This window comes from Arthrobacter sp. NtRootA1, from assembly GCF_019976975.1.
Lineage (GTDB): Bacteria > Actinomycetota > Actinomycetes > Actinomycetales > Micrococcaceae > Arthrobacter > Arthrobacter aromaticivorans.
Genome location: NZ_AP024630.1, coordinates 2,813,504 through 2,928,115, shown reverse-complemented (window position 1 = coordinate 2,928,115; position 114,612 = coordinate 2,813,504). Strand labels below are relative to the sequence as shown.

General features: G+C 61.8%; 106 protein-coding genes, 1 tRNA gene and 1 pseudogene (2 of these 108 only partly in view). 61 read left to right on the top strand and 47 right to left on the bottom strand.

Annotation, left to right across the window (positions count from 1 at the left end; genetic code table 11):
- The 3 genes from uvrB to LDN90_RS13110 all read left to right on the top strand — a co-directional run.
- Positions 1-17: the end of an excinuclease ABC subunit UvrB gene (gene uvrB / locus LDN90_RS13120; protein WP_223946075.1), read on the top strand. Its footprint begins 2,080 nt before the window's first position; the window shows 17 of its 2,097 coding nt (coding positions 2,081-2,097); its start codon lies off the left edge, out of view; its stop codon occupies positions 15-17.
- 166 nt (positions 18-183) lie between these two features.
- On the top strand, positions 184-1,212 hold the full coding sequence (locus LDN90_RS13115; protein ID WP_216925803.1) for a TerC family protein: 1,029 nt from the start codon (positions 184-186) through the stop codon (positions 1,210-1,212).
- 29 nt (positions 1,213-1,241) lie between these two features.
- Positions 1,242-2,558 (top strand): MFS transporter, encoded by a 1,317-nt coding sequence (locus LDN90_RS13110; RefSeq protein ID WP_223946074.1) that lies wholly within the window; start codon positions 1,242-1,244, stop codon positions 2,556-2,558.
- Positions 2,559-2,570: 12 nt separating this feature from the next.
- Here the strand turns inward: LDN90_RS13110 and LDN90_RS13105 are convergent, their stop codons facing one another.
- The 4 genes from LDN90_RS13105 to LDN90_RS13090 all read right to left on the bottom strand — a co-directional run bounded on the left by LDN90_RS13105 (position 2,571) and on the right by LDN90_RS13090 (position 8,440).
- Positions 2,571-3,920 carry an alpha/beta fold hydrolase gene (locus LDN90_RS13105; protein WP_223946073.1) on the bottom strand — a complete coding sequence of 450 codons (1,350 nt, stop codon included), beginning with the start codon at positions 3,918-3,920 and terminating at the stop codon, positions 2,571-2,573.
- The gene (locus LDN90_RS13100; protein ID WP_216925800.1) at positions 3,913-4,425 is read right to left on the bottom strand and encodes a GNAT family N-acetyltransferase; all 513 of its coding nucleotides are present in this window, start codon (positions 4,423-4,425) and stop codon (positions 3,913-3,915) included. Before LDN90_RS13100 ends, LDN90_RS13105 begins: the two co-directional genes overlap by 8 nt.
- Before the next feature lie 29 nt (positions 4,426-4,454).
- Positions 4,455-5,837, bottom strand: a complete 1,383-nt coding sequence (locus tag LDN90_RS13095; RefSeq protein ID WP_223946071.1) for a CoA transferase — start codon at positions 5,835-5,837, stop codon at positions 4,455-4,457.
- Between the two features lie 68 nt (positions 5,838-5,905).
- Complete coding sequence (locus LDN90_RS13090; protein ID WP_223946070.1) at positions 5,906-8,440, bottom strand: DEAD/DEAH box helicase; 2,535 nt, start codon at positions 8,438-8,440, stop codon at positions 5,906-5,908.
- 70 nt (positions 8,441-8,510) lie between these two features.
- On the opposite strand from LDN90_RS13090, the gene LDN90_RS13085 reads away from it, so the two are divergent.
- From LDN90_RS13085 to LDN90_RS13015, 15 genes are all read left to right on the top strand, one after another.
- Complete coding sequence (locus tag LDN90_RS13085) at positions 8,511-9,290, top strand: trans-aconitate 2-methyltransferase (RefSeq protein WP_216925797.1); 780 nt, start codon at positions 8,511-8,513, stop codon at positions 9,288-9,290.
- A 157-nt stretch (positions 9,291-9,447) separates the two neighbouring features.
- Positions 9,448-9,828: a GntR family transcriptional regulator gene (locus tag LDN90_RS13080; RefSeq protein WP_216925843.1), complete on the top strand. Its 381-nt coding sequence runs from the start codon at positions 9,448-9,450 to the stop codon at positions 9,826-9,828.
- Positions 9,829-9,893: 65 nt separating this feature from the next.
- Positions 9,894-12,821, top strand: a complete 2,928-nt coding sequence (uvrA, locus tag LDN90_RS13075; protein WP_223946069.1) for an excinuclease ABC subunit UvrA — start codon at positions 9,894-9,896, stop codon at positions 12,819-12,821.
- A 112-nt stretch (positions 12,822-12,933) separates the two neighbouring features.
- Entirely contained in the window at positions 12,934-13,650 is a 717-nt protein-coding gene (locus LDN90_RS13070) for an HAD hydrolase-like protein (protein ID WP_223946068.1), read from the top strand.
- Entirely contained in the window at positions 13,637-14,305 is a 669-nt protein-coding gene (locus LDN90_RS13065; RefSeq protein WP_216925794.1) for a lysophospholipid acyltransferase family protein, read from the top strand. The genes LDN90_RS13070 and LDN90_RS13065 overlap by 14 nt, the downstream gene beginning before the upstream one ends.
- Positions 14,306-14,349: 44 nt before the next feature.
- Positions 14,350-16,371, top strand: coding sequence for an excinuclease ABC subunit UvrC (gene uvrC, locus LDN90_RS13060; protein ID WP_223946066.1), 2,022 nt, complete (start codon positions 14,350-14,352; stop codon positions 16,369-16,371).
- An 86-nt stretch (positions 16,372-16,457) separates the two neighbouring features.
- Positions 16,458-17,381, top strand: coding sequence for an RNase adapter RapZ (gene rapZ / locus LDN90_RS13055; protein ID WP_216925792.1), 924 nt, complete (start codon positions 16,458-16,460; stop codon positions 17,379-17,381).
- A complete protein-coding gene (gene yvcK / locus LDN90_RS13050) occupies positions 17,382-18,398 on the top strand; it encodes a uridine diphosphate-N-acetylglucosamine-binding protein YvcK (protein WP_216925791.1) in 1,017 nt (338 codons plus the stop codon).
- A gap of 13 nt (positions 18,399-18,411) precedes the next feature.
- Positions 18,412-19,392, top strand: coding sequence for a DNA-binding protein WhiA (gene whiA, locus LDN90_RS13045; RefSeq protein ID WP_018777554.1), 981 nt, complete (start codon positions 18,412-18,414; stop codon positions 19,390-19,392).
- Between the two features lie 175 nt (positions 19,393-19,567).
- A complete protein-coding gene (locus tag LDN90_RS13040) occupies positions 19,568-20,191 on the top strand; it encodes a superoxide dismutase (RefSeq protein ID WP_216925790.1) in 624 nt (207 codons plus the stop codon).
- Between the two features lie 270 nt (positions 20,192-20,461).
- Positions 20,462-21,472: a type I glyceraldehyde-3-phosphate dehydrogenase gene (gap, locus tag LDN90_RS13035; protein ID WP_216925789.1), complete on the top strand. Its 1,011-nt coding sequence runs from the start codon at positions 20,462-20,464 to the stop codon at positions 21,470-21,472.
- 9 nt (positions 21,473-21,481) lie between these two features.
- Entirely contained in the window at positions 21,482-22,708 is a 1,227-nt protein-coding gene (locus LDN90_RS13030) for a phosphoglycerate kinase (protein WP_223946065.1), read from the top strand.
- A 74-nt stretch (positions 22,709-22,782) separates the two neighbouring features.
- Positions 22,783-23,598, top strand: a complete 816-nt coding sequence (gene tpiA / locus LDN90_RS13025) for a triose-phosphate isomerase (protein ID WP_216925787.1) — start codon at positions 22,783-22,785, stop codon at positions 23,596-23,598.
- A 36-nt stretch (positions 23,599-23,634) separates the two neighbouring features.
- A complete protein-coding gene (gene secG, locus LDN90_RS13020) occupies positions 23,635-23,892 on the top strand; it encodes a preprotein translocase subunit SecG (RefSeq protein ID WP_216925786.1) in 258 nt (85 codons plus the stop codon).
- A gap of 165 nt (positions 23,893-24,057) precedes the next feature.
- Positions 24,058-24,453, top strand: coding sequence for an RNA polymerase-binding protein RbpA (locus tag LDN90_RS13015; RefSeq protein WP_216925785.1), 396 nt, complete (start codon positions 24,058-24,060; stop codon positions 24,451-24,453).
- On the opposite strand, the gene pgl is transcribed toward LDN90_RS13015, so the two are convergent.
- Genes pgl through tkt form a run of 6 tightly spaced genes read right to left on the bottom strand, consistent with a single transcriptional unit; the run spans position 24,406 to position 32,629 of the window.
- The gene (gene pgl, locus LDN90_RS13010; protein ID WP_223946064.1) at positions 24,406-25,224 is read right to left on the bottom strand and encodes a 6-phosphogluconolactonase; all 819 of its coding nucleotides are present in this window, start codon (positions 25,222-25,224) and stop codon (positions 24,406-24,408) included. The genes LDN90_RS13015 and pgl overlap by 48 nt on opposite strands.
- Positions 25,214-26,155, bottom strand: coding sequence for a glucose-6-phosphate dehydrogenase assembly protein OpcA (locus LDN90_RS13005; RefSeq protein WP_216925783.1), 942 nt, complete (start codon positions 26,153-26,155; stop codon positions 25,214-25,216). Before LDN90_RS13005 ends, pgl begins: the two co-directional genes overlap by 11 nt.
- Positions 26,152-27,708 carry a glucose-6-phosphate dehydrogenase gene (zwf, locus tag LDN90_RS13000; protein ID WP_216925782.1) on the bottom strand — a complete coding sequence of 519 codons (1,557 nt, stop codon included), beginning with the start codon at positions 27,706-27,708 and terminating at the stop codon, positions 26,152-26,154. Before zwf ends, LDN90_RS13005 begins: the two co-directional genes overlap by 4 nt.
- Positions 27,709-27,723: 15 nt before the next feature.
- Positions 27,724-29,355, bottom strand: coding sequence for a glucose-6-phosphate isomerase (locus tag LDN90_RS12995; RefSeq protein ID WP_223946063.1), 1,632 nt, complete (start codon positions 29,353-29,355; stop codon positions 27,724-27,726).
- Positions 29,356-29,361: 6 nt separating this feature from the next.
- Positions 29,362-30,480 carry a transaldolase gene (gene tal / locus LDN90_RS12990; RefSeq protein WP_223946062.1) on the bottom strand — a complete coding sequence of 373 codons (1,119 nt, stop codon included), beginning with the start codon at positions 30,478-30,480 and terminating at the stop codon, positions 29,362-29,364.
- 22 nt (positions 30,481-30,502) lie between these two features.
- Positions 30,503-32,629: a transketolase gene (gene tkt / locus LDN90_RS12985; protein WP_223946060.1), complete on the bottom strand. Its 2,127-nt coding sequence runs from the start codon at positions 32,627-32,629 to the stop codon at positions 30,503-30,505.
- 430 nt (positions 32,630-33,059) lie between these two features.
- On the opposite strand from tkt, the gene LDN90_RS12980 reads away from it, so the two are divergent.
- Positions 33,060-34,022, top strand: a complete 963-nt coding sequence (locus LDN90_RS12980; protein ID WP_223946059.1) for a heme o synthase — start codon at positions 33,060-33,062, stop codon at positions 34,020-34,022.
- Between the two features lie 628 nt (positions 34,023-34,650).
- Here LDN90_RS12980 and LDN90_RS12975 read toward each other — a convergent pair.
- Genes LDN90_RS12975 through LDN90_RS12965 form a run of 3 tightly spaced genes read right to left on the bottom strand, consistent with a single transcriptional unit; the run spans position 34,651 to position 37,352 of the window.
- Positions 34,651-35,595 carry a COX15/CtaA family protein gene (locus LDN90_RS12975; RefSeq protein ID WP_223946058.1) on the bottom strand — a complete coding sequence of 315 codons (945 nt, stop codon included), beginning with the start codon at positions 35,593-35,595 and terminating at the stop codon, positions 34,651-34,653.
- A gap of 30 nt (positions 35,596-35,625) precedes the next feature.
- Positions 35,626-36,390, bottom strand: coding sequence for an ABC transporter permease (locus tag LDN90_RS12970; protein WP_223946057.1), 765 nt, complete (start codon positions 36,388-36,390; stop codon positions 35,626-35,628).
- Entirely contained in the window at positions 36,387-37,352 is a 966-nt protein-coding gene (locus tag LDN90_RS12965) for an ABC transporter ATP-binding protein (RefSeq protein ID WP_223946055.1), read from the bottom strand. The genes LDN90_RS12970 and LDN90_RS12965 overlap by 4 nt, the downstream gene beginning before the upstream one ends.
- 127 nt (positions 37,353-37,479) lie before the next feature.
- Here LDN90_RS12965 and LDN90_RS12960 point away from each other — a divergent pair, with 127 nt between their 5' ends.
- From LDN90_RS12960 to LDN90_RS12935, 6 genes are read left to right on the top strand one after another with little or no spacing between them, the layout of a single operon-like run.
- On the top strand, positions 37,480-38,283 hold the full coding sequence (locus LDN90_RS12960) for a helix-turn-helix domain-containing protein (protein WP_223949290.1): 804 nt from the start codon (positions 37,480-37,482) through the stop codon (positions 38,281-38,283).
- The gene (sufB, locus tag LDN90_RS12955; protein ID WP_223932865.1) at positions 38,283-39,746 is read left to right on the top strand and encodes a Fe-S cluster assembly protein SufB; all 1,464 of its coding nucleotides are present in this window, start codon (positions 38,283-38,285) and stop codon (positions 39,744-39,746) included. Before LDN90_RS12960 ends, sufB begins: the two co-directional genes overlap by 1 nt.
- Positions 39,747-39,748: 2 nt before the next feature.
- Positions 39,749-41,062: a Fe-S cluster assembly protein SufD gene (gene sufD, locus LDN90_RS12950; RefSeq protein WP_216925773.1), complete on the top strand. Its 1,314-nt coding sequence runs from the start codon at positions 39,749-39,751 to the stop codon at positions 41,060-41,062.
- Positions 41,063-41,081: 19 nt separating this feature from the next.
- Positions 41,082-41,438 carry a non-heme iron oxygenase ferredoxin subunit gene (locus LDN90_RS12945; RefSeq protein ID WP_223946054.1) on the top strand — a complete coding sequence of 119 codons (357 nt, stop codon included), beginning with the start codon at positions 41,082-41,084 and terminating at the stop codon, positions 41,436-41,438.
- 44 nt (positions 41,439-41,482) lie between these two features.
- Positions 41,483-42,268, top strand: coding sequence for a Fe-S cluster assembly ATPase SufC (gene sufC, locus LDN90_RS12940; RefSeq protein ID WP_216925771.1), 786 nt, complete (start codon positions 41,483-41,485; stop codon positions 42,266-42,268).
- A gap of 13 nt (positions 42,269-42,281) precedes the next feature.
- Complete coding sequence (locus tag LDN90_RS12935) at positions 42,282-42,614, top strand: metal-sulfur cluster assembly factor (RefSeq protein WP_216925770.1); 333 nt, start codon at positions 42,282-42,284, stop codon at positions 42,612-42,614.
- A 91-nt stretch (positions 42,615-42,705) separates the two neighbouring features.
- On the opposite strand, the gene LDN90_RS12930 is transcribed toward LDN90_RS12935, so the two are convergent.
- Positions 42,706-43,605, bottom strand: a complete 900-nt coding sequence (locus LDN90_RS12930) for a neutral zinc metallopeptidase (protein WP_223946052.1) — start codon at positions 43,603-43,605, stop codon at positions 42,706-42,708.
- Between the two features lie 61 nt (positions 43,606-43,666).
- Between LDN90_RS12930 and LDN90_RS12925 the strand changes: the two genes are divergently transcribed.
- Positions 43,667-45,058, top strand: coding sequence for an AMP-binding protein (locus LDN90_RS12925; protein ID WP_223946051.1), 1,392 nt, complete (start codon positions 43,667-43,669; stop codon positions 45,056-45,058).
- Positions 45,030-46,250, top strand: coding sequence for a thiolase family protein (locus tag LDN90_RS12920; protein WP_223946050.1), 1,221 nt, complete (start codon positions 45,030-45,032; stop codon positions 46,248-46,250). Before LDN90_RS12925 ends, LDN90_RS12920 begins: the two co-directional genes overlap by 29 nt.
- Before the next feature lie 57 nt (positions 46,251-46,307).
- Here LDN90_RS12920 and LDN90_RS12915 read toward each other — a convergent pair whose 3' ends face one another.
- Genes LDN90_RS12915 through LDN90_RS12905 form a run of 3 tightly spaced genes read right to left on the bottom strand, consistent with a single transcriptional unit; the run spans position 46,308 to position 48,334 of the window.
- Positions 46,308-46,937: an energy-coupling factor transporter transmembrane protein EcfT gene (locus LDN90_RS12915; RefSeq protein WP_223946049.1), complete on the bottom strand. Its 630-nt coding sequence runs from the start codon at positions 46,935-46,937 to the stop codon at positions 46,308-46,310.
- A complete protein-coding gene (locus LDN90_RS12910; protein ID WP_223946047.1) occupies positions 46,934-47,686 on the bottom strand; it encodes an ABC transporter ATP-binding protein in 753 nt (250 codons plus the stop codon). The genes LDN90_RS12915 and LDN90_RS12910 overlap by 4 nt, the downstream gene beginning before the upstream one ends.
- 33 nt (positions 47,687-47,719) lie before the next feature.
- Positions 47,720-48,334 carry a biotin transporter BioY gene (locus LDN90_RS12905; RefSeq protein ID WP_223946046.1) on the bottom strand — a complete coding sequence of 205 codons (615 nt, stop codon included), beginning with the start codon at positions 48,332-48,334 and terminating at the stop codon, positions 47,720-47,722.
- A gap of 278 nt (positions 48,335-48,612) precedes the next feature.
- On the opposite strand from LDN90_RS12905, the gene LDN90_RS12900 reads away from it, so the two are divergent.
- Positions 48,613-50,211 carry an ABC-F family ATP-binding cassette domain-containing protein gene (locus tag LDN90_RS12900; protein ID WP_223946045.1) on the top strand — a complete coding sequence of 533 codons (1,599 nt, stop codon included), beginning with the start codon at positions 48,613-48,615 and terminating at the stop codon, positions 50,209-50,211.
- Between the two features lie 152 nt (positions 50,212-50,363).
- Here LDN90_RS12900 and LDN90_RS12895 read toward each other — a convergent pair whose 3' ends face one another.
- Genes LDN90_RS12895 through LDN90_RS12880 form a run of 4 tightly spaced genes read right to left on the bottom strand, consistent with a single transcriptional unit; the run spans position 50,364 to position 52,478 of the window.
- Complete coding sequence (locus LDN90_RS12895) at positions 50,364-50,849, bottom strand: YbaK/EbsC family protein (protein WP_216925761.1); 486 nt, start codon at positions 50,847-50,849, stop codon at positions 50,364-50,366.
- Positions 50,833-51,705, bottom strand: coding sequence for an SURF1 family protein (locus LDN90_RS12890; RefSeq protein ID WP_223946044.1), 873 nt, complete (start codon positions 51,703-51,705; stop codon positions 50,833-50,835). The genes LDN90_RS12895 and LDN90_RS12890 overlap by 17 nt, the downstream gene beginning before the upstream one ends.
- Positions 51,706-51,981 carry a hypothetical protein gene (locus LDN90_RS12885; RefSeq protein WP_216925759.1) on the bottom strand — a complete coding sequence of 92 codons (276 nt, stop codon included), beginning with the start codon at positions 51,979-51,981 and terminating at the stop codon, positions 51,706-51,708. It lies immediately after the preceding gene.
- Positions 51,978-52,478: a DUF3099 domain-containing protein gene (locus tag LDN90_RS12880; RefSeq protein ID WP_223946042.1), complete on the bottom strand. Its 501-nt coding sequence runs from the start codon at positions 52,476-52,478 to the stop codon at positions 51,978-51,980. Before LDN90_RS12880 ends, LDN90_RS12885 begins: the two co-directional genes overlap by 4 nt.
- Before the next feature lie 153 nt (positions 52,479-52,631).
- Here LDN90_RS12880 and LDN90_RS12875 point away from each other — a divergent pair, with 153 nt between their 5' ends.
- The 3 genes from LDN90_RS12875 to LDN90_RS12865 all read left to right on the top strand — a co-directional run bounded on the left by LDN90_RS12875 (position 52,632) and on the right by LDN90_RS12865 (position 56,026).
- The gene (locus tag LDN90_RS12875) at positions 52,632-53,357 is read left to right on the top strand and encodes a beta-ketoacyl-ACP reductase (protein ID WP_223946041.1); all 726 of its coding nucleotides are present in this window, start codon (positions 52,632-52,634) and stop codon (positions 53,355-53,357) included.
- A gap of 125 nt (positions 53,358-53,482) precedes the next feature.
- Positions 53,483-54,235, top strand: coding sequence for an SDR family oxidoreductase (locus LDN90_RS12870; protein WP_216925756.1), 753 nt, complete (start codon positions 53,483-53,485; stop codon positions 54,233-54,235).
- Positions 54,236-54,523: 288 nt separating this feature from the next.
- Positions 54,524-56,026, top strand: coding sequence for a sugar ABC transporter ATP-binding protein (locus LDN90_RS12865; protein ID WP_223946039.1), 1,503 nt, complete (start codon positions 54,524-54,526; stop codon positions 56,024-56,026).
- 130 nt (positions 56,027-56,156) lie between these two features.
- Here LDN90_RS12865 and LDN90_RS12860 read toward each other — a convergent pair whose 3' ends face one another.
- Positions 56,157-56,525 (bottom strand): hypothetical protein, encoded by a 369-nt coding sequence (locus tag LDN90_RS12860; protein ID WP_216925754.1) that lies wholly within the window; start codon positions 56,523-56,525, stop codon positions 56,157-56,159.
- 344 nt (positions 56,526-56,869) lie between these two features.
- A complete protein-coding gene (locus tag LDN90_RS12855; protein WP_216925753.1) occupies positions 56,870-57,304 on the bottom strand; it encodes a hypothetical protein in 435 nt (144 codons plus the stop codon).
- A gap of 193 nt (positions 57,305-57,497) precedes the next feature.
- Here LDN90_RS12855 and LDN90_RS12850 point away from each other — a divergent pair, with 193 nt between their 5' ends.
- Positions 57,498-59,027 (top strand): SpaH/EbpB family LPXTG-anchored major pilin, encoded by a 1,530-nt coding sequence (locus tag LDN90_RS12850; protein ID WP_223946038.1) that lies wholly within the window; start codon positions 57,498-57,500, stop codon positions 59,025-59,027.
- A gap of 11 nt (positions 59,028-59,038) precedes the next feature.
- Here the strand turns inward: LDN90_RS12850 and serB are convergent, their stop codons facing one another.
- Positions 59,039-59,932 (bottom strand): phosphoserine phosphatase SerB, encoded by an 894-nt coding sequence (serB, locus tag LDN90_RS12845; RefSeq protein WP_223946037.1) that lies wholly within the window; start codon positions 59,930-59,932, stop codon positions 59,039-59,041.
- Between the two features lie 111 nt (positions 59,933-60,043).
- Between serB and LDN90_RS12840 the strand changes: the two genes are divergently transcribed.
- From LDN90_RS12840 to LDN90_RS12830, 3 genes are read left to right on the top strand one after another with little or no spacing between them, the layout of a single operon-like run.
- Positions 60,044-60,829: an ABC transporter ATP-binding protein gene (locus tag LDN90_RS12840; protein ID WP_216925750.1), complete on the top strand. Its 786-nt coding sequence runs from the start codon at positions 60,044-60,046 to the stop codon at positions 60,827-60,829.
- Positions 60,830-60,847: 18 nt separating this feature from the next.
- Positions 60,848-61,633 (top strand): sulfite exporter TauE/SafE family protein, encoded by a 786-nt coding sequence (locus LDN90_RS12835; protein WP_216925749.1) that lies wholly within the window; start codon positions 60,848-60,850, stop codon positions 61,631-61,633.
- A 7-nt stretch (positions 61,634-61,640) separates the two neighbouring features.
- Complete coding sequence (locus LDN90_RS12830; RefSeq protein ID WP_223946036.1) at positions 61,641-62,534, top strand: RNA methyltransferase; 894 nt, start codon at positions 61,641-61,643, stop codon at positions 62,532-62,534.
- Between the two features lie 265 nt (positions 62,535-62,799).
- Here LDN90_RS12830 and LDN90_RS12825 read toward each other — a convergent pair whose 3' ends face one another.
- The 13 genes from LDN90_RS12825 to LDN90_RS12765 all read right to left on the bottom strand — a co-directional run bounded on the left by LDN90_RS12825 (position 62,800) and on the right by LDN90_RS12765 (position 74,368).
- On the bottom strand, positions 62,800-63,903 hold the full coding sequence (locus LDN90_RS12825; RefSeq protein ID WP_223946034.1) for an NAD(P)/FAD-dependent oxidoreductase: 1,104 nt from the start codon (positions 63,901-63,903) through the stop codon (positions 62,800-62,802).
- A complete protein-coding gene (locus LDN90_RS12820; RefSeq protein ID WP_223946033.1) occupies positions 63,900-64,865 on the bottom strand; it encodes an alcohol dehydrogenase catalytic domain-containing protein in 966 nt (321 codons plus the stop codon). Before LDN90_RS12820 ends, LDN90_RS12825 begins: the two co-directional genes overlap by 4 nt.
- A gap of 185 nt (positions 64,866-65,050) precedes the next feature.
- Positions 65,051-65,260, bottom strand: a complete 210-nt coding sequence (locus LDN90_RS12815) for an SDR family oxidoreductase (protein ID WP_346346987.1) — start codon at positions 65,258-65,260, stop codon at positions 65,051-65,053.
- Between the two features lie 96 nt (positions 65,261-65,356).
- The gene (locus LDN90_RS12810; RefSeq protein ID WP_223946032.1) at positions 65,357-65,638 is read right to left on the bottom strand and encodes a hypothetical protein; all 282 of its coding nucleotides are present in this window, start codon (positions 65,636-65,638) and stop codon (positions 65,357-65,359) included.
- A gap of 144 nt (positions 65,639-65,782) precedes the next feature.
- Positions 65,783-66,676 carry a LysR family transcriptional regulator gene (locus tag LDN90_RS12805; RefSeq protein WP_223946031.1) on the bottom strand — a complete coding sequence of 298 codons (894 nt, stop codon included), beginning with the start codon at positions 66,674-66,676 and terminating at the stop codon, positions 65,783-65,785.
- Between the two features lie 88 nt (positions 66,677-66,764).
- The gene (gene trxA / locus LDN90_RS12800; RefSeq protein WP_223946029.1) at positions 66,765-67,151 is read right to left on the bottom strand and encodes a thioredoxin; all 387 of its coding nucleotides are present in this window, start codon (positions 67,149-67,151) and stop codon (positions 66,765-66,767) included.
- Entirely contained in the window at positions 67,148-68,500 is a 1,353-nt protein-coding gene (locus tag LDN90_RS12795; protein WP_223946028.1) for an MFS transporter, read from the bottom strand. The genes trxA and LDN90_RS12795 overlap by 4 nt, the downstream gene beginning before the upstream one ends.
- A 99-nt stretch (positions 68,501-68,599) precedes the next feature.
- Positions 68,600-69,280 (bottom strand): GntR family transcriptional regulator, encoded by a 681-nt coding sequence (locus LDN90_RS12790; RefSeq protein WP_223946027.1) that lies wholly within the window; start codon positions 69,278-69,280, stop codon positions 68,600-68,602.
- Between the two features lie 197 nt (positions 69,281-69,477).
- The gene (locus LDN90_RS12785; protein WP_223946025.1) at positions 69,478-70,560 is read right to left on the bottom strand and encodes a branched-chain amino acid aminotransferase; all 1,083 of its coding nucleotides are present in this window, start codon (positions 70,558-70,560) and stop codon (positions 69,478-69,480) included.
- A gap of 94 nt (positions 70,561-70,654) precedes the next feature.
- Positions 70,655-71,026, bottom strand: a complete 372-nt coding sequence (locus LDN90_RS12780; protein WP_223946024.1) for a carboxymuconolactone decarboxylase family protein — start codon at positions 71,024-71,026, stop codon at positions 70,655-70,657.
- 62 nt (positions 71,027-71,088) lie between these two features.
- The gene (locus LDN90_RS12775; RefSeq protein WP_223946023.1) at positions 71,089-72,531 is read right to left on the bottom strand and encodes an amino acid permease; all 1,443 of its coding nucleotides are present in this window, start codon (positions 72,529-72,531) and stop codon (positions 71,089-71,091) included.
- A 129-nt stretch (positions 72,532-72,660) separates the two neighbouring features.
- Positions 72,661-73,125 carry a RidA family protein gene (locus LDN90_RS12770; RefSeq protein WP_223946021.1) on the bottom strand — a complete coding sequence of 155 codons (465 nt, stop codon included), beginning with the start codon at positions 73,123-73,125 and terminating at the stop codon, positions 72,661-72,663.
- 13 nt (positions 73,126-73,138) lie between these two features.
- Positions 73,139-74,368: a MalY/PatB family protein gene (locus LDN90_RS12765; protein ID WP_223949288.1), complete on the bottom strand. Its 1,230-nt coding sequence runs from the start codon at positions 74,366-74,368 to the stop codon at positions 73,139-73,141.
- Positions 74,369-74,488: 120 nt separating this feature from the next.
- Between LDN90_RS12765 and LDN90_RS12760 the strand changes: the two genes are divergently transcribed.
- Complete coding sequence (locus LDN90_RS12760) at positions 74,489-74,953, top strand: Lrp/AsnC family transcriptional regulator (protein WP_223946020.1); 465 nt, start codon at positions 74,489-74,491, stop codon at positions 74,951-74,953.
- Positions 74,954-75,155: 202 nt separating this feature from the next.
- On the opposite strand, the gene LDN90_RS12755 is transcribed toward LDN90_RS12760, so the two are convergent.
- The gene (locus tag LDN90_RS12755) at positions 75,156-76,034 is read right to left on the bottom strand and encodes an Lrp/AsnC ligand binding domain-containing protein (RefSeq protein ID WP_263426293.1); all 879 of its coding nucleotides are present in this window, start codon (positions 76,032-76,034) and stop codon (positions 75,156-75,158) included.
- A 297-nt stretch (positions 76,035-76,331) separates the two neighbouring features.
- On the opposite strand from LDN90_RS12755, the gene LDN90_RS12750 reads away from it, so the two are divergent.
- The 3 genes from LDN90_RS12750 (at position 76,332) to LDN90_RS12740 (ending at position 79,219) form a co-directional block, all read left to right on the top strand.
- Positions 76,332-77,534 (top strand): M20 family metallopeptidase, encoded by a 1,203-nt coding sequence (locus tag LDN90_RS12750; RefSeq protein WP_223946017.1) that lies wholly within the window; start codon positions 76,332-76,334, stop codon positions 77,532-77,534.
- A 38-nt stretch (positions 77,535-77,572) separates the two neighbouring features.
- Positions 77,573-78,907: an MFS transporter gene (locus tag LDN90_RS12745; protein ID WP_223946016.1), complete on the top strand. Its 1,335-nt coding sequence runs from the start codon at positions 77,573-77,575 to the stop codon at positions 78,905-78,907.
- A gap of 171 nt (positions 78,908-79,078) precedes the next feature.
- A complete protein-coding gene (locus tag LDN90_RS12740) occupies positions 79,079-79,219 on the top strand; it encodes a hypothetical protein (protein ID WP_223946014.1) in 141 nt (46 codons plus the stop codon).
- Positions 79,220-80,184: 965 nt separating this feature from the next.
- Here the strand turns inward: LDN90_RS12740 and LDN90_RS12735 are convergent.
- Positions 80,185-81,570: an NAD(P)-binding protein gene (locus tag LDN90_RS12735; RefSeq protein WP_223946012.1), complete on the bottom strand. Its 1,386-nt coding sequence runs from the start codon at positions 81,568-81,570 to the stop codon at positions 80,185-80,187.
- 82 nt (positions 81,571-81,652) lie between these two features.
- Between LDN90_RS12735 and LDN90_RS12730 the strand changes: the two are divergent.
- The 3 genes and pseudogenes from LDN90_RS12730 to LDN90_RS12720 all read left to right on the top strand — a co-directional run.
- Positions 81,653-82,012, top strand: a pseudogene (locus tag LDN90_RS12730) (RNA methyltransferase); the annotation flags it as partial.
- A gap of 142 nt (positions 82,013-82,154) precedes the next feature.
- Positions 82,155-82,412 carry a type B 50S ribosomal protein L31 gene (locus tag LDN90_RS12725; RefSeq protein ID WP_216925747.1) on the top strand — a complete coding sequence of 86 codons (258 nt, stop codon included), beginning with the start codon at positions 82,155-82,157 and terminating at the stop codon, positions 82,410-82,412.
- Between the two features lie 88 nt (positions 82,413-82,500).
- Complete coding sequence (locus LDN90_RS12720) at positions 82,501-83,610, top strand: biotin/lipoate A/B protein ligase family protein (RefSeq protein WP_223946010.1); 1,110 nt, start codon at positions 82,501-82,503, stop codon at positions 83,608-83,610.
- Positions 83,611-83,640: 30 nt separating this feature from the next.
- Here the strand turns inward: LDN90_RS12720 and pepN are convergent, their stop codons facing one another.
- Complete coding sequence (gene pepN / locus LDN90_RS12715) at positions 83,641-86,244, bottom strand: aminopeptidase N (protein ID WP_223946008.1); 2,604 nt, start codon at positions 86,242-86,244, stop codon at positions 83,641-83,643.
- 4 nt (positions 86,245-86,248) lie between these two features.
- The gene (locus LDN90_RS12710; RefSeq protein WP_223946006.1) at positions 86,249-87,313 is read right to left on the bottom strand and encodes a putative sulfate exporter family transporter; all 1,065 of its coding nucleotides are present in this window, start codon (positions 87,311-87,313) and stop codon (positions 86,249-86,251) included.
- A 111-nt stretch (positions 87,314-87,424) separates the two neighbouring features.
- Between LDN90_RS12710 and LDN90_RS12705 the strand changes: the two genes are divergently transcribed.
- The 3 genes from LDN90_RS12705 to LDN90_RS12695 all read left to right on the top strand — a co-directional run bounded on the left by LDN90_RS12705 (position 87,425) and on the right by LDN90_RS12695 (position 90,838).
- Positions 87,425-88,981, top strand: coding sequence for a circularly permuted type 2 ATP-grasp protein (locus tag LDN90_RS12705; RefSeq protein WP_223946004.1), 1,557 nt, complete (start codon positions 87,425-87,427; stop codon positions 88,979-88,981).
- Between the two features lie 82 nt (positions 88,982-89,063).
- Complete coding sequence (locus LDN90_RS12700) at positions 89,064-89,990, top strand: alpha-E domain-containing protein (RefSeq protein ID WP_216925742.1); 927 nt, start codon at positions 89,064-89,066, stop codon at positions 89,988-89,990.
- On the top strand, positions 89,987-90,838 hold the full coding sequence (locus tag LDN90_RS12695; protein WP_223946002.1) for a transglutaminase family protein: 852 nt from the start codon (positions 89,987-89,989) through the stop codon (positions 90,836-90,838). Before LDN90_RS12700 ends, LDN90_RS12695 begins: the two co-directional genes overlap by 4 nt.
- Before the next feature lie 77 nt (positions 90,839-90,915).
- Here LDN90_RS12695 and LDN90_RS12690 read toward each other — a convergent pair whose 3' ends face one another.
- Positions 90,916-92,367 (bottom strand): SDR family NAD(P)-dependent oxidoreductase, encoded by a 1,452-nt coding sequence (locus LDN90_RS12690; protein ID WP_223946000.1) that lies wholly within the window; start codon positions 92,365-92,367, stop codon positions 90,916-90,918.
- A 75-nt stretch (positions 92,368-92,442) separates the two neighbouring features.
- Positions 92,443-93,855, bottom strand: coding sequence for a glucose-1-phosphate adenylyltransferase (gene glgC / locus LDN90_RS12685; protein ID WP_216925739.1), 1,413 nt, complete (start codon positions 93,853-93,855; stop codon positions 92,443-92,445).
- A 93-nt stretch (positions 93,856-93,948) separates the two neighbouring features.
- Between glgC and glgA the strand changes: the two genes are divergently transcribed.
- The gene (glgA, locus tag LDN90_RS12680) at positions 93,949-95,145 is read left to right on the top strand and encodes a glycogen synthase (RefSeq protein WP_216925738.1); all 1,197 of its coding nucleotides are present in this window, start codon (positions 93,949-93,951) and stop codon (positions 95,143-95,145) included.
- Between the two features lie 130 nt (positions 95,146-95,275).
- Here glgA and LDN90_RS12675 read toward each other — a convergent pair whose 3' ends face one another.
- Both LDN90_RS12675 and LDN90_RS12670 read right to left on the bottom strand, forming a co-directional pair.
- The gene (locus tag LDN90_RS12675) at positions 95,276-97,414 is read right to left on the bottom strand and encodes an acyl-CoA dehydrogenase (RefSeq protein WP_223945998.1); all 2,139 of its coding nucleotides are present in this window, start codon (positions 97,412-97,414) and stop codon (positions 95,276-95,278) included.
- A gap of 47 nt (positions 97,415-97,461) precedes the next feature.
- The gene (locus LDN90_RS12670) at positions 97,462-98,262 is read right to left on the bottom strand and encodes a TetR/AcrR family transcriptional regulator (RefSeq protein ID WP_223945996.1); all 801 of its coding nucleotides are present in this window, start codon (positions 98,260-98,262) and stop codon (positions 97,462-97,464) included.
- Between LDN90_RS12670 and LDN90_RS12665 the strand changes: the two genes are divergently transcribed.
- From LDN90_RS12665 to LDN90_RS12635, 7 genes are all read left to right on the top strand, one after another.
- Entirely contained in the window at positions 98,261-99,667 is a 1,407-nt protein-coding gene (locus LDN90_RS12665; protein ID WP_223945994.1) for an acetyl-CoA C-acetyltransferase, read from the top strand. The two genes, LDN90_RS12670 and LDN90_RS12665, sit on opposite strands and share 2 nt — an antisense overlap.
- Positions 99,668-99,676: 9 nt before the next feature.
- Positions 99,677-101,017 carry a 3-oxoacyl-ACP reductase gene (locus LDN90_RS12660; RefSeq protein ID WP_223945991.1) on the top strand — a complete coding sequence of 447 codons (1,341 nt, stop codon included), beginning with the start codon at positions 99,677-99,679 and terminating at the stop codon, positions 101,015-101,017.
- A complete protein-coding gene (locus tag LDN90_RS12655) occupies positions 101,014-101,940 on the top strand; it encodes a MaoC/PaaZ C-terminal domain-containing protein (RefSeq protein WP_223945990.1) in 927 nt (308 codons plus the stop codon). The genes LDN90_RS12660 and LDN90_RS12655 overlap by 4 nt, the downstream gene beginning before the upstream one ends.
- Positions 101,941-102,011: 71 nt before the next feature.
- Positions 102,012-102,953, top strand: a complete 942-nt coding sequence (locus LDN90_RS12650; protein WP_223945988.1) for a glycosyltransferase — start codon at positions 102,012-102,014, stop codon at positions 102,951-102,953.
- 33 nt (positions 102,954-102,986) lie between these two features.
- Entirely contained in the window at positions 102,987-103,439 is a 453-nt protein-coding gene (locus LDN90_RS12645) for an SRPBCC family protein (protein ID WP_223945986.1), read from the top strand.
- A gap of 60 nt (positions 103,440-103,499) precedes the next feature.
- A complete protein-coding gene (locus LDN90_RS12640; protein ID WP_223945984.1) occupies positions 103,500-103,784 on the top strand; it encodes a hypothetical protein in 285 nt (94 codons plus the stop codon).
- 147 nt (positions 103,785-103,931) lie between these two features.
- Entirely contained in the window at positions 103,932-105,062 is a 1,131-nt protein-coding gene (locus tag LDN90_RS12635; RefSeq protein ID WP_223945982.1) for an IS1249 family transposase, read from the top strand.
- A gap of 102 nt (positions 105,063-105,164) precedes the next feature.
- Here the strand turns inward: LDN90_RS12635 and LDN90_RS12630 are convergent.
- Positions 105,165-105,247 (bottom strand) — tRNA-Leu (locus LDN90_RS12630).
- A gap of 268 nt (positions 105,248-105,515) precedes the next feature.
- Between LDN90_RS12630 and LDN90_RS12625 the strand changes: the two genes are divergently transcribed.
- Entirely contained in the window at positions 105,516-106,820 is a 1,305-nt protein-coding gene (locus tag LDN90_RS12625; RefSeq protein WP_223945981.1) for a M20/M25/M40 family metallo-hydrolase, read from the top strand.
- Positions 106,821-106,849: 29 nt separating this feature from the next.
- The gene (locus LDN90_RS12620; RefSeq protein ID WP_223945979.1) at positions 106,850-108,010 is read left to right on the top strand and encodes an acyl-CoA dehydrogenase family protein; all 1,161 of its coding nucleotides are present in this window, start codon (positions 106,850-106,852) and stop codon (positions 108,008-108,010) included.
- A 51-nt stretch (positions 108,011-108,061) separates the two neighbouring features.
- Here LDN90_RS12620 and LDN90_RS12615 read toward each other — a convergent pair whose 3' ends face one another.
- Positions 108,062-108,295, bottom strand: a complete 234-nt coding sequence (locus tag LDN90_RS12615) for a DUF5703 family protein (RefSeq protein ID WP_216925728.1) — start codon at positions 108,293-108,295, stop codon at positions 108,062-108,064.
- Positions 108,296-108,334: 39 nt separating this feature from the next.
- Here LDN90_RS12615 and LDN90_RS12610 point away from each other — a divergent pair, with 39 nt between their 5' ends.
- The 6 genes from LDN90_RS12610 to LDN90_RS12585 all read left to right on the top strand — a co-directional run.
- Positions 108,335-108,592, top strand: coding sequence for a hypothetical protein (locus LDN90_RS12610; protein WP_216925727.1), 258 nt, complete (start codon positions 108,335-108,337; stop codon positions 108,590-108,592).
- Between the two features lie 294 nt (positions 108,593-108,886).
- Complete coding sequence (locus LDN90_RS12605; RefSeq protein ID WP_223945977.1) at positions 108,887-110,575, top strand: sugar transferase; 1,689 nt, start codon at positions 108,887-108,889, stop codon at positions 110,573-110,575.
- A 101-nt stretch (positions 110,576-110,676) separates the two neighbouring features.
- Positions 110,677-111,786 (top strand): Gfo/Idh/MocA family oxidoreductase, encoded by a 1,110-nt coding sequence (locus LDN90_RS12600; RefSeq protein ID WP_223945975.1) that lies wholly within the window; start codon positions 110,677-110,679, stop codon positions 111,784-111,786.
- On the top strand, positions 111,783-112,802 hold the full coding sequence (locus tag LDN90_RS12595; protein WP_223945973.1) for an NAD-dependent epimerase/dehydratase family protein: 1,020 nt from the start codon (positions 111,783-111,785) through the stop codon (positions 112,800-112,802). Before LDN90_RS12600 ends, LDN90_RS12595 begins: the two co-directional genes overlap by 4 nt.
- Positions 112,799-113,965, top strand: coding sequence for a DegT/DnrJ/EryC1/StrS aminotransferase family protein (locus tag LDN90_RS12590; RefSeq protein WP_223945971.1), 1,167 nt, complete (start codon positions 112,799-112,801; stop codon positions 113,963-113,965). The genes LDN90_RS12595 and LDN90_RS12590 overlap by 4 nt, the downstream gene beginning before the upstream one ends.
- A protein-coding gene (locus LDN90_RS12585; protein WP_223945969.1) for an acetyltransferase crosses the window boundary here: on the top strand, positions 113,962-114,612 show its 5' portion. Its footprint extends 12 nt past the window's final position; only the first 651 of its 663 coding nucleotides appear in the window; it begins with the start codon at positions 113,962-113,964; the stop codon falls past the right edge of the window. Before LDN90_RS12590 ends, LDN90_RS12585 begins: the two co-directional genes overlap by 4 nt.

The window sequence follows — 114,612 nt, the reverse complement described above, 5'->3', positions numbered from 1 at the left end:
CTGCAGGGCACGCCTAAGGTAAGGTTGTGGTCACGTAGGGGAGTATCCCAAGCGCTACGTCCGTCAGCACGCAAGGCATAGATGCCTCGCCGGACTTAGTGGGCCGCTGAATGTGCATTCACCGCACTGGCAGGCCGGAGAGACTTACACCGCTTTCCCGTACCCTGCGAAAGGCCCACATTAATGGAGCTTCCAATCTGGTTTGAGGTCGGCTCGTTCGTCGCCCTCGGAATCATCCTGCTCATCGACCTCCTCCTGGTGGTCAAGCGTCCCCACGAACCATCAATGAAGGAAGCCGGCCTCTGGGTTGCCTTCTACGTTGCCTTGGCCCTGGTCTTTGCTGGTGCCATGTTCTACTTCACCGGCCCCGAATATGGCAGCCAGTTCGTCGCCGGCTGGGTTACTGAATACAGCCTGAGCATCGACAACCTTTTCGTCTTCATCATCATCATGGCCCGCTTCTCCGTGCCCCGGAAATACCAGCAGGAAGTGCTGATGGTGGGCATCATCATCGCACTGGTCCTCCGCGGTATTTTCATCGCCTTGGGCGCGGTGGTCATCGAGCAGTTCAGCTGGATCTTCTACATCTTCGGCGCGTTCCTGCTGTGGACGGCCTGGAAGCAGGCCACGGATTCAGGTGAAGACGAAGAAGAAGGTGCCGAAAACCCGCTGGTTGCGCGGCTGCGCAGGGTCCTGCCGATGTCTGAAAAGTTCGACGGCGGCAAGCTGCGGACCACGGTAAACGGCAAGAAGGTCTTCACCCCGATGCTGATTGTCTTCGTGACCATCGGCATGACCGACCTCCTGTTCGCAGTGGACTCAATTCCCGCGATCTTCGGCCTGACCCAAAGCGCCTTCATCGTGTTCACCGCCAACATCTTCGCCCTCATGGGCCTGCGCCAGCTGTACTTCCTGCTGGGTGGACTGATGAGCCGTCTGATCTACTTGAAGCACGCCCTGTCAGTCATTCTTGCCTTTATTGGTGTCAAGCTCGTCCTGCATGCGATGCATGTCAACGAGCTTCCCTTCATCAACAACGGCCACCACATCGAGTGGGCTCCGGAGATTCCCACCTTCGTTTCGTTGGCGGTCATTATCGGCACGATCGTCGTGGCCGTCGTGGCCAGCTTGCTCAGCCCGGCCGCCCGCCAGTCCAAGCTGGACGCGCGGTTGGAAGAGGACGCGAAGAAGAGCTTGAGCGAAGCAGAGTAACCATACTGTGAACGTTGTAGTCTCTTGAAGTGACTACCACATCTACTACGGCGCTGGACCCCCAACGGGTTCAGCGCCGTACTGTTTTCCTGCTCAGCTCGGCCCAGCTCCTCAGCGGAATTGGTAACGGCGCCACGTTATCCATTGGATCGCTCCTGGCCGTGGATCTGTCCGGATCCGAGGCGTGGGCGGGATCGATCACTACTGTATTGACGCTCTCGGCCGCGTTGTCTGCTTTACCGTTGGCCCGGCTGGCGGAGGCGCGTGGACGGCGGTTTGGCCTCGTCTCGGGCCTGATCGCCGCCATGATCGGGGCGCTCCTGGTGATGGCATCCGTGGTGGGTGAATCTTTCCCCCTGCTCCTGCTCGCGGCCGGTTTTCTCGGCCTTGGTACAGCCGCCAACCTTCAATCGAGGTTCGCCGCCGTCGACCTCGCCCACGCTGAGCACCGCGGCAGGTCACTGTCCACTGTTGTCTGGGCAATTACCATTGGCGCTGTGGCCGGTCCAAACCTCATCCAACCTGGTGCAGCAGTGGGGGCCGCGTTGGGCCTGCCGCCCATTGCCGGGCCTTTCGTTTTCTCGGCTGCAGGTCTGTTCCTGGCGGCAGTGCTGCTCTTTGCCGGTTTGCGGCCCGACCCGTTGCTGCTGGCACGGCGGCTGGCCTCCGAGACCGCAGGCATGGGGACGCTCCCAGTTAGGGGCACTATCCGCTCCGGCCTTCAGGCTGTTCGTTCCTCGCCCCGCGCCATCCTTGCGCTTGCAGCCGTGGTCGCTGCCCACGGCGTCATGGTGGCCATCATGTCCATGACCCCCTTGCACCTGCAGCAGGTGGTAGGCGGTTCACATGCCGGCCATCACGGCGGAACAACTGACAGCACGGATGCTCTGGTGCTCATAGGGCTGACCATTTCGCTGCATATCGCCGGCATGTTCGCCCTGTCGCCGCTCTGGGGTTGGCTGACTGACAAAGCCGGCCGCATCCAGACCATCGCCATGGGCCACGGACTGCTGCTGGTGGCAGTCCTGATCGCTGGAATCGGTCAGCAGGAGCCCGTGCTGGTCACCACTGGGCTGATCATCCTGGGACTTGGGTGGTCCGCCGCGACCATTGCCGGGTCCACCCTCCTTGCGGAGAGCATCGCCGAAGAACAAAGGGTAACCGTGCAAGGCGTTTCCGATACGCTCATGGGCGCGGCGGGTGCAACGGGCGGCGCTACGTCCGGACTTGTCCTCGCCTGGCTCGGCTACGAAGGGCTGAATATAGCCGCCGGCCTGCTGGCAGCCGTAATGCTGGCCTTGACGGCCGCCGCCGCGGCCCGGGTGCGCCGTTCAATCCCCGTGTAGGAACGCGTTGGGTTAGCGGGAACTCCGCACCAGCCCGATTAGCCGCCTGAAGATGCCTTCGCCGTCTTCCCCGATGCCGTCATGGTGGAAGTCGTCCGTGACCCAGGTCTGAAGCCCACGGACTGCCGCGGCGGTTTCCATTGAGAGGTCATGGTCCACGTAGATATCGTCTTTGTAGACGGCGGCCGCTACTGGAACCTTGTTGACCGCCAATTGCTGGTGGTCATACAGGGGACACCAATCGGACTTGGCCGCCAGCAGGGCCGCGACGTCGCGGAGCGGGATCAGTGCCGGATCCTGTTCGAAGTACCAGGGGTAGACCATTTCTCCCGTGAGCAGCGGGGCTTCAGCTCCCGGTTTGAACTCGGGGAATTCTTCCAGCACGCGCCACGCTGCCCAGTCCGTGGCCTCGCCCTGCCCGTAGATCGATTCATGAAGGACCGCGTACAAGGGGTTCCCTGCTCGGCTGACCAGGCTCCGCACTTGCTCCAGGAACGCCTCCGACAGGCGATCGCCCAAAGGTGTTTCGATGAAAGCGTCCTCCAGGAGGTAGTGCAGGGAGTCCACCCGGGTGTTGCCGCCGAGGAACGATCCCACCATCTGGAACCGCTCGGGCGTAAGCCGTTCTCCGCTGGCCAGGAACTCCTCATGCTGTTCGAGGTGACGGACGATCCTGGTGACAGTTTCCCGGTCTTCCGGATACCAGGCGAAGTACTCCGCGTTCCGCTCCGCCACCCGGCGGAAAGTGGCACGGTAAACGCGCTCGGCCGGGCCGTGCAGCGGAGCAAGTCCTCCCGTGATGAGGACCTCCCGCAGCCCTTTCGGGGCGTACGACAAATACGTCAACGCGCAGAATCCGCCAAAGCTCTGACCCAGCACTGACCACGGTCCGGAATCCAAGGCATGGCGGATGAACTCGGCGTCAGCCACGATCGAATCAGCCCGGAAATGCGTGAGGTAATCGGCCTGGGCTGCGGCGTCGCCCCGGAGCACCAATGACTGTCGCTCCACAGGCGTGGAAAGGCCCGTACCGCGCTGGTCCAGCATCAGGATCCGAAAATCCTTGGCCGCTGCCTTCATCCAACCTGAAAGGGAAGTGACGCGGTTCCCGCGCCCGCCAGGTCCACCTTGGAGGAACAGCAACCATGGAAGCTTGGCGGCCTCCTCCTCCGAGTACTCGGTGGAGGAATACTCCCGTGCAAACACAGTGATCGTTTCGCCAGCCGTCTGGTCATCCGTGGCGGAAATAGCCGAACCATGGTCCAGGGGGACCGTGAAGTAGTGCTCGGCGGTCCGGAGGCCTCGGAATTCGTGCCGGGCGCGGATGCGGTGGGTGTCGGCCAAGGCTCGCACTTCAGCCATGGGCAAGAGCCTTGTTACCGTTACTGGCACCTGCCCCGAACGCTTCCAGCGCTTCGCCGGTCAGCCTGAACGTAGACCACTCCTCCATGGGGAAGGCGCCAAGGTTCTTGTAGAACTTGATGGACGGTTCGTTCCAGTCCAGGACGCTCCATTCCACCCGGGCATAGCCGCGTTCGACGGCGGTCGCGGCCAGATGCTGCAGGAGCGCCTTGCCGTGACCCTCGCCACGCGCGTCCGGAACCACGTAGAGGTCTTCCAGGTAGATGCCGTGAACACCTTCCCACGTTGAGTAATTCAGAAACCACAGGGCAAAGCCCTGCACCGTACCAGCGTCATTGGAGGCCATGTTCGCGAATACCCGCGGGTTTTCTCCGAACAGTGCTTCGGTCAGCAGTTCGGGGGTATTCCTGACGGCGTCGGGTTCCTTTTCGTAGATCGCAAGATCGTGGATCATGCGCAGTATTGTGGGAACGTCTTCAACGGTGGCAGGGCGGATTACACTCATGCTTCCGAGCTTACTAGGGGCTGGACCGCCTACCGCCAACGTAGTGCGGAGGAACCGTACGTGACGGGCGGTTCTTGATAACCAACGGGGACGCCGTCCACCGTGATGGGCGGGCCGACGTACCGGAGACGGCCGTAGGGGCTGTCTACCTCGTGGTACTCGGGCTCGGGCAGGTCGACGTCAGTCGCGCTGACCGTCGAAAGGAGAAGTAGCTCTTCCGCTGTCCGGGCCAGTGAAAGCCGGGCAGTTCCACCACGTCCCGTACCGAGTCGCTGGGCCAGCAAAGCGAACACTGCCGCCGCCAGGCCGTAACCCGTGGCGTGATCCAGCGCCTGCACCGGTAGCGCGCCAGGCCTCCACCCGCCGTCGTCGAAATGGCCATATCGATCAGCTATGCCGCATGCTGCCTGCACCAGGCTGTCAAAACCACGTCGTCCCTGCCAGGGACCTGCGTGGCCCCATGCGCTCAAGGTCACTACTACGAGGTCGGCGCGGCGCAGCAGCAGCGCACCAGGCGTCAATCCAAAACGATCCAGACCGCCGTCGCGATACCCCATGACCACGACGTCTGCCGTCTCCAGGAGACCCATGACCGCGGTCAGATCATCCGGATTCCGGAAGTCTGCTTCAGCGCTGCGCTTGTCAAAGCCCGAGTCAATGAAGGCGTCTGTCAGCTCCGGGAGGTGCGGAGGGTCTATCCGGAGGACGTCCGCGCCCAGCGCGCCAAGTAGCCGGGTTGCCACAGGGCCGGCAATGACCCGGGTCAGGTCAAGGACTTTCAGACCTGTCAAGGGGCGGTCTGGAACCGCGGAAGGAACCCACGACGACCGTCGGGTTGCTTTCGCGGACGGTCCAAGGTGATCGAAACTGATCCACGGCCCCTCACTGGCCGCTTCAAACATAGGGGAGTCTGTCCACTCTTCCCTGGTACGGACGGCGGCAGCTACGCCGTTGTTGCCAGTGATAAGGTGTTCGGCTTCCAAAGACGTCATACCTAGTAACGCGCGGTCCACGTGGGCAGGTTCGCTGGCCGAGACCGCTTCCATCAGTCGGGCCGCGTGGTGCGGGTAGTTGGCGTGGAGGCGGATCCAGCCATCAGCGGTTCTTCGAAAACCGGACAAGGGAGCGAACCCTTCAGGTTTCTGGCCACCTATGCGCAGGTGCCCCAGGGAATCGAACGCAGCTGCAGTGGGCCAGGCGGCGACAGAATACCTATGCATCGATCCCGTCAAGGCGTTCAGGGCCGTAGCCGCAGCCTGTACCGCGCCCAAAGCCAGCCCTTCCACGTCCAATGCAGGAATGCCATCTGGGGAGCCCCACCATCGTCGCGGTCCGGTCCAAGAAGCCGTGGGTTGTGCGCTCATTACCTCCAGCGCCCGCAAGCTGCTGCCGAGATCGGGGACGGATTCCATGGGACTTCCTTTAAGCCGGTGGAGCTGGACTTGGGAGCCGGTTGACCCGGACTTGGGAGCCGGTTGGCCTAGAGCCGGTTGACGTTCGTCACGCGGACCACAGCGGTGCCTGTCTCATCGGAAGCCGCTAGATCCACATCGGCGGAGATTCCCCAATCGTGGTTTCCGGCGGGGTCATCGAAGATCTGGCGTACCCGCCACGTGCCGGGTTCTTCGGTGATGATGAGCAAGCCGGGGCCCCGGGCATCGGGTCCCGTGCCGATGTCGTCGTGTTCATCGAAGTAGTCGTCCAGAACCTCTTCCCAGCGCTCGGCGTCCCAGCCGGCGTCGGCATCCAGCTCACCCAGGGCGGCAGAGTCTTCGTCCGCAAAGAGCTCCACCCTACGGAACATTTCATTCCGGACCATGACCCGGAAAGCCCTGATGTTCGAGGTCAGAAGCGGCGGCGGTGGCGGGGGAGCGTCATGTGGTGTCGGCATTAGTCCTGAGGTGAGCTCCTCCCACTCATCAAGGAGGCTGGAGTCCACCTGCCGGACAAGTTCACCCAGCCAGGCGGTGAGGTCTTCAAGGTCCTCGCGCAGCAAGTCCTGGGGCACCGTCTGCCTGAGTGCACGGAATCCATCCGCCAAGTAGCGCAGGACGATGCCTTCGGAGCGGGCCAGTCCGTAGAACTGCACGAACTCTCCGAAGTTCATGGCACGTTCATACATGTCGCGGATGATTGATTTGGGCGCAAGCTCGAAGTCGCCCACCCATGGGGCAGCTTTTCGGTACACCTCGAAGGCTTCGCCGAGAATCTCCGCCAAGGGCATCGGGTACGTGACGTCGTCGAGCATGGCCATGCGCTGCTCATATTCGATGCCGTCAGCCTTCATGGCCGCAACCGCCTCGCCACGGGCTTTCTTCTGCTGCGCAGAGAGAATCTGGCGCGGCTTCTCCAGCGTGGCCTCGATAACTGAAACAACGTCCAGCGCATACGACGGCGACTCTGGATCCAACAGTTCCAGCGCGGCAAGCGCAAACGGCGAAAGCGGTTGGTTGAGGGCGAAGTTGGCCTGCAAGTGGACCGTCAAGCGGACAGAACGGCCTTCGGTTTCTTGTTCATCTTCGGGAATGCGTTCAACCACACCCGCGGCCAGCAGTTCGCGGTAGATGCCCAACGCCTTCTTCATGAGTTTCAACTGCGCCGGGCGGTTCTCGTGGTTTTCACTGAGCAAGCGCCGGGTTGCATGGAAAGGATCTCCCGGGCGCTCCATGAGATTAAGGAGCATCGCGTGGGTGACCGTAAAGCTTGAAGTCAGGGGCTCCGGGACCGAGTCCACCAGCCGCTTGAAGGTTGATTCGCCCCAGGAAACGAAACCTTCCGGTGGCTTCTTCTTTACCACTTGGCGAAGCTTCTTCTGGTCGTCGCCGAACTTTGCCGTGGCCTTTGCCATGGCCTTGGTATTCTCCACTACGTGATCCGGAGCCTGGACCACCACGGTGCCGGCGGTGTCGTACCCAGCGCGACCAGCACGTCCGGCAATCTGATGGAACTCACGCGGGTTGAGCACCCGTGTGCGTACGCCGTCGTATTTGCTCAAGGCCGTCAACAGAACCGTCCGGATGGGCACGTTGATGCCTACACCCAGGGTATCGGTGCCGCAGATGACCTTCAGGAGCCCGGCTTGTGCGAGTTGCTCCACCAAGCGGCGGTACTTGGGCAGCATGCCGGCGTGATGGACGCCGATGCCATGGCGGACCAGCCGGTTGAGTGTCTTTCCGAAGCCCGCGGCGAACCGGAAGCCTGCGATGAGCTCTGCAATGCGGTCCTTTTCCTCCCGGCTGCACATGTTGATGCTCATCAGGTTCTGGGCACGCTCGATCGCTTCTGCCTGGCTGAAGTGCACAACGTACACGGGGACCTGCTTGGTGGAGAGCAGTTCTTCCAGGGTCTCGTGGACCGGAGTGAGGTGATAGTAGTAATGCAGGGGAATCGGACGCTCGGCAGAGCTAACGGTAGTGGTAGCCCGCCCGGTGAGTTCAGTGAGGCCGGCTTCGAAACGGCTGACGTCGCCCAGTGTCGCGGACATGAGCAGGAACTGGGCCTGGGGAAGTTCAAGGAGGGGAACCTGCCAGGCCCATCCGCGCTGGGGATCGGAGTAGAAGTGGAATTCATCCATGATCACAGCGCCAAGTTCCGCGGAAGCTCCCTCGCGGAGGGCAATATTGGCCAGGATCTCAGCGGTGCAGCAAATAATCGGCGCATCCTGGTTTACGCCGGAGTCACCCGTAATCATGCCAACGTTTTCGGCGCCGAAGATGTCGCACAGCGCGAAGAACTTCTCCGAGACCAAAGCCTTGATGGGAGCGGTGTAGTAACTGCGTTGGCCACGGGCCATGGCCTCGAAGTGGGCTGCAATGGCGACAAGCGATTTACCCGAGCCAGTGGGTGTAGCCAGGATGACGTTGGCGCCGGAGGCGAGCTCCATGATGGCCTCGTCCTGAGCAGCGTACAACTGCAAGCCGCGGCCTTCTGTCCACTCAACGAAACGGGTATAGATCTCGTCCGGACCCAACGGGTTGGAGGGGGTGGAACCAGGGAGCTGCTCAAGAAGTTTCATTGGTTTCCAGCTTAGTCCCCGGACGGTTTAGGCTCGCCCCAGCACTGTTGCCAAACGCCAGGAGGCTTATATGAAGTGGGATCCGTCCAAGTATGTGGAGTTCGGCAATCACAGGGACAGGCCGTTCCATGACTTGGTGGCCAGAATCCAAGCTGCGTCGCCGCGGAAAGTGGTGGATCTTGGATGCGGCCCCGGTAATCTCACATCCACACTGGCTGTCCGCTGGCCAGATGCCCGCGTAATCGGCCTCGATTCCTCTGGCGAGATGCTGGCGAAGGCAGCTGGACAGGCCCGGAAATTCGCCAACTTGGAATTCGAGCAGGCAGATATTGCTGACTGGCAGCCTGACCAGGAGACCGACGTCGTGGTATCCAATGCCGCGCTCCAGTGGGTTCCCGGGCACCAAGCCATGCTCGGTCACTGGCTAGGTGCACTGAAACCGGGTGCCTGGTTCGCCCTTCAGGTGCCGGGAAACTTCACATCCCCTTCGCACGCGCTCATGAGGGAGCTCGCCGAGTCACCCAAGTGGTCCTCCCGCCTTGGCGGCGTTCTTCGGCATGATGGCGTCGTGGGCAGTCCCGCGGACTACCTGGGTATTATGCTCGACGCCGGGTGTGCAGCTGACGCTTGGGAAACCACCTACCAGCAGCTGCTGCCGGGCAAGGACCCGGTCCTTCAATGGGTGAGGGGCACGGGACTTCGGCCGGTGCTGGCAGTCCTGTCTCCTGGCGATGCCGCCGACTTCGAGCAAGAATATTCTGCTTTGCTGCGCGAGGCATATCCGGCCACAAGCCACGGGACGGTGTTCCCGTTCCGGCGCATCTTCGCCGTGGCCCGGAAAGACGCATGAGCCGGCAGGACCTGTTGCCGGGCGTAGCAATTCAATTTCAAACCGTCGGTGGCTTGTACCCTTTCCGCGTCGCTGGTCTAATTCTCGGCATGGACCATAGACGCTTCATTGAGCAGCAATCGCCCGGATGGCTTCCGGTACCTGGCCGGTGTTCGCGATGACTGCCATGGACGGCTTTCCAGGGAACTGGAGGCCCAACACCAGCAGCGGAGTTGCCCTTTTTGAGCAGCTGAGGCTGCGCATCATCGAACTCGCAGACTCCGGCGTCCTCGCAGTTGGAGCGAAGCTCCCGCCGGTGCGCAACCTGGCGGGAGTGTTGGATGTGGCCCCACATACGGTGGCCCGCGCCTATAAGGAACTCGAGGCTGCCGGCGTCGTCGCTACCAGGGGACGCAACGGCACCATCGTGTGTGCCCGGGATGACCGCTGGGGCGCGCTTGCTGAAGTTGCCGCCCAGTACGCTGCTGCGGCCAAGGCCCAAGGAGCGTCGTTCGCGGAAGCTGTACAGCTTCTTGCGGCCGCATATGACGCTGATTGATACCGATCAGTAGCATGTGAGGCACGACATGGAAATTCGAAGAAGTTTTCGATTAGCATTGGTAGGTGCCCAAAGCCTTAGCTGAAGATGCAGCCATCGATGCCCTGAAGAGCGTAGCCGTCGTCTCCGATATCAAGCCCACCCGGCCGGACCTGTCCCGGCTGGTAGTCAAGGGCGCGCGGGAACACAACCTGCGCAATGTAGATCTGGACCTCCCCCGGGATGCGATGATCGTGTTCACGGGCCTCTCAGGTTCGGGCAAGTCCTCCTTGGCTTTCGATACGATCTTTGCCGAGGGACAGCGGCGCTACGTGGAATCGTTGTCCGCCTATGCCCGCCAGTTCCTGGGCCAGGTGGACAAGCCGGATGTGGACTTCATTGAGGGCCTGTCGCCGGCGGTGTCGATCGACCAGAAATCCACCAGCAAGAACCCTCGCTCCACCGTAGGCACCATCACGGAAATCTACGACTACATGCGTCTGCTCTGGGCGCGCGTAGGCCGTCCGCACTGCCCGGTTTGTGGCGAGCCCATCGCCCGGCAAACCCCGCAGCAGATCGTTGACCAGCTATTGGAACTGGAAAAGGGCACACGATTCCAGGTTCTCGCTCCGGTGGTTCGCGGGCGCAAGGGTGAATTCGTTGACCTCTTCAAGGAACTGACGGCCAAAGGCTATTCGCGCGCCCGGGTGGACGGTGAACTCGTACAGCTCAGCGAGCCGCCCAAGCTTGGCAAGCAGTTCAAGCACACCATCGAGGTGGTCGTGGACCGTTTGGTGGTCAAGGAAGACATCAGCCAGCGGCTCACCGATTCAATTGAAACTGCCCTGGGCCTGGCAGAAGGCCGGGTGCTGATTGAGTTCGTGGACCTTGAGGCCGGGGACCCCGCACGTATCCGTGCTTTCTCCGAGAACCTCGCTTGCCCCAACGAGCACCCCCTGGCCATCGATGAAATCGAGCCACGCTCTTTCTCGTTCAACAACCCCTTTGGCGCCTGCTCAGCGTGCAGTGGCATCGGAACCAGGCTTGAAGTGGACGAGGAACTGATTGTTCCCAACCCGGAGCTTTCCCTGGCACAGGGCGCCATCGCTCCCTGGTCCCTGGGCACCGCCACCACCGAGTACTGGAACCGCCTCCTGGAGGGCCTGGCCCACGAGCTCGGCTTCTCCATGGACACCTCGTGGGAAAAGCTCCCCAAGGATGTCCGGAACACCGTGCTGCATGGCAAGGACCACAAGGTTGTGGTCCAGTACCGGAACCGGTTCGGCCGGGAACGCAAGTACAGCACCGGCTTTGAGGGCGCCATCCAATATGTTCACCGCAAGCACGGCGAAACTGACTCGGATTGGGCGCGGGACAGGTACGAAGAGTACATGCGCCAGATTCCCTGCCCCGAGTGCAACGGTGCGCGGCTCAACCCTGCCTCGTTGTCAGTGTTGATCAATGGCAAGTCGATCGCTGAAGTCGCGGCCCTACCCATGCGTGAATGTGCGTCGTTCCTGGGTAGCCTGACCCTGACCGATCGCGAGGCACAGATTGCCCACCAGGTCCTGAAGGAAATCCAGGCCCGCTTGACGTTCCTTTTGGACGTGGGACTTGAATACTTGAACCTGGAACGTCCTTCCGGGACCTTGTCCGGCGGTGAAGCCCAGCGCATCCGCCTGGCCACGCAAATTGGTTCCGGCCTCGTGGGCGTCCTCTACGTCCTGGACGAGCCATCCATCGGCCTGCACCAGCGCGATAACCGCCGCTTGATCGAGACGCTGACCCGCCTGCGGGACCTCGGCAACACACTGATCGTGGTGGAGCATGACGAGGACACCATCCATGAAGCGGACTGGGTGGTTGACATTGGACCTGGCGCCGGCGAGCACGGCGGACAAGTGGTGCATTCAGGTACATACAAGGAACTGCTGGAGAACAAGGAGTCCTTGACAGGCGACTACCTGTCAGGCCGCCGCAAGATCGATATCCCGGCCAAGCGCCGCAAGTACGACAAAAAACGTGAGTTGAAGGTTGTGGGCGCCAGGGAAAACAACCTGGACAATGTGGATGCCACGTTCCCGCTGGGGCTCTTTACGGCAGTAACTGGTGTCAGCGGTTCGGGCAAGTCAACGCTGGTGAACGAGATCCTCTACAAGGTCCTCGCCAACAAGCTCAATGGCGCCAAGCAGGTTGCCGGGCGGCACCGGAGCGTGAATGGACTGGAGCACCTGGATAAGGTGGTCCACGTTGATCAGAGCCCCATCGGGCGCACACCGCGCTCCAACCCGGCAACGTACACAGGCGTGTTCGACAACATCCGGAAACTGTTTGCTGAAACCACCGAAGCAAAGGTCCGCGGTTACCAGCCCGGCCGGTTCTCGTTCAACGTCAAGGGCGGCCGCTGCGAAGCATGCTCTGGAGACGGCACGTTGAAGATCGAAATGAACTTCCTGCCCGACGTCTACGTTCCGTGTGAGGTATGCCACGGCGCCCGGTATAACCGTGAAACCCTTGAAGTGCATTACAAGGGAAAGACGATTGCCGATGTCCTTAACATGCCCATTGAGGAAGGCGCTGAATTCTTTGCTGCCTTCACCCCCATCGCGCGGCATCTGAACACCTTGGTGGACGTGGGCCTGGGCTATGTCAGGCTGGGCCAGCCGGCCACAACCCTGTCCGGGGGTGAAGCCCAGCGCGTGAAGTTGGCAGCAGAACTCCAGAAGAGGTCCAACGGCCGCAGCATCTACGTTCTGGACGAACCCACCACCGGCCTGCACTTCGAGGACATCCGCAAGCTGCTCATGGTCCTCCAAGGGCTGGTGGACAAGGGCAACACGGTGATCACCATTGAGCACAACCTGGACGTCATCAAGTCCGCGGACTGGATCGTGGACCTCGGGCCGAACGGTGGTTCAGGTGGAGGCAAGATCGTCGCAACAGGCACACCTGAGCAGATAGCCAAGTCCACTGACAGCCACACCGCAACCTTCCTTGCGGAAATTCTGCGCTAAGAGTCCCGAGCTGCCTCGCCGGATGTCTAAAGAATATCCTCAGCACGGCAGAAGTATTCCGGTAGCGGCATGCGAGTTTCAGGCATGCCGCTACTCATGAGAAACTAACCCGGTGACTCAAACAACGGTGCCCGTAATTTTCGATCTGGACGGCACCCTTGTCGATCCAGCCGGCGGTATCACAGGAGGAATATCCGCGGCCCTGCGCGAAATGGACCTCCCGGTTCCGGAACAGGCCGTGCTGAATGCCATGGTTGGCCCCAAGCTCAGCGATGCACTCCTGCATTTAGCGAATGTTCGGGCCGAATTGGTGGATGAAACCATTTCCCGTTACCGGCGGCATTACAGGGAAACCGGTATTGGCCAGAGCAAGTTGTATCCGGGAATCTTCGATCTCCTTGAATTCTTTGCCGAAACGGGGCGGGCCGTTGCCGTTGCAACCCAGAAGCCTCAAGGTATTGCCCGAATTGTCCTCGAGCATCACGGTATTGCGGATTTCTTTGTGTCGATTAGGGGATCTGCCGACGACGAATCGCTTGCGGCCAATTCCGCGCCGGGCAAGATCGGGATTGTTGGCGCAGCCTTGGCGGATCTGCACTCCCAGCCTGCTGTGATGGTGGGGGACCGGCACCAGGATGTCGCCGGAGCAATGGCCAACGGCTTGGATTGCATTGGTGTTCGCTGGGGCTTCGCTCCGGACGGCGAGCTGGAGGAAGCCGGTGCGGTCGCCGTGGTCGGCACCGCCCTTGAGTTGCGAACCAAAATTGAAGAACTTGATGCTGTCCGCGCGGCGGCCCTGAGCGAGGTACAAAACGATGGCAGTCTTTGATGCGATCCGCTGGACTACGCGTGGACTGATCTCCACCACGTGCCGGCCCACGGTCATTGGACTGGAGAACGTGCCCAAAGAAGGCCCGTTCATCGTGGCGCCGAACCACCTCTCTTTCCTGGACAGCGTGATTGTCCAGGCACTGATGCCTCGCCCAGTAGCGTTCTTTGCCAAGGCGGAGTACTTCACCACCAAAGGTGTTAAGGGCGCTGTGATGAAGTCCTTCTTCGAAGCCGTCGGTTCCATCCCCGTGGAACGCGGTGAACAGGCTGCCAGCGTGCAGGCTCTGAAGACCCTGCTGGACATCCTGGAGTCCGGCAAGGGCATTGGAATTTACCCGGAGGGCACCCGGTCCCGCGACGGCATCCTTTATCGCGGCCGCACCGGCGTCGGTTGGTTGGCGCTCACCACGGGCGCACCCGTCATTCCCGTGGGACTGATAGGCACGGAGAAACTGCAGCCGGCGGACAAGAACGCCGTCCGCCCCCAGCACTTCACCATGAAGGTCGGCGAGCCGCTCTACTTCGACAAGACAGGCCCGGACCATTCCCTTCCCGCACGCCGCCAGGTGACGGACAAGATCATGGACGCCATAGCTGCCCTCAGCGGACAGGAACGGTCCTCAAGCTACAACCAAAGCAAGTCGGTGGACTGAGCCACGTGGCGTAGGCTGTCGGTCCTGTTCACTAGACTGGAATCGTGGCAAATCCAGCAAGTTACCGGCCCCAGACGGGTGAAATTCCCACAACCCCGGGCGTCTACCGTTTCCGCGACCCGCACGGCCGCGTTATTTACGTGGGCAAGGCCAAGAACCTCCGTTCCAGGCTGAATTCCTACTTTGCGAACCCGTCCGGGCTTCTACCCAAGACGCATGCCATGGTCCATGCCGCGAGCAGCGTGGAGTGGACCGTTGTGGGCAGCGAGCTGGAGTCGCTACAGCTGGAGTACACCTGGATCAAGGAATTCAAGCCGCGTTTCAACGTGGTCTTCCGGGACGACAAGACTTATCCCTATCTGGCCGTCACCATGGGGGAGAAGTACCCCAGGGTGCAGGTCATGCGTGGCGAACGCAAGAAGGGCACCAGGTATTTTGGCCCCTACACGGCGGGCGCTATCCGCGAAACCATGGATACCCTCCTTCGCGTGTTCCCGGTCCGCAGCTGCAGCGCGGGCGTCTTCAAGCGCGCACAAGCCAGTGGGCGGCCTTGCCTTCTTGGCTACATCGACAAATGCGCAGCACCCTGTGTCGGCCGGGTGACGCCGGAGGAGCACCGGCAACTTGCGGAGGACTTCTGTGCCTTCATGGGCGGGGAAGCCAAGCGCTTCATCAACCGGCTTGAAAAGGAAATGTCGGCCGCCGTCGCGGAACTCGACTATGAGCGCGCAGCACGGCTCAGGGACGACATCATCGCTTTGCGAAAGGTCTTCGAACGCAACGCCGTAGTCCTCGCTGAGGATACGGACGCCGACGTCTTTGCGCTGCATGAAGACGAGCTCGAGGCGTCCGTGCAGGTGTTCCACGTCCGCGGCGGCCGGGTCCGTGGACAGCGTGGCTGGGTCGTGGAGAAAGTTGAAGACGCCACGACGCCGGAACTCATCGAGCACCTGCTGCAACAGGTCTACGGGGAAGACAGCGAGGTCCAGGGCCGGATCCCGCGGGAAGTACTCGTTCCGGAGAATCCGAGCAACCATGCCGAGCTGGGTGAATGGCTGGGCGGGCTCCGCGGGGCAAAGGTGGATATCCGTGTGCCCCAGCGAGGTGACAAGGCTGCGCTGATGTCGACGGTCCGGGAGAATGCCGAGCAGGCGCTGAAGCTGCACAAGACCCGCCGTGCCGGGGACATCACCGTCCGCTCGCTTGCCCTTCAGGAGCTTCAGGAGGCCCTTGAGCTTCCGGTTCCGCTCCTTCGGATCGAATGCTTCGATATCTCGCACGTCCAAGGAACCAACGTGGTGGCGTCCATGGTGGTGGTGGAAGACGGTTTGCCCAAGAAGTCCGATTACCGTAAGTTCTCCATCACGGGGGCGGCGGCAGCCGACGATACCGCCGCCATGCATGATGTCTTGACGCGCCGCTTCCGCCACTACCTCACCGATAAGGCCGCCCAGGTGCCCGTCTCCGGCGAAATCATCAACCCAACCCGTGCGGGCACCGCCGCGGCTACGCACGGAACTGAAGCGACGCCGTCGGACCCCACCATGCCGGCTCCCAAAGCCAAGTTCGCGTACCCGCCCAACCTGGTGGTTGTGGACGGCGGGCAGCCGCAGGTCAATGCTGCAGCGCGTGCTTTGGCTGAGTTGGGCATCGACGACGTCTACGTGGTCGGCCTGGCGAAGCGCCTTGAAGAGGTATGGCTTCCCAACAGCGACTTCCCGGTGATCCTTCCCCGGACGTCGCAGGGCTTGTACCTGCTCCAGCGCATCCGCGACGAAGCCCACCGCTTCGCCATCACCTTCCATCGGCAAAAGCGCGGCAAGGCCATGACGGTCTCTGCCCTGGACGGCGTTCCGGGCCTGGGGGAAGCCAAACGCAAGGCTTTGGTGGCACACTTTGGCTCCCTCAAGAAGATCAGAGCGGCCAGCGTGGAGGAACTCACCTCCGCCAAGGGTATCGGTCCGGCGTTGGCAGCGGCCGTCGTGCTGCACCTGGGTTCCAGCGAAGACGCAGGTGAAGCCGCTCCTGCGGTGAACATGACGACCGGCGAAATCCTCGAATCTTAGCTAGGGTAAGAACTTGACCGGTGGCCGCAACTGCGATGCCGCCGGTCAAGCTGTAACAACCACTTCCAAGGAAACGGGGACCACTGATGGATGAGGCAACGGCAGGAGCCGGCGCGGAGCAGGACGGACTAACGCCCGTCAAGCCGGCGGAGGCGGAACTGCTGGTGGTTACCGGCATGTCGGGGGCAGGCCGCAGTACCGCATCGGACGCCTTGGAGGACCACGGTTGGTACGTTGTGGACAACCTTCCTCCCCAGATGCTTGGCACCTTGGCGGAAATCGTCTCGCACGCGCCTAAATCCATCCCCAAACTGGCCGTAGTGGTGGATGTCCGAAGCAAGGACCTCTTTACTGACATCCAGACTGCCCTGGGCGCCTTGAGCGCCACTGGCATCACGTTCCGGGTACTGTTCCTTGATGCCAGCGATGAAGTCCTGGTCCGCCGGTTCGAACAAGGCCGGCGTCCGCATCCACTTCAGGGCGGCGGCCGGATCCTGGACGGAATCGGCATAGAGCGCGAGGTCCTGCGCGAACTGCGGGAGCATGCTGACGTCGTCCTGGACACCAGTGAGTTCAATGTGCACGGCCTGGCAACAGCCATCACTGAGTTGTTCAGCGATACCGGACCCGTGACGCTTCGGCTGAATGTCATGAGTTTTGGATTCAAGTATGGCTTGCCCGTAGACGCCAACTTCGTGGCCGACGCCCGCTTCATTCCCAACCCGCACTGGGTGCCGCAGCTTCGTCCCCACACAGGGCTGGATGAGGACGTCAGTGACTACGTGCTCTCCGCTGATGGGGTCCAGGAGTTTGTCGACCGTTACGTCAAGGCCTTGGAGCCTGTCCTGGACGGCTACCGGCAAGAGAACAAGCATTACGCCACCCTGGCTGTGGGGTGCACCGGTGGCAAGCACCGTTCGGTGGCAGTCGCCGTCGAGCTCTCCAAACGCCTCGCGCAATATCCGCGCGTAACCGTCACAACGACGCACCGCGACCTGGGGCGTGAGTAAATGGGAGTCCTTACAGGACCGTTGCCCCTCATCCCGCCGAAAGGCGTTCCGGGCAGCCAGCAACACAAGAGTCCTTCAGTAGTTGCCCTCGGCGGCGGGCACGGCCTGGCGGCTTCGCTCTCGGCACTTCGTTTGTTGACGTCGGAGCTGACGGCGATCGTCACGGTAGCTGACGACGGCGGCTCCTCCGGGCGTCTACGGGACGAGTACGGTGTCCTCCCGCCCGGTGACCTGCGGATGGCATTGAGTGCGCTGTGCGACGACACCGACTGGGGGCGGACATGGCGGGACGTCATGCAGCACCGCTTCGCTGCGGGAACCGCCAAGGGTGGTTCCCTGGACCATCATGCGATGGGCAACCTGCTCATCGTCACGCTCTGGGAGCTGCTGGGGGATACCGTGGCCGGCCTCAAATGGGCCGGGGCATTGCTGGGCGCGCGGGGTCAGGTACTGCCGATGTCCAGTGTTCCTTTGACCATCGAGGGCCAAGCCCGGGTGGAACTGCCTGGCGGCGGACATGAACTGCAGACCGTCAGCGGACAGGCGAAGTGCGCCGTTGCCGGGAAACTCGAGGAAGTGCGGCTGCTGCCCGAGGACGCCCGAGCCTGCACTGAGGCGCTCACCGCGATCGAGCTCGCCGATTGGGTCATCCTCGGACCAGGGTCCTGGTACACCTCGGTATTGCCCCATTTGTTGCTCCCCGAGCTTCGGCAGGCCCTTGGCGATACTGCGGCCAAACGCTGCCTCACCATGAATCTTGACGTCGAAACCAAGGAAACGTCCGGCATGACAGCGGCCGACCATTTGGATGTCCTGCGACGCTACGCGCCGGAGTTCAGCGTCGACGTCGTCCTCGCCGACCCCGCCGCGATCCAGGACCTGAAGGCTTTTGAGAAAGCTGCGGGGATGATCGGCGCGGAAGTGGTGTTGGGTAGAGTAGGGGCTTCGAGGCGCCGCCCCGTCCATGATCCACTGCTCTTGGCAGCGGCGTACCACGATATTTTCGGGAACAGTTAGGAATACACACGCGATGGCACTTACCGCGTCGGTCAAGGACGAACTGTCCCGGCTGGACATCAAGAAATCTTCAGTCCGTAAAGCTGAGGTTTCGGCGATGCTCCGCTTTGCAGGGGGCTTGCATATTATTTCGGGACGAATCGTCATCGAGGCTGAGGTGGACCTGGCCTCCACGGCGCGGCGTCTGCGCGCCGCGATTGCCGAGGTTTACGGACACCAGAGCGAGATCATCGTGGTTTCGGGTGGTGGCCTGCGCCGCGGTAGCCGCTACGTGGTGCGCGTTGTCCGCGACGGCGAGGCCTTGGCCCGCCAAACAGGACTCCTGGACGGTCGCGGCCGCCCGGTACGCGGCCTGCCTTCTGTAGTCGTCAATGGGTCTGCGGCCGATGCGGAAGCCGTCTGGCGCGGAGCTTTCCTGGCCCATGGATCCCTGACCGAACCAGGACGTTCCTCGTCCCTGGAAGTAACCTGTCCCGGGCCGGAGTCCGCGCTGGCACTGGTGGGTGCCGCCCGCCGGCTGGGCATACAGGCCAAGGCCCGCGAAGTCCGCGGTGTTGACCGCGTGGTTATCCGTGACGGTGACACGATCGCCGCGCTCCTTACCAGGATGGGCGCACATGACGCCTTGATGGTCTGGGAGGAGCGGCGCATGCGCAAGGAAGTCCGGGCTACTGCCAACAGGCTGGCCAACTTTGATGACGCCAACCTGCGCCGCTCGGCGCAGGCTGCCGTAGCCGCTGGCGCCAGGGTGGACCGCGCACTTGAAATCCTGGGCGATGATGTTCCGGATCACCTGAAGTATGCAGGGGAACTCCGGGTCGCCCACAAGCAGGCAAGCCTGGATGAATTGGGCCGCCTTGCCGATCCCCCCATGACCAAGGACGCTATTGCCGGCCGGATCCGCCGCTTGCTCGCGATGGCCGATAAACGCGCGCTGGATCTGGGAATTCCGGGTACTGAAGCAAATGTGACTCCGGAAATGATGGACGAGTAGTTCCCGCCCCTAGAATCGAGAACGTGCGGAGGAAATACTGCGAGGTCGCCGCGGGTTGTTCCCGTTGGCGGCAGGAGCAAGCTTCCTCCCCAAGGATTTCCGGCTGGCCTGCCGGCCGGATGAACACAACGAGAGTTACCAAACCGGACTTCGGTCCATTACATTGGAGGATTTCGTGACAGAGTACGTTCTGCCCGAGCTCGGCTACGACTACGCAGCGCTCGAGCCGCACATTTCGGCGAAGATCATGGAGCTGCATCACAGCAAGCACCACGCTGCCTATGTTGCAGGCGCCAACAACGCCCTCAAGCAGCTCGCTGAAGCCCGCGAATCGGGTGACTTCGCCAACATCAACCGCCTCTCCAAGGACCTCGCGTTCCACACCGGCGGCCACATCAACCACTCCGTGTTCTGGAACAACATCTCCCCGGACGGCGGCGACAAGCCTGAAGGCGAACTCGCAGCCGCCATCGAGGACGCTTTCGGGTCCTTTGACGCTTTCCGTGCCCAGTTCACCGCTGCCGCACTGGGTCTGCAGGGTTCCGGTTGGGCCTTCCTGGCGTACGAGCCCATCGGTGGCAACCTGGTCATCGAGCAGCTCTACGATCAGCAGGGCAACGTCGCCGTTGGTACCACTCCGCTGCTCATGCTGGACATGTGGGAGCACGCGTTCTACCTGGACTACGTCAACGTCAAGGCTGACTACGTCAAGGCGTTCTGGAACATCGCCAACTGGGCAGATGTCGCCAAGCGCTTCGAAGCAGCCCGCGCCAACGCTACGGGCCTCATCGTCCTGTAGCTGGTGAGGCCCGATTCACGTTGATGTAACAAAAGTCACATTAACGCTGAAATGGGACCAAATACTGGAAAGCCTGCCCCCGCAGTTGCGGGGGCAGGCTTAGTTAAACGTAAGATGGGTCACGGAAGGCGGTTAGCCTTCAGCAACGTGGCTGGTCGCCCTCCGATCTGATAATCACCTCTGCCCAATGACGTGCGGGGTCTGTTAGTTGGAAATATTGATCCGACTCACTAGGCGTGCTTGCAAGAGCACCAAGGAGATTGACACATAGTGACCACCCGTATTGGTATCAACGGCTTCGGCCGCATCGGCCGTAACTACTTCCGCGCAGCACTGGCCCAGGGCGCAGACCTTGAGATCGTCGCAGTCAACGACCTCACCAGCCCTGAGACCCTCGCCCACCTCCTGAAGTACGACTCCGTCGGTGGCCGTCTGACCCAGTCCGTGGAAGTCAAAGAGGGCAACCTGGTTGTTAACGGCGAGTCCATCACGGTCCTTGCTGAACGCGATCCCGCAAACCTTCCCTGGGCCGAGCTCGGCGTGGACATCGTCATCGAGTCCACCGGGTTCTTCACCAAGGCAGCAGCAGCGCAGAAGCACATCGACGCCGGCGCCAAGAAGGTCCTCATCTCGGCTCCTGCCAGCGACGAAGACATCACCATCGTCATGGGTGTGAACCACGAGCTCTACGATCCCGCGGCGCACCACATCATTTCCAACGCATCCTGCACCACCAACTGCCTGGGCCCGCTGGCCAAGGTTGTCAACGACGCCTTCGGCATCGAGCGTGGCCTGATGACCACGGTTCACGCCTACACGGCTGACCAGAACCTGCAGGACGGCCCCCACGGAGACCTCCGCCGTGCCCGCGCTGCCGCTATCAACATGGTCCCCACCTCCACCGGTGCCGCAAAGGCCATCGGCCTGGTCCTGCCGGAGCTCAAGGGCAAGCTGGATGGCTATGCAATCCGCGTCCCCGTCCCCACCGGTTCCGCAACGGACCTCACGGTCACTGTTTCCCGCGAAGTTACGGTCCAGGAAGTCAATGCCGCGGTCAAGGCCGCTGCTGAGTCCGATCAGTTTGCCGGAATCCTGAGCTACACCGATGCTCCCATCGTCTCCTCGGATATCGTTGGCGACCCCGCTTCGTCGATCTTCGACTCCGGCCTGACCAAGGTGATCGGCAACCAGGTCAAGGTTGTTTCCTGGTATGACAACGAGTGGGGCTACTCGAACCGCCTCGTCGACCTCACGGAGCTCGTCGCATCCAAGCTGGGCTAGGGTAGACACATGACATCTCACACCCTCAACGAACTCATCGCTGAAGGTGTCCGCGGGCGGTACATTCTGGTCAGAAGTGACCTTAATGTGCCGCTCGACGGCTCTACAGTGACCGACGACGGCCGCATCAAGGCCTCCCTCCCGGTCCTTAAGAAGCTCTCGGACGCCGGTGCCCGTGTGCTCGTAACCGCCCACCTCGGCCGCCCCAAGGGCGCCCCTGAGGAAAAGTACTCATTGAAGCCCGCAGCCACCCGCCTCGCGGAACTTGCGGACTTCAACGTCCAATTGGCCGCTGATACGGTTGGCGACTCCGCCAAGGAACTGGCAGCTGCTTTGCAGGATGGCGAAGTACTCATCCTGGAAAACGTGCGTTTCGATGCCCGCGAGACCAGCAAGAACGACGCCGAGCGTGGCGCATTCGCTGACGAGCTGGTTGCCCTGACGGGTGACAACGGCGCGTTCGTGGACGACGCCTTCGGCGCAGTCCACCGCAAGCACGCCAGCGTCTACGACGTCGCCACGCGGCTGCCCTCTTACCTCGGCGACCTCGTGCACACCGAGGTGGAAGTTCTCCGGAAGCTCACCGCAGACACGCAGCGGCCTTACGTCGTTGTCTTGGGCGGTTCCAAGGTCTCGGACAAGCTGGCAGTCATCGACAACCTCCTTGGCAAGGCAGACACCATCCTGGTCGGTGGCGGCATGCTGTTCACCTTCCTCGCCGCCGAAGGCCACAAGGTAGCTGGCAGCCTCCTTGAGGAAGACCAGATTCCCGTAGTGCAGGACTACCTGAAACGCGCTGCGGACGCCGGTACGTCTTTCGTGATTCCCACGGACGTCGTGGTCGCCAGCCGCTTCGCAGCGGATGCCGAGCATGAAGTAGTCCGCGCGGATGCCATCGAGGAAAGCTCCTTTGGTGCCTCCGGCATTGGATTGGACATTGGGCCCGAATCAGCCTCTGCTTTTGCGGCGCAGATCGAAGGCGCCAAGACCGTCTTCTGGAATGGCCCCATGGGCGTCTTCGAATTCGAGGCATTCTCCAGCGGCACACGGGCCATCGCGCAGGCCCTGACTGACACTGTGGCCTTCACGGTTGTCGGTGGCGGCGACTCCGCCGCAGCAGTAAGGACCCTCGGCTTCGAGGATTCCCAGTTTGGCCACATCTCCACCGGTGGTGGGGCCAGCCTGGAATATCTTGAAGGCAAGGAACTTCCGGGCCTCAGCGTCCTGGACCGCTAAACAGCAATCCGGCCGGCAGGACGCCCACGCGTCCTGCCGGCTGTTCCATTTATCAACGCATTCTTGGAGTTCATGTGACTACCTCTGCCAACGGCAACTTTGTCCGAAAGCCCTTCATCGCAGGCAACTGGAAGATGAACATGGACCACGTCCAGGGCATCACTTTGCTACAGAAGCTCGTCTGGACCCTCTCGGACGCAAAGCACGATTACAACCGCGTAGAGGTTGCCGTCTTTCCGCCGTTTACCGATCTCCGCGGGGTGCAGACGCTCGTACAGGGCGACGAACTCGACGTTGTTTACGGCGGCCAGGACCTGTCCCAGTTCGACTCTGGCGCCTATACCGGTGACATCTCCGGCCAGTTCCTGAGCAAGCTGGGCTGCGCATACGTTTTGGTAGGGCACAGTGAACGCCGGACCATTCACAACGAGTCCGACGATGTCCTGAATGCAAAGGTCAAAGCCGCGTTCCGCCACGGTGTCACACCGGTCCTTTGCGTGGGTGAGGGCCTCGAAATTCGTCAGGCAGGCACGCACGTGGAGCACACGCTGGCCCAGTTGCGCGCCGGTGTCGAAGGCCTCACTCCGGAACAGGCCGCTGAGCTCGTTGTCGCCTATGAGCCCGTGTGGGCTATCGGAACCGGTGAAGTTGCAGGTCCGGACGATGCACAGGAAATGTGTGCTGCCATCCGCGCCGAACTTGCCAAGCTCTTCGACGAGGGCGTGGCTGAAAAGACGCGCCTTCTGTACGGTGGCTCGGTCAAGGCCAACAACGCTGCCGCCATCATGGCAGAAAACGACGTTGATGGCCTGCTTGTGGGTGGCGCCAGTTTGGACCCAGCTGAGTTTGCTAACATTGTCAGGTTCGAGAGCCACCTCGTCACGGACTAGTCCGGCTCCCGTTTTCCGCTTCTTCGAAAGGCCGTCGTGGACGTTCTTCATGTCATCCTGCAGATCCTGCTGGGCGTAACCAGCCTTCTGCTGACGCTGCTCATTCTTCTCCACAAAGGACGTGGAGGCGGTTTGTCCGACATGTTCGGTGGAGGAATGAGCTCCGGATTGAGCTCTTCCGGCGTCGCTGAGCGGAACCTGAACCGCTTCACCATCATTCTTGGCGTGACGTGGGGAGTCGTCATCATCGGCCTGGGCCTGATCATGCGCTTCACCTCAGGTGGCGATTCCTAATAGTTCGCGCGGGAAGGCTCCTGCAAGGGAGCCTTCCCAGAATTTCGGAACCATTCGGCACCAAACACCAGTGCCGCCGTCGTACCCCTCGCATTAGACTGGGCCTGTTGGCCGTAAGGCCTACGGGCCGTGACGGCCAACCACCGAGTCGCTAGGGGTTCGAAAATGGTTCATGGCACGCCTGGTTACCGGGGCACCCGCGTTGGTGTAGCACTCGGAACTGCTCCTCGACATCAAAGCGACCACGGCGATGGAGAACAACTGCCGCGTATTCGTGTCCCGTATTGGTGCGCCAAGGGACACGAGACGCGGCTTGTTTTCCTTAAGCTGCCGGACGAACAAATACCCAAGAACTGGGACTGTCCCAAGTGCGGCCTCCTTGCATCGAGAGACCCAGGCCAGGTTACGGAAACCCGGCCGGAAGATGACCTCTTCAAGTCGCACTTGGATTACGTTAAAGAAAGACGCTCCAGCCAGGACGCCGAAATCGTCCTGGCCGGAGCGTTGGAGCGGTTACGCGCCCGCGGGGTCCTTCCGGACCAACTGCTGGGGGACACGTGACGCCGCGTTCTCGTCGATGAGCCAAAGGGTCCTTGAACGCCCAACCGGGCCTGCTGCGGGAACCTGAACAGGGTTGGCCCCTGCCAAGGCAAGGCCCACAGCGCCGGCCTTGTCTTCGCCCGCTACCACCATCCAGATTTCCTGCGCCGTGTTGATGGCAGGCAAAGTCAAGGAGATGCGCGACGGCGGCGGCTTGGGCGAGTTTTCAACACCCACCACTGTACGGTTCTTCTCCCTGATGGCGGCCTGTTCCGGGAAGAGGGAAGCGACGTGCGCGTCAGGACCTACACCGAGCAGGAGTACGTCGAAACGCGGAAGGACGCCGGGCTCCTCCGGACGGGTATCGGACATGTCAGCTGCATGCTCTGCCTCAGCTGCTGCCTTCAGCCTGTCGGCATAGTCAGCCGCAGCATCATCAGCCGATGCGAATTCGTCCGAAGAACCGGGCTCATGGACCCGGGCAGGGTCAACCGGCAGGTGGGCGAGCAAAGCCTGGTGTGCCTGGCGGGTGTTGCGGTCATCGTTGTCTGCTGCAACAAAACGCTCATCCCCCCACCAGAAATTCACCTTTGACCAGTCGACAGCTGGTGCCGCGGCAGAATCCGCCACCGCCTTCAGGGTACCGATCCCGACAGTTCCTCCGGTCAGGACCACCGTGGCCTCACCGTGCTTGTCCTGGACATCCACAAGCTTGGTGATAAGGCGCGCCGCAATAGCCGCCATGAGCACCTTGGAATCGGGGTGGATACTTACTCTGGGATCAGCGTGCACTGGTCTGGACTCTCCTCTGACTGGTTAATGGCAGTCCCATCGTAATCACTTCTCCGAAGACTTCGTCGGGGTCCAGCCGACGGAGTTCTTCGGCGAGGCAATCCTTCAGGCTGCGTCGGGGGAGGGTGATGCGCTGTGCAGGCTGACCCGGCTGCGTTAGCTCGGCCACGGACAATCCCGGGCGGAAAAGCTGGACGTCACCGCTGGCACGCGTCATGCGGACGCGGCGGATTCCGGTACCAGCCGGATCGGCAACGATCGTCACAGGCGCTTGCAGGGCAAGGCTCAACCAGGCTGCCAGGAGCAGAGTGCTGGGAGAGTCCGAAGCACCTTCCACCGCTACGGCCGAGACGGGGTCCCCGTCCACCTGGTCGAACACGGCAGCAAGCTGCATGCGCCAGTTCGTCAGACGGGTCCATGCGAGATCCGTGTCGCCTGCCTTGTAAGTCCGGCGAATGTTCTCCAGTGCCAGGGCGGGGTCGGGCTCGTTCGCGGAGTCCGTGATGCGACGGTGCGCAATACGCCCGATGGACGTCTCGCAGGCGCTTTCCGGTGCGCCGTGGGGCCACCAGGCCACAATCGGTGCGTCCGGAAGCAGGAGGCCTGATACCAGGGACTCGCTTTCGTGGGCCATGTGTCCGAACCCCCGGAGCACGATGACTTCGGAAGCACCGGCGTCGCCGCCAACGCGGATCTGCGCGTCGAGGCGGTCCGGTGCTTCTGCCCCGGCATCGGCAAGCACGATGATGCGGCAGGGGTGTTCGCGGCTGGCCTCGTTGGCCGCCTCGATGGCGTCTTCTTCCTGCCCGGACTTCGTGACAACCACCAAGGTCAGCACCCGGCCCAGGGCGATCACGCCGCCCTGTTCCCGCAGCGACATGATCTTCTTGGAGATCTTGGAGGTGGTTGTGTCGGGAAGATCTACGATCATGGCCTTCTCCAGGTTCGTCCATCACGGGCAAGGAGTTCATCGGCCGAAGCCGGTCCCCAGCTACCGGGTGCGTACGGTTGCGGTTGTTCTTCCAGGCCCGCCCAGTACTCTTCGAACGGGTCCAGGATCTTCCAGGACAGCTCAACTTCCTGGTGGCGCGGGAAGAGCGGCGGTTCGCCCAGGAGTACGTCCAGGATGAGCCGTTCGTAGGCTTCGGGGCTGGATTCGGTAAACGAGTGGCCGTAGCCGAAGTCCATCGTGACGTCGCGGACCTCCATTTGCGTGCCCGGCACCTTGGAACCGAAACGGATCGTGGCGCCCTCGTCAGGCTGGACACGAATAACTACGGCGTTCTGACCGAAGTCGTCATCGTTGTGATCGCGGAACAGCAGGTTGGGTGCACGCTTGAAGACAACCGCGATTTCGGTCACGCGGCGGCCCAGGCGCTTTCCGGCACGCAGATAGAACGGAACCCCGGCCCAGCGGCGGGTGTTAATGTCCACACGGATCGCGGCATAGGTTTCGGTCTTGGAATCAGCAGGAATGCCGTCCTCGTCCAGGTAACCGAGTACCTCCTCGCCGCCCTGCCAACCACCGGTAAATTGTCCCCGGGCGGAATGCGTGGACAAATCATCGGGCAGCTTGACGGCCGCGAGGACCTTTTCCTTCTCGGCACGCAGGTCATCGGCGTTGAAGGAAATAGGCTCTTCCATTGCCGTCAAGGCCAGGAGCTGCAACAGGTGGTTCTGGATCACGTCACGGGCCGCGCCGACGCCGTCGTAATAGCCGGCACGGCCGCCAGTACCGATGTCCTCGGCCATGGTGATCTGGACGTGGTCAACGTAGTTGGCATTCCAGAGAGGTTCGAACAGCTGGTTTGCAAAGCGCAGGGCCAGGATGTTCTGGACCGTTTCCTTGCCCAGGTAATGGTCAATCCGGAACACGGCATCCGGCGGGAACACTGACTCGACGATGTCGTTGAGCTGACGGGCTGACTCGAGGTCGTGACCGAACGGCTTTTCGATGACCACCCGGCGCCATTGCCCGGGCTTCGCCTGGGCCAGGCCATGCTTGGACAGCTGGCGACAGACCTGCTCGAACGCCTTGGGCGGGATAGAGAGGTAGAACCCGTGGTTGCCACGCGTGCCACGGGTCTCGTCCAGTTCCTCCAGGACGTCACCGAGGCGCTCAAAGGCGTCGTCGTCGTCGAACTCGCCCTGGACAAAGCGAATACCCGAAGCCAACTGTTCCCAGACGGCCTCATCAAACTTGGTCCTCGCATGGGCCTTGACGTTCTCTTTCACCTCCGCCGCGAAGTCTGCGTTGTCCCACTCACGGCGTCCGAATCCCACCAGGGCAAAGCTGGGCGGAAGCAGGCCGCGGTTGGCAAGGTCATAGACGGCCGGCATGAGTTTCTTACGGGCGAGGTCGCCGGTGACTCCGAAGAACACCAACGAGGACGGCCCGGCGATGCGGTTCAGGCGCCGGTCCCGCGGATCCCGCAAGGGGTTCCGCAGGCCGGCGTTCTTCCTGCCGTTTTCAGTTTCTGGCATGTTTGGTTTTGTGCCTTAGCTTTCGAGCGCGCTGGCCTGGCCGGCCAGTGCAGCGACGACTTCCTTGAGCTGGGCTACGCCGGCAGCACGTTCGGTGAGGTGCAGGCGCAACACGGGACGGCCATGGCCTTCCAGGACCTGGGCATCGCCCGAGGCCTGTGCAGCAATGAGCTCCCCGAACGTGAAGGGGCGGTCAGGAATTTCCAGGTCCAAAGACGATGCTGCGGTGATCTGAAGGAACACACCAATAGCCGGGCCGCCCTTGTGGAACTGTCCCGTGGAATGCAGGAACCGAGGGCCCCAGCCGAACGTCACCGGACGGCCGGAAACAGCGGCGAGTTCGTCACGGATGCCTTCAAGGGGTGCATGGGAGATGCGGTCCAGGTAAGCTTGGACGCTCAGGTAACCGTCAGAGCCGAGCTGGGCCAGAAGTGCCTGCACGGCCTCGGCTGCCGTGGAAGCACTACCGAGCCAATCGCCGCCGCGAACTTCCACGACGCCGTCGGTGAACGCGGCCGGAGTGGGCTCAGGCCGGGCATCCAGCAGACCGCGCGCGGCCACTTTGGCAGCCTCGACGTCGGGCTGGTCAAACGGGTTGATGCCCAGGAGCCGGCCTGCAACGGCGGTCGCGAATTCCCAAAGGAACATCTGGGAAGCCAGGCCACCTGCGATGGCGACTTCGTTTTCACGAAGTTCGACGTCGGCGTCCGCACTGACCAGCCGGACCACCAGGACGTCCTCAGCGCCGCCAAGAGCCTCGGGGGAATCCGGGCCCGCGACAACAGGCAGCACACCCGTGCCGAGCTTGCCCGTGGACTCCGCGATGAGCTGCTCGGCCCAATCAGCGAAGCCCACAATGCCGGAACCGTCCTCGGCTATGACGATCTTGTTGCGCAGAGGATTGGTGCCGCCCAGGGCGATGCCCAAGGCAAGACCAATGTTGTCCTCGGAATCCTCATTGAGGATTTCTGCCGCTTCCTCTGCCTCGTCCAGGAAAGATTGGATATCCACACCGGCCAGGCCACACGGGACCAGGCCGAACGCGGTAAGGGCGGAGAACCGGCCGCCGACGTTCGGGTCGGCGTTGAAGACTGCACGGTAGCCGGCTTCGCGGGATGCCTTGTCCAGCGGAGAACCCGGGTCCGTCACGATAATGATTCGACTCTTGGCATCGATACCGGCGTCCTTGAACGCTTTCTCGAAAACCCTGCGCTGGGAATCGGTCTCAACAGTTGAACCGGACTTAGAGGACACGACGATTGCAGTCGCCGCCAACCGGTCCGTCAAAGCAGCGCTGACCTGCTCAGGATCTGTGCTGTCCAGCACAGTCAGCTCGACGCCGGCGGTGCCGGCGATGACCTCGGGAGCCAAGGAGGAGCCACCCATGCCACAGAGGACAATACGGGAGACGCCCTCGGCGCGGAGAGCATCGCGAAGTTCGAGAATGCTCTCCACCAAAGGTTGCGATACGGCGGCAGCCTCAACCCAGCCCAGACGGATGGCCGACTCGGACTCCGCTTCTGGACCCCACAGCGTGTGGTCTTTGGCGAAAATCCTCGTGGCGACCTTGTCGTCTACCAGGCTGGTGATGTTCTGGGCGATGGCCTGCTGCGCGGCACCGCTGGCGTCGTAGCTGATTGTGCTCATGGTTGGTTAGGAAGCCTTCCGTGCGGTGGCGAGGGCGCCTTCTACGTCGGCCAGGAGTTCCTTCCAGCTGGCCACGAACTTCTCGAGACCTTCGGACTCAAGCACGGCTACGACGTCGTTGTAGGAAACGCCGAGTGCTTCGAGTGCGTCGAGGGTCTGGTTCGCTTCTGCGTAGGTGCCGGTGATGGTGTCTCCGGTGACTACGCCGTGGTCGAACGTTGCGTCGAGGGTTTTTTCCGGCATGGTGTTGACCACGCCGGGGGCGACGAGTTCGGTGACGTACAGGGTGTCGGGGTAGGCCGGGTCCTTGACGCCGGTGGAGGCCCAGAGCGGACGCTGGGGGAGGGCGCCGGCTTCTGCGAGCAAGGCCCAGCGTTCGGTGGAGAACAGTTCTTCGTAGACCTGGTAGGCCAGGCGTGCGTTGGCGACGCCGGCCTTGCCCTTGAGGGCCTTGGCTTCGTCGGTGCCGATGGCATCCAGGCGCTTGTCGATCTCGGTGTCCACGCGGGAAACGAAGAAGGATGCCACGGAGTGGATCTTGGAGAGGTCATGGCCGTTGTCCTTGGCCTGTTCCAGGCCGGACTGGAAGGCGTTGATGACGGCGCGGTAGCGCTCCAGGGAGAAGATCAGGGTCACGTTGACGCTGATGCCTTCGGCCAGGGTTGCCGTGATGGCTTCCAGGCCTTCCAGGGTTGCCGGGATCTTGATGTGGACGTTGTCCTTGTTGACCTTGCCGTGCAGGTGCTTGGCCTCGGCGATCGTGGCCTGGGTGTCCCATGCCAGGCGCGGATCCACCTCGATGGACACGCGACCGTCCACGCCGTTGGTCGCGGCAGCGATCGGTGCGAAGAGGTCGCAGGCGTCGGCGACGTCCGTGGTGGTGATCTCGAAGATGGTCTCTTCGACGCTGGCACCGGCTTCGGCCTTGGCTGCGATGGTGGCGTCGTAGTCCGTGCCGGTGGTGATGGCGGCGTGGAAGATGGAGGGGTTGGTGGTGACACCAACGACGTTCTTTTCGTCGATGAGCTTCTGCAACGTACCCGTTTGGAGGCGGTTGCGGGAAAGGTCATCGAGCCAGATGGAAACGCCGGCGTCGGAGAGTTGCTGCGTGGGGGTGCTGGTCATTGTTTTCTCCTTGATAGAGGTATCAGGCGCTCAGGCCTGCGAGGGAGTCTTTTGCAGCGGCGGCGACGGCTTCGGCAGTGATGCCGAATTCCTGGAACAACCGCTTGTAGTCTGCCGAAGCGCCGAAGTGCTCAAGTGAGACCGAACGTCCGGCGTCACCGACGAATTCGCGCCATCCCAGGGCGAGGCCGGCTTCGACGGAAACGCGTGCCTTCACCTCGGCGGGGAGCACGGACTCACGGTAGGCCTCGTCCTGCTTGTTGAACCATTCCACGCACGGCATGGAAACAACGCGGGTGGCGATGCCTTCAGCCTGGAGCGCTTCGCGGGCCGCGACGGCGAGCTGGACCTCGGAGCCCGTGCCGATCAGGATGACCTGCGCGTCAACGGTTTCGCCGTCCTTGGAAGCCTCAGCCAGGACGTAACCGCCTTTGGCCACACCAGCGGTGGAACCGAAGGTGTCACCTTCTGCGGTGCCTTCGCCGCGGGCGTAGGTGGGGATGTTCTGGCGGGTCAGGACAATACCGGCCGGGTTCTCGTGGTTCTCCAGCATCGTCTTCCACGCTGCCGAGACCTCGTTCGCGTCACCGGGGCGGACGACGTCCAGGCCCGGGATGGCACGCAGCGAAGCGAGTTGCTCCACGGGCTGGTGGGTGGGACCGTCTTCGCCCAGGCCGATGGAGTCGTGCGTCCACACGTACAGGGACGGCACACCCATCAACGCGCCGAGGCGGATGGCCGGGCGCTGGTAATCCGAGAAGATCAGGAACGTGCCCGAGAACGCACGGGTGCGTCCGTGCAGGGAGATGCCGTTCACGATCGAGGCAGCCGCGTGCTCTCGGATACCGAAGTGCAGGACCCGTCCGTACGGATTGCCCTTCCACGCGTCGGTGGAGCGCGAGGTGGGAATGAACGAGGGCGAGCCTTCAATCGTGGTGTTGTTGGACTCGGCGAGGTCGGCGGAACCGCCCCACAGCTCGGGAAGGACCGGGCCGATGGCGTTCAGGACCTTGCCCGATGCTGCACGGGTGGAAACATCCTTGCCGGCTTCGAACACCGGCAGTGCCGCGTCGATGCCCACGGGAAGCTTCTTGGCCTCAACGCGCTCCAACAGGGCAGCAGCGTCCGGGTTGGCTGACTGCCAGGACTCGAACGAGGACTGCCAGGCAGCGCGGGACTCGGCGCCACGGTCCAGGACCTTGCGGGCGTGTGCCAGGACCTCTTCGTCAACATCGAAGGACTTTGCAGGATCGAAACCGAGCACGGTCTTCAGTGCTGCGACTTCCTCGGCACCCAAGGCCGAGCCGTGGATCTTGCCCGTGTTCTGCTTCTTCGGGGCCGGGTAGCCGATGATGGTCCGCAGCGAAATGATGGACGGTTTGTTCGTCTCAGCCTTCGCGGCCAGCAATGCTGCGTAGAGTTCCTGGACGTCCTCGACGTACTCCCCGGTCTTGGTCCAGTCCACACGCTGGGTGTGCCATCCATAAGCTTCGTAGCGCTTCAGGACATCTTCGGTGAACGCGATGTCGGTGTCATCTTCAATGGAAATGTGGTTCTCGTCGTAGATCACCACGAGGTTGCCCAGTTCCTGATGGCCGGCCAGCGAGGACGCCTCGGACGTCACGCCTTCCTGCAGGTCGCCGTCGGAAGCGATAACCCAGATCGTGTGGTCAAACGGTGATTCACCGGCGGGAGCATCGGCGTCGAACAATCCACGCTGGCGGCGCTGGGAGTAAGCGAAACCAACAGCCGAAGCCAAGCCCTGGCCCAACGGGCCGGTAGTGATCTCCACACCAGCGGTGTGCTTGTACTCGGGGTGGCCAGGGGTCAGCGAACCCCAGGTACGCAGTGCCTCAAGGTCCTTCAATTCCAGTCCATAACCGGAGAGGAACAGCTGGATGTAAAGAGTCAGTGACGTGTGACCGGGGGACAGGACGAACCGGTCACGCCCAATCCAATCAGGGTTCTTCGGGTCATGGCGCATCAGCTTCTGGAACAGCAGGTACGCTGCCGGCGCCAAGCTCATAGCCGTGCCGGGGTGACCATTTCCAACCTTCTCCACAGCGTCAGCAGCCAACACACGAACGGTGTCAACAGCCTTCCGGTCCAGATCGGTCCATGACAGTTCTTGCTCTTCCAAATGTGGCACGAAAACCGAGCCCCTCTCTGTGCTGACGGCAGGCGTAAGGACACGGCACGCAGGAAGCACAGGATGGCGCCCGCTGCAATGTGTCTACCAGCCGTTCACCATTGAAACGTTGATCCTTCATCCAGACGCACGGCTCCTCCGAGAATACGGTTTCCCGGATTGTCAACGTGTGCTGATCTGCTCAACAGCTTAGCCCCAAACGTGTCCTGAGACTCAGGGAATCCCACTAACTGGACAGAAATTCCCTTATATGAATCACGATGGCGCCGCCACGGAGTGAACTTTCCGAAACATTGGCGTATTTTGCGGACATGGACGCACTTCCAGCCACGGTATGATATCTGGAGGCCACCAGCGGTTCATGCGCCTGCGGTTCCATCTCGGAAACCCGGACTGCAGCCGCTGCGAGAACCCCAGAGCATAGAACAGAGTGACTGCCGCCGTGAGCACAACTGATACGCCCCTCAATGCGTCCCCGGCCCGGGGAAGCATCGGAATGTCCCGTAAATTAAAGGCGTATCTGGCTCTCACCAAGCCCCGTGTCATCGAGCTGCTCCTGGTCAGCACCCTCCCCACCATGATCTTTGCCCAGCGCGGCTTCCCATCCATCGGGTTGATTCTGGCGACTCTCGTGGGGGGTGCCTTCGCTGCAGGCAGCGCCGGCGTGTTCAACTGCTACATCGACCGGGACATCGACAAATTGATGCACCGCACTGAGAAGCGGCCGCTGGTTACTGGCGAAGTATCGCCACGGGAGGCTTTGGTTTTTGCCTGGATTCTCGGCGCCGCGTCGATTGCCATCCTGTGGTTCGGCGCGAATCCGTTGTCCGCATGGCTTGGCTTGGGTGCCATCGTTTTCTACGTGGTCATCTACACCATGATCCTGAAGCGCCGCACCGCACAGAACATCGTTTGGGGCGGGGCAGCCGGCTGCTTCCCGGTGCTCATCGCCTGGGCCGCGGTCACCAACACCGTTGAGTGGCCTGCCATTGTGCTGTTCATGGTTATCTTCCTATGGACGCCCCCGCACTACTGGCCGCTGTCCATGCGCTACGGCGAGGACTACCGCAACGCCAAGGTGCCCATGCTCGGAGCAATTGCAGGGGCCAAAGTTGTGTCCGTCCAGGTGGTCCTTTACGCCTGGGCAATGGTTGCCTGCTCGCTCCTGATGATTCCCGTTGGCGGCGCCGGCTGGGTCTATACAATTGCCGCTGTCGCTGCTGGGGCCTGGTTCCTGTACGAGAGCCACGCCCTCTACAAGCGAGCCCAGGGTGGCGACGTCTCCAATAAGGGCGCCATGAAGGTCTTCCACGGCTCCATCAGCTACCTGACGCTACTCTTCATCGCGCTGGCAGTAGACCCGTTCATCGGCTCACCGATCATCGGCGGCTAACCTCCGCGGCCGCTTCCACCAATAAGGCACGACCACAAATAAGGCACGACCACAAATAAGGCGCGACCACAAATAAGGCGCGACGCCGCATCCCACCCCGGGTACCGGCGTCGTGCCTTTCGTTTCCCCTCGATGCTCTGTCACATCCCACCGGGCTTTCGGCGGATGCTCGCGCACAACCCGCTGCGTTTTCACTGATGCTCGCTCACATCCCACTGACCTGGTCGGGGGTGTTCGTTTGACCGTGGATGCCAGCACGGATGCTATGACCGCTTCCTTCGAAGCAGATGAAGAATGCGTAAAAGGGCCAGCAACGGGAGCCGCTGGCCAGATAGCCCCGCCCAATCCCCGCGCCGCTGTCGTGGTAAGGCGCGAACTACCTCCAGGCGTGCTGGGAGTCGCATAGAGTCCGGACACGGTTGGCCCGTTTGCGGTCAAATGCCTTTGTCGTCCGAAAGTGATCGAGCAACCGACCTAAGCCGTGGGGATGTGAGCGAGCAACCACCCCAAGCCGTCGGGATGTGATCGAGCAACCACCCCAAGCCGTCGGGATGTGAGCGAGCAACCGCCCTGAATCGTCGGGATGTGATCGAGCAACCGACCTAAGCCGTCGGGATGTGAGTGGGGGCTACTTGGCGGGGCTGTACTTGGCGATATCAGCCGCGTTGGTCGATGCGCTCGTTAGCAGGGCTGCGCCAAGCATGTGTGCGCCCACGAGAAGCGCAGGAATTCCGTTGTAGTACTGGGTGAACCCGATGACGGCTTGGAGCAACGTCACGGCGAGCAGCAGGAATGAAGCGGTCCGGAACGGGCCGCCAATCTTGTGCCGGACCACAAGGTATACAGCCAATAGTGTCCCGGCTGTGATCAGGTAGGCGGGCACAGCGTGAATGTGTGAGAAAAGGTCCCAGTCCAGATCATTGCGCGGCGCGTCTGCGTCGCCTGCGTGCGGACCGGCGCCTGTGACTACTACGCCGAGCATGACTGCTATTGCCGAGAAAACGGCGACGGCCAGCATAACGGGGCGGGCAACGGAAGGCAGTGCAGGCAGTACCTGCTTCATGAATCGGCCGGTGCGGCCGAAGGCACGGTTCACGAGCAGAGTCGCGAAGACAACCAAGGCCATGGATACCAGGAAGTGCAGGCCCACAACCCAGGGGTTGAGGTTGGAAAGAACCGTGATTCCGCCGATGATGGCCTGAGCAGGGATGCTCGCGAGCAGGCCAAGGGCGAGCATGAAGAGGTCGCGACGTTCCTTGCGGAGATTCCACAAGTAGACCAGCATGAGTGCAGCAACCGCCGCCAACGCGAACGTGAGCATACGGTTTCCGAACTCGATAAAACCGTGAATGCCCATTTCAGGCGTGTTGACGAGGGAGTTATCGGTGCATCGCGGCCACGTGGGGCAACCAAGGCCCGACGCCGTAAGGCGAACTGCACCACCGGTCACCACGAGCACTGTCTGTCCGATCAGGGAGAGGACCGATAGCCGTTGGATAGTGCGATTTACCTCCGTTGGCAGCTTGGCGGTGAATCGCTGGACGGATTTAGGGAGGCGTGATGCCGTGCTCACAGTTTGCTCAACTCTCAGTTCTGCTTGTTGTCAGTTCCACTTGAACCAGCGAATGGCTGCGGCGCCGGCCAGCAATGTCCACAGCAGGAGGACCAGGACGGCGGGGAAGGGCACAATGCCCAGCAGGAATGCATCCCGCAATGCCTGGCCGAGGGCGCCAGAGGGCAGGAAATGCACGATGCCCTGGGCTACGGCAGGAAGCCTTTCTGCCGGGACAACTATCCCGCCCAGCGCTCCGAGAAGGATCCACAGAAGATTGGTGATGGCCAGGGTAGCTTCAGGCCGAACCGTTCCCGCAACGAGGAGTCCCAGCGCAGTGAACGATGCCGCACCAAGGACAAGGATCCCAAGGCCCGGAAGCCATGCTTCGGGCCGGGGCTGCCAGCCCAGGAGTCCGGCGACTGCCCCGACCACCAGCACTTGAAGGAAGAGGACGACGAGCACAGCGAGTATCTTGCCGGCGATCAGGCCACCACGTCCCAGGGGGGTAGTTGAGAGGAAGCGGAGAACGCCGTAACGCCGGTCAAATCCCGTGGCAATGCCCTGGCCAGTAAAGGCGGTGGACATTGCGCACAGGGCGAGGATTCCCGGCGTGGCCACGTCGACACGAGGGCCTCCGAGCCCATCGAGGAGCGGAGTAACAGTCAGCCCGGCCAAAGCAAGCAGAGGCAGGACGACTGCAAGAATCAGTTGCTCACCGTTCCGCAGCATTGTGATGGTCTCGTAGCGGCCTTGCTGCAGAATACGGCGAGGCAAGGAAGCGGGTCCGGCGTTGGGGGACAGTAGCTTGCTCATCGGAGGTCCCTTCCGGAAATGTCCAGGAAAACGTCCTCGAGGCTCCGCGCCTCGAGTCTGAGTGACGCCGGCATGATGTTCCGTGCGGCCCACCAGGCGGTTAGGGCGGCAAGGTCGTCGGGCCCCAGGGCGCCGGTGATCGAGTAGCTGCCAGCCCGGCTTTCCAGGACCTGCAGACCTGCGCCAAGGACGTCTTTGAACTCGAGTCCCGGCGGCGCATCGAAGAAGAGGGTCCGGTCAGTAATTGCGGTGTCGGTGGAATGATCGTGCCGCAGAAGGTCGGCGACCGTTCCCTCGGCGACGTTGTGTCCGCCGTCGATGATGTAGACGTAGTCAGCCAAGCGCTCGGCGTCATCCATCAGGTGCGTCGTGAGGATGATGCCCATGCCGGCGTCGCGCAGTTCGGCAATGAGGTCGAAAACCACCTGCCGCGAATGCGGATCGAGTCCAGCGCTGGGTTCGTCGAGGAAGAGGACCTCCGGGTTGCCAATCAATGCGGCAGCCAAGGCCACCCGTTGCTTTTGGCCACCTGATAAGCGCCGCACACTGGTGCGGCTGAATTGGGCGATGCCAAGACGCTCCACGAGGGCGTCGACGTCCATGGGATCGCGGTACATGCCGGCAACATGACGCAACAAAGGGATTGGACGGGCCGACGGCGGGAGGCCGCCATCCTGAAGCATGACACCTACCCGGGACCTCAGGTCAGCGCCCGCAGTATCCGGGTCTGCGCCCAGGAGGGAGATTGTTCCCCCGGTACGTTTCTGCAGGCCCTGGGCACATTCCAAGGTGGTGGTCTTGCCAGCACCGTTAGCCCCGAGAAGGGCCGTAATCTGGCCCCGCCCGGCCGTCATGGACAGCCCACTGACAACCCGGAGCATTTTGCCGTCAAGGGAGGCCAGGGGGCCTACATCCTTTATGAGTCCGTCTATAGTGAGGACAGGGGAATCGGTGGATCGCACCAGAGTATTCTACGGGAAGTAGTACGGTCGCATTTGGCGGGTGGCTAAGGTCAGTCTTGCCTTACTGGATGCATGAAACAAATTACGACATGATTGTGTTGTGTATTCCATGACGAGTCCAATCTCCATGCCATCAAGGCGGCATGCCGCAGCGGCAGAGGCCTTCGCGCCTTCGTCGGCGCTGCCGGACGCGGAAGACCGCACCAGGGACCGCGTCCTGAGCGCAGTGTTGGAAAACGGCCCCGTAAGTGCCGCCGAACTGGGCGACCTCCTTGGTTTCACGCCCGCAGCGGTCCGCCGCCACCTGGATCACCTTGAGCGAAATGGCGTAATTGAAGTCAAGCGCGTCGCCAAGGCGGGAGCCGGGGCGGGACGCCCTGCGCGCCGCTATGTCCTGAGTTCGCAAGGGCAATCCAAGCTTGGCGACGACTACTTGAACATCGCCAGCTCCGCGCTCCGCCGACTCCAGGAGATCGCTGGCGAGGATGCAGTCCGTGAATATGCTGAAGAGCGCTTCTCTGAAATGGAGCGCCGCTATGCGCCGGAAGTTGCGGCCGCCGGGCAGGATATCGCGGCCCGCTCCTTGGCCTTGTCCAAGGCCCTCAGCCGGGACGGCTATGTTGCCTCTGCCCATTCCATTGAGGCCAAAGCCCCACTGCCGGCAGAATTTTCCAGTGTCCAGCTGTGCCAGGGACATTGCCCCATCCAGCAGCTCGCAGCAGAGTTTCCTGTTTTCTGTGACAGCGAAACCAAAGTCTTTTCCCGCTTGGTGGGCGTCGATGTCCGGCGTCTTTCAACCCTGGCGCAAGGCGGGCACGTTTGCACCACCCACATACCTACCGGGCGACCAGCTGCCACGGTGCATCACAGCATCGCAGAGCAGTCCGGGAACCCGTACCAGGAATCAAACAACCAGCAAGAAAGGCCGTGATGACGGACCAACTAGCAGAGAAAGCGGTAGCTGACGGCACTGTGATCTCGGAGATTCTGGAGAAGAATCCCGAACTGCACGGTATCGGAAACTACGAGTACGGCTGGGCCGACAAGAACGACGTAGGCGCGAATGCCCGTCGTGGCCTCGACGAGGAGGTTGTCCGCGACATCTCCTCGAAGAAGAACGAGCCCGAATGGATGCTCGATCTGCGCCTCAAGGGCCTGAAGTACTTCGACCGTAAGCCCATGCCTACGTGGGGCGCAGACCTCTCGGGCATCGACTTCGACAACATCAAGTACTTCGTGCGTTCCACTGAGAAGCAGGCGGCAACGTGGGAAGACCTGCCGGAAGACATCCGGAACACCTACGAAAAGCTCGGCATCCCGGAAGCTGAGCGCAGCCGGCTCGTTTCAGGCGTCGCAGCCCAGTACGAATCCGAAGTTGTCTACCACCAGATCCGCGAGGACCTCGAAGCCCAGGGCGTTATCTTCCTGGACACGGACACCGCCCTGCGCGAACACCCGGAGATCTTCCAGGAGTACTTCGGCACCATCATCCCCGTGGGCGACAACAAGTTCGCTTCCCTGAACACGGCAGTATGGTCCGGTGGATCCTTCGTGTACGTGCCCAAGGGCGTGCACGTCGACATCCCGCTCCAGGCATACTTCCGTATCAACACGGAGAACATGGGCCAGTTCGAGCGCACCCTGATCATCGCCGATGAGGACTCCTACGTTCACTACATCGAAGGTTGCACGGCCCCGATCTACACCTCGGACTCCCTGCACTCCGCCGTTGTGGAGATCATCGTGAAGAAGGGCGCCCGCGTCCGCTACACGACCATCCAGAACTGGTCCAACAACGTGTACAACCTCGTCACCAAGCGTGCCATCTGCGAAGAGGGCGCCACCATGGAATGGATCGATGGCAACATCGGCTCCAAGGTGACCATGAAGTACCCGGCCGTTTACCTGGTAGGCGAGCACGCCAAGGGTGAAACCCTGTCCATCGCTTTTGCGGGCGAGGGCCAACACCAGGACACGGGCTCCAAGATGGTGCACATCGCACCGAACACCAAGAGCTCCATCATTTCCAAGTCCGTGGCCCGCGGCGGTGGCCGCGCGGCCTACCGCGGCTTGGTCCAGGTCCGCGAAGGTGCAAAGCACTCGGCCAACACGGTCCGTTGCGATGCCCTTCTGGTGGATACCATTTCCCGCTCGGACACCTACCCGTACATCGACATCCGCGAGGATGACGTCGTCATGGGTCACGAGGCCACCGTTTCCCGCGTCAGCGAAGAGCAACTCTTCTATCTGATGTCCCGCGGCATGCCTGAGGACGAGGCCATGGCCATGATCGTGCGCGGCTTCATTGAGCCGATCGCCCGTGAACTGCCCATGGAATATGCCCTTGAGCTGAACCGCTTGATTGAACTGCAGATGGAAGGGTCCGTCGGTTAACAATGACTGATATCACTACTGAAAAGGCGCGCATCGGCGCGCCCTCGGCCCAGCCGTTTATCAACGGCTTCACCGAGGAAGGCGAAAACCTTTCGCCCCTAAACACCGGAACAAACACCAGCACGACGTCGGAGCAGCCTGCTGCTGGTCCGCTCGGTGGCGCATCGGTAAAGAGCCACTCGCATGGTGGCGGCGTCGGTATCCCGGACAGCTCCCGCGCCGGCCGCCTCACGTCTTACAAGCTGGAGGACTTCAAGCCGCTGACCGGCCTTGAAGAAGACTGGCGTTTCACACCGCTGAAGCGCTTGCGCGGTCTCCACACCGAGGTCCTTGACGGTGCAGCTCCGGCTGTCAGTGTGACCGCACCGGCCGGCGTCGTCGTCGAGACCGTTGGCCGCGACGACAAGCGCATCGGGCAGGCAGGCATCCCGGAGGACCGTGTGTCCGCAAACGGCTGGGAGAACTTTGCCGAGGCTACCGTTGTAACGGTTCCGGTTGAGCTGCAGGCCGAGAGCGAAGTTTCCGTCCTGGTCACCGGCTCCGGCGACGCTCCGTCGGCGCAGCACATTGTGATTGTGGCAGAGCGATTCTCCAAGGCCGTCGTGGTCCTGGACCACCAGGGCACCGCTGTTGTTTCCGAGAACGTTGAAATTATCGTCGAAGATGGCGCTGAGCTGACTGTCGTGTCCCTGCAGGAATGGGCAGACGACGCCGTTCACGCATCGGCGCAGCAGGCCAGGATCGGCCGCGACGCGAAGTTCAAGCACATCGTGGTCAGCCTCGGCGGTGACGTCGTGCGCGTTACGCCGTCCACCCGCTTCACCGCTCCTGGTGCCGACGTCGAAATGTTCGGCCTGTACTTCGCCGATGCCGGTCAGCACCTTGAGCAGCGCCTGTTTGTTGACCACGCAGTGGCCAACTGCAAGTCGCGCGTGCTGTACAAGGGTGCGCTGCAGGGCCGCAATGCCCACACTGTGTGGGTGGGCGACGTCCTGATCCGTAAGGAAGCAGAAGGCACCGACACCTATGAGGCCAACCGCAACCTGGTCCTGACGGACGGCGCGCGTGCGGACTCTGTGCCGAACCTGGAAATCGAGACGGGACTCATCGAGGGTGCCGGCCACGCCAGCGCCACCGGCCGTTTCGACGACGAGCACCTCTTCTACCTCATGGCACGCGGCATCCCGGAAAAGGTTGCCCGCCGCCTGGTGGTTCGAGGCTTCCTCAACGAGATCATCCAGCAGATCAACGTCCCGGCAATCGAAGAACGCCTGACCGCTGCTGTTGAGCGCGAACTCGCCGCGACCGACAACTAGCAGACCAGGCAGGACAACGATGAGTGAACAAACCAAAGGCGAACTGGTATGCAACGCCAATGACATCCAGGTCAAGCAGGCGCTGCGCGTCCTGATCGATGACTACCCCGTAGCTATCGTGAGGGACTCGATGGGTCAGATCCATGCCATCGGCGATACCTGCTCGCACGCGGACATCTCGTTGTCCGAAGGCGAGATTGAAGGCTGTGCGATTGAGTGCTGGGGCCACGGTTCCCAGTTCGACCTCCGCAGCGGACAGCCTCTCCAGCTGCCTGCCTACGACCCCGTTCCCGTTTTCGCCGTCACCATCGATGGTGACGACGTCTACGTGGACGTGACCAACGTTGTGAACGGTGCTTCGGTAGACAACTACTGAGCGCCCAGTATCACCAGACTTACGAACGGAAAAGAAAGAAGAGCATGTCTACTCTTGAGATCAAGGACCTGCACGTCAGCATCGAGACGGAGCAGGGCACCAAGGAGATCCTGAAGGGCGTCAGCCTCACCATCAAGACCGGTGAAACGCACGCCATCATGGGCCCCAACGGCTCGGGCAAGTCCACCCTCGCTTCCACCATTGCCGGCCACCCCCGCTACACGGTGACCAGCGGCACCATCACTCTCGATGGCGAAAACGTCCTCGAAATGAGCGTTGACGAGCGCGCCCGTGCAGGCGTCTTCCTCGCCATGCAGTACCCGGTAGAGGTTCCCGGCGTCACCATGACGAACTTCCTGCGTACCGCCAAGACGGCCATCGACGGCGAAGCACCCGCCCTTCGCACGTGGACCAAGGATGTCAAGGCTGCCATGCAGCAGCTGCGTATCGACGCCGACTTCGCACAGCGCAACGTCAACGAAGGCTTCTCCGGTGGCGAGAAGAAGCGCGTCGAGATCCTTCAGCTCGAGCTCTTCAAGCCGAAGTTCGCCGTTCTGGATGAGACCGACTCAGGCCTGGACGTCGACGCCCTCAAGGTAGTTTCCGAAGGCGTCAACCGCGCACATGCAGAGGGAAACATGGGCACGTTGCTCATCACCCACTACACCCGCATCCTGCGCTACATCAAGCCGGACTTCGTCCACGTCTTCGTCGACGGCAAGGTTGTTGAAGAGGGCGGCCCCGAGCTGGCCGACCGTCTTGAAGAAGAGGGCTACGACCGCTACGCCGCAGGCGCAGGCGTTGCCGTTGCTCCTGCCGTACAGGGCTAGTTAGGATCGTTCCATGACCGAAATCAACGCGGCGCGCACCAGCCTCGAGGACGTCGAGGAAGCGCTCAAGGACGTCATTGACCCGGAGCTCGGTGTCAACGTCGTGGACTTGGGCCTCCTCTATGGCCTGAAGTACTCGGATGAGGACGGCGCACTCCTGATCGACATGACACTGACAACGGCGGCTTGCCCGCTCACGGACGTGCTGGAAGAGCAGGTAGGCAAGTCCCTCGACGGCGTAGTGGATGAATGGCGCTTGAACTGGGTATGGATGCCGCCATGGGGTCCCGAACGGATCACTGACGACGGCAAGGACCAGATGCGGGCCCTGGGCTTCAACATCTGATCAGCAGGTTTCGCCCTCCAGGGGCAAAGAAATGGTTCCGGACCTTAGGTCCGGAACCATTTCTGCGTTTACCGGGCGACGTTAAACGCGGTCAGGGCGCTGCCACACCAAAGGTGTCGCATTTATTGATATCGCCCGTGGAATAGCCCTGGTAGAACCACTTCTGCCGCTGTTCACTGGAGCCATGGGTCCAGGATTCCGGTGAGACCCGTCCGGTTGCGGCTTCCTGGATGCGGTCATCGCCGACGGCGGACGCAGCGGACAGCGCGTCCTGCAGGTCCTGCTCGGTTATGGGGTCAAGGAACGGCTTGCCCGTTGCCGGGTCTTTCTGGGTGCTTGCGTGGCGAACCCAGAGTCCCGCGTAGCAGTCTGCCTGCAATTCGACACGGACTGCACCGGACTGCGGCCCTTGGGGATCCTGTTGTGCCCGGTCCAGATTGCCCAGGATGTTCTGGATGTGGTGGCCGAATTCATGGGCCACCACGTACTCCTGCGCCAGTGGTCCCCCTGATGAACCAAAACGGGTCACGAGCTCATCGAAGAACCCGGGGTCGAAGTATGCCTTGGTGTCCACCGGACAATAGAAGGGTCCTACAGCCGTGGTGGCAGGGCCACATCCTGTTTGGGTTCCTTGGTCGAAGATGACCGTTCCGGGCCGGGAGTACTGCACGTTGTACTGGGCCAGGTATTCGGGCCAGAAGGCATTAAGGCTGTTAACAGTGCCTGTGATTCGGCAGTCGAGTCGTTTGTCCGCGTCAGCGCCAGTCTGGCACTCCTGCACACCGCCGCTCCCGTTTTCGACGGCGGGCGGCTGGGTTCCGCCGCCCGTAAGGTCGCCAAGGATGTTGGGGTTGATTCCGAAGAGGGCCAGAAGCAGCACGACGATGCCACCACCAATCCCGCCACCTATTTTCGTCCCGCGGCCCATGCCTCCGCCGCGTCGGTCTTCTACTTGGGATGGGTCAAGCTGCGCGCCGTCATTGAAACTCATACAGTCAGAATAGACGTCACCATTGGTGCCGGAGGGCGAACACTGCCGTAAAATTGCGGGGATGCCTTTCCTGGACAAAATTCAGCTCTGGGCCGATGAGCGTCCCCACGACACCGCCGTCGTTGTGGGCCGCAACCGGCTCAACTGGGCCGCGCTCCGCGACGCCGCGGCGGGCCTGCTTGGCCGTGCGATGGCCACCACTGTGCTTGCCGAACCCAACTCCACTGACTTCGTCGCGAAGTTCACGGCGGCGGTGGCGGGGGAGCGCCGTTGTGCGGTGCTGGACCCACAGTGGCCGGCAGCAATGGTAGAAGAGGTGACCTCACGAATCGCCGACTCTACCGTCTCATCCCACCTTGAACTTACTGACGGTGACCTTTCCACCACCTTCCTGATTGGGCTCACTTCCGGCACCACTTCAGTGCCCAAGGCGTTCACGCGGTCCCGCCGTTCGTGGCAGGTTTCGTTCGAGGCGTCGATCGAGTTCTTTGGGCTCTCGCAGGAAGACCGGACCCTGGCGGCAGGTCCACTCTCCTCCAGCTTGAACCTCTACGCCCTGTCTGAGTGCCTGTACGCGGGCTCTGCATTCCACACGCTGGAGTCCTTCGACGTCGGCGACGCCCACGCTTCGATCAGCCATGACAACATCACAAGACTGGTTCTTACGCCCACCATGCTTCGTTTGCTGAGCGAACGGGGCCTGGCGGGAGACGTGGATGCTTCCGGAATTCGCAGCATCATCTGCGCGGGTTCCAAGCTCGATGGCCGTACGTTGGAAGCGGCGCGCCGCTGGGCCCCGCATGCTGCCATCTTTGAGTATTACGGAGCCTCGGAATTGAGCTTCGTCTCCGGCACACGCTTGGCTGCGGGAGAACCCCTTGACGTCGGGGGTACGGGGATTGGCCGGCCTTTTCCTGGTGTGGAATTGCGAATCCTGGACGACAATGGCCAGAACCTCCCGGACGGGGAGCACGGCAACATCAGCGTTCGCAGTGGAATGGTCAGCAACGGCTACCTTTGGGGAGACGACGGCCAGGCCCTCCGCTGCTTGGACGGCTGGTACACCGTGGGAGACCAAGGGTATCTCGCCGACGGGACCCTGCACATCCTGGGGCGTCGTTCGGACATGATCATCACCGCGGGAAAGAACGTGTACCCGCACGAGGTGGAACTCGCCCTGGCCTCCGTTCCAGGCATCGAAGTTGCGGTGGCGGCCGGCGCTCCGGATGACATCCGGGGTCAAAGGGTGATTGCCGGCGTCGTTCCGGCCTATGGCGCAGTCACGGCGACCCAGCTCCGCACGGGCCTTGACGGCCTGCTCGCGCGGGACAAGTGGCCGTTGCAGTACTACGTCCTGTCCGAGTTACCCATTACGGATCGCGGAAAGGTCAGCCGGATGGTGCTACTCGACTGGATCAAAAACCATGATGCCCGGGCGCGTCCCCTTGGGTAGCGGCTCTTCCATGCCGGAAGTGGACGAGTCCCGCCAGCCTGTCATCATCGCGGCTCTGCGGACTCCGATCTGCCGTGCAAACGGGCAGCTGAGGCATCTCCGGGCGCCGGACCTCCTGGCGCCGGTCATCCGTTCCCTCATTGAGTCGGCAGGCATTGACCCGGCCGGTGTGAACGACGTCATCATGGGCAATGCTGTTGGTGGCGGTGGAAACGTAGCGCGATTCGCCGCATTGCAGGCCGGCCTGCCCATCTCAGTGCCCGGGCTCACGGTTGATCGGCAGTGCGGTTCCGGCCTGGATGCTATTGCACTTGCCGCGCGTCTGGTTGGCGCCGGTGGAGATCCGCTGTATCTGGCCGGCGGGGTGGAAAGCATCAGTACCGCTCCAGCGCGCGCCCACAGGACCGACGACGGCGGCCTGGACTTTTATTCGCGGGCCACCTTTGTGCCACCCGGGTTTGGTGACCCCGACATGGGTGTAGCCGCGGAAAATGTGGCCCGCACGTTTGGTATCAGCCGTGAGCGGCAGGATGAGTACGCACTCCGCAGCCATCGTCGGGCTCTTGGGGCTGCTGCAGCGGGCAAGCTCGCGCGCGAAATCGTGCCGCTTGAAAATGCCGGGACGATCGTCGACGCCGATGACGGCCCCAAGCGTTCGTTGCGCGCTTCGCTGATGTCACGGTTCCCGGCAGTTTTCGTCCCTGACGGAACTGTCACGGCAGCTAACTCATGTTTCGACGCCGACGCGGCTGCCGCCGTCGTTATTACTTCCCTGAAGCGTGCCCGGGAGATGGGCGCGGTTGACGGCTTGCTGGTTTTGGGTTGTGAGACAACGGGAGTGCATCCGGAGTTGCTCGGCATCGGGGCGGCGCACGCCGCGGAACGGTTGTTGGCGCAGCACGGCGTGGCTGCCACGGACGTAGACCTCATCGAATTCAACGAAGCTTTTGCCTCCCAGAGCATCGCTTGCCTTGATCATTTGGGCATCGATCCTGGCAAAGCCAATGCAGAGGGCGGAGCGCTGGCGCTCGGCCACGGCTACGGCGCTTCGGGGGCTGTTTTGGTGACGCGCCTGCTCACCCAGGCTCGAAGCCTATCCGAAAACTCTGGTGGCGCACCGCTGGGTTTGGCGATGATCAGCATTGCCGGGGGAATGGGCACGGCAGCACTCCTGCGCTACGCCCGGCTCTGACCCAACTGCGTCGCATTAGAGCGCGTTTAGAGCCGTCAAAACGCGCTCAGCTGCGACCTAGTTGGGCACGTCCGGTTCCCCGAGTCCCCGGGCGGCCAACGCGTCGCCGGTTTGGCGCGCATAAGCGACCGTCGTGATAAAGACCGGGAGTATGAGTGCCCTCGGGTTGCGTTCAAGTCCACGGGCGCGGGCCGCATCCCTGACGTCCGAAAACGCTCCTGCAATGAAGGGGATGCTCCTGAGCATCACGGCGATAGTGAGCGCGAAACGCTCAGGATCGGCACCGAAGCGCTGGAAGGGTTTGGCCAGGGAGACAACGCCGTCCAAGAGGTTCTGGACGGGTGTGGTGGCAGTCAGGACGGAGGCTGCGACGACGCACACCAGGACATTCAGGACGATGCGTGCAGCCGTAGGGGCACCCAATTGCCACCATTGAAACAATCCAATCACCACGAGGACGGGCGTAACCGTCCATATGGCCCGCGTCAGGCGGCGCAAACCGGCCCCGCTGAGCAAGAACAAGCCGCACATCATGGCGAAGACCAACAGCGAGACTTGCCAGTCGACAATCAGGAACGACGCGGTCCCGCACCCTGCAACCACCAGGAACTTCAGCCACAACGGGATTCGGTGGATGAGCGAGTTGCCCGGTACATAGTTTGCGATCAGGAAGCCGTGGCCCCTCATGACTGGCCTCTCCCCGGACGTTCGCCAAGGCCGGGAACCTCGTCGAGCGCAGTTGCGCACAGCTCCCGGTACCGGGCGACACCTTCGGCGGCATCGCCGTCGAATACTATCCGCCCCGACTCCACTACCAGCACGCGGTCCATCTCCAGGGCGAGGTCGAGGTCGTGGGTGGACATGACGACCTGCTGTTCCAGGCCCGTCAGGGTGCGCCGGAGTAGCTCGCGATTACGCAGGTCAAGGAGGGTGGATGGCTCGTCAAGGACCAGCACCTTGGGATTGACGGCGATGACTGCCGCCAAGGCGAGCAGCTGCCGCTCCCCGCCGGAGAGCTCATAGATGCTCTGGTCTGCCAGGGGCAGCAGGCCAAACCTGTCGAGAACTGCTTCCGCATGTGCGGCTCGTTCGCGGGTGTTCTTAATGGAGCGCCGAAGGGAGAGTTCAACGTCTTCACGGCCGGTAGGCATCACCAGTTGCGACAAAGGATCCGTGAAGACGAATCCGACGTTCGCGCGAACCCTTCGCACAGCTTTGACTGTGTCATCGCCGTGGACTTCAACGGTTCCGTCGCTGGGCTCCACCAAGCCGTTCAACAGCCGCAACAGCGTGGACTTTCCGGAACCGTTGGCTCCGATGACGCCGATTCGCCGCTCTGTAAGGCTCAAGGAAACATCCTCCAGCAGGGTCTTGGACGTGCTGCTGCCGTCAATGGCTACACGAACCGAGACCCTGCTGAAGCTGATGGAGTTCATAGAGATATTGTTTCTGACTTTGCGTGACGCAGGCTATTTGACCCTGCGGACCAGGACATCCGGGAAGGCCTTGTGAATAGCCACGGCAATGATCACGGCGAGGACGTTTTTGAGGATGTCCCCGGGGTAGAACGCAAGATCAGCAATGAAGGCTTTGGTGAAGTCCAGTTTGCCGTTGACCATCATGCCCAGAACGCCCAGGCCGTGTATGAGGACGATGCTGCTGACCATCGCGGCAGCAAACAGGAGCAGGGAACGGTTCCGTACCGTCTTGCGGATAATCAGCGCCGCCAGATAGCCCGTGGCCGCCGCCGCAAGGGGGAAGGCAATGATGTACCCTGCCGAAGCTGTAGCGAGGATGCCCAGTCCGCTGCGCCCCCCGCTGAAGATCGGCAACCCGGCCAGGCCAAGGAGGACATAGAGTCCGACGGCGGCGAATCCCCGCCCGGGGCCAAGCACCAGGCCACTAAGCATCACAGTGAGGGTTACCAAAGTGATCGGCACGCCAAGGGCGCCAACCGGAATGCCGGGAACGATCGCGGACGCGGCCACCAAGGCTGCGAAGACGGCAATGAGGCCGAGGTCTGTGGCGGTCCATCGCTTACGCGAGGAGTTGCGCTCCACGGAGGCGGAGGTGGTTTGGCTCATGACGGGTCCTATCAGGAAATGCTGTGGGTGCGAGGTCGAAGTTTTATTCCCCCAATAGTGAGGATACGGAGCTTGGAAAGGCTCATTTTTGGAGCCTCTCAACAAGCGGGGGTAAAAATTCTGTGTGGGATGGCACAACGTGCCGCCCGGGCGACGTAAGGTCCGGGGGAGGGCGGGGTGCCGGTAGACTTGAACAGGCTGTTCTCACGGCCGTCCCCGCCGCTACTACCGGGCCAACCGGTCACGCAGGCGTTCCCCATTGAAAGGCATCACCCGAATTGATTACCGTCCAGGAACTCGAACTCCGCGCCGGCGCACGCCTGCTCATGGACAAGGTCAACTTCAGGGTGGACAAAGGCGACAAGATCGGCCTTGTTGGACGCAATGGCGCGGGCAAGACCACGTTGACCCGCGTCCTCGCCGGCGAAGGCCTTCCGGCAGGCGGCAAAGTGACCCGCAGCGGTGAGATCGGCTATCTGCCCCAGGATCCCCGCACCCCGGACATGGAGCAGCTCGCCCGAGATCGCATCCTGTCTGCACGTGGCCTGGACGTGGTGGTAGGGAAGCTGAAGAAGGCGCAGGCCGAGATGGCCAGCGAAGACGAAGCTGTACAGCGAAAGGCCATGAACCGCTACGATCGCCTGGAAGCTGAGTTCCTGGCGGGCGGCGGATACGCCGCTGAAGCTGAGGCAGCCGCGATCTCCTCCAACCTTGCACTCCCGGAACGCATCCTTAACCAGCCGCTGAAGACCCTCTCCGGTGGCCAGCGCCGTCGCGTGGAGCTCGCGCGCATTCTTTATTCCTCGGCAGAAACCCTGCTGCTCGACGAACCTACCAACCACCTCGACGCCGACTCCATCACCTGGCTGCGCGACTTCCTCAAGGATCACCAGGGTGGGTTGATCGTGATCAGCCACGATGTTGAATTGTTGGAGGCCACGGTCAACAAGGTCTACCACCTTGATGCCAACAGGGCCCAGATCGACTACTACAACATGGGTTGGAAGCGCTATCTCCAGCAGCGCGAAACGGATGAAAGGGCCCGCAAGCGCGAACGGGCCAATGCGGAAAAGAAGGCCCAGGTCCTTATCGACCAAGCCAACAAGATGCGCGCAAAGGCAACGAAAGCTGTCGCAGCGCAGAACATGGCAAAGCGTGCAGAGCGTCTCCTTGGCGGTTTGGAAGCCGTTCGTGAAAACGATCGCGTCGCCGCACTGCGCTTCCCGGACCCTTCACCCTGCGGCAAGACCCCACTGACCGCCGAAGGGCTCAGCAAGTCCTACGGCTCCCTGGAGATTTTCACTGACGTGGACTTGGCGATCGACCGCGGCTCCAAGGTGGTCATCCTTGGCCTCAACGGTGCGGGCAAGACCACCCTCCTGCGAATGCTCGCAGGCGTTGACAAGCCGGACACCGGCGACATCATCCCGGGACACGGATTGAAGGTGGGCTACTACGCCCAGGAGCACGAAACCCTGGACCACGATCGCACAGTCCTTGAGAACATGCGTTCCTCCGCACCGGACATGAAGGACGCCGAAGTCCGCGGCATTCTGGGGTCATTCCTGTTCTCAGGTGACGACGTCGAGAAGCCGGCCGGTGTTCTGTCCGGTGGCGAGAAGACCCGGCTCGCCCTCGCAACCATCGTTGCATCCAGCGCCAACGTGTTGCTCCTGGACGAGCCCACCAACAACCTGGACCCAGCCAGCCGTGCGGAAATCCTCGGTGCACTGAAAAACTACAGTGGCGCTGTCGTCATGGTCAGCCACGATGAAGGCGCCGTCTCGGCCCTGAATCCAGAACGCGTGGTGCTGCTCCCGGACGGTGTTGAAGATCACTGGAACGAGGACTACCTGGACCTGATCACGCTGGCGTAGGGGCTGTTCACTTCTGCATCCGATGCGCGCCGTGGTTGCGTTCGCTACGCGGCGCGCCGGATTTGCCGCGTGCTCGCTCGTTCCTCGCTTAGACGCACGCTACGCACTTCAACCGCGTCGCGCCGCTCGGGGGCCCGTCACGATTACGGCGGTTAGCGGACTTGTAGTGGCTCCGCGTGAGTGATGTGAGCCAACTCCCCGTAGGTGATGGAGAACATTGAATTGTGGTCTCCGGCGCCGGCCCATAGGACGGGGTGTTGCTTCAGCGAGATATCCAGAATGGTGCGGATGTGGTTGGGGTGACCGACAGGGGCGACGCCTCCCACTTCCTGGCCGGTGTGTTTGAGCACGAAATCAGGCTTCGCCCGGCGGATCTTTCCGGTGCCCAGTAGTTTGGCTACCAGTGTTGTATCTACTCTCGCGGCTCCGCTGGCGAGGATCAGCAAGGGTTTGCCGTCGAGTTCGAAAATCAGGCTGTTGGTGATGGCCGCAACCTCGCATCCAAGGACCGAGGCGGCCGCTGCAGCGGTGGGCACTTTGTCCTCGAAGATCCGGACGGTGTCCTCGGCGCCTGCCGCCGTGAGGGCCGACTTCACGTTGAGCACCGGGTCCGGAATCGCTTCAGTAACCTTGGGCATCCAGGATTGCGTCTTCCTCTTCTTCCGACGTGGGGCGCTTATTCTTTCGGCTTGTAGGCACACGACGCTTGGACGGCCCACTGACGGCAATAACTTCGTCCTCGCCGTCTTCGTCCTCTTCCGCGTCGATGGCAGCGTTACGCGCCTGCTGCCGGGCTGCGTAACCAAAGCCAATGAACATCAGGACGCCGAAGGCAAACCACTGAAGGGAGTAGGAGAGGTGCGTGCCCTCTTCCGTGGCTGGTTTGGGGAAGGGCGTCGGCATGGGCTGGACCGCGGGATCCTCGCTTGCCAGCTGCCCATAGGCGCCCGTCGCTATGGGGTAGGGGAGTTCGCTTGCAAAGCTGGCAAGGTCAATGGATGGCAGCTGTCCATCCACCGCACCGCGGTCCAGCTTCGGTTCCGTTGGCTTGAGGCGGGCAACCACGGTCACCTCACCCACGGGAGGTGCCGGAACGACGTCGGGACGGCCAGGTGTGTTGTTGCCAATTGGCAACCAGCCGCGGTCGATAACCACCGCTTCGCCGGTGCTCAGGCGGAAAGGAACCACGACGTCGTAACCTGGCTGCCCATTCAACGGACGGTTTCGCACAACGCGCTGGCCGTTCAGGTCGTAGCTACCGCGCAGCTCTACCTGGGTCCATTCCCGCTCGGGGTCCATGGTATGGAACTGGTCCTTGATGTTAGCGAAAGGGACCGGTGTCGCTGAGTAATTGCTCACTACGCGGTTGATCTCAGCCAGCGTCTCTGCCCGCCGATCCATTTGCCAACGGCCGAGGAACACGCATGCTGTGGCGAAGATAACGGCCAGAACAAAATAGCCCAGCCACTTGCTGGAGAAAAGGAAACGATACATTCAGCGGGCCTCGCCAACGGCAGCGGCATCTGCCTCGAAAGGGACGGTCTCTTTCCAAAGGCCCCGGGTCTGGAGGTAGTCCTCAAGCCAATCGCGGTGCTCGTTGCACGAAAGCCAAACTTTCCGCCGCTCAGGAGTGTGGATCCGCGGGTTGTTCCACAGGAGTTGCCAGGCTGCGCCCTCCCGGCATCCCTTACGGGAGCAGAGAGCGGGGCCAGTGGCGCGGTCAGGCTCCTGGCTGCCCAAACCGGCGCCGCCCAGGTTAAAGATGTTCATGAAGCCGCCCGTTCGTTGCCGGCATCGCCGGCCTTGGGTGTATGAGTCTCGTCAGGCTCTGTTCCCTGACCTGGTGGCTCGTCGTCTACCACTTCGCCTTTCAGCACCGTGACGTTGTCTGTCGATTCGTCTTCGGTGGAGTTCGAAGAGCCCTCGATTTCCGCTGATGCCACGTAGTCCAGCAGGGAATCGCTGTGGTCCTCGGCCTTATCGCTGCCATTAGCTATGACAACGGCAATCCAAGGGAGGAACACTGCGCCCGCCACGGCGATTATTTTCAACCAGCCGTCCACCACGAAGATCAGGATGATGCAGACCATGCGAATACCCATAGCCACTGCGTACTTGATCATGCGCTCCCGCATGTCCTCCGAGTGGGCAGCTGCGGCATCGGTGATGCTGTGGACTTCGGGGTCGCCGGAGAAAGCGTCCGGTTCCCCGGGCACCTGCTGCAGGGGACTGTTTTCTCGTGTCACAGCTGAATCATCACGCTCCAAAGGCTTCTCTCAATTCTCTCACCAAGGCGGTAGGCGCCCAAACCGCGGGACAGGCCGGTTACCCGCGGGTTGGAGCAGGTGCCCGATAAGATCGAGGCAGGAAATCCCCTCTTCACCGCAGCACACCCATGCCGCAGAACCTGGAGCGAAAGTATGTCTGAAACAGTATCCACCGGCCGTAGCGTCCTCATTACCGGCGGCAACAGGGGCATCGGCCTGGCCATTGCCGAGTCCTTCCTCGCAAACGGTGACAAGGTGGCAGTGACCTATCGAAGCGAAACAGAACTGCCTGAGGGCATCCTGGGAGTCAAAGCCGACGTCACTGACGAAGCCTCGATTGATGCCGCTTTCAAGACAGTAGAGGAAGCGCACGGCCCGGTGGAGGTTTTGGTTGCCAACGCGGGCATCACTAAAGACACACTGCTCCTGCGCATGAGCGAGGACGACTTCACGTCTGTGCTGGACACAAACCTCACCGGTGCGTTCCGCGTCATAAAGCGTGCTTCCAAGGGCATGATCCGGCTCCGCAAGGGCCGCGTGGTCCTCATCTCATCCGTGTCCGGCCTGTATGGAGCTCCGGGTCAGATCAACTACTCCGCATCGAAGGCGGGCATGGTGGGCATCGCACGCTCACTGACCCGCGAACTGGGCAGCCGGGGGATCACGGCCAACGTGGTAGCTCCCGGATTCATCAACACGGACATGACGGCAGAACTGCCCGAGGAAACCCAGAAGTCGTATCTGGCAAACGTGCCCGCAGGTCGTTTCGCCGAGGCTGCCGAGGTAGCCAATGTTGTGCGTTGGGTAGCCAGCGATGAAGCCGCCTACATTTCAGGCGCTGTAATTCCCGTTGACGGCGGTCTCGGGATGGGCCACTAAAGCGGCACGCACTGAGGCTATCAGCCAGTTTTTGTCGTCACCCGACAAAGGGGTTCGTTCCCACCACTGGCATGATGGAACCCGGACCCGCATATTTTTAGACGAAGTGAACAAAAGGAGCACGAATGGGAATGCTGGATAACAAGACCGCGATCGTCACGGGATCTTCCCGCGGCATCGGTGCTGAAGTCGCCAAGATCCTCGCGGGTGAGGGCGCCGCCGTCGTCGTCAACTACCGTCAGAAGGCACCGCGGGCCAACAAGGTAGTTGCTGAAATCGAGGCAGCCGGCGGCCGCGCTGCGGCCGTCGGTGCAGACCTCACCACCGACGAAGGCGTGCACACTCTTGCCAGCACCGCCATGGAGCAGTTCGGTTCGCTGGACGTCCTGGTACTGAATGCTTCCGGTGGCATGGAATCCGGAATGGAGGAGGGTTACGCCCTCAAGCTCAACCGCGACGCCCAGGTCAACATGCTCAATGCGGCTGTTCCCCTCATGCGCGAAGGCTCGCGCGTCGTCTTCGTGACCAGCCACCAGGCGCATTTCGTGGAGACCGTTCCCACCATGCCTGAATACGAGCCCGTGGCAAAGAGCAAGCGGGCCGGCGAGGACGCATTGCGCGCACTCCTGCCCAACCTTGCTGACAAAGGGATCTCGCTGGTGGTTGTTTCCGGCGACATGATCGAGGGCACCGTCACGGCCACCTTGCTTGACCGCTCCAACCCGGGCGCCATCGAGGCCCGCCGTGCAGAAGCGGGCAAGTTGTATTCTGTTGAAGAATTTGCGGCAGAGGTCGCCAAGATGGTGACGGCCGACGTCGAAACCGGCCACACCGAATACGTGGGCGGAGCAGACTACTTCGGCAAATCCGCCGAGTAGGCAACCTCGCAGGATTAGTTGTGGCCCGGACGCGCGTCCGGGCCACAACTGTTTAACCGTTGAAATGCCAGGCAAAGGTGGGGGTGACAATTTGATAAATTATTCAGTTTTCCGCGACACGAAATGCGGTCAGTTGTTTCAAGTTCCAGTTTTTGCATTCACGGAGTCAATCTGATTGAATCTCCAAGGCGTCGTCGTCCCTAAATGTAAGCGAACTGTATTAGGCCAAGGTAGGAACTTTATGGCAGTGTCCAGGGTCGAACCCACTACTGTGAACTAGGAGCATCTTTGGACCTGTTACTGCATGCTGATGATATTCACGCGTCCTACGATCAAAGGCGCATCCTCAAAGGCGTTGAACTTTCACTCCACCGCGGCGAGATCCTGGGATTAATCGGAACCAACGGTGCCGGCAAAACAACTCTCATGGGTGTACTGTCCGGATCCCATAAGCACGATAGCGGGCAACTCATGCTGGCTGGCGAGAAATATGGACCGGATTCGATGGAGGAAGCCCAAGCTTGCGGCGTGGGCCTCATCCCGCAGAATTTCCGGCTCAACTCTGACCTGACCGTCGCCGAGGCAATTTTTCGGGAAACTTTTCAAGCCGATAAATCCCATGATGAACTCCGGGTTCAAGCAATCAAACTCATCCAGGACGTCGGAATCACCTTGGATCCCGACGTAAAAGTGGGCACTCTGATTCGTGCCGAGCAGACCCTTGTGGAAGTTCTGAGAATGGTTGCCGAAGAAGCCCAACTCGTGATCATGGACGAGGTTGCCGCGTCGCTACCGGATCATGACGTCGCCGTCCTGCATCGAGTCCTGAGGATGCTGGTCGGGCAGGGGCGTGCGATCATCTACATCACCCACCGACTCGATGAAGTCCGGTCCATAGCGCACCGTATCGCCGTCATGCGCGATGGCAAGGTCCACAAAATGCTGGAAGCCAGCCGGACCGACGTCGACGAGCTCGCCTTCCTCTTGCTCCAGCACAAGTTGGCTAACAACTCCAGGCCCACTGATCCGGCACCCGGAGATGAGGCTATGCGGGTGGTGGAGCTCACTGTGGAAGACAGTATCCGAGATATTTCCTTCAGCGTATCCAAGGGTGAGATTTTCGGTTTGGCCGGAACGCATCGCTCAGGCATTTATCAATTGATTGAAGCGCTGGTAGGTATTCACCCGAGTACCTCGGGCCGGATTTTCATACAAGGAAAGCCCGTAGAGATCCGGGGGCTGCAGGATGCACTGCGTTTGAAGATCGGCTACTTGTCAGACACCGCAGACACCCTGGAATCGGCAAGCGGAATCGTTGAAGGCCTTCAGCGCAGCGACGATACTTCCGGGGCGAATTTACAGGATGAGATCACACAGCTTCGTGGCGTGATCGAGCTGGTTCGCCGTATGCGCATCAACACGACAAACATTCATGGCGCCATCACTACTCTTTCCGGTGGCGATCGGCAGAAGGTGCAGCTTGCCAAATGGATGACCAGTGATTGCGATGTGTTGATTCTTAGCCACCCCAGCCGCGGCATAGATGTTGGGGCCAAAGAGACGGTGTACAGGATGCTCCAGGAGCTCAGCCGGACGGGGGTTGCAATCATCCTCTTGTCGTCGGATTTATCGGAACTGGTCAGTTGGTGCCATCGGATTGGTGTGATGCGCAACGGCGAAATGGTGGCCATCGAGGCAAATGCCAATACCAACGAAGACGCCCTGGTGCACCATATGCTGGGCGAGAAGTTCACCTCGGGCAGTGGGGAAGCACGCCGGGTGAAGAGTTGACGGCACTGTGCCCTCTTGACGTGAAACGACTGTGCCCTTCCTGACGTAAAACGACTGTTCCCTTCCTGACGTGAAACCGAAAGGGGCGCCCGCGAATGCGCGGCCGCCCCTTTTACTCTTCCAGTGAAGATCAGATGGTAATTCCCTTGGCGAGGTTACTGAGCTTGTGGCGCGCCAGTGCAAGGTTTGCGTACGTTCGGTCCAGCACCAAGTAGACAAACAGGCCCTTGGAACCGCCCGAGTTCAGGACGTTAATCAGGTGGTACTGCGAGCCGAGAGTGATGAGGATATCTTCGATATCGCTGTCCACGTGGAGGTCCGCCATGGTGCGGAGTTTTGCACTGACAACATTGGAGTTGCCGGCAGCTGCCACGCCCAGGTCAAAGCCAGGGTTTCCACCTTGGGCTAAAGCCATTCCGCTGGAATAGTCCACGACGGCCGCGCCTGTTGCGCCCTCGATAGACAGCAACTGCTTTATGGATTCGTCAAGCGTGCTCATAATTTGTTCTTCCTTTTCTTTCTCATCATCACCGATATGTGTGAAGTAGACCGCCCGGGCTTCCAGGTGCACCGGCACATTACGAAATGACTCATCCTCATTGGCGAGCACTTCAGTAGATAAATACTTTTTCTGACGTTTCCACCATCTTCGTGCGTGCCGCGAACGATTCACTTTCTGCCCCTGCTTTTTCTTGACCCCGGGCTGCCTAACGCATCACGGCTCTGTCTTGGAGTTCCCAACTTTACACATTAAAAAGCCGCAGGAATGCTCCGTCTCAAGAAGCGAAACAGTCAATGACAATCGCATAAATTATTCCCGAGTTGGCGTCACGAATTGTGACCCTAAGCCTCTGAATCGTTTCTGTACAGCGACTTTCGATTAATGAAGGCAACGTTGATAATATGGTCCGCTCCGGCCTCGGTCGTATTTTGGAAGATCACTTGATACGGGATACGCCCAATCAAAAGGGCTATCCCGTCAGGAGCCCTGTCAGGCGTTTTGGACGCGTGTGCGAGCATGTCCCGGAAACCCGGGTGGTTCTCCACGTGCCCACGGATCCCGGATTGATCAAAGGATGCAAGGGTAGACAACCACACAGTTCCATCTGCTTCGATAACTCCGTGAGCCGGGTACACAACATGGCCGGTTTCGGTGGCGAAGCCGGATTCTGTTGGAAAGATCTTGAACCGCGCACACCACAAGGTGAAGTGCTTCCTCAGCACCCCGTCCGGGTCAGCTGAAACAACAGATCTGCAAAGGATTTCATGCTCCAGCAACGCATCTCCTTCGGTATGGGCAAGGCGACGTGCGCCAACTGGCAAGCGTCACATCTGATGAGTGTCCTGAGAGCGCCAATCGTTTCGCTGAAAAGGTTGTGGAATCCGCGTCATGAAGACTGTGCGGGCGCTACTCGGATGGTGGAGGCCCTCGGCCACGTGTCCAGGGCACCATCAATCGAAGGGGAAAAGTGTGACCAATCAACGCGCCTCACGACATTGGCGAGCGGCCGCAGCCACCTTGGTGGGGGCGGTGCTGGCTGTGTCCCTCTCCGTCGCGCCGGCATCCGCAGCGCCGGTGATCAACAGTGACCAAACCGGTTCCATCACCGTTCACAAGTTCGAGAAGCCCAATATCGGCGGCGGTGGCAGCGGGAACAACGGCGGCGGTGGCCACAACAACGGCGGCGGGAACAACTTTTCCCGCGCCGTTCCTGACACCACCAACCTGACGCCCTTGCCTGGTATTGAGTTCACCATCCAGCAGGTCAATACCATTGATCTATCCACCAATGCCGGCTGGGACGCGGCACACAACCTTAGCTATGTGTTTGCGTCGTCTGACCCGTCCGGTTCCATTACTGCCGCTGGATACAGCCTGGGTGCCAGCCAGGCCCAGGTCACCGCTGCCGACGGTACTGCCATCTTCGCCAACCTGCCCACAGGCCTGTATCTGGTGACCGAGACCAGCTATCCTGCCGGTGTCACCCCTTCGGCTCCGTTTCTTGTCTCGGTGCCGATAACCGATCCGGATAACCAGGACAACTGGATCTACGACGTCGACGTGTACCCGAAGAACTCTGTTTCCGGTGCGGAGAAGATCGTCACTGATGCTCCCGACGTCAAGCTCGGCGACCAGATCGATTGGACGATCACCGCTGATATCCCGAACGAGGCCGTGATCGACGGTTACAAGGTTGTGGATCAGCTCGACACCAAACTGACCTACGTCGGTGCCACCGTCATGCTGGAAGACGGTACTGAACTTATTGAAGGTACCGAGTACGTTGTGGGCTTCGATGCCACAACCAACACCGTCTCGGTGGTCTTCACCGACGCCGGCCGCGCCTTCCTGGCCTCCAGCAGCGGAACCCGTGTGCAGATCGTTGTGAGCACCAAGGTCAACACCATAGGCGAGATTGAAAACGTCGCACTTGCCTACCCGAATGCTGCGAGCTTCAACATCACCCCCGGTCAACCCGGAGGGCCGGTAGTAACGCCGCCTGTCGTTACCAAATGGGGCGGCATGACGTTGCAGAAGGTGGACGAGAATGCAGCCGGCCTGGCCGGCGCTTCTTTCTCCGTCTACACCAATGAGGCTGATGCCAAGGCAGGCATCAACCCCGTGGATATTGACGGCCAAAGTGTCTTCACCGTTGCCGACGATGGAACCTTGACCATTTCAGGCCTGCGCTACTCGGATTGGGCCAACGGTGCAGCCGTTGCCCCTGGGGACACCGACTACCGCACCTACTATCTGGTGGAGACCGCAGCACCGGCAGGCTACGAACTGCTTGCCGAACCCTTGTCTTTCCTGATCAACTCCTCGACCACAGCCGTCGGCATTGACCTGAGCGTGAAGAACATGCCTTCCAACGCCGGGTTCGAGCTGCCGCTGACCGGTGGGGTAGGATCGGCCCTGCTTTACGCAGCCGGCGCTCTCCTGGTCATTGGTGCGGGCCTGCTGTTCGTCCGTAACCGCAGGGCAGGTAACAACAGCTAGACACCTGGGGTTCAGACGTTGGCGATGTGCCGCACGGCATCAAGGTACGGCATGTTGACGACGGCGTCTGCCACTGCACGGACGGCCGGTTTGGCGTTAAAGGCAACGCCAATTCCGGCCGCTCCCAGCATGTCGAGGTCGTTGGCGCCGTCGCCCACCGCGATGGTGTGCTGAAGATCGATCCCCTCGGCAGCTGCCCATTTACGCAGGTACTTCTCTTTCGCTGCTCGGTCAATGACGTCGCCCAGCACCCTGCCTGTCAAAGCGCCATCGACGATTTCCAGCTCGTTGGCGATCCAGTAATCCAGGCCGAGTTCTTCAGCAATGGGCCCAAGGATCTGGTTAAAGCCACCGGAAACTACAGCCACCACGTGGCCAGCTTCCTTGAATGCGGCCACCAGTTCTGCTGCGCCAAGGCTGAGTCGCACTTCAGCCCGTACAGAATCGACGACGGCGGCCGGGAGCCCTGCGAGGACCTCAACGCGGGCGTAGAGGCTCTGTGTGAAATCCAGTTCCCCACGCATGGCTGCTTCGGTAACAGCTGCAACTTCGTCGCGCTTGCCTGCATAAGCGGCAAGCAACTCAATGACTTCCTGTTGGATCAGCGTGGAATCCACATCCATGATGAGCAGCTTCCTTGGAGCCTGTCGAAGGGCCTCCGGAACGATCGCAGTATCTACTCCGGCATCCGCGGCCTCAGCCACCCGCCGTCGAACCGCCGCCAGGGCTTCGGGCGTGACTGCTTCAACGGCGAGACCAGCCGTGTGAACACCAAAGCGGTCGTCCCCGGACTGTGATTCCGATGACACTGCGGCACCGGCATCAGCCAGCACTTTGCGCACGTTATCAAGCGATTCGGGGGACAAATTCACGCCATAGCTGACCGCAGCCAAGTTCGAAGTCATGGCCTCAATCCTACTGAGCATGCTACGTTCACCCGAATTCGTTTCTCCGCAGCAGCGGGCACATATGGCCAGTTATCAGTCATCTGTATTTTTGTCCTAGTGTCTACTGCTATGAGTGATGTTCTGGAATTGGCTTCCGTCAGCGTTGTCCGAGGCAAAAAGACCCTGCTGGACAAGGTTGACTGGCAGGTCAACGAAGGCGAACGCTGGGTCATTCTTGGCCCCAACGGTGCCGGCAAAACCACACTTCTCCAGATTGCTGCAGCGCGCCTGCATCCATCCAGCGGGACGGCTGGAATTTTGGACGAAACCCTGGGCCGCGTCGACGTCTTTGAACTGCGGCCGCGCATTGGCCTCTCCTCGGCAGCACTCGCTACCCAGATTCCGGAACACGAGAACGTCCTCAATGTCGTAGTTACCGCAGCTTACGGCGTTACGGGCCGCTGGCGCGAGGGATACGAACGCGATGACGAGCGACGTGCTTTCGGCCTCCTGAACGACTGGGGGATGGGCCCGCTGCTCAACCGTACGTTTGCCACGCTGTCCGAAGGCGAACGGAAACGGGTGCAGATTGCGCGCGCACTCATGACCGACCCCGAACTCTTGTTGCTGGATGAACCGGCCGCTGGCCTGGACCTCGGGGGCCGCGAGGAACTCGTCCACAAACTAGGTGAGCTGGCCAAGGACGAGGCAGCTCCTGCGATGGTCCTGGTCACCCACCACCTTGAAGAAGTTCCCCCGGGCTTTACCCACGCCATGCTGCTACGCGAAGGCGGGGTGGTGGCCGCCGGTGTGATTAAGGACGTCCTCACGGACGAACACCTGAGTAACACCTTCGGTCTTGCCCTGGACGTCACGGAAAACGCCGGCCGCTACACCGCAACCGCCCGCCGCTAGGCGGACCTCTGGTCGACTGTGGAGATTCTTAGCAGCGTTCTGGTCTTTTTTGCGGGCTTGTGGGCCGGCACCATCAATGCGGTGGTCGGCTCCGGCACCCTCGTGACCTTTCCTGTGCTCATCGCGCTGGGTGTGACTCCGGTGGTTGCCTCCATGAGCAACGCCATGGGCCTGGTGGCCGGCACTGCGGCCGGAGCATGGGGATATCGCCGGGAACTTGCGGGCCGCGGCAGGCAATTGTTGAAGCTGCTGCCAGCTTCCCTCCTGGGCGGTATCACCGGCGCATGGTTGCTGCTGCACCTGCCGGACAAGGTGTTCCACTACGTCGCCCCCTTCCTGCTGGTACTGGCGCTGCTGATGGTGATGTTCCAGCCTCGCCTCCAGGCCTCCGTGCGAAACCGTGAAGAGAACCCGGAGCATGCCCTCAGGGACCGGAGCCACGGCATCCTCCTGGTGGTCCTGGTTTACCTCGCCGGCGTTTATGGCGGCTACTTCGTAGCAGCCCAAGGGATTCTGCTCGTAGGAATACTGGGCGTGTTCCTCACCGGGACCATGCAGAACGCCAACGCAATGAAGAACATCCTGGTGCTCGGCGTCAACATGGTGGCTGCTGTGTCCTACCTGATCTTCGCCTTCGATCGAATCAACTGGCTCGTGGTCCTGCTTATTGGCGTGAGTTCAACCATTGGCGGCCTGGTTGGATCCAAGGTTGGCCGCAAGCTTTCGCCGCGCGTCTTGAGGGCTGTCATCTTTACCCTGGGCATCGTCGCCCTCGGCTTCATGATCGCCAATCTGCTGAAATAATCACCCGGTGACGTTCCACTATCTCGAGTCCGCCGATGATCCCCGCGTGACCGACTACACCACGCTGACCGATGTGCATCTCCGCAAGCTCCGCGAACCGGAAGAAGGCATGTACATTGCCGAATCCTCCAGGGTCCTTCGCCGCGCACTGGCAGCGGGTCATCAGCCACGCTCGTTCTTCCTGGCGGAGAAATGGCTGGAAGACCTCGACGACGTTTTCCAGGCCTATCCAGACGTTCCGGTGTTCATCGGCAAAGCCAAGCTCCTGGAAGAAATCACGGGATTCCACCTGCACCGCGGAGCGATGGCAGCCATGCACCGTCCGGCACCCGTGCCGCTCACGCAGCTGCTGGGGGGTGCCCGGCGGGTAGCCGTGCTCGAAGACATCGTGGACCACACGAATGTCAGTGGTCGCAAAATACAAGAGTCTGATCGAGCTCATTTGCCGGGACGATCAAGGATCGCGGTCCTGGAGAACCTTACCGACCATACAAACGTAGGTGCGATTTTCCGCAGCGCCGCAGCCATCGGTGTTGACGCCGTCCTGGTCTCACCCCAGTGCGCCGACCCCCTCTACCGACGCTCTATCAGGGTGTCGATGGGCACGGTGTTCCAGGTGCCGTGGACTCGGATCGAGTCGTGGCCTGGGGACCTTGAGGTCCTCAAGGAAGCAGGCTACTTCGTGGCCGGCATGTCGCTCGGTGAAGGATCCATCACACTCGATGAGCTGGTCGCGCAGGACCATCAGAACTTGGCGCTGGTCTTCGGCACCGAGGGTGAAGGGCTGAGACCAGAGACCGATCGGGTGCTCGACGCGCGCGTGACGATTCCGATGATGAACGGCGTGGATTCGCTGAATGTCGCGGCGTCATCCGCTGTCGCGTTTTACGCGACCAGGTAGTGGCTGAACGTGACGCACCCGCCCGACCGCGGTGTCAGGAGCAATTGAAGAGCTGGAGATCTCCTGGTTTCTGAGGCGAAGCCGCAGGTCAGAGCACCATTTGCTACCCACCGGAAGGCGCGGGAGGGCATCACCTGCTCTTCGTCGCCCCCCGGGTGTATGTCCTTACTATGCAGGTGATGGAAGCCTCGGAAACGAGCAGGATCGCGCTCCAGAGCCCTGGTTCGGATCTCCGTAGAGCTGCCGGATTTCCACATCGAAGCACCTAGGGGCGGACCAACGGAGCAGGATTGCCGCGGAGAGCATCCTCATTTTCGGCGGTCGCCTGGGCGGCTAGGATTCCGGCGGTCGCTGCGCCCTCGAGATGGCCGGCGTATGAGGGTGCAGTTTCGGTTGAAGCCCAATGAATGCGCCCGTAAATCGGCCGGCGGAAGAGCCGGTGACCGTAGCTGCTCGTGTTTGCGCCCAATTGGCGGGACGGCTGGGTGTAGGGTTCTGCGCTCCAATCCGTCACGTGGATTTTAGCGGGGTCGCTGGCGTCCACACCGAACATCCTGACGAGCTGGTCACGGAACGCGTCCGCTATAACGCTGTTCTCACCTTGGACAAGTCCGGAACTAGGGGCGAATCCGAAGATCGCTGCGGGACTGCCGTCCGGGCCGCTATGGTCGTGGAACTCGCGGAATGGGCCTGCATGGCTGATTGCGGATCCGGAGAGGCCGTGGCGACGCCAGAACGGGGTGCGGTAGACCGCGACCGCTTTGACCATGCCGCCCATCCACACCGGGGTGCTCTCGGCGAGAGCCCTCACGTCGTCCGGCAGTGCCGGGGTGAACTGGATAGACGCGGCTGCCAGCGCGGGTGGAACGGCCAGGACGACCCGCCCGGCCTTCAGCCTGCGGGTGCGCGTGACGACTTGTGCGCTGTCCTCATTGACGGTAATCGCCTCGACGGGCTCATTGAGCGCGAGGGATCCTTCCGGGAGAAGGGAGGCCAGTTCAAGCGGGAGCGACTGTGCACCCCGGGCGAAGCGGAGGGAGGGAGAGTCAATGGGATTGCCGTTCAGACGCTGGGCACCTTCCTGGCCGGTGTCGAAGAGTGCGTCTCCGGCCAGGGACTGGGGGAAGCTTCCGAGGCCGAGACGTTGGAGAAGTGAGTGGATCCGTGGTTCGTTGCTCCAGTACCAGCTAGCGCCCAGGTCGATGGTTCCTGTGTCGGTCTCGATGCTGAGTGTCCGTCCGCCGACGCGATCGCGGGCCTCGACGCACAGCACCGTCCGGCCTGCTCCTAGGATCTTGTGCGTAGCGACGAGCCCGGCGAGCCCGGCCCCGATGACGACGACGTCGTACCACTTTCCTGCATCAGTCATGAGGCATCCATCGGGTCAAGGATGATCCGGAAGCGGGCCTCGCCCGCGGCCAGACGTGTGAGTGCCTCGTTTGCCTGGGCCAGTGGCATCTGCTCGACCATGGGTTTTACGCCGTTGAGCTGGGCGAAGCGCATGGCTTCTTCGGTGTCGAGGGCGCTGCCGGTGAGGTGTCCGGTGACGAGCTGCCCGTTCATGACCAGCTGTCCGACGGGGACGGAGATGCTGCCTGTGTCCACACCAATGAGGGTGAGGCGGCCCCGGACGGCGAGCCCCGGCAGCAGCCCTTTCACGGGTGCGGTGGTGGGTGCGGTGCAGAGGATGAGGTTCGCCCCGCCGAAGGATGCGAGGACCGTTGCGGGGTCTTCGGCAGTGCTGTCGATGTAGTGGTGCGCGCCAAGTCGGTGCGCGAGCTCAGCCCGATCCTGGCCTCGGGCGATAGCGACGACTCGGTAGCCCATCTTCGCGGCGAACTGTACGGCCAAATGTCCGAGGCCGCCGATGCCGAAGACAGCAACCGTTCCACCGGCCGGGACGGAGGCTTCGCGGACCGCATTGAACGTCGTGACCCCGGCGCACCCCATGGGTGCGGCATCGCCAAACGTCATGCCGTCGGGGATCGCGGCGACGGCGTCTGCGGGGACGGTGATGCTCTGGGCCCATCCGCCCGGGTAGGACAGTCCGGGGATCTTCCGTTCCGGGCAGTGGACGAGGTCGCCGCGACGGCAATATGCACATTGGCCGCAACTGCCGCCAAACCATCCCACGGCCACACGGTCTCCGAGTGCCCGGCCAGTGACACCTTCGCCGATCTCGGCGATCGTCCCGGCAACTTCATGCCCCGGCGTCACTGGAAAGACTGTGTTCTTGCCACTTGCTCGGGCGGTGCTGAGGTCCGCGTAGCAGATGCCAGAGGCCGCGACGTCGATGCGTACGTGACCAAATGGTGTCGCAGGTGCAATCACATGGACCAGCCGTAACGGCTCGCCGGGCCTCGTGACCTGCATACAAGCGCGAGATGGTGAGGGATGGTGGCTATTCGACACAAGGTGTCCTTTCATCTGATGTCAATAGGCATTTGGCGGCGTTACCCAGCAATCGGCATGGACGGGGTGGGATGCAGAGGCATCCCACCCCGTCTCTCGCAGGATCAGTTCCTTCCAGCCATGACTCCGCCCTCGGCGTCCCAGACCGGGCCGGTCACCCATCCGGTCTGGTCCGACAACAGGAAGGCCGCGATCTCAGCGATTTCCTCCGAGGTTCCGACCCGGCCAAGGGGATGGAAGGAATCAAATGCACCGATGGCGTCCTCGACCTCGTCCTTCGGAATGGAGTCCTCGTAGATCGGAGTCCAAACCACGGCAGGTGCAATCGCGTTTACACGGATCTGGTGTGGGTGCGAGCTCCATGCCCGAGTGCTGGGTCAGCGAGTGCAGTACTGATCGATGTCCAAACGTCAGACGGTCTCGTAGATCCGGACTTCGGGGACGGCCTTCAGCAGAGGCGCAAGCGCCACGACGACGTCCTGGTTGAACAGCTCGCTGGCCAAGTACTTCTGAGCGCAGTCGGTTGAACCGAATCCGTGCAGGACTTGCACGTCGTCCTCGCGTACGAGGAGTTCCTTGCTCTGCGCGCCCCCGATGGTGGCGAGGAACGGCTGTTTGAACTTCTCGTAGACGGCGGCCGCTGCTGCGCGGTCGGCGTCGTCGATCTTCAGGGTGATCTCCAGGTAAGCCATGATTCATGCTCCATTGTTCGTGCAGGATTCCCAGCCGATGCGGCTGCGCCCTCAACGTTACGAATAGCTGCCCCGTCCTCAGTAGAGGACTACCGCGAATACAGCCATAACAATCGTTTATGCCCGTTGTGTCCGAGAGGCAGTTCAGCTCCTGGGCTGGACCAGCCGGCCTGCGAGGTCGGTTAGTTCGCCGGCGATGGGGGAGCTGGGGTCCCAGATCGCCTCGTAGAAGATCTCCAGAACAGTGCCATCGGTGTCGAGGACTTCACGGTGCGTTGCGTCGGGAGCAGCGAGCTTCGACTTCGGGAGCATGGCGGAGCCGAGCCCGAGTTGCGACCATTCCTCGAGGACCCGATAGGTGGCGGCTTCTCCCGGGTAGGCAGTGACCGCGAGTTCGTGCTCCCGGATCAAGCTGCGGGTGAAGGCCGTGAGCCCGCACGTGTCGGGCAACAGGATCAGCTGTTTCCCCGCAAAGTCCTCCAGCCGGGCCGGCCCGGACCCTGCTCGGCGTTCGACCAGGACCAATGGCTCGGAATCGATGACCCGGTGCTCGTAACGCGGCATCGGCTCCACAGAGGGAACGACGATGATGTCAAGTTCTCCGTCCACTAGCGCGGCGCGCAGTTCGCCCATGTTCGCCTCCCGCAACACGAGCTGCATACGCACGTCCTGCTCCGGCTGGTCGCAGACCGCCCGGTAGGCGCTGGCCACGAGCTTCGGGTCGATCAGCGGAGAAACGCCCACGCGGATCGTCTCCGGTGACGGCGCGTTCCACCTCGCGGCCTCGGCATGGACGTCGTCGAGCGACCTGAGGGCCTTCTCGATTCTAGGAAGCAACGCGTCGCCGAACGCAGTGAGTGCCACGCCACGGGGAGACCTCTCGAACAGCTTCTCGCCCAGCGATGCCTCCAACTTCGCGATCCCGTTAGACAATGCCGGCTGGGTGACTCCGTAGGACCTCGCTGCGGCGCTGAAGGAGCCCGTTTCCGCTACTGCCCGCGCGTATCGCAGGCCTTCCGTGCTCAATCGTTCAGCCATAGCCAAATGTTATCGTTCCAGGCGCGGTGGCGATCCGCTGTCCTTGGATCCGCCCGCCACCCATGATGGTTTCGAATCATGGGTGCGCCTACTCTACGGGACCGCTTTGTGCCTTACCGCGCGAGGCAGCGATCTGTGCCCAGACAGAGCCCATATCGAGGGCGCGCACCTGCTCGATCAATGAGTCCAGTGCAGCAGCTGGGAGTGCGCCTGCTTGGGAGTAGAGGCATACGCCGCCGCGGAAGATCATGAGCGTGGGGATCGAGGTGATCTGTGCCATGGCCGAGAGCTCCTGCTCAGCCTCGGTGTCGACCTTGGCGAAGACGATATCGGGGTTGCGTTTGGAGGCTTGTTCGAACACCGGCGCGAACGCCCGGCACGGACCACACCACGCGGCCCAAAAGTCGATCAGCACGATCCCGTCGGCGGAGATTGTTCGCTCGAAGTCTTGGAAGGTGAGGTCGTGAGTGGTCATGAGAGGTTGCCTTTCGGAGTGATGGCCGTGAGCACGGTCAAGGGAACGAGTGCGATGAGGGCGATGACCGCCAAGGCCGAGAAACTGGTGAACATGAGGATCGGGCCGGCTGCGAAGGCGGCCGCAGCTCCGAAAAGGTTGGAGAGCGCATCGAGGCCTCCTTGGGAGGCGGCCCTGGTCTCGCCGGATTCCGCCACGCTGAACAGGGCAGAGCCTCCGACGCTGACGAATGACCAGCCGAGACCGAGCAGGATCAGGGACGCCATCATCCATCCCATGTCGTTCGGCTGGAGGATGCCGATGGCGAGGGATCCAGCAAACAGGGCGAGGCCGATCGCGATGGTCACGTGGTGGCCGATCCGGTCCGCCGCGATGCCAACAACAGGGGAGAACCCATACATCCCGACGATGTGCAGGCTGATCGTGAGGCCGATGAAGGTGACCGATCCACCTTCGTGCGCTACGTGCACCGGTGTCATCGTCATGATCGCCACCATCACGAGCTGCGACGTGAGAATCGCAACGACGGCCAACCGAGCCGCCGGGTTCCGTCCGAGCTCGGCCAGCATGGCGCGCGACCGTCCAGGACCTGCCGTTGGGGCCGACACGCGGCTGCCCTGGGGGCCGGGCTCGTCCAGTGAACGGGACTGGGCAAGGAGCAGGGGGTCGGGCCGGAGCAGGCCGAAGACGAGAGCCCCGGCCAGGGCGAGGCATCCGGCTGCGATCAGGAACGCGGCCGCAAACACTGTCAGGCCAGTTGCGCGGCCGATCGCTTCACCAGGCACACCAAGGTTGGGGCCGAGCACACTGCCGATGGTGCCCACCCAAACGATGAGCGCCAGCGATCGGGCCCGGTGGCGGGGACTGGCAATATCTGTTGCGGCGAACCTGGCCTGCAGGCTGACCGCGGAGCCCGCGCCGATGAGCAACAGGCCAACGAACAGGGGAACGACGAGGCTCCACTGGGCTGCGGCGACCAGCAGGCCAGCGCCGGCCGCTGCCACCCACCACCCACTCGCCAGCGCAACTCTCCGGCCCCGCCGTGCCGCAAAGTTGCCCAGCGGAAGGCCCAGCAATGCCGCACCGAGTGTGCTCGAAGTCCGCGCCAGTCCCGCCCATGCTTCGTTGTCCGTGACTTGGCCTGCCAGGAGCACGCCGATGGAGGGCGCGATGCCGACGCCGACGGTGCCGACGACCTGCATGACGGAAAGCACGATCATCGTTCGCCGCTGGACGGTCTCCAGGTCCTGTATGGAGGCTCTCTGGCTCATAAGTGGGGAAGTGGTTTGGGTCTTGGTCATCTTTTTCTGCGGTTCCGTAATTCTGTCGTCGTTCTGCGTGCGTGGCATGGGGATCAGCCCGCGCGCTGCCTCCACTAGCATACATCTAGAGTCCAACTAGGATCCTAGATGACCGTAAATAAAGCTACGTGGTCAGGAGTCCTGCAGTTAGTCGCGTGTGTCTGGTGTGGCTGCGAGGAGGCCGCCGAGGGCAAGCGTGGGCCCTGCCGTCTCCGCCGTTTCGGCGATGTGGCCTCTGAGTGTGGTGGCGAATGCTTCAACGTCGCCGCTTCGCAGCTGAGCCGTGAGGGTGCGGTGCTCCTTGATTATCTCTTCGCACCGCATGAGCAGCCTGTCGCCGACGGAGAACAACAGATAGCGGTGCCGGTCTGCGAGACGGTCATAGAGTTCCAGGAACACCTCGCTCCCACCGGCTTCCACGAATCCGCGGTGAAACGCCAGGGTGAGGTCGATGAAGCGGCGTACGTCGCGGGACTGGAATGCGGTCAGCTGCTCGGCGATGGATGCGTCCAGCTGATCGGCGAACTCCTCGCGCCGCTGCGGGTCAACCCGCCCGACTGCCGTGGCCTCTAGGACTAGGCGCGCGTCGGCGTGCTCGGCGGTTTGCCTGCCCGAGAGCCCCTGTACGAGTGCCCCGCGCTTTGGGTAGATCGCGACCCACCCCTCGTCCTTGAGGCGGGCGAGGGCAATCCGCACCGGCGTGCGGCTCACCCCTAGGGTCATGGCGACGGATGCCTCTCCCAGCATGTCGCCGGGTTGGTGGACCCCCTCGAGAATTCTGTCGCGGATCGCCTGGTAGGCGCGTTCCGCCGCGCTAGTCGCCTCCATGTCGCTCCTTCATCGGTGTCGTGCAACAAGAATACATGTGGTATTTGGTCAAATCCTCCGCTTGCCAGGCGGCGGGGAACGAAGGCCCCGTGAAGACGGGCCTCACCCGAGGAATGCCTCCTGGCAGTGGGTGCCGGGAGGCATTCCAGCTAGCGTCGGCCTGCTGACTTCGACGAGTTCAGCGCCCTGTAATGACGTCAGAGCACGCGCCGGAGCCAGCCCCGCGAATCGGGCCGGTGGCCGTACTGGAGTCCGAGGAGATGTTCACGAATGGCCAGAGTGTTCGGGCCCGGTGCACCGGACCCTACGGTGACGTCCAGGTCTTCGCCCTGGATCGATACGATCGGGGTGATGGCTGCCGCGGTGCCGCTGGCGAAGATCTCAGTGATGCTGCCTTCTGGGCAGCGCGTCAGCACTTCACGCAGTCCGATGCGGCGTTCCACCGGAGTCAGTCCGTGTTCTTCGGCAAGAGCGAGGATGCTGTCCCTGGTTACGCCCTCCAGAATGGTCCCGAGGCCGGGGGTAATGAGTTCACGGCCGGCTGTGATCAGGAACAGGTTCATCGTTCCGGACTCTTCGAGCCACTCGTGCTCGACGGCGTCGAGGTAGAGGACCTGGTCGCATCCGTGGGCGCGGGCTTCGGCTTGGGCGGCCAGTCCGGTGGCGTAGTTGCCGCCGCATTTCGCGGCTCCAGTTCCGCCTTCGGCTGCGCGTGTCTGGGTTCGGCTGGCCCACAAGGAGATACCCGTGGGTCCGTCAGGGAAGTAGGGGCCGGCGGGGGAGGCGATGACGCAGAACTTCGCTTTGGCGGCGGCGCGGACCCCGAGGAAAGGTTCTGACGCAAACATGAACGGCCGGATATAGAGGCTGTGCTCCTTCCCGTGCTGGGGGACCCAGGCATGGTCGGCGCGGACGAGTTCCGTGACCGCGTCCAGGAACAGTCCTTCATCGAGGACGGGCAACGAAAGCCGCGCGGCAGAGCGTGCGAAACGTGCGGCGTTGGCTTCGGGTCGGAATAGCCAGACCGAGCCGTCAGCGTGGCGGTAAGCCTTCAGCCCTTCAAAAATTTCTTGGGCATAGTGCAGAACTGACGTCGCGGGATGAAGGCTGAAAGCCTCAAGAGGGCCGACTTTCTGGTCGTGCCAACCGTCCTGAACGGACCAGGAAGCAGTGGCCATGTAATCGGTGAAGTGGTTCCCGAATCCGGGATCCTCGAGGACTGCAGCCCTGTTATGGTGCGGCAACGGATTCGGTGCAGAGATCAGGGGGAAGGCGGTCATTCGGGCGTTCTCTCTACTGGGATTTATCGATGGTAAACGGGCTGAAGCCCGTGCCCCGGATATTTCCGGGACACGGGCTATAGCGTGAGGTTTCTCAGGACAGGGATGCCGCTGGGACGCTTGGGCTGGAAGCGGCGTCTTCACCTTGGAAGAACTTCAGGGCCTGCCAGCCATGGGTGAGCCCACCGCCTGCCCTGAGCGCTGTGGCTGTCATGATCGTCTCGGCAAGTTCCTGTTCAGTGGCCCCGGCCTCGCGGGCCCCTTTTGAATGTGCCTCAATGCAGTAGGGACACTGAGTGGTCAACGCGACGGCAACGGCGATGAGTTCGGTGTACTTGAGCGGGATTACGTTGTCCGGGTTTTCGAAGACCGCCTTGTCTAGCGCCTGGAAAGCGTCGACGGCGGCCGGAGCGCCCTTGCGAAGGTTCCGGAAGAATTGGCGGTCATTGTGGTCGTGATACGTCATTGCGACTTCTTTCTCTCGGTGGTTTCTGTTGGAGGGGTAAAAATTGACGGGCACGGTCGGGTTCAGCTCCCCATGTGGTCCGGGACGGGTACGGAATCCTCAGCGCGGGTTTCAACTTGCGCAGGCGACTGCCGCTTGCGGTAGACCCTGTAGGCGAGGGCTACTACCACGACCCAGACCGCGGAGACCATCAGGGAGACTTGCATATCCGGCAGGATGGCGATGCAGACCAGGATCACGGCTACGAATACGAGCGCGATGTAGTCGGCATAGGGGTAGAAGGGCGACTTGTACTTGATGGCGTCGGCCTGTCCGTTCTGGATGCGCAGCTTCCGGAATCGAAGGTGGCTGAGCGCGATCGAGCCCCAGGCGCAGATGAGTCCGAAGGTGGTCACGGAGGAGAAGATTTCAAAGACCTGATCCGGCATAGCCAGGTTCAAACCCACACCCGCGAGCATGATGACGAAGACGGCGATGACGGCACGGGAGGGGACTTGCTTGTTGTTGACCTTGCCCAGGAACGCCGGGGCCTTGCCCTGGAGGGAGAGGTTGTAGAAGGTTCTGCTGTTGGTGAAGATGCTGGAGTTGACGGCGGACAGCACTGCGGTCATCACGACGAGATTCATAATCGTCGCAGCGGCAGGGATGCCGATCCTGGTGAAGACTTCGACGAAAGGGCTGCCCTTTCCAGTCAGGGACGTCCACGGGAAGATCGTGACCAGAATGGTGATGGCTCCGACGTAGAAGATCATCAGACGCCAGAAGGTGGCGTTCACGGCCTTGGGCATGGTCTTTTCAACGTCCTTGGCTTCGCCGGCGGCCAGACCGAGGTTTTCGATGCCACCGAATGCGAACGCGACCATCACGATGGACAGGATCGAGCCGCTGATGCCGTTAGGGAAGAAGCCTCCATGCTCCGTGAGGTTGCCCAGGCCGAGTGGCTGGCCTCCGTTGCCGAGCCCAAAGAAGATCATGGCGACACCGAAGATAATTAGCGTGACGATGGCGACCACCTTGATGATGGCGAACCAGAATTCGGCCTCACCATAGAACTTCACGCCGACGACGTTGATGACGAACATAACCAGCACCGCGACGGCCGCGGTGACCCAGATCGGCATATCAGGGACCCAGTACTGGACGTATTTGCCCAGCGCGTTCAGTTCGGCCGCGCTCGTGGCGAGGAGGAAGATGAAGGCGTTCCATCCGTTGAGGAATCCCATGAAGGGGTGGATGTAACGGCTTGAATAGGAGATGTAGCCGCCTGAAACGGGTTCCTCCACGGACATTTCACCCTGTGCGCGCATCACGAAGTAGATGGCAGCTGCAGCGACAATGTAGGTGAGGATAATGGCTGGTCCGGCGGTCTGAATGGCCCAGCCGGAACCGTAGAACAATCCGGTTCCGATAGCTCCGCCGATGGCGATCATTTGCAGGTGCCTGCTCTTTAGATCCCGTTTCAGGTTCTCTTTTTCATATGCCTGAACGCGTTGGGGTGATTTCATAGCGCACTTCTTCCTTGAAGGGGCTTGGGGGATCAGATGATGTCTGGCATTCGTTCGGGTCGTCAGTGGTGTGGGGTCGCCAGTGTGTAATTAATGAAGGGGCGTGGGCGGGAAGGTCCCGCAGGTGAATCAGCGAACTTCGATGACTGCTTCGATTTCGACTGGGACATCCATCGGCAACGAGGGAACGCCGACGGCGGACCGGGCGTGGTTCCCTGCCTCGCCAAGAGCCTCGACCAGGAAATCAGAAGCCCCGTTGGCGACTTGGTGCTGGTCGGAGAAGGCCGGGGTGCTGGCGACAAAGACCGTGATCTTGACCAGACGCTTGATCTTCGCCAAGTCGCCCAAGGCGTCCTTGGCCTGGGCGAGGATGTTGGCAGCGCACCAGCGGGCGGCTTCCTGACCCGCGGAGATATCGAGGTCCTCTCCGAGCTTGCCTGTTGAGGTGAAGGCACCGTCGCGCATCGGCAGCTGGCCAGACGTGAACAGCAGGTTCCCGGTCCGGACGTAGGGCTGGTAGTTGGCTACCGACCGCGCAGGGGCGGGGAGGACGACGCCGAGTTCGGACAGGCGGTCTTCAGCGGTGATGGTCATTGATTCTCTTCTTTCAGTTGCTGGTGACGGCTGCGGTGAGCCGGTTAATGGCTTCGTCGACGGTGCTGCGCGGGCAACCGAGGTTGACCCGCATGTAGCCCTGTCCTTCGACTCCGAATTTCTGCCCCTTGTCCAGCCAGAGGCGGGCCTTGGTGAGCATGAACTTGTCCAGTTCCTCCGCGTTCAGGCCAAGGCCCCGACAGTCCATCCAGGCCAGGTAGAGGGAGTCGGCCGGCAGAACAGTGAGTTGCGGCAGCGTGCTGTTGATGGACGCGGCGAAGTGTTCGTGATTGCCGCGCACGTAGCTGACCATGTCATCCACCCAGCCCTCACCGTGGGCGTAGGCCGCCTCGGCGGCAACCATGCCAAGGACGTTGACCAGGGGGAAGACGTTGCGGTCATACTGGCGGGCGAGTTCTTCCCGCATCCGCTTGTTGGGGACAAAGACGTTGGCGCTCTGCAATCCTGGAAGATTGAACGTCTTGCTCGGCGCGGTGCAGGTGATGCTGTTCTGCGCGAACTCCTCGCTGAGGGACGCGAAGGGGATGTGCCGCTTTGCTGGGTTCATGATGAGGTCCTGGTGGATTTCATCAGCGATGACGATCACGCCATGCCGCGCACAGATTTCGCCCATCGTGCGCAGCTCGTCTTCGGTCCACACGTTGCCGGTCGGATTGTGGGGGTTGCTGAGGATGAAGATCTTGGTGTCGGGACGAATCGCGGCCTCAAATACTGCCGCATCCAACTCATACCTGTCTCCGGCCCGGGTCAGCGGTGCGTAGGCAAGATGCCGGCCGTTCATGAGCATGTCGTTGTGAAAGTGCGCGTAGACCGGAGGCTGGATGAGCACGGAGTCGCCCGGCGCGGAGAAGGCCTGCACCGCCGTCTTGAGGGTCGTGATGATGCCCGAAGTCTGAAGGATCCACTTCTTGTCGACCTCCCAACCGAAGCGCTTGACCTGCCAGCCCGCGACGGCGTCGAGGTAACTGTCGGTGGCCCCGCCCGGGTAGCCGAACACTCCGTGCTCGACAGCCTCATGCAAGGCATCCAGCACGACCCGTGGGGCCTTGAAGTCAGTGTCTGCAACCCACATGGGCAGCGGATCTGCCGCGGCCTCGTCAGCAGAAAGAAGGGCTTCCTTATACGCCCATTTCATCGAGTTGGAGGTGCGCCGCTCAACTACTTCATCGAAAATCGAAGTCGGTGCGGCGTCCAGGGAGGGGATCAATACGGTGTCAGGCATGGTACTCACGAAGTGTTCCTTAGTGGTGTTTTTGCGATGTGGTTCACACTAAGCCGAAAGTCCTGCAACGTGTTTGCAAGTTCTCCGGCCAAAACCCTTCAAGATGCTAGATTTTGAGGCATGGACCGGATAGATCGGGAGATTCTTGCGTTACTTCAAATTGAGGGGCGAATATCGTTCACCGAGTTGGCGGGGCGTGTGCAGTTAAGCCTGTCGAGCTGCCAGCGCCGCGTGCGGGATCTCGAGGCCCGGGGAACCATTCGGAGCTATCGTGCAATCGTGGACGCAGCATCGGCCGGTTTCGGCTTCGAAGTGGTCGCTTTTGCAACGCTTACCCGTCCCGACGTCCTGGATGAGTTTGATGCCGCGATCACCGACGTCCCAGAAATCGTTGAGGCCCAACGACTGTTTGGTGAGCCGGATTACATGATCCGCATCGTCGCGGCGGACCGTGAGGCTTACCAAAAGCTCTATGACAAGGTGCTAAGCCGTCTGCCCGGCGTCCAAAGTCTCAACTCCACCATCGTGATGAAGGAAGTAATCGCCTCCAGGGCGCTGCCGGTTGTCCGCCGTTCCATTGACTAGCGGAGTAAGCCGGCCCCGCTCACCCGGTTCCGCCCGGGCCGCCTTCAAGTTGTCAGCAACCATGAGACTGGTTGTCACTGATTCGCCTGCCCAGACTTGCAGAATCCCGACCACACGTTCCGCGACCACGGTTTGGCTGCTCATGCGCCCCGGAGCACGGCGGAGTAGGTGCGAAGTGGGCGGGAAGAGTAGGCCTTGAGCGTTACCGCTTCAAGCCTGAGTCCATGGCGGACTCAATTCTGGTTGGGCGCAGGGCGGCGGGGACGATGACCTGTCCGGTCGAGGAGCCGTCGGAGTTGAGGATCCATCCCATGCGTTTCGGGTTCCGGAGCGTGACGGCAGAGTCGATGATTTCCAGCCACGGAAGGTGAGTTCCGAAGCGCCTCTCCACTTGGTGCAGGTCTTCAATGGACGACATCCACACACTGAAAAGCATGTTGGTCGATCCTGTGGTTGAAACACAGACCCGCATTTCAGGAAGCGTCTTCAAGGCCGCGATGGTGCGATCGAGATCCGCCGGCGGGATCCGCGCCAGGAACGTGCACGTGACGGGCCAGCGAGATCTGCCTTGGGCGAGTTCGCATCGGAACGATAGAGCGCCCGATCCGATGATCTTGCTCAGCTGGCGTCGGACGGTGGCCGTGTTCCGCCCCGTAGCCCGGGCGAGATCAGCGGCGGTGGCTCGTCCGTCCTTGGCGAGTTCCTGGATCAAGGGCCAGGCATCGCCTGGCAATTGCGTTACCTGCTCGGCTCCGCTGGTCCTCGCCAGGGATTCGCATCGCCGGCGCTGCTCAGGGCTGAGTGCGTCCAACCGCCAGTTGTTGCCTTCGGAATGGAGCTTGGTGACGAAATGGGTCCTGGGCCTCAGGACACCGGGAATCGCCGGCAGGTCATCCAAGGCGAATTTCGTTACCTCGTCAAGGTCTGGACACATGACGGTGAGCAGCAGATCCCTTCCCCTGGCTGACTCCTCGACCGTGACGACACGTGGTTCCCTGAGCAGCTGTGCCTGGACTGACGGCTTTGTCCCTGGGGCGCAGTCTAGCTCGATGTAACACAAAAGGACGTTCCGGGGTTTCATCGCCGGATATGCGGTGATCCAAGCTGATCCTGCACGGGAGAGCCGGTGCCACCGTGCAGCGACAGAAACGGGCGTTCCACCCAAGATCTTTGCCAAGTCTGTCCATGCGGCGCGGGGAGCAATCTGCAGCGCATTGATTAGCTCGAAATCCTGTTCAGAAAGTTCGGAGGATTGCACGGTTTATGGTCTTTCGTTCTTGGGAATGCGCGAATCCAAAGATCTTCGCGGACTGAAACGTGGTAAGTGTCACACTGAATTTTAGTCCGGGCAAGCCGGGCCATTCTCTCAAGGAGTCCCATGAACTTGCTGGCTGATGCCGGGGCAATGACAACCGAAATGGTGGGTCTTAGGCGGGCCCTCCACACGGAACCCGAAATCGGGCTTCATCTTCCGAAGACGCAAAGGCGCGTCCTTGAAGCCCTCGACGGCCTCCCGCTGGAAATCACGACAGGAGAAAAGTTGAGCTCCGTGACGGCCGTCCTGCGGGGAAGCAGCGGCAGGGACAACGGCACTGTGCTGCTCCGGGGCGATATGGATGCACTTCCCCTCACCGAGCGAACCGACCTCCCCTGGCGATCCCGCACCGACGGGGCTATGCACGCCTGTGGCCACGACCTGCACACTTCGATGCTCGTGGGCGCAGCACATTTGCTTGCCAACCAGCGGGAAAAGCTCGACGGGGACATCGTCTTTATGTTCCAGCCGGGTGAAGAAGGCTGGCACGGCGCGGACATCATGCTTGAGGAGGGCGTCCTGGACGCGTCCGGGCGTCGTGTCGATGCAGCGTTCGGCATGCACGTTTTCTCCGGCGGGCACCCGACCGGCCAAGTGCTTACCCGTAAGGGAGCCATGATGGCAGCAGCCGATTCTTTGGATGTCCTCGTGCGCGGTGTCGGCGGACACGGCTCCGCACCCTCCCGCGCCAAAGATCCCGTGACCGCAATCTCCGAAATGGTCAGCGCCCTCCAGACCATGGTCACGCGCCAGTTCGACGTCTTCGATCCTGTCGTGCTGAGCGTTGGTTCGCTTCACGCTGGAACGGCCCGCAACATCATCCCCGAAACCGCGGAGTTCGCAGCGACCCTTCGTACCTTTTCTTCTGAAGCACGGGACCGTGCCATGGAATCAATCCCGAGGCTGCTCCAGGGCATCGCAGCAGCCCACGGGGTCGAGGTCGAGCTCCGGCACGTCGAGGGCTATCCCGTGACGTTCAATCACCACGACGAGACGGCATTAGTGGCCAGCGTCACCGATCAAGTGCTGCAGGGCCGTCGCACCGTGCTGGCAAACCCCTTCAACGCCTCAGAGGACTTCTCCCTCGTCCTTGCCCAGGTTCCCGGCAGTTTCATCGGCCTAAGCGCCACCCCGATCGGTGTGGACCCGGAGACAGCACCTTTCAACCACTCACCGTTCGCCCAATATGACGACTCTGTCCTTCCGGACGGCGCGGCGCTGTATGCCGAAGTGGCCATTCAGCGGCTCCGTTGGGCACAAGCCTGAGTTTCCGTCGTTTACGGCTTTTCTAAAGGAGTACCCCCATGTCATCAGATGCTGCAGCAAATGCAGGTGCCGGCCTGCGCGTCCGCCAAAACGATACCCGTGCGATCCTGGGAATCGGTGTCGGCAACTCGCTCGAATGGTTCGACACGAGCCTGTACGGCATTTTCGCCGTTTACTTCGCCCCCCAGTTCTTCAACAGCAAGGACTCCACCTCGGCGCTTCTCTCAGCGCTGGTCGTCATGGCCGTGGGGTTTGTAGCTCGGCCGTTCGGGGGATTCCTGTTCGGCTGGATCTCCGACCGGGTAGGGCGAAAACTGTCAATGGCGCTCACGATTACCCTTGCCGCGGTTGGAAGCCTCGCCATCGGAATCAGCCCCACCTATGGTGCTATCGGGGCCGGAGCCTCCGTCATTCTTGTGGTCGCCCGTCTTGTGCAGGGGCTGGCACACGGTGGCGAGTTGCCATCAGCACAGACGTACGTGTCCGAGTTCGCCCCGAAGGAGCGCCGTGGACTGTGGTCCAGCCTGATCTACACATCAGGGACCACAGGCGTGCTCGCCGGAACAATACTGGCCGCTGTGCTCACAGCGTCACTTGGCAAGGACGCCATGTACGACTACGGCTGGCGTATCCCATTCATTATCGCCGGCCTGTCCGGGATCTTCGGACTGTTCATGCGCCTTCGCATGACGGAACCCGAAGTCTTTAGTGCCTCCCTCGTGAAGGCGCGGAAACCGAATATCCTCAAGGGAGTCTGGACCCACAAGCGGCAGGCACTGCAAGTGATCGGCATGACCGCAGGGCTGACCGTGATGTACAACGTATGGTCCTCCTACGCGCCGGCGCAGGCCATCGCTTCCCGCGGGGTGGATGCTAACCATGCCTTCTGGGCCGGCGTCGTCGCTAACGTCATCTTCATAGCAGCCCTTCCACTGTGCGGGATCCTCTCCGACCGGATCGGCCGTAAGCCCGTGCTGCTGCTCGGAGCCATTAGCGGCGCGATCCTCATGTTTCCGCTCAACGCCCTGATCGGCAACAGCGCCGTGATGCTCGGAGTAGCGATGTCCATCGCTCTCATATGCATCGCCATGGCAGCATCAATCGTTCCGGCCGTTTACGCAGAACTCTTCCCCACCCACATCAGGACGACCGCCGTCGCCATTCCCTACGCCATCTGCGTCGCGGCCTTCGGCGGCACCGCCCCCTATCTGCAGACGTACTTCAGCTCGATCGGAAATGCCGACATCTTCTACGGATATGCCGTGGCCTTGCAACTGATCTCAGCACTGGTGATCAGCCGGCTCCCGGAAACCAAAGCCCAGGACCTGCGGGAAGCCGAACCCGACAATGAGAAGGTCAGCCTCAACGGCTGAATCACTCCCCGCATGATCCAGTGGTAGCTGAATGAGCCCCGGCTTTCGCGGGGGCTCATTCATGCATCCCGTGCCCTTTCATGCATGCCTGCACGAGCATTTCAGGGCCCCGGAATCGGTGTGGGCAGCAAAGTCCTGACCGGTCACTGAAGAGGCTGAGGGCAAAATGTAGTGGCCTCTCATCAGGGCGAGGAACTAAACATCACCGTCGGTGAGGCCACACCCGAGCTGAACACTGTGGTGATCCGCGAACACCTTCTCGGCCTCCAGTACGCCGACCCGCCCATACGCGCGGCTGGCTCCGACGCATGATCTAACCCGGCTTCCGGCCGGTGTTTATGCTCTCCAATGGATGAAGAGGCCTCCTGGTGGACATCCACCATCGTGACTGCAAATGGAGAGGCCTACCAGCGGCTGCACGACAAGGTCCTGAGCCGGTGCCGGGCGTTCAAAGCTTGAACTCCACCATCGCGATGAAAGAATTGTCGTTTCCAGGGCACTCCGAGTGATCTGGCGTTGCATCGAGTAGTGCAAAAGGGGCCGGCGCGGGGTGGTGACTCCCCGCGCTGGCATTCTGCGAGCGTTCGATGTCCTCGCATGGATGGACGGAAGCGGAAACTCCGAGCGAGCCCTCGGAAACGGTGTGATCGTCGACCCCTTCGACCCAACAGCTCGGGATATGGGCAATCGCGGCGGTTGAGCAGGTCGTTGAAGTCTGCGTCGACGCTGTCAAAGTGAAGGCAGGCCCACACGACGTCGGAGACCAGCGGCTTTGATCTTGTAGCGGACCAGCATCCGATCCATCGCGGGGGACGATGACCAAGTTCGGCATGACTGGTCAGCTCGGCCTGCAAGCCGAGAAGAATGTCCGTCGAAACGGATCCCTCACCATGGTCGGTCCGGCAGTCATGTTCCCTGTTTCTCCGACGGCGTGGTCCCGAGCGAGTCAAGGGTTGAAACTTGGACTTGAGGACGTGCCAGCAAGCATCGGCTTCAGTGCACTACATCCAGGGGAGTGGTTAGCTCCGCCGTCTGAAGCGAGCGTGATGTTCATGAGATGAACGCACCCTTTCGCCTTGTATTGCAGCGGTTGCAGTATCAGTCTTCATGCCGTTATTCACACTCCTCCTGGAGCCGGGAAGACCATGCTGGCCAAAAGGCCAGGCTACAGCCCTCTGCTAGGCACAGCCTACCCAGGGACACCCTTGTCTCACCTCGGTCCGATGCACGCTGGGAGGAAAGCGACCCTCAGCGATCGGCGGCCGACGATGGCCGGGTCACGCCGAGGCGATGAGGCGGGGGAGGTTGGAGAGCGCTCCGGCGGCATGGGCTCGGCTGCGTTCGCGAGCCTCGGGGATGCGTGGGTCGTCGGCGTAACGTTCCAGCTCGGCGAAGGGATACAGCCGGCTCGTGCGCGACCATGCGGACACGGCCGGATGCTGGCCGCGTGCCCGGGCGTTCGCCATCAGCGCGGCGTAGGCGATGAGGAAGTCGACATTCCGATCCCAGAGGTGCAGCGGGCGGCACAGCTTGTTCTTCTGGTCGTCGTCGTTGAGTTCGGCTTCGACGACGCCAAGCATCGCGTACTGGAACGAGACGGTACCCCAGAACATCGGCTGAAGCGTGATGCGGCCAGCTTCGAAAATCGGACGAAGTGGAGGCCGGACGAGTCCCGACGCCGCGCAGTGGACGTGCAGCGTGTCGCGTGTCGTGGGGATGACACCGTCGTCGAGAATGATGCGGTCGCGCTCGACAGTACGCACGTGGCCGAGGCGGACTACATTCTCGATTTGCCGGAGGATGGCGATCTCGGCTTCTCCGACGATGGCGCCGTGGAACATCGTGGGTGGCACCGACGGATCGACCCGCAGGAGGATTCCCTGTTCATCGAGCCGCGCGAAGAAATCGTCAACCGTCGTCGCTTGGGCCATGGCCTCGATCTGTGCGGCGTTCGCGACGTACTGGTCGACGACTAGGTCGCGCGGCTGCAGGTAGCGCCGATTCGGCCACCAGCCCTCGCGCGGTTTGATCCACGTGAGGTCGGCGGGATCCACACCCTGCTCGAGAAGCCACACACACGTGTCGAGGGCGGTCTTTCCCGCGCCGATCACGGTGAAGCGTCCGACCGGGTGGGCGAGTCGGGCGAGCCCCCCGGTGGGGATGCAACGAACTCCCTCGGCCACGGCGAACGGCGGGGCGGACGTGGCGGGGATGCGGCCCTCGAGGTACCTGGCATCCACCACGCGGCGGCGCACAGTGACCGGCACGGTGTGACCGTCCAGGCGGGAGACGATCCGACCCTCGTCAACGAACTCGCATTCGGGCAAGTAGACTACACGCCCGGTCGGCAGGAAGACCCGTGTCATCGCCTCTTCGAAATGCGCGCAGATCTCGCTCGGACCGGCCAGCTCGTACATGCCTGCGTTCGTGCCGTCGACGTCGCGCCTGTCGGCTCCGAATGGCACGGATTCGACGCCGTAGAGGTTCGCGGGCTGGTGCAGCCGAACGAACGGATATGCGTCCTGCCAGTGTCCCCCGGGTGCGTGCCGACGATCGACGATCGCGACAGTGGCATCCGAATGCGCGAGGATCCGGTCGGTGAAGACCATCCCCGCTGTCCCAGCGCCGACCACCAGATAGTCGGCTTCGATTCGCCCGCGCACGCACTCACAGTAAACCCGGCCGTCTGCGCAGGGGAATCCCCCGGCGCGCAGGTACCGGTCGGCGTCGGGGTGCGCCACCGCTTCGCCGCGCTGCGGGGACCCGCTGTATCGCCGGAGCGTCCGGGTCAGTATGGGAACGGTCTTCCAGGTTCCTTGGGCCCGCCTGGAACGCTGGCCTGGTGATCTGGAAAGGCTCAAGGATCAGGGCTTCACAGTTGCCGCCATGGAATTGACCGAAGACGCTGTTGACCTTGATGAACTCGCTGCCCGCAACATCCCCAAACTCGCTCTGGTACTCGGCACGGAAGGTGCCGGAATGAGCGCGGAGACGCTTGCCGCCGTCGATCTCGCTGTCAAGATTCCGATGCGCGCCGGTGTCGATTCGCTGAACGTCGCATCCGCTTCGGCGGTGGCGTTCTGGGAGCTTCGCCCGCAGGACTGAGCCTGGTTCGTGCACCCGGCGGGTTTCGGCTATGATTGATTGTTGGCCCGGCCGCTGAAATCTCTACCTTGCAGCAGGCGGACCACCTCCATTCATACCTGGCAGCTGGCAAAATCCAGTTGCGTGAACAAAAGGTCCCATTATGAAGTCTGATATCCACCCGAAGTACGAAGCTGTTGTTTTCAACGACCTGGCTTCCGGCACGAAGTTCCTGACCAAGTCGACTGTGTCTTCCTCGAAGACCATCGAATGGGAAGACGGAAACACCTACCCGGTTATCGACGTCGAAATCTCTTCGGAGTCCCACCCGTTCTACACGGGCAAGCAGCGCATCATGGACTCCGCTGGCCGCGTCGAGCGCTTCAACGCTCGCTTCAAGGGCTTCGGCGGCACGAAGTAACCCACTTCGCCCCAAGGCTTTTCGAAAGCCCGCATTGCTGGAATTTCCAGCAATGCGGGCTTTTTCGTTTTCCGGCAAGATGGAACCCATGACGTTCCAGCCCGCACCCGAACAACACCCTAAGTACATTGACGACGGCGCCACTCGCCTTCACGGGGAGTATAAAGTTCCCGGCGGCAAACTCGTGGTGGTGGACTTGGACGTCCAGGACGGCCTCTTGGCCGACGTTTCACTCAGTGGAGATTTCTTCCTGGAACCCGATGAGGCCCTGGGGGACATCAACGCCGCTCTGACTGGAATGCCCGCGACGACCCCGGCTGCAGACATCTCTGCGGCTGTCTCGGCCGGGTTGCCCCAAGGGGCTGTGTTGTTTGGGTTCTCTCCAGAGGCCGTCGCGGTGACCGTCCGCCGTGCGCTGTCCAAAGCCACCAGTTGGTCCGATCACCCATGGGAAATCATCCCTCCTACGGTCCTGCCCACACACGTCAACGTTGCTCTCGACGAGGTCCTCACGGAAGAAGTTGGCGCGGGACGCCGAAATCCCACCCTGCGGTTCTGGGACTGGGAAGAACCTTCGGTGGTCATCGGGAGTTTCCAGTCCGTTCGGAACGAGGTGGATCCCGACGGCGTGTCCAGGCACGGCATCACGGTAGTTCGCCGTATCAGTGGTGGCGGTGCAATGTTCATGGAAGCCGGCAACTGCATCACCTACTCCCTCTACGTACCGCAGACGTTGGTGGATGGCATCAGTTTCGCCGATTCCTACGCCTTCCTTGATGCATGGGTCATGGCGGCGTTGGAGAAGCTCGGCATCACCGCTTTCTATGTTCCCCTCAATGACATCGCCACTGAGCAAGGCAAGATCGGGGGCGCGGCCCAGAAACGGCTGGCCAACGGAGGGATGCTTCATCACGTGACCATGAGCTATGACATCGACGCCGACAAGATGGTGGAAGTGCTGCGCATCGGCAAGGAAAAGCTCTCAGACAAAGGCACGCGCAGCGCCAAGAAGCGAGTGGACCCATTGCGCCGTCAGACCGGCTTGGCCCGCGCCGCCATCATTGAGGCCATGCAGGAAGTTTTTGCGGAACGCTACGGCGCAGTTGAATCCCGCGTGTCGGACGATGAACTTTCTCAAGCCAGGAAGCGGGTGGAAACGAAGTTCGGCACGGAGGAGTGGTTGAACAGGGTTCCTTAGGGCGCACGGTTCCTTAGTGCGCTGATGCCCCTACCCGGCTGCCTGCGCCGTCAGCGCCCGCAGCAGGTGGCTACGCTGTTCGATGATGATGCGGCGCAAAGCACGGGGAGCGTCAGTATGCTCCTGCAGCCACCGGTCAGTCGTCACCAGCACCGGATGCGTGATTGGCTCCATTCCGGCCACCAGATCCTGGGCGCCGGGGTAGAGGCCCCTGACGATCCTGCCGGCGATTTCTATACTGCGCTCAGTCCAGACACGTTCCAGGCATTCAAAGTAGGGCTCGATGTATGGCTCCAGGAGGTCTCTGGGCGCAATGGTGAAACCCGTGATTGTTGCGCTGAGGATCTCGTTGGACAGCCCGGTAGTGTTGACGGCTGCGTCCCACGCTGCCGCCTTTACGGAGGCATCAGGGCGGGCTGAGGAGGCTACTGCATGGCCTTCGCGGCCGGAGGCCGTCTTGTCCGCCTCAAGTTCAGCGTCCAGCTCGCGCTGCATGGCTTGTCCATGGGCGGCGAGGGCCTGCCAGAAACTCCAGCGCAGTTCGGCATCGACCGTCAAGCCATCAATGACCGTGGCGCCTTCAAGGATGCCCCGCAGCAGGGGGAGCTCGCTGTCACCGTGCCTGGAAACATCGGCCAGGGCCCTGGCCCAGGCAAGCTGGTGGTCGGATCCGGGGGCTGCGGATTGCAATTGGGCGGCGGCGACTGCCAGAAAGTCCTTACGCACGCCATCCCGCACGGCATCGGGGACATAACGTTCAATAGCGGTGGCTGCATTTCCCAACACGTTCTGGAGGACGCCGATCCCGGTTTCAACGGGCGCGAAACGCTCAACGGCGGCAATGTACCGTACCGCTGGCGTTGCGCCGTCCCGAGCCGAATCCCACAGGGCGGTCCAGCACAGCGCCCGTGCCATGGGGTCCTGGATGGTTCCCAGGGAGCTCCGGACTGTGTGCTCCGAAAGGGCGTCCAGCCGCACCTTCGCGTAGCTGAGGTCCTCATCGTTGACCAGCAGCAGGGCGGGCCGGGGCCTCCCTGCCAGTTCGGCCACCAACGTGCTCGGGCCGGAGACGTCCAGCTCGATGCTCTCCCTCCGGACGAGGTGTCCCGAGGAATCCGGGTCATACAAGCCCAACCGGAGTCGGTGGGGCCGCAACTCCTGCTTGCCCGTCAGGGGGTCCCTCGCATCCTGTTGGAGCGTCACGGCGCCCATGATCCCGTCGTCATCCACAATGTCTGCGGAGATGGTGGAAATGCCTGATGTCTGCAGCCATTGGCGCGCCCAGCCGGCAAGGTCCCTTCCCGACGCGACGCTGAGCGCTTGCAGAAGGTCCTGTAGCGAGGTGTTGCCGAACTCGTGGTCCCGGAAGTACTGGCGGGATCCGGCGACAAAGTCGTCAAAGCCCACGTAAGACACCAGTTGCTTCAGAACAGAGGCCCCTTTGGCATACGTGATTCCATCAAAATTTTGCTTGGCCGCTTCGAGGTCCGGAATGTCGGCAACGATGGGGTGCGTGGTAGGCAGCTGGTCCTGTACATAGGCCCAGGCTTTGCGCTTGCTGGCGAAGTTCACCCATGCCGTATCCCAGTCAGTGGCCCGGTCCACGCCGAGGGTCCCCATGTAGTCGGCAAAGGATTCTTTCAGCCAGAGGTCGTCCCACCAGGTCATGGTGACGAGGTCGCCGAACCACATGTGCGCCATCTCGTGCATCAGAGTGTTGGCGCGCGCCTGGTACTGGGCGTCTGTTGCCCGCGAAGCATAGACATACTTCTCCGTGAAGGTGACCAGTCCAGGGTTTTCCATGGCTCCGAGGTTGTACTCGGGCACGAACGCCTGATCGTATTTGCCCCAAGGGTAGGGGTAGTCGAAAAGTTCATTGAAGAACGCCAGCCCGCTCTTGGTCAGCCGGAAGAGTTCATCGGCATCGAACGACTCCGCCAAAGACGCCCGGCAGTAGAGGGCCAGTGGGACGTCAAGGCGGGTGCCGTCGTCGAGCGTTGCTCCCCAATGATCAGTGGCCTTGAAGTAGGGCCCGGCAAGGATGGTGGTGATGTAGGTGGACATCCGCTTGGTGGTAGCAAAGTCCCAGCTGCAGGCTGCCGCATCGTCCGCTAGAGGCGCTCGGGCGGTCTCCACGCCATTGGAGGCGACTTCCCATCCTGCGGGAGCGATGACGTGGAAAGTGAATTCGGCTTTGAGGTCGGGCTGCTCGAAGTTGGCGAAGACGCGGCGGCTGTCGGCCGGTTCGTACTGGGTGTAGAGATAGCACTGGCCATCGGCGGGGTCGACGAAACGGTGCATGCCCTCTCCGGAGCGGCTGTAGAGCGCTGTTCCTGTCACGGTGACCGTGTTTTCCGCGGCCAGGTCTTCCAGGATGATCCTGTCCCGGTCCACTACACGGTCAACTTCAAGGGCCTTGCCGTTCAGCATCACTGACTTCACTCCGCCACTGATGAAATCCAGGAAGGTAGCTGAGCCGGGATCGGCTGAAAACCTGATAGTGCTGGTGCTCGGGTAGCCGGCGGTTGCGGGATCTGCCGCGTCGCGGACATCGAGGGTGACGTCGTAGCTATGGGTGGTGATTAGGGCTGAACGTGTTGCGGCTTCATCGCGCGAGAGATTGTGATTCGACACACAGCTATCTAATCATGATCCATACGGCGCCCAGGCCTAGCGATGCGATGAGCAGCCACGATCCCAGTGCCACAGCAACGGCACGGCCCCCGGTATGAACGAGGGTGCGTACACGCACCGCGGAACCGAGCCCGAACAGGGCGGTCGCGAGCAGGATGTCCTGTACTCCGGCGGCGGCTTCCAGAGCTGCCGGTGGCACCCACCCCAAGGTGCGAACGCCCACCATCGCGATGAAGCCAACCACAAACAGAGGGACAATCGGCGGAAACCGGCCATCGGCGTCGTGCTTTCCTGATTGACCCGATACGCCGTTGGCCCGTCGCCGTACGTGCATCACCCGCTGGTGAAGCCCTGCAGCCGCGGCGATGGGCGCCAAGAGCACCACCCGCGTCAATTTAACGACGACGGCGACAGCCAGTGCCGCCGTCCCTGCAGTTTGGGCGGTGGCAACCACTTGGCCCACGTCGTGCACGGACGCACCGGTCCACGCTCCGAATTGTTCCGGGTTCAAGCCCAAGGGGTGCATGAGGAGGGGGAGCACCCCAATCGCCAGGGTGCCACACAGCGTCACCAGCGCCACGGGAAGTACAGTGTCCTGGTGCTTGACCCGCCTTACCGCTGCCATGGCCCCGATGGCCGACGCACCGCAAATGGAGAACCCTGTGGCGATCAGGAGTGCCGCCTCATCCGGAAGGCGGAGGATCTTCGCGAGTCCGTAGGTTCCGCCAAAACTCAGTAACACTACGGCTGCAATCAGAAGCAGTGACAGCCACCCCATTCCGAGGATGTCGCCCATGCTCACCTTGAGTCCAAGCAGGACGATTCCGGCACGCATAAGGTGCTTCCCGGCGAAGTCCAGGCCTGGCCGGGCGCGCCCCGCCGCCCAGACAGCAGTGCCCGGTATATTTGCAGAGAGCAGGCCCAGTGCAACAGCAAGCGTCATGACGGGAATAGCCCCCAATGCCGGAAATACCGCGTGGACGGTGAAGGCGACTCCCGTTGCGGCAATACTCAGGACCAACCCCGGCGCCAGCCGGGACAGGTGGGGCGCAGGACTGTTCAAGGGCATGCCTCAACCCTGCCGGATGGGGGCACCGAAAGGCGAACCGGGAGTCTCCGGAAACCGCGACACAACCAGTGCGAAATGCGCTTGACTCAAAAAGGTGATTGTCTAATTCCCATGTCTGACCTATTTCAGGATTATTCCGAGGCCGCTGCGCGCAGCGGCGCCTACGACGAGATGTTCGCCCCCGGCCACGTCGCCAGAAAATCCTACGGTCAGGTTGCCGGTGCACTGCGCGAGCTTTCCCTGGCCGATGTCACCGCCCGCGCCGATTCCATGGCACGCACGTTCCTGGACCGCGGTGTGACTTTCGACTATGCGGGGGAGGAGCGGCCGTTTCCGCTGGATATCGTCCCGCGCGTTATCCCTGCTGACGAGTGGGATGTCCTTGAGCGCGGCGTGGCACAGCGGGTCAAGGCCCTTGAAGCGTTTCTCAACGATGTATATGGCCGGATGGCGGTGGTGGCTGACGGAGTCATTCCCCGGCAACTTGTCACCACAAGCGCCCATTTCCACCGTGCCGTTCACGGCTTCGAACCGTCCGGCGGAGTCCGCGTCCACGTATCCGGCATCGACGTCGTCCGTGATGCTGAAGGCACCTTCCGTGTCCTCGAGGACAATGTCCGCGTCCCCTCCGGAGTGAGCTACGTACTGGAGAACCGCCGCGCCATGGCCAAGGGCCTGCCCGAGGCCTTCGGCCAGCAGCACATTAGGCCCGTGGAGGAGTACCCCCGCCGGCTCCTCTCGGCGCTGCGCAAGACCGCACCGGCCGGCGTCGACGATCCCACGGTTGTGGTCCTGACGCCGGGCGTCTTCAACAGCGCGTATTTTGAGCACACCCTCCTCGCCGGACTCATGGGCGTGGAGTTGGTGGAAGGGCGGGACTTGATCTGCCGCGGCAACCGTGTGTACATGCGGACCACAGCCGGCGAGCAACGCGTCGATGTCATTTACAAGCGCATCGACGACGACTTCCTGGATCCCTTGCAGTTCCGTTCCGATTCCATGCTTGGCTGCCCGGGCCTCGTCAACGCCGCCCGCGCTGGTGGTGTCACCATCGCCAACGCTGTTGGGAACGGCGTAGCCGATGACAAGCTCGTGTACAGTTACGTGCCTGACCTGATCCGGTACTACCTTCACGAAGAGCCGATCATCGCCAACGTCGACACTTTCCGGCTCGAGGAAAAGGAAGCCAGGGAACATGTTCTGGACCGCTTGGAGGAGCTGGTGGTCAAGCCCGTCGATGGCTCAGGCGGTAAGGGCCTGGTCATCGGCCCGGATGCTTCCAAGGACGAGCTTGATGCTTTGCGGAAGCGCGTGATTGCGGATCCCCGTGGCTGGATCGCACAGCCAGTTCTCCAACTCTCCACGGTACCCACGCTCTCCGGAGATAAGTTCGGCCCGCGGCACGTGGACCTCCGCCCCTTTGCAGTCAACGACGGCGACGACGTCTGGGTCCTTCCCGGCGGCCTGACCCGGGTGGCACTCAAGGAAGGTTCACTGATTGTGAATTCCAGCCAGGGCGGCGGTTCCAAGGACACCTGGGTGTTGGCCAATTCGCCGCAAATGCCTGCCGAGATCATTCCGCGCCAGTCCGTGACGGTCCGCGAACAGGTCTCTGTGTGGCCGGTGGAAAGCAACTGGCGGGACCGCCAGACGGAGCAGCAACAATGATCCGGATGGCAGGGCCCAGAGGGACCCCTGCTCCATTGACCCCCGAACTTCGACAAGCACCACGCGAAGGAGGCGCAGTTTCATGCTGAGCCGTATTGCCGAGTCACTCTTCTGGATCGGACGCTATGTAGAGCGGGCCGACGGCACTGCCAGAATCCTGGACGTGCACTTGGAGCGCCTGAACCATCTGCCCCTTGAAGAGCAGCGCAGTGTTGCGCGCGAACTCCTCGCCGTAATGGGCGCTAAACCACAAAGCGAAGACTTCGGCCTGCCCGAATTGCTGCATGCACTTGCCTATGACAAGCAGAGCGCATCCTCCATCGCGGGCTCGCTTGGCGCCGCACGTGAGAACGCACGCAGGGCGCGGGAGACCGTCTCGCAGTCACTCTGGGAAAGCCTCAACACCACGTATTACGGCCTCAGCCAGCATCGCAAGGACGTTGTGGGAACCTACCGTTTCTGCAACTGGGTCCTTGAGCGGACCGCCATGGTGCGCGGGCTGGCAGACACCACCGTCAGCCACGACGAGAGCTGGCTGTTCATGGTGCTCGGGCGTTCGCTTGAGCGTGCCGACATGACAGCACGCATGTTGTCCACGCGGGATGTGCAGTCCGCCGGAATGTCCTGGGTGAACATGCTGCGGTGTGCTGGCGCGTACGAGTCCTTCATCCGGACCCGGAGGGCCGCATTTGGCGACCAGCACGCAGCCGAGTTCCTGCTTCTGGACCGTTTGTTCCCACGCTCGATCGTCTACGCCCTGCGCGACGCGGACGAGTGCCTGGCAAAGCTGGATCCGTCAGCACAGCGGGTCGGCTTCATCAACGATGCCCGTCGGATTGTTGGGCAGGCCAGAACGTTCCTTGAGTTCCACAGGACCGATGACCTGATGTCCGAATTGCCCGAGCATATGGAACGTGTGCAGAAGGCCGTAACCCAGGCTTCCGACGCGATTTCCCGTAAGTACTTCAATCAGGCTGATGAGCACGCCTGGGTGGGAGAAGTTTCATGACCCGGCTGAGCATCGTCCACAAGACGGCCTACAAATACAACCGACGCGTGACGTTGTCCTACAACGAGGCGCGGATGACTCCATTGACGGACGGCCAGCAGGTTGTCTTGGAATCCTCGCTGAAGGTTTCACCCAACCAGGCCTCGGTCAGCACCTACCGCGACTACTGGGGCACGCGCGTCACTGCCTTCGATATGCAGATGCCCCACGAGAGCCTGGAGGTCCTTGCGACGGCCACGGTGGAAGTGCACCGCACCGAGCGCGTGGCAACCGAAGACGACATCGTGGGCTGGGACGTCATCGGCTCTGAGAAGATCCAGGACGAGTTCAGCGATTGGCTGCCCCAGTCCCGCTTGAGCGGTCCGGGTGAGGAAGTCCTCGGCATCATTCCAGGCGTGGTGGACGGTAAGAACCCCCATGAGGCCGCGTTGGCCATCTTTTCGTGGATGGCCGGCGAGATGACGTACATGAAGGGCACCACGGGCGTCACGACGAATGCCGAACAGGCGTGGACGCAACGCCAGGGTGTCTGCCAGGACCTTGCCCATTTGGCCATTGGCGCCTTGCGTAGCCGGGGCATACCAGCGCGCTACGTTTCGGGCTACATCCATCCGCGGTCCTCCGCTGACATCGGCGAAACGGTGGCCGGTCAGTCCCACGCGTGGCTGGAATGGTGGGACGGCGAATGGCGCAGTTGGGACCCCACCAACCACAAGCCCGCCGGCGACTACCACGTGACCGTGGCGAGGGGACGGGATTACCGGGATGTTCCGCCGCTGAAAGGCATTCTTTCCGGCGGTGGAGGTTCGGGCCTATCCGTTTCCGTGGAGATCACCCGCCTCGCATAAGTATTTTTCTTTACAGATATGGCCCCTGGAAGCATTCCTAGGGGCCAAATCTGTAAACTCATTCAACGATTCTTGATCTACCAGGGGGAGGGCTTGTAGTCCTTGAGGAACACCCCGTACTGGTCCTCGCCGTTCTCGCCCATCACGATGGGGTCGTACACGCGGGCGGCACCGTCCACCAGGTCCAAGGGCGCGTGGAACCCTTCTTCCATGAGCCGCACCTTGGTGTAGTGCGGGCGTTCATCGGTGATCCAGCCGGTGTCTACGGCAGTCATGAGGATGCCATCGGAATCCAACATTTCCTGGGCGCTGGTGCGCGTCATCATGTTCAAGGCGGCTTTGGCCATATTGGTGTGAGGATGTCCAGGACCCTTGTAGGCGCGGGAGAACTGCCCTTCCATGGCCGAAACGTTCACGATGTACTTTCGACGTGCCGTTGAGCGTTTCATGGCATCGCGCAGTCGGCTGACCAGCAGGAACGGAGCTGTGACGTTACACAGCTGCACTTCGAGCATTTCGAGCGGGTCCACCTCGTCCACTACCTGCGTCCAGCTGTTGATAGTGGCGAGGTCGGGGACCAGCCCACCGGCATCGATAGCCGTTCCGGATTCGATCCTGGCCAATGACGCCGAGCCGGTAGAGAGCGCCAGGGAAGTGATCGCGTCTCCGGCAAGGACAGGATGTTCGGTGACGCTGCTGGCCAGGGCCAGTGGATGCTTGTCATGGGCGTGGCCGAACGTGACCAGCTCGGGGCCTCCGTTGGCAGCCTCCAAGGCGGCCGGCAAGGGCTCGTCCTCGGCGTCTACCAAGGGCTTGTAGGCGTTGCCGGAGCGTCGCACGGTTTGCGCGGCATTGTTGATGATGATGTCCAGCGGGCCGGCCTTGTTCAGGGAGTCCGTCAGGGCCATCACCTGGGCGGGATCACGGAGGTCGATGCCAACGATCCGCAGGCGGTGCAGCCAATCCGCGCTGTCTTCCATGGCAGCAAACCGACGTGCCGCGTCTTTGGGGAAGCGTGTTGTGATGGTGGTGTGGGCGCCATCCCTGAGCAAGCGGAGCGCAATGTACATACCAATCTTGGCGCGTCCACCGGTTAACAAGGCATTGCGGCCCGTGAGGTCCGTGCGGGCATCACGTTTACTGTGGCTGGCTGCAGCGCACTCCGGGCACAGCTGGTGGTAAAACGCATCCACCTGCGTGTAGTGCTGCTTGCAGATATAGCAGGGACGGGAACGGATCAGGTGGCCCGCAACCTCGCCGGTGGCTGACGGAGCAAGCTTGTTGCCACGCGTTTCGTCGTCAATGCGGTCCGGCGCAGCTGTTGCGGTGAGGGCAATGACGGCACGGTCGGCTTCCGCTATCAGGTCCCGCTTGGTGACGCGGCGGTGCCGCTTGACGGCTTTGAACATCTTGCCCGTTGCACGGCGGACTGCGACGTAGTCCGGGTGCTCCTCGTCATAGACGTGGATTGTGGTCAGAACCTTGAGGCAGGCCTGGATCTCTTCAGGCGTCAGATCGGTGGAGCTCATTGACCTGATTTTACAGCCTTGGGAGCCTGAGGCCTGCCTCGGGTTCTACCAGCGCAGCCGGTGCCGGGCGGGAGCCTAGCGGCCGGCGCCCTGTGATGCTGCGTCTACTACCCGGGCCTGGATGCCGGCAGCTACCTTTTCTGCAGAATCCAGGATTTCGGGGTCATCCTGGGTGGCAGCCTTAACGGCTTCCGGCAGGCCGCGGCGGTACTCTGCGGACAACGCGAGCTCCTCCTCGCCAGGTTCAGGAACAAGCTGTCCCTTGGCAAGTACGGTGATCCCGGATTCGGTGACCTTGTAGCCACGGGCCTTGTCCAGCGCCGGGTCCAGTCCGATCGCGGCGCCGGCAGGGACCTTGACGTTCTTGTCCAGGATTGCCCGCTTGATCACTGCACCTTCGCCGACGCGGACCTTATCCATCAGTACTGAATCCTGGACACGGCTGCCCGCCTCCACGAAGACGTCGTTGGAGAGCACGGACCCTTCAACGATGCCGCCTGAGATGACCACACCGCTGGCCACGATGGAGTCCAGGGCGGTGCCCACCGTGCTGTTCCCGCCGCGGACAAATTTAGCGGGAGGGGAAATGCTCTGGCGGGTGTAGATGGGCCATTCGGAGTTGTAGAGATTGAAGACGGGAACGGGGGAAATGAGGTCAACGTGGGCGTCGTAGAAGGAGTCGATGGTGCCAACGTCCCGCCAGTAGGTACGGTCGCGTTCCGTCGCGCCAGGGATGTCATTAAGCGTGAAGTCATAGACGCCGGCCTCACCCTTGTCCACGAAGTAGGGAATGATGTCCCCGCCCATGTCGTGCTTTGTATCCAGGCGCTCGGCGTCAACATGGAGCGCCTCAACCAGGGCGTCCGCGTTGAAGACATAGTTGCCCATGGAGGCGAGGAACTGGGTGGGATCGGCCGCAAGCCCTGGCGTGCTGGCGGGCTTCTCCACGAATGCCGCAATCTTCTGGGGATCGTTCTGGTCAACTTCAATCACACCGAACTGGTTGGCCATGTTCAGCGGCTGCCGTACGGCTGCTACGGTAGCCTTCGCGCCGCTGGCGATGTGCTGTTCCACCATTTGTGAGAAGTCCATGCGGTAAACGTGGTCCGCGCCGACCACAACCACAATGTCCGGAGCGTCATCGTGAATAAGGTTCAGGGACTGGTAGATGGCGTTGGCGCTGCCAAGGAACCAGCTCTTGCCGACGCGCTGCTGCGCGGGTACGGAAGCTACGTAGCGGCCCAACTGCGTGGACATGCGCCAGGTCTCGGAGATATGTCGGTCAAGGCTGTGGGATTTATACTGCGTCAGAACGACGATTTTCAAATATCCCGAATTGACCAGATTCGATAGTGCAAAGTCAATAAGCCTATAGCCCCCCGCAAACGGAACCGCTGGCTTCGCCCGGTCCGCCGTCAAAGGCATGAGGCGATTGCCTTCGCCGCCAGCCAACACGATTGCCAATACTTTCTTCAACGCCATGGTCATAGCTCCCCGTACGTCTTCGTAGCCCCCAAAAGTCCGATTTTCCGGACCCTTTCACACTAGAACACATAAGCCGGAACGACTACGTTGGGTAACGTGCGAATAGACATTGTGACTAAAGAATTCCCTCCGGAAATTTATGGCGGTGCCGGTGTCCACGTTGCCGAGCTCAGCCGGGTGCTGGCGAAGCACGTGGATCTTCATGTTCGGGCGTTTGGCGCCCCACGTGATGCCGACTACCATGGGGCCACGGTGGCTTCCTACGGCACACCCGAGGACCTCGGCGACGCCAATGCTGCCCTCCAGACGTTGGGCGTGGATCTTCGGATCGTTCCGGACATTGCGGGAGCGGATCTCGTCCACTCGCACACCTGGTACGCGAACATGGCAGGACACCTCGCTTCGCTGCTGCATGGCATTCCCCATGTACTGAGTGCCCACAGCCTGGAGCCGTTGCGTCCGTGGAAGGCCGAACAGCTCGGTGGCGGCTATGCATTGTCCTCATGGGTGGAGAAGACAGCCTACGAAGCTGCCGCGGCGATCATCGCCGTATCCGATGGAATGAGGCAGGACATCCTGCGCAGCTACCCTGACGTTGACCCCGCCAAGGTCCGGGTGGTGCATAACGGGATCGACGTTTCCCTGTGGGAACGGGACGAAGAGGACGACGCCATCCGTGCGTTGGGCATAGATCCCGCCAAGCCAAGTGTGGTGTTCGTTGGCCGGAACACCCGCCAAAAGGGCGTCCCCTACCTGCTGCGCGCCGCTTCCAGCCTTCCCGCCGATGTTCAACTGGTCCTCTGCCTCGGTGCAGCTGACACTCCCGAATTGGCAGCTGAAACAGCACGCCTCATTGAGGAACTCCAAAGCAAGCGTGAGGGCGTGATCCTCATTGAGCGAATGCTGCCGCGCCGGGAACTCATCCAGGTCCTCAGCCATGCCACGGCATTCGCCTGCCCCTCCATCTACGAACCGCTGGGCATCGTGAACCTTGAAGCCATGGCTTGTGGCGCCGCTGTGGTGGCAAGCGCAACCGGCGGCATTCCAGAGGTGGTCCAGCATGGCGAAACCGGCTTGCTGGTCCCCTTGGAGCAGGTAACCGACGGTACGGGAACACCGCTGGACCCACAGAAATTTGTGGCCGACTTTGCTGCAGCCCTTAACGAGGTAGTGGCAGATCCAGCGCGCGCCCGCAAGATGGGCATGGCGGGACGGCGCCGCGCCGAGGAACACTTCTCGTGGGAATCGATCACTGAAACCACCCTTGAGGTATACCGCTCCGTTCTTAACTGAGCAGCCTTAGCTCAAAACCGTCCGGAAAAGCAGTGAAAACTACGACGGCGCCGCCCCCTTGACTGGGGACGGCGCCGTCGTGGTTTGGCCAAGCTTTCGATAAAGTTCACTGACCGGAAATCTCGTACCGTTAGCGGGACTTGGACGCCTTCAGTGCCAGCAGTGACTTCTCGTCCGCTGGCGCGGTGCCGCTGGCCCGCTCTTTACGGAAGTGGGTTCGGGCCTCATCCTGGCGGCTTGCTTCGGCGCCGGTCGCGATTGCTGCGCGCAGGTGCTCGGGTCCGTAGCCAAAGGCATCCACGAGGTCCAGCGCGTGGGGACGGATCTTGACCAGCAGCCGGTTGATGTACGTCCCCACGGTCCGGCCGCGTTGCATTGAGAGCCGGCCGTTCATGAGGTACCACGACAAGTGCTTCTCGATGAGCGAAAGCCCGAACAGATCCCGCAGCCAGGTGAGGACCCGCTTGGTTCCCTCATCGGAAACCTCCGCCAGTGCCTCCGTGAAAGCTTCCCACTGCAGGAGCTCTGCATGGGCTTGAGCGGCCTCGATGAGTTCATGCTGGTGCTGGTTGAACAGGGCTGCCGCCTGGTGCTGCGGCAGCTTGTTGGCGCCCTTCAGCGCCGCACCTACTTCGGCCACCATGGACTGCACGCGGTCCGTCAGCAGGGTCCGCTGGCCTTCCTCGTCGCGCAAAGCCAGTGCTGCTTTCTGCACCGAACCCGTGTCAGCTACGAACTGGGCAACCTGCCGAAGGCCCGTCCTGTGCAAGGCGACACCCGCGGCCTGGTCCACTACATACCGCGCAAGCACGCCGAAGTCTGCATTGCGGAATTCCTTGGCATAGTCGGCCAGTAGACGCTTGGCCACCAACTGCAGCAGGACGGTGTTGTCGCCTTCAAAAGTCACGTAAACGTCAAGGTCGGCGCGCAACGAGGCAAAGCGGTTCTCGATCAGGAAGCCTGCGCCACCACAGGCTTCGCGGCACTCCTGCAGAGTGTCCAGCGCATGCCAGGTGCTGAGGGGCTTCAGTGCGGCCGCCAAGGTTTCCAGATCCTGACGGTCGGCGTCGGTATCGTGGGCGCCGGAGAAAACGTCGTCGAACTTTTGCAGGAGCTGCTCGTGGGCAAAACTCGCAGCGTACGTCGTGGCAAGGCGGGTGAACAGGCGCCGCTGATGACGCTGATAGTCCAGCAGGACTTCTTCGTCAGTGGGTGAGGAAGCGTTGAACTGACGGCGCTCGGTGGCGTACTGGATGGCTGTCTTGAGCGCCACCTTGCTGGCCGCCACAGCTGCCCCGTCCAAGGAGACCCGGCCTTGGACCAAGGTTCCAAGCATCGTGAAGAAGCGGCGGCCCGGGCTCTCGATGGTTGATGAATACGTGCCATCGACAGCTACATCGCCGTATCGGTTCAGGAGGTTGGTGCGGGGGATACGGACGTCGGTGAAGTGGAGCCGGCCGTTGTCGATGCCGTTCAGGCCGCCCTTGATGCCATCATCTTCCCCGCCGATGCCTGGCAGGAATTCTTTGGTGGTGGGGTCGCGCAGCTCCACATAAAAGGCGTGCACGCCGTGGTTAATGTTTTTGGTTACCAGCTGCGCAAACACGACGGCGGCCAGGCCATCGTTTGCGGCGTTGCCGATGTAGTCCTTCCAAGCTGCCCGGAAGGGGGTGTTGATGACGAATTCCTGGTTCGCCTCGTCATAAGTGGCCGTAGTGGCGATGCTGGCGACGTCGGAGCCGTGGCCCGTCTCCGTCATCGCGAAACAACCCGGAATTGCCAGGCTCATGATGCCGGGGAGCCATTTGTCGTGGTGCTCCCGGGTACCAAGGTGCATGACAGCGGAGCCAAAGAGGCCCCACTGAACGCCGGCCTTGATCTGCAGTGACGGGTCGGCCGTAACGAGCTCTTCGAATCCGGCAACATTGCCGCCGTGATCATCCGAACCTCCCAGGCGGGTGGGGAACGCCCGGTGTACAGCATTGTTGTCCACCAGGAACTTCAATTGTTCAAACACGCGGGCCCGGTGTTCCGTGTGGTGGAGGCCTTCAATTTTGCGGACGTCGGGATGACCGGCTATTTGGCGGGCTTGGTGCCGGATGTGGGCCCATTTGCCCAAGAGCTGCTCACCCAGCGCTGCGACATCCACCACCGGGTCCGCAGCCCGCTTGCCGGATCCTCTGGTACCGGAGCCACTGGTGCGAATGGCCGCGTCCTCGCGGCCTGATGGTTGATGGGCTGATGAAGCCCGGACCACTACTTCAGTCATGTTGGTTCCTTCTTTTGGTTCTTACAACTGATGGATCACTTCTCATGTCAGTTGGCCGCTTTGAGTTCAGGAGCGATGCCCAGGCATAGCCAATCCGTAATGTGGCCGGCCATGGTTGCCTGGTTAGGCTTGCTGTCCGAGGCAGGGCTTCCCAGCCACATTTCACCGGCGTTCCGCACGAGCCCAATGGCGGCAGTGGGCCAGTACTCGATCAACGCCTCTTTTTCTGCGCCGAGGTACTGCCGCATAGGCGTGGCGATCATGTCGGTGATTTGTTCGAAGAAGTTTCCCAACGCGCCCGACGCCGCAATCGCATCCTGCGAGGAAGCTTCCCCGGGCGTCAACCGGGTGATGAACGCATAAACGTTGGGACTGGACTCCGCCATTTGCAGGTAAGCCGAAACCATGGCGTACAGCCCTTCGCGTGGTGTCTGCGCCAACTGGGCCGCTTCTTTCATGCGGCGTTGCATTTGCCCTAGAACTACTTCTCCCATGGCCTGTTGAAGGCCTGCCTTATCGCCGAAATAGCGGTAGTAGACCGACTTTGAGGTGCCCGCGGCACCGGCGATGTCTTCCATGGATGCTTCGCTTCCCAAGGCGTGCACAGCCCTGCGTGCTGCCTTGATGAGCTCGCGCCGACGCTCCTCGCGATGGCTCTGCCATCTGGCGGCACGCCCATCTACCGCAAGGTCCGGAACAGAGTTGCCGGACTCCACGGTGGCATCAACAGCACCCGTGCTGGAAGAGGCAGGTGCGTTCGGAAAATCTGTACGGCGACGGTTCACGATACCCAGCGTATCAGGTACGCTGGGTATCAGTAACTGGTATTCATCGAAGGAGTCAAGCATGGCTGCAGCAGACGCGCCCGCGGGCGAGAACACAGGTACCCCGGGCACGCACAACACGCACGCAGGTACAGACGGCTTCACAAGCGGAGAGCAGAGCAAGGGCGTCAAGGGGACGCGTGCTGCCGTGATCGTTGGGGGCAACCGGATCCCGTTTGCCCGCACGGGCGGCGCTTACGTGAAATCCTCCAACCAGGACATGCTTACTGCTGCATTGGATGGGCTGATCGCCCGCTTCGGGTTGCAGGATGAGCGGATCGGTGAGGTAGCTGCTGGAGCGGTGCTGAAGCATTCACGGGACTTCAACCTCACCCGTGAGGCTGTACTGGGTTCGGCGTTATCTCCAGAGACACCCGCGTACGACCTTCAGCAGGCATGTGCCACGGGACTGGAAACCGTGCTTGGGCTTGCAAACAAGATCAAGCTTGGGCAGATCGAGTCCGCGATCGCCGGTGGCGTTGACTCCGCGTCCGATGCCCCGATCGCCGTCAGCGAGGGGCTGCGGGAAATCCTGCTGGACCTCAACCGCGCCAAGACCTCCGTCCAGAAGCTGAAGGTCCTGGCCCGCATCCGGCCAAAGGATTTGGCCCCGGATGCTCCCAACACCGGCGAACCGCGTACTGGCCTGTCCATGGGCGAACATCAAGCGCTCACCACGGCACAGTGGAAGATCAGCCGGGAGGCGCAGGACGAACTGGCATTCAACAGCCACCGCAACCTCGCCGCCGCGTACGAGCGCGGCTTCTTCGAGGACCTCATTACTCCATACCGCGGCCTCAACCGGGACTCGAATCTTCGCGCAGACACCACGTTGGAGAAGCTCTCCACACTGAAGCCTGTCTTTGGCAGGAACCTGGGATCCGAGGCCACGATGACCGCCGGCAATTCGACGCCGCTGACCGATGGCGCCGCAACCGTCCTGCTTGCCACCGAAGAGTGGGCGGACAGCCGGGGCCTTCCCAAGCTCGCCACCGTCCTGGACGGCGAGGCGGCCGCCGTCGACTTCGTCCACGGCAAGGACGGACTTCTGATGGCGCCGGTCTTTGCCGTACCGCGCCTCCTCGCGCGCCATGGGCTGACTTTGGAGGACTTCGACTTCTTCGAAATCCATGAGGCTTTCGCCGGGACCGTCCTCAGCACGCTGGCTGCCTGGGAAGATGAAGACTTCGGACGAACGCGGTTGGGGCTGGACGGCGCGCTGGGAAAGGTGGACCGCACCAAACTCAACATCAATGGTTCTTCACTCGCTGCCGGGCACCCGTTTGCAGCAACCGGTGGCAGGATCGTGGCCTCCCTGGCAAAGATGCTCCATGACAAGGGAGCTGTGGATGGAAGGCCGGCACGTGGCCTGATTTCGGTGTGTGCCGCCGGGGGGCAGGGCGTTGTTGCCATTCTGGAAGCAGCCTAGGGGAGCGTGATGACAGACAAGTACGCCAAAATCGTCAGCAAGGGACTTGGCAAGGACGTCGCCAAAAGGCTCGGGCTGCCGCAGCCGGTTGAGCTGCGTCGACACCAGCCAGGCGCACCGCTTATCGATGGGCCGGTGCTGGTCAACGGCGACAGCCGCGGCGCGGATGACCTCGCCACCGCGCTTCTTGGTTGGGGCCTGGACGTCCGCCGTCATGCATTGCCCAAGGAAAAGCTCGGGGCCATGATTGTTGTCCTCGACGCCGTGCAGCACCCAGAGGACCTGGGCAAGCCCGTGCTCACGATTGGTGCTTCCTTGCGGGACCTTGCACCCAACGGACGGGTGATTACCCTCTCAAGAACGGCCGGGTCCGCATCAGGGCCCGCTTCGGCGGCTGCCCGGCAGGGCGTCGATGGCCTGCTGCGTTCATTGGCCAAGGAATTGCGCGCAGGCGCCACCGCCAACGGCCTTCTTCTCGATGAGGATTTGGCCACCACCAGTCCGTCCGCGCTGGGAGCCCTCCGGTTCTTCCTTTCCGGCCGCTCCGCCTATGTGGATGGCCAGTTCCTGACCATCAGCTCCTCGTCCGGTAGCTTGCCCTTTGACGCCGAAAAACCTCTTGCCGGCAAAGTTGCCGTGGTCACTGGTGCAGCGCGGGGTATTGGTGCCGCGATCGCCCGGACGCTACACCGTGATGGGGCCAAGGTTGTGCTGGTGGATGTCCCTGCCGCGGGGGATCATTTGGCGGCAGTGGCCAACGAGGTCCGTGGGACCGCCCTCCAGCTCGACATCACCCGTGACGACGCCGGTCACCGGATTATCGACCACGCGGTGGAACGCCATGGCAGGCTCGACGTCGTAGTCCACAACGCCGGCATCACCCGCGACCGGCTCCTTGCCAACATGGATGAGGGCCGCTGGCAGTCTGTCATCGCTGTCAACATCGCGGCGCAACTGAGGATCAATGAGGCCCTCCTGGCATCCGAGCACTTCAAGGAGAGGCCGCGCATCGTTTCGGTGGCATCCACCAGCGGCATTGCCGGCAACAGGGGCCAAACAAACTATGCCGCGTCCAAGGGTGGCGTGATCGGAATGGTGCGCTTAACAGCGCCGCTCATGGAGTCCTTCGGGGGGACGATCAACGCTGTAGCACCGGGGTTTATTGAAACAGAGATGACAGCCCGGATGCCGTTCGTCATACGGGAAGCCGCGCGTAGGGCCAACTCCCTCAGGCAGGGCGGCCAGCCCCGGGATGTGGCGGAAGCCATCGCTTTCCTGGCGAGCGATGCCGCGGGAGGAATCTCGGGCGAAGTCCTTCGCGTGTGCGGACAGCAACTGGTGGGAGCATGAGCAAACCACAGCCGGTCATCCTTGGGGAGCTGCCGTCGCTGTCCAAGCTCTACATGAATGCCGCGGCAACTGCCGCTCGCCGCCGCATTATGGGGTCATCTGCGGGGCAGGCGACACTGCCCGCCGTCAGCCACGAGGTCAAGGGAGTCCAGGCGGACGTCGCCAACCTGACCGCCTACCAGCACTTGCTGGGGGAGACCGCCAGCGACATCCTGCCAGCAGGATTCGTCCACGCGCTGGCTTTTCCGGTGTCCATGAGCGTGATGAACCGGGATGATTTTCCGTTGCCGTTGCTCGGGATGATCCACCTCAGGAACCATGTAGAGCAGCTGGTTCCCATCCAGTTCACAGAAGCCCTGGACATCCGGTCTTGGTCGGAGAACCTTTCGGGTCATCGCGTGGGTACGCAAGTGGATGTCATCACCGAAGTCCGCTCCAGCTCCTCAGGCGAGCTGCTGTGGCGGGGAATTTCCACGTACCTTGCGAAAGGGGTCTTCCTGCCTGGTATCGACAAGCCGGGAAACTCAAGCGGCTCCGGGGACAATGGCAACTTTTCCCCGCCGGACCCCACAGCCCTGTGGCAACTGGACCTGGACATCGGACGCAGTTATGCCGCCGTCTCCGGAGATTTCAATCCCATCCATCTGAGCGTGCTATCGGCCAAAGCATTGGGTCTGAGGGGATCCATTGCCCACGGCATGTACCTTGCCTCGCGAGCGTTGGCAGACGTCGGAGCGGTCAAGTCTGATGCCTTCATCTGGGACGTGACGTTTGAAGCGCCGGTGTTCCTGCCTGCCCGGGTGGCGCTGGACATATCCACCATCCAGGCGGAAACCGGGGCTTGGCAGCGTTCGGACTACGTGGCGTGGAACCCACGCAGCGGCCGGCGCCACTTTAGGGGGAGCGTGGCTCCATTGTCGTAGGCCCTCCATAAATCCTTAGGGGCGGGATATTCTCTTCAGACGGACCGCCCGTAGGAGGAGAGTCTTGCCACATGAACCAGATAAGTTTGTGCGTCTCGACCTACAACCGGGTTGATGATCTGAAGAGGTTGCTCTCCAGCGCTCTCGGCCAGGAACCCGCAATTCCCATCATCGTCTATGACGATGCATCCTCGGACGGCACTTCAGAGGTGGTCCGAGAGCAGTTTCCCGCCGTTGAACTTATTACGGGTCAGGAGAATGTCGGTTTGATCGCTGCCCGGAACATCTGCATCCGGGCAGCATCCACTCCATTCGTCCTCATCCTCGATGATGACGCGTACTTCACATCCGCCTCCACGGCCCGGCAAACCGTGGCCGACTTTTCATCGCCTGCAATTGCCGCCGTTGCGGTCCCCTTTACCGAGAACGGCGCCTTGATGCAGGGCGACCAATCAGGCGATACTGTTCAGCTGGCCCGGAGCTTTATCGGCGCGGCTCATGCTCTGCGCCGGGATGCCGTACTGGCCTGTGGCGGTTTGCGTGAATCCTATAGGTTCTATTGTGAGGAATCGGATTTATCGATTCGACTGTTGGCTTCAGGCCTCGTAGTCAGGCACGGAACCTCGGATCCGGTGGAGCACTGCCCGAATCCTGACCGTCACCCTCTACGTAGGCGCCAATTGCGCTGGCGAAGCGAACTTCGCTTCAAGTGGTGCCACACACCAACTTTGTGTGTGGTGCCGGTACTCGTAGGTCATGTGGGTCTCCTGCTCGTGAGGTCGGGGCAATTTGGTGGCCTTCGGGAATCTTTTCGGCTGTGCTATTCATCCTGCAGGGACGTCTTCATGTCGCGGTTCGAACGCAAAGGTGTGGATATCCGGACCTACCTCCTGTGGAGACGCCTTGCCAAGCTTCCCCGATTGACTCTGGACGCGACCGACCACGTTCTTGCCTTTCGACGTGCTCCTCAGCAGCGGCAGGCTCTGGGGCGCGGCATTTCGCTCAAGCGATGAGCCAGGAAAATTGGATTGGTGGGAGTGATGATCATGAGGGAACGCCACCTGACCGTACGGCGACAAGCGGCTGCATCCAGTGCCTCCATCTGGGCTGTGTTAGCGGATTTCGTGAACCTCGCCGACGTCTGGAACGGCCTAAGGGCATCACAATCGGTCGGTAACAAGACCCAAGGGCTGGGCGCCCGCCGTCAGGTACGCTTGTCGCCCGTCGGCTCGATGATCGAAACCATCACCGAATGGGAGGAAGGCCGCGTCCTCGCAACGAAGAACGAGCCGTCGACACTGGTGCCCTTCAAACAAGCCAACTCCAGGCTCGTCCTCCAGCCGGATGGCGAGGGGACAGCGATGGCCTTTGACTACCGTTATGTGCCCAGGGGTGGGCCGCTCGGCCGCCTGACCGGCCCTCTGATTGACAGAATGCTGACGGCGACCTTCGAAAGTATGCTGGCGGCGGTCGAGAAGGCTGCCCGACAAGGCAACTGAATGGTGATGCCGCCGTGCAGACCCTCAGCCTTATTCGAATATATGTTCTATTCTTAGTCCATGAGACCCAAGCAAGACTCCAAAGCTTTCGCCCGCATGATGTTGCAGACCGAGGCGGAGGCAAAGCACCCTAAACCTGACGATGGCAAGATCATCGAGCTGGAGCCGGGTGCCCAACCGCTTGTTCGTGTTGGTGAGGTGTATGGACGGGCGATCAAGTACACGCGGACCTATGGCCTCGTGGAGTGGATGGATGATCGGCGTGACTACCATGTGGAATGGTTTCCAGCCGGTCAGATCAAACGGGTGGCCCAGGAGTCATGGCGGGGCTGGCCGTTGGCGTAGTAAAACGCCACCCATGACTGGAAGGGGGTTATAGGACAAAACGTGTGTATTGGTTGGGCCTGCTTTCCAGCGCTGGCGGGCGAATTCCGGGATAGCTAAGCTTTTGGAGCTTAGGGTGGCTGGGGTGCTTGCATATCTGGGGAATGTTTGGTCTGCGGCCAGACGCTGGTACGGAACGGGAAAACGGCAGCGGGCAAACAGCGCTACCGGTGCCTGAACTGCGGGGCGAGCCGTTCCGGTCAACGTCCGGATGTCAGCCGTCGCGCTGAGCTGGAGGCGTTTCTTGGTTGGTTGTTAGGCACTTCAGGCCAGTCGTCGCTGACCATGTTCGGCACGGCCCGGTCCTTCCGACGGCGCACGGCCTGGTGCTGGAACATCGCCCCGCGCATTCCCGTGACCGGGGAGGTCCATGACCAGATCCAGGTCGATGGGATCTTTGTCGGGTCGTGGTGCTGCCTGATCGCTGTTGCCGGTGATTACGTGCTTGGCTGGCAGTGGTGCGACACCGAGAAAAAGGCCGCGTGGGCGGCGCTGCTGCAACGGTTCCCTGCCCCTCGCGTGGTGATCACTGACGGCGGTTCGGGGATCGCCGCAGCCCTGTCGGAGTGCTGGTCAGAAACCGCGGTCCAACGGTGTCTGGTCCATGTCCAACGCAATGTCCGGACCTACCTGACCAGCCGGCCCCGAACGGATGCGGGCAAAGCATTGCTGCGGCTGGGACGGGCGTTGACCAGGATCAAAGCCCCCGCCGAAGCAGCCGCCTGGCTCGCGGGTCTCAATGACTGGCATCAGGAACACGGGCATCTGGTCAAGGCCCGCACCTACCGCACCGCTACGGCCATGGCTCCGGGATGGGTCCGGGCCAACCAAACCTGGTGGTACACCCACGACAGACTCCGCAAGGCCTACCGGCTGCTGGAACGACTCGGCCAAGCCGGGACCCTCTTTACCTATCTGCAGGCTGAATACACCGGACTGGATATCGCCTCGACGACCAACCGGATCGAAGGAGGCACCAACGCGCAACTCCGATTGATCCTGCGGGCCCACCGGGGCATGAGCGAGGACCACCAAAAACGCGCCATCGAGTGGTACCTCTACCTCCACAGCGACCAACCCCGGCCCCCGGCGAAGCTCATCGAAAACCGGCACTACAAACCCGGCAGGACCAACGCCAGCACAACCACAGAACCGGAGCCCGGCCCCGAGATCTACAGCACCGGCCTCAGCCCCGATGAAGGCCTCTGGCACCGCGCAGGCTGGGCCGGACGATCATGACACACCCGGGATTTACACACGTTTTGTCCTATAACCCCTGGAAGGGGGGTCCAGTGTGCTTGAAGGCACAAAAAAAACCCCGGTTTCCCGGGGCCTTCTTTGTGCGCGGAGGGGGACTTGAACCCCCACCCCCTTTCGAGGACTAGCACCTCAAGCTAGCGCGTCTGCCATTCCGCCACCCGCGCAGGTGGTATTCAGAGAAGCCATTCCGCACCTTCCGGTGCTTCACTTTCCTCCGAAGCAGCGAGAAAAACTCTAACACGCTTTGAAGCAACTAAAAAATCGATGCTGGTCAGGACGGGTTGCAGGCCTCCAACGCGTGGCGGCGCCGGGAATTGCCCAACCGACGGCGCTTCCGGTGAGTAGGCTGGTGGAACACGGGACGGTAGAGCTGCGGGGTCCGCAGTGCGCGTCGCCGGCACCTGCAGCCCAGCCAACGCAAGGAGAATTTCCATGTCTGTCATCCGCCCCGAAGACGAAGTTGTCCGGATCTGCCAGGAGCTCATCCGGATCGACTCCTCCAACTTCGGCGACGACACGGGACCGGGCGAACGTGCTGCAGCGGAGTACACGGCTGGCCTGATCACGGAAGTGGGTCTCGAGGCCGAGATTTTCGAGTCTGCACCGGGACGTGCCAACGTCGTCACCCGCATGGCCGGGGAAGACCCCTCAGCTGACGCGCTGGTGGTGCACGGACATTTGGACGTTGTACCTGCCCTGAAGGATCAGTGGAGCGTTGACCCCTTCAGTGGTGAGCTGAAGGACGGACTGATCTGGGGTCGCGGTGCCGTGGACATGAAGGACATGGATGCCATGATCCTTTCAGTGATGCGGGACTTCGCCCGGACTGATCGCAGGCCCAAGCGGGACATCATTTTCGCCTTCTTCGCAGACGAGGAAGCTGGCGGCACTTATGGCGCCCGGTATGCCGTGGAGCACCGACGCGAATTGTTCGATGGGGCCACCGAGGCTATCTCCGAAGTGGGCGGCTTCTCCGCGACCATCGGCGGCCAGCGAACGTACCTGCTTCAAACTGCCGAGAAGGGCTTGTCCTGGCTGCGGCTGGTGGCCCATGGACGGGCTGGCCACGGTTCGCAGATCAATACGGACAACGCGATCACCCGGCTCGCGGCGGCCGTCACCAGAATCGGCGAATACAAGTGGCCCGTAGAACTGACTCCCACAACCAGGCAGTTCCTGGACGGCGTGACCGAACTTACTGGCGTGGAGTTTGATGCCGACAACCCGGATATCCTGCTCAAGGAGCTTGGCACGGTGGCCCGCTTCGTGGGAGCAACGCTGCAAAATACTTCCAACCCCACCCTGCTCCGCTCGGGCTACAAGCACAATGTCATCCCGGAATCGGCCGAAGCATTCGTGGACTGCCGCACGCTGCCCGGCCAGCAGGAACTGGTGTTCGAAACCATCAAGGAGCTCGCTGGGGACGGCATTGAGATCAGCTACGTCAACAAGGATGTCTCCTTGGAGGTGCCGTTTGCCGGCAACCTGGTGGACTCCATGATCGACGCCTTGCACTCCGAGGACCCGGGCGCCAAGGTGCTTCCCTACACCCTCTCCGGAGGGACCGACAACAAGTCCTTGAGCAAGATCGGCATCACAGGCTATGGCTTCGCTCCACTGATGCTGCCGGACGAGCTGGACTTCACAGGCATGTTCCACGGCGTGGACGAGCGAGTGCCGGCGGAGTCCCTGCAATTCGGCGCGCGCGTCCTCAGCAGGCTGCTGAGCAACTACTAAAACGCAATCTTTACGAAAGACGGTGGGCGATGACGCCAGGGGAAATCCTTCCGGATGCGCTGTTGGAACGTCTGCGCGGGCGGGCGGCCGGTTATGACCACAACAATCTCTTCTTCCATGAAGACCTTGAAGAGCTGGCAGCCGCCGGCTACCTGAAACTCTTCGTGCCAGTTGCCGACGGCGGTCTGGGGCTGGGTCTGGAAGCGGTAGCTGCGCTGCAGCAGCGCCTCGCCACGGCCGCCCCGGCCACAGCACTGGCAGTCAACATGCACTTGGTCTGGACCGGCGTCGCGCATGTCATGGCTGCCAGGGGAGAGGACACGCTCGACTTCGTGCTGAAGGAAGCCGGCAACGGGGAAGTGTTCGCGTTCGGAATTTCGGAGGCGGGCAACGATTCAATGCTGTTCGATTCCACTACCGTTGCGGAGCCGCTGCCCGACGGTGGCTATCGATTCACCGGACGGAAGATCTTCACTAGCCTCTCCCGTGGCTGGACCCGTCTGGGAACGTTCGGCAAGGACGCCAGCGCCAGGAACGGAGAGGGCGAGTTGGTTTTCGGGTTTATCCATCGTGATGAACCCGGGCACGAAACCCTTAACGATTGGGACACCCTGGGAATGCGGGCCAGTGCCTCGAACACCACCCTGTTGAAGGGAGCGGCGGTTCCAGCGGAGCGGATCTTCCGCAAACTGCCTGTCGGGCCAAACCAGGACTTACTGATTTTCGCGATTTTTGCCTGCTTTGAGACCTTGTTGGCAGCCGTCTACACGGGATTGGCGGAGCGTGCATTCATGCTGGGCATTGAAAGTGTCAAGCGACGGGTCTCGGCGAAGCACGGCGGACGCAGTTTCGCGCAGGACCCGGACATCCGCTGGAAAGTTGCCGACGCGGCCTTGGCCATGGACGCTATCTATCCCCAGTTGTCGGCTGTAGCCCGCGACATCGACAACCTGGTGGACCATGGAACCCAGTGGTTCCCCAAGCTTGTTGGACTCAAGTTGCGGGCCACGGAAAATGCCCGCTACGTGGTGGATCTGGCGATTAGGGTCACTGGAGGCTCCAGCTACTTCCGCGGCTCGGAAATGGAACGCCTCTACCGGGACGTACTCGCCGGAATTTTCCATCCGTCCAACGACGAATCGGCGCACAACACGGTAGCGAACGCCTGGCTTGGGCCCCTGGATAACTGAGGAACCTGTACAGCTGAGGAACCCAGGAGAACTGAGGAACCTGGCAGCTGACTAAACCGTGCGTTGCACGGAATAGACCTTTCGGCGCAACCAGAAGCGCCTGCCGCCACCGAGGTATAGCCGGCTGCGTTCCAGCTCCCACTTCCCGTACTCGGAGTGCTCTGCGAGCCGACGCCGGGCTTCGGGCAGCGAATCGTCAGGTCCTACCGTCAGTACGAGGTACTCGTACTGACGTGCATAGTCACGTTGGCGCTCTTCGGAGCTGCCTCGAAATTGTTCCTTCATCCCTCTCCATTTTCGTCCTTTTCGGGCTAACGTGAAGTCATGAGCATCGATCCGCGTGTCGCGCTTCAGTCACTGACTGCTGCCCTGGAAGAGCACTTGGCCGCCGCTTCAGCCCGCCGGGGCGAGGGTGACCCCAACGTCGAGGCGGCGTTCTTCGCCATCGCAGACGCCTTCGAGGTTTACGAAGACGCCCTGTACGAGGCATATTCCGAGGTAACTCCGCTGCAGGTGTTTGATGACGAGGAAGAGGACGATGACGAGGTCCTGGACGAAGACCTCGAAAGCCTGGAGGACTAGGGAGCCTCTAATACTAGGGAGCCTTCAATAAGCGGCAACCAACCGGCCACCGACGGTGGCCGGTTTTTTGTGTCGTTTCGCGAGCTGTTTGTCCTGTTTCCAGCCCGGAATGTAGCGGTTTCCGGCGGCGTCGTGAGGCTTAAAGCACGTAGTCCTGCGTCATCTGGCTAGGTACTCGCACGTAGGAGCCATGGGTAAAGCTGCGCAAACTTGAGTACCGACTACTGGTGCGCCTCCTGACAGCCGCCGCTTCACTGGGATGTAGGCAACGGCAGGTCTGCGAAGAAGGCTGACATGGTAAAAGTTCCAGTCTTGCGTTCGGGCAAGGTGGCAGCACCACAGGGTGCGCCTAACTTTTCCCTGGGCGCGGCGTTCACCGCGAAACCTGGTGTTGTCGATGTCAATCCGCCGGTGTCTCCCTGGATTGACAAGTCCGTTGCTGCACAACGGGCTGAAAAGGCGGGACTGGCGGCGTTGAGGGCAGATGTCACCCTGGACCTCGAGCCGCCAGTCACCCACCGCAACTTCCGCAGCGCCTCCTCCGGGGCCGAACGGTACAACGGATCCGGCTGGGCCAAGGCGCTCACCAACAGTCTTCGATTGGCAGACAGCGCCCTGGTAGCGGCAGCAGTCACGTCAGGTTTCCTTCTGAACACTGACGGTCTCGCCGTTGCGGCAGGCGGCGCGGGACATGAGCGGCAGCTTTTGCTCGGCTTCATACTTGGAATTGCCTGGCTGGGCGCTCTGGAGGTCTATCGGACACGGGATCCGAAAGTGCTCGGGGTTGGGCCCGAAGAATACAAGCGTGTCCTGTCCGCAAGCCTGCGCGTTTTCGGCTTTCTGGGGCTCGTGGCAGTCGTTTTCCAGTTGGAGTCCGCAAGCTCATTCGTCTTGGTGTCCCTGCCAGTGGGCTTGGTGGCCCTGACAGGCAGCCGGTGGATGTTCCGCCGCTGGCTGACGCGCGAAAAGTCACGCGGCCGCTGCCTCTCCCGTGCCATTGTGGTGGGGGAGCCGCAGGATGTCAGATACGTCATCAAGCAAATCAACAGGAAGTCCGGTGCTGCGTACAACATCCTGGGGGCATGCCTTCCAGGGGCCCGGCGTGGCGCCGTCCTGGTGGTGGATAACGTGCGGGTTCCCGTCTTGTCATCGATTTACGGTATTGCCCATACCGTGCGTCAGACGGGCGCCAACGCGGTGATCGTTGCCGGTCCGGTCCCTGGCGGCAACCAGTTCATCCAGGAGTTGGGCTGGCGCTTGGAAGAAGATGCCGCCGAACTCGTCCTGGCAGCAACGCTGACCAACGTGGCAGGCCCGCGCATCCATTGGCGCCCGGTTGAAGGCCTGCCCTTGATGCACGTGGATATTCCGCACTACTCCGGTGGCAAACACACTCTCAAACGCCTCATGGACATTGTGGTGTCGGCTGCTGCCTTGCTTTGCCTGGCGCCACTGCTGGCTGTTTTGTCGCTGATAGTCAGGTTTGACAGCCCGGGGCCAGTCCTTTTCCGGCAGGAACGGATAGGTAGGCGAGGCACCACCTTTCAGATGCTGAAATTCCGTTCCATGGTGGTTGATGCCGAAGCGCGGCTGGAAGAACTCAGCGGTAAGGACCAGGGAGCCGGTGTCCTCTTCAAGATCCGCGAGGATCCCCGCATCACCAAGTGCGGCCGTTGGATGCGCAAGTACTCCTTGGACGAGCTACCCCAGTTCTGGAATGTGCTGGCCGGGAACATGAGCCTTGTGGGCCCCCGACCGCCACTCCTTCGCGAAGTCAATGGCTACGAACGGCATACCCATCGCCGGCTGCTCATCAAACCTGGAATTACTGGCCTGTGGCAGATCAATGGACGATCAGACCTTCCCTGGGATGAAGCCGTCCGGCTGGACCTCTATTACGTCGAAAACTGGTCGATAGCGGGCGACCTGATGATCATGTGGCGCACCTTCAAGGCCATGATCCAGCCCTCCGGTGCCTACTGATGAGGGTTGGAACCAACCGTCTGACCCGGGACATGCCGGGCAGCACAACAAGCAGTACTTGAGAAAGAACCGAGCTATCCAACACAGAATCCGAGTGGAAAATGAGCATAGGAACTATTCCATCAGGCCACCTCAACGGCCACGGGATGACCCCGAAATTGCGGATCGCCGTGGTCGGAGCGGGATATTGGGGCCCGAACCTCGCCAGAAACCTTAAAGCCAGCCCCGACTGGGAACTCGTGGCAATTTGCGATCTTGACGTGGAGCGCGGACTTCGGCTGGCCGAAACAGTAGGCGGCGTCGCCGTCGTCGAGTCCTTGGACGAACTCCTGGACACCTACAACCTGGACGCCGTCGCCGTGGCGACCCCGGCGCACACACATCACGGAGTAGTGATGACTGCCTTGCGCGCCGGCATGCACGTACTCGTCGAGAAGCCACTCGCGGATAGCCGTGCCAAGGGCCTGGAAATGGTGGAGGAAGCCAAAGCCCGCGGCCTGGTCCTCATGGCAGACCACACCTATTGTTTTACTCCCGCGGTTTTGAAGATCCAGGAGCTCGTATCAAGTGGGGCATTGGGCGACATCTTGTACGTCGACTCCGTGCGCATCAACCTCGGACTTGTCCAACCGGACGTCAACGTGTTCTGGGATCTTGCACCGCACGATCTCTCGATCCTGGATTTCGTCCTACCGGGAGGCCTGCACCCCACCGAGATCTCTGCCCACGGCGCAGACCCGCTGGGTACCGGCCGCGACTGCGTAGGCCACCTGACCTTCGGCCTGCCAAACGACGCCATGGTACATATCCACGTGAACTGGCTCAGTCCCACCAAAATCCGCCAAATGATCATTGGCGGCTCAAAGAGGACGCTCGTCTGGGACGACCTGAACCCGCAACAACGCCTCAGCGTCTATGATCGCGGCGTCAGCCTGGAACAACAGCCACGGTCCGCGGCGGACAAAAAGACCTCGGCCATCTCTTATCGCCTGGGCGACACCTGGTCACCGGCGTTGCAGGAGCGCGAACCGTTGGGCCAAGTGGTCGCCGAGTTGGCCGGCTCCATCCGGAACCACACGATACCGCGCACCAGCGGAGAATCCGGGCTCAGGGTCCTCTCAGTACTGGAAGCCGTCACCCAAAGCCTGGGAGCAGACGGCCAGTCCACCATCGTTGCGGGCAACGAGGTCGCTCTCCAGGTCGCACAATGAAGAAGCTGCTCGGCGCCAACGTCCTGGTCACCGGAGGCGCCGGAACCATCGGATCCACCCTGGTAGACCAACTGCTCGACGCCGGTGCGGCGCACGTGGACGTCCTGGACAACCTCGTCAGGGGGCGCCGGTCCAACCTCAACGATGCCTTGGCTACCGGACTCGTACAGCTGGTGGAAGGTGACCTGAGGGACCGGGACATGGTCCACGACCTCACCAGGGGCAAAGATCTGGTTTTCCATCAGGCTGCGATCCGTATCACCCAATGCGCCGAGGAGCCACGGTTGGCGCTTGAGGTCTTGGTGGATGGAACCTTCAACGTGCTCGAAGCCGCCGTTGAGCACAATGTGGAAAAGGTCATCGCGGCGTCCAGTGCCTCCGTCTACGGAATGGCAGAAGAATTCCCCACCACCGAGAGACACCACCACCACAACAACGACACCTTTTACGGGGCCGCGAAATCGTTCAATGAGGGAATGGCGAGGAGCTTCCGGGCCATGTCCGGCCTGGACTACGTCCTCCTGAGGTACTTCAACGTCTACGGTCCCCGTATGGACGTCCACGGCCTCTATACAGAGGTACTCGTCCGTTGGATGGAGCGGATAGTGGATGGCCTTCCGCCCCTGATCTTCGGCAGCGGCCACCAGACAATGGATTTCATCCACACGGTCGACGTCGCGAGGGCCAACATCCTCGCAGCCGCCAGCGACGTCCGGGAGGGCGTCTACAACGTGGCCAGCGGCACGGAAACCAGCTTGGCCGAACTCGCGCAAACACTGCTACGGGTCATGCAGTCCCCACTGCACCTTGACCACGGACCTGAACGTGCAGTCAACGGCGTTGCCCGACGGCTCGCGGACGTCACCGCTGCCAAGCGGGACCTCGGTTTCGAAGCCGCGATAGAACTTGAAGACGGACTCCGCTCACTCGTCACCTGGTGGCGTCCGCTCCGTGAAGAAATCGCAGCCTCCCGGCAGCTTGCCCGGCCGGAAGCACCCTCAGTGGGTGCACGATGACAACCGCCGAAACCTCCCTGGCGCGCATCGACGTCATGAAACCGTGGCTGGGGGAAGAAGAAGCCCAAGCAGTGGCCGAGGTCATCGCTTCCGGCTGGGTGGCCCAAGGCCCCAAAGTCAAGCAGTTCGAGGAAGCCTTCGCCCTGGAGCAACAAGCCGCTTTCGCCGTCGCGGTCTCCAGCTGCACCTCCGCCCTGCACCTGGCACTCGCCGTCGCCGGTGTCGGTCCGGGAGACGACGTCGTCGTTCCCTCCTTCTCCTTCATTGCCACGGCAAACGCCCCCACCTATGTAGGCGCCCGGGCGGTCTTCGCCGACGTCGACGTACTAACCGGTTGTGTCACCGCTGAAACGATTGCCGCTGCCTTGACTCCTGCCACACGGGCAGTCATAGCCGTGGACCAAGGCGGAGTACCCGTGGATCTCGATCCCATCCGGGCCCTGTGCGACCCCCTCGGCATCACCGTCGTGGAAGACGCAGCCTGCGGCATCGGTTCCCGCTACCGCGGCCGCCCGGTAGGAGCCGGCGCCGAACTGGTCGCTTGGTCCTTCCACCCCCGCAAAATCCTCACCACCGGCGAGGGCGGGATGCTCTCCACACCACGCCAGGACTTCGCAGACCGGTCCCGCCGCCTCCGCGAACACGCAATGAGCGTCTCAGCCGCAGACCGTCATGCAAGCATCCTCGCCCCCGCCGAGGAATACCTCGAAGTAGGTTTCAACTACCGCATGACTGACCTCCAGGCCGCCGTCGGGATCGTCCAACTCGGCCGCCTGCACCAAGCAGTACAGCGCAGACGCGAACTGGCCGCCAACTACGCACACGCCTTCGTTGGCATCGAAGGCCTCCGTCTAGTGGAGGACCCCGGATACGGAACCGGCAACTTCCAGTCCTGCTGGCTGGAAGTAGGCACAGGTTTCCCCCTCGGAAGAGACGCCCTGATGACGCGCCTGGCAGAGGACGGAATATCGGCACGACGCGGCATCATGGCCGCACACCGGCAACCGGCCTACGCCCGGACAGCCAAAGGAGCGGTTTCACTGGCAGCAACCGAATGGCTGACAGAGCACACATTGATTCTGCCTCTCTACCACCAGCTCACCCTGGGTGACCAGGTCCGGGTCATCGACTCAGTACTTCGCGCGGCAGGACAGGGAAGATGACCGAACTCCTCCTCATCGCCGCTAGCGGACTCGCCCGCGAGGTCCTGGCCATGGTCCGCAATACCGGACAATACGATGTCATCGGAATCCTCGACGACGACGAAGACAAATTCGGGCGCGTCGTGGATGGCGCCCACGTACTGGGGCCCATCCGCGATGCCCTGACCTTCCCACACGCCATGCTGCTTGTCTGCATTGGATCCGGCCGAGGACGCGAAAGCGTCGTCATGCGCTTACGCACTCTGGGCCTCGCAGAGGACCGCTACGCGACAGCGATCGACTCATCAGTACATCCGCCGGAGGGATGCAGGATTGGCCTTGGCAGCATCCTCCTGGCCAATGTCACCATGACAGCCTCCGTCACAGTGGGAAGCCACGTAGTAGCCATGCCAGGAGTCACGCTCACCCACGACGACGTCATCAGCGACTTCGCCACCCTGGCCGCAGGCGTATCCCTCGGCGGCAACGTCCACATCGGGCGCGCAGCCTACATCGGCATGAACGCCAGCGTCCGCGAGCGCCGCACCATCGGCGCCGGCGCAACCATCGGCATGGGGGCGGCCGTGCTTACCGATGTTCCCGACGAGGAAACCTGGGCTGGGGTGCCCGCACGCGTCATCCGCCGCGGCTTTTCCCCCGAACTGGAG

Bases quoted from the DNA above. Each gene is read 5' to 3' on its own strand.
- LDN90_RS13115 (WP_216925803.1), top strand. From the start codon at position 184: ATGGAGCTTCCAATCTGGTTTGAGGTCGGCTCGTTCGTCGCCCTCGGA.
- LDN90_RS13105 (WP_223946073.1), bottom strand. From the start codon at position 3,920: ATGGCTGAAGTGCGAGCCTTGGCCGACACCCACCGCATCCGCGCCCGG.
- LDN90_RS13100 (WP_216925800.1), bottom strand. From the start codon at position 4,425: ATGAGTGTAATCCGCCCTGCCACCGTTGAAGACGTTCCCACAATACTG.
- LDN90_RS13095 (WP_223946071.1), bottom strand. From the start codon at position 5,837: ATGGAATCCGTCCCCGATCTCGGCAGCAGCTTGCGGGCGCTGGAGGTA.
- LDN90_RS13090 (WP_223946070.1), bottom strand. From the start codon at position 8,440: ATGAAACTTCTTGAGCAGCTCCCTGGTTCCACCCCCTCCAACCCGTTG.
- LDN90_RS13085 (WP_216925797.1), top strand. From the start codon at position 8,511: ATGAAGTGGGATCCGTCCAAGTATGTGGAGTTCGGCAATCACAGGGAC.
- LDN90_RS13080 (WP_216925843.1), top strand. From the start codon at position 9,448: ATGACTGCCATGGACGGCTTTCCAGGGAACTGGAGGCCCAACACCAGC.
- LDN90_RS13065 (WP_216925794.1), top strand. From the start codon at position 13,637: ATGGCAGTCTTTGATGCGATCCGCTGGACTACGCGTGGACTGATCTCC.
- rapZ (WP_216925792.1), top strand. From the start codon at position 16,458: ATGGATGAGGCAACGGCAGGAGCCGGCGCGGAGCAGGACGGACTAACG.
- yvcK (WP_216925791.1), top strand. From the start codon at position 17,382: ATGGGAGTCCTTACAGGACCGTTGCCCCTCATCCCGCCGAAAGGCGTT.
- whiA (WP_018777554.1), top strand. From the start codon at position 18,412: ATGGCACTTACCGCGTCGGTCAAGGACGAACTGTCCCGGCTGGACATC.
- LDN90_RS13030 (WP_223946065.1), top strand. From the start codon at position 21,482: ATGACATCTCACACCCTCAACGAACTCATCGCTGAAGGTGTCCGCGGG.
- LDN90_RS13015 (WP_216925785.1), top strand. From the start codon at position 24,058: ATGGTTCATGGCACGCCTGGTTACCGGGGCACCCGCGTTGGTGTAGCA.
- LDN90_RS13005 (WP_216925783.1), bottom strand. From the start codon at position 26,155: ATGATCGTAGATCTTCCCGACACAACCACCTCCAAGATCTCCAAGAAG.
- zwf (WP_216925782.1), bottom strand. From the start codon at position 27,708: ATGCCAGAAACTGAAAACGGCAGGAAGAACGCCGGCCTGCGGAACCCC.
- LDN90_RS12995 (WP_223946063.1), bottom strand. From the start codon at position 29,355: ATGAGCACAATCAGCTACGACGCCAGCGGTGCCGCGCAGCAGGCCATC.
- tal (WP_223946062.1), bottom strand. From the start codon at position 30,480: ATGACCAGCACCCCCACGCAGCAACTCTCCGACGCCGGCGTTTCCATC.
- LDN90_RS12970 (WP_223946057.1), bottom strand. From the start codon at position 36,390: ATGAGCAAGCTACTGTCCCCCAACGCCGGACCCGCTTCCTTGCCTCGC.
- LDN90_RS12960 (WP_223949290.1), top strand. From the start codon at position 37,480: ATGCCATCAAGGCGGCATGCCGCAGCGGCAGAGGCCTTCGCGCCTTCG.
- sufB (WP_223932865.1), top strand. From the start codon at position 38,283: ATGACGGACCAACTAGCAGAGAAAGCGGTAGCTGACGGCACTGTGATC.
- sufD (WP_216925773.1), top strand. From the start codon at position 39,749: ATGACTGATATCACTACTGAAAAGGCGCGCATCGGCGCGCCCTCGGCC.
- LDN90_RS12945 (WP_223946054.1), top strand. From the start codon at position 41,082: ATGAGTGAACAAACCAAAGGCGAACTGGTATGCAACGCCAATGACATC.
- sufC (WP_216925771.1), top strand. From the start codon at position 41,483: ATGTCTACTCTTGAGATCAAGGACCTGCACGTCAGCATCGAGACGGAG.
- LDN90_RS12935 (WP_216925770.1), top strand. From the start codon at position 42,282: ATGACCGAAATCAACGCGGCGCGCACCAGCCTCGAGGACGTCGAGGAA.
- LDN90_RS12930 (WP_223946052.1), bottom strand. From the start codon at position 43,605: ATGAGTTTCAATGACGGCGCGCAGCTTGACCCATCCCAAGTAGAAGAC.
- LDN90_RS12925 (WP_223946051.1), top strand. From the start codon at position 43,667: ATGCCTTTCCTGGACAAAATTCAGCTCTGGGCCGATGAGCGTCCCCAC.
- LDN90_RS12920 (WP_223946050.1), top strand. From the start codon at position 45,030: ATGATGCCCGGGCGCGTCCCCTTGGGTAGCGGCTCTTCCATGCCGGAA.
- LDN90_RS12915 (WP_223946049.1), bottom strand. From the start codon at position 46,937: ATGAGGGGCCACGGCTTCCTGATCGCAAACTATGTACCGGGCAACTCG.
- LDN90_RS12910 (WP_223946047.1), bottom strand. From the start codon at position 47,686: ATGAACTCCATCAGCTTCAGCAGGGTCTCGGTTCGTGTAGCCATTGAC.
- LDN90_RS12905 (WP_223946046.1), bottom strand. From the start codon at position 48,334: ATGAGCCAAACCACCTCCGCCTCCGTGGAGCGCAACTCCTCGCGTAAG.
- LDN90_RS12895 (WP_216925761.1), bottom strand. From the start codon at position 50,849: ATGCCCAAGGTTACTGAAGCGATTCCGGACCCGGTGCTCAACGTGAAG.
- LDN90_RS12890 (WP_223946044.1), bottom strand. From the start codon at position 51,705: ATGTATCGTTTCCTTTTCTCCAGCAAGTGGCTGGGCTATTTTGTTCTG.
- LDN90_RS12885 (WP_216925759.1), bottom strand. From the start codon at position 51,981: ATGAACATCTTTAACCTGGGCGGCGCCGGTTTGGGCAGCCAGGAGCCT.
- LDN90_RS12875 (WP_223946041.1), top strand. From the start codon at position 52,632: ATGTCTGAAACAGTATCCACCGGCCGTAGCGTCCTCATTACCGGCGGC.
- LDN90_RS12870 (WP_216925756.1), top strand. From the start codon at position 53,483: ATGGGAATGCTGGATAACAAGACCGCGATCGTCACGGGATCTTCCCGC.
- LDN90_RS12860 (WP_216925754.1), bottom strand. From the start codon at position 56,525: ATGAGCACGCTTGACGAATCCATAAAGCAGTTGCTGTCTATCGAGGGC.
- serB (WP_223946037.1), bottom strand. From the start codon at position 59,932: ATGACTTCGAACTTGGCTGCGGTCAGCTATGGCGTGAATTTGTCCCCC.
- LDN90_RS12840 (WP_216925750.1), top strand. From the start codon at position 60,044: ATGAGTGATGTTCTGGAATTGGCTTCCGTCAGCGTTGTCCGAGGCAAA.
- LDN90_RS12825 (WP_223946034.1), bottom strand. From the start codon at position 63,903: ATGACTGATGCAGGAAAGTGGTACGACGTCGTCGTCATCGGGGCCGGG.
- LDN90_RS12810 (WP_223946032.1), bottom strand. From the start codon at position 65,638: ATGGCTTACCTGGAGATCACCCTGAAGATCGACGACGCCGACCGCGCA.
- LDN90_RS12805 (WP_223946031.1), bottom strand. From the start codon at position 66,676: ATGGCTGAACGATTGAGCACGGAAGGCCTGCGATACGCGCGGGCAGTA.
- trxA (WP_223946029.1), bottom strand. From the start codon at position 67,151: ATGACCACTCACGACCTCACCTTCCAAGACTTCGAGCGAACAATCTCC.
- LDN90_RS12795 (WP_223946028.1), bottom strand. From the start codon at position 68,500: ATGCCACGCACGCAGAACGACGACAGAATTACGGAACCGCAGAAAAAG.
- LDN90_RS12790 (WP_223946027.1), bottom strand. From the start codon at position 69,280: ATGGAGGCGACTAGCGCGGCGGAACGCGCCTACCAGGCGATCCGCGAC.
- LDN90_RS12785 (WP_223946025.1), bottom strand. From the start codon at position 70,560: ATGACCGCCTTCCCCCTGATCTCTGCACCGAATCCGTTGCCGCACCAT.
- LDN90_RS12780 (WP_223946024.1), bottom strand. From the start codon at position 71,026: ATGACGTATCACGACCACAATGACCGCCAATTCTTCCGGAACCTTCGC.
- LDN90_RS12775 (WP_223946023.1), bottom strand. From the start codon at position 72,531: ATGAAATCACCCCAACGCGTTCAGGCATATGAAAAAGAGAACCTGAAA.
- LDN90_RS12770 (WP_223946021.1), bottom strand. From the start codon at position 73,125: ATGACCATCACCGCTGAAGACCGCCTGTCCGAACTCGGCGTCGTCCTC.
- LDN90_RS12765 (WP_223949288.1), bottom strand. From the start codon at position 74,368: ATGCCTGACACCGTATTGATCCCCTCCCTGGACGCCGCACCGACTTCG.
- LDN90_RS12760 (WP_223946020.1), top strand. From the start codon at position 74,489: ATGGACCGGATAGATCGGGAGATTCTTGCGTTACTTCAAATTGAGGGG.
- LDN90_RS12755 (WP_263426293.1), bottom strand. From the start codon at position 76,034: ATGAAACCCCGGAACGTCCTTTTGTGTTACATCGAGCTAGACTGCGCC.
- LDN90_RS12750 (WP_223946017.1), top strand. From the start codon at position 76,332: ATGAACTTGCTGGCTGATGCCGGGGCAATGACAACCGAAATGGTGGGT.
- LDN90_RS12745 (WP_223946016.1), top strand. From the start codon at position 77,573: ATGTCATCAGATGCTGCAGCAAATGCAGGTGCCGGCCTGCGCGTCCGC.
- LDN90_RS12725 (WP_216925747.1), top strand. From the start codon at position 82,155: ATGAAGTCTGATATCCACCCGAAGTACGAAGCTGTTGTTTTCAACGAC.
- LDN90_RS12720 (WP_223946010.1), top strand. From the start codon at position 82,501: ATGACGTTCCAGCCCGCACCCGAACAACACCCTAAGTACATTGACGAC.
- LDN90_RS12710 (WP_223946006.1), bottom strand. From the start codon at position 87,313: ATGCCCTTGAACAGTCCTGCGCCCCACCTGTCCCGGCTGGCGCCGGGG.
- LDN90_RS12705 (WP_223946004.1), top strand. From the start codon at position 87,425: ATGTCTGACCTATTTCAGGATTATTCCGAGGCCGCTGCGCGCAGCGGC.
- LDN90_RS12700 (WP_216925742.1), top strand. From the start codon at position 89,064: ATGCTGAGCCGTATTGCCGAGTCACTCTTCTGGATCGGACGCTATGTA.
- LDN90_RS12695 (WP_223946002.1), top strand. From the start codon at position 89,987: ATGACCCGGCTGAGCATCGTCCACAAGACGGCCTACAAATACAACCGA.
- LDN90_RS12690 (WP_223946000.1), bottom strand. From the start codon at position 92,367: ATGAGCTCCACCGATCTGACGCCTGAAGAGATCCAGGCCTGCCTCAAG.
- glgC (WP_216925739.1), bottom strand. From the start codon at position 93,855: ATGACCATGGCGTTGAAGAAAGTATTGGCAATCGTGTTGGCTGGCGGC.
- LDN90_RS12675 (WP_223945998.1), bottom strand. From the start codon at position 97,414: ATGACTGAAGTAGTGGTCCGGGCTTCATCAGCCCATCAACCATCAGGC.
- LDN90_RS12665 (WP_223945994.1), top strand. From the start codon at position 98,261: ATGGCTGCAGCAGACGCGCCCGCGGGCGAGAACACAGGTACCCCGGGC.
- LDN90_RS12670 (WP_223945996.1), bottom strand. From the start codon at position 98,262: ATGCTTGACTCCTTCGATGAATACCAGTTACTGATACCCAGCGTACCT.
- LDN90_RS12660 (WP_223945991.1), top strand. From the start codon at position 99,677: ATGACAGACAAGTACGCCAAAATCGTCAGCAAGGGACTTGGCAAGGAC.
- LDN90_RS12655 (WP_223945990.1), top strand. From the start codon at position 101,014: ATGAGCAAACCACAGCCGGTCATCCTTGGGGAGCTGCCGTCGCTGTCC.
- LDN90_RS12650 (WP_223945988.1), top strand. From the start codon at position 102,012: ATGAACCAGATAAGTTTGTGCGTCTCGACCTACAACCGGGTTGATGAT.
- LDN90_RS12645 (WP_223945986.1), top strand. From the start codon at position 102,987: ATGAGGGAACGCCACCTGACCGTACGGCGACAAGCGGCTGCATCCAGT.
- LDN90_RS12640 (WP_223945984.1), top strand. From the start codon at position 103,500: ATGAGACCCAAGCAAGACTCCAAAGCTTTCGCCCGCATGATGTTGCAG.
- LDN90_RS12625 (WP_223945981.1), top strand. From the start codon at position 105,516: ATGTCTGTCATCCGCCCCGAAGACGAAGTTGTCCGGATCTGCCAGGAG.
- LDN90_RS12620 (WP_223945979.1), top strand. From the start codon at position 106,850: ATGACGCCAGGGGAAATCCTTCCGGATGCGCTGTTGGAACGTCTGCGC.
- LDN90_RS12615 (WP_216925728.1), bottom strand. From the start codon at position 108,295: ATGAAGGAACAATTTCGAGGCAGCTCCGAAGAGCGCCAACGTGACTAT.
- LDN90_RS12610 (WP_216925727.1), top strand. From the start codon at position 108,335: ATGAGCATCGATCCGCGTGTCGCGCTTCAGTCACTGACTGCTGCCCTG.
- LDN90_RS12605 (WP_223945977.1), top strand. From the start codon at position 108,887: ATGGTAAAAGTTCCAGTCTTGCGTTCGGGCAAGGTGGCAGCACCACAG.
- LDN90_RS12600 (WP_223945975.1), top strand. From the start codon at position 110,677: ATGAGCATAGGAACTATTCCATCAGGCCACCTCAACGGCCACGGGATG.
- LDN90_RS12595 (WP_223945973.1), top strand. From the start codon at position 111,783: ATGAAGAAGCTGCTCGGCGCCAACGTCCTGGTCACCGGAGGCGCCGGA.
- LDN90_RS12590 (WP_223945971.1), top strand. From the start codon at position 112,799: ATGACAACCGCCGAAACCTCCCTGGCGCGCATCGACGTCATGAAACCG.